Raw genomic sequence first — 108440 nt, forward strand, 5'->3', positions numbered from 1 at the left:
GCCGCCGGATCCTTGCCCAGGCCAACCATCCGCTGGTGACCGTGGTGGACACGATGGACGGCGCCGCGGCGAAGGCCGCTGCACTTGCTGCTGAAGGGATTTGATCATGGCCATCTTTCTGACCGAGAAGAGCCGGGTTGTCGTCCAGGGGATGACCGGTGCCGAGGGACAGAAGCACACCAGCCGAATGCTTGCTGCTGGCACCGAAATCGTCGGCGGTGTGACGCCGGGCAAGTGCGGCCAGTCCGTCGACTTCGCGAAGCGCTCGATCCCCGTCTACGGGTCCTGCGCGGACGCCGTCGCTGCGACGGGCGCGGACGTTTCGGTGGTGTTCGTGCCACCGCGATTCACCAAGGGTGCGGTGATCGAGGCGGTGGATGCCGGGATTCCGTTGGTGGTCGTGATCACCGAGGGTGTGCCGGTGCATGACACTGCTGCGTTCTTCGCGCATGCGGCCGCGGCCGGCGTACGGGTGATCGGGCCGAACTGTCCCGGCATCATCAGTCCCGGACAGGCCAACGCCGGCATCATCCCGGCCGATATCGCCGGACCCGGGCGGATCGGCCTGGTGTCGAAGTCGGGGACGCTGACCTACCAGATGATGTACGAGCTGCGGGACTTCGGCTTCTCGACCGCGATCGGGATCGGTGGTGACCCGATCATCGGGACCACTCACATCGATGCTCTGCAAGCATTCCAGGACGACCCCGACACCGACGCGATTGTGATGATCGGCGAGATCGGCGGCGACGCGGAGGAACGCGCCGCGGCGTACATCGCGGAGCACGTCACCAAGCCGGTGGTCGGTTACGTCGCAGGCTTCACTGCGCCCGAGGGCAAGACCATGGGTCACGCGGGTGCGATCGTCTCCGGCTCCTCCGGTACGGCGGCCGCCAAACAAGAAGCGTTGGAGGCAGCCGGCGTCCGAGTCGGCAAGACCCCCACCGAAACCGCCGAACTCCTCCGCTCCGCGCACTGACACGGACGTGTTCTTACCGACGATCTCCAGGTCTCGCGGTGCTCGCCCGGATCACCAACTCAGTCGGTACGGCGACCGGCTGCGGCTGACCATCGGCGAGCGTCGTGAGGAGGGATGACACCGCGTGGCGGCCGAGCTCGGCGAAACATTGGCGGACCGTGGTGAGCGGCGGCCAGAAGTGCGCGGACTCTTCCATGTCGTCGAAGCCGACCACGCTCACAGCGCCCGGCACCGGGCGCGAGTGTTCGTGCAGCGCCCGCAGCACTCCGAGCGCCATCTGGTCGTTCGCGGCGAAGATCGCGGTAACCGACGGATCCGCCGCCAGCTGACAGCCGGCCTGGTAGCCCGACTGTGAGGTCCAGTCACCGAACAGCACCGGTGGCAACTCGCGCCCGTGATTGAGCAATGTCTGCTCCCACCCGCGGCGCCGATGCGCAGCCGGGTACGACGTCCGCGGCCCACCGACGTGATGAACGGTCGTATGACCCAGCTCCAGCAGATGCACGACCGCCTGGCGCGCGCCATCGAACTGGTCGGTGTCAACAACCGGGTAGTCGTAGTGCGCACTCGAGTCGACGATCACCACCGGCAAACCATGCGGCAGCTGGACGCCGGCCTCGTCGAGCAGATAAGCCTCGATCAGAATGATGACCCCGTCGACCGCTTGGGCGCTGAGCCGGGTGAAGGCGTCGTTGACCGCGCGCTGGTTGATGTCCAGCACCGGCATCAGGTTGACCGCGTAGCCGCGTTCGGTGGCTGCGGTGGCGATCTCGTCGAGGACGCGCGTCGTGCCGAAGGTCGAGAGTTCGAAGACGATCACACCGATCCCCCGGAACTCGCCGTTCCGGAGCGCTCGGGCAGCGCCGTTGGGCCGATAGCCGAGCTCGCGCATGGCGGCCCTGACCCGCGCTCGGGTGGTCGCGTCGACGTTCGACCGGTTGTTCGCCACCCGGGACACGGTCTGGCCGGAGACTCCGGCGAGGGCGGCTACGTCGGCCATCGAAGGCCCGCGCCGCGGTCGTCCCGTCGTACTCACACGTGAAGACTAATGGGCTATGAGCGCACTGGAATCTTGCTGGCCAGCAGGTCCGCCACAGCATGTACGGCGCGCAGCGTCGGCGCCGGAGTACCGGTGAGATCGGCGAGCTCGACGACCGCGGACAGGATGACGTCGAGCTCGAGCGGCTTGTCCTTCTCGAGGTCCTGCAGCATCGACGTCTTGTGCTCGCCCACCCGCTCGGCGCCGTCGATCCGCTTGTCCACCGAGATCTCCGGCCGGCAACCGACCGCGGCCGCGATCTCCAGCGTCTCCTCCATCATCAGCCGGATCATCGCTCGGGTGCCCTGATGGGTCGCGATCTCGACCATGGTCGCGCGCGCCAGCGCGCTGATCGGGTTGAAGGCGGCGTTGCCGAGCAGCTTGATCCAGATGTCTTTGCGGATGTCGTCCTCGACCGGACACTTCAGCCCGCCGGCGATCATCGCGTCACTGAACGCGGTGCAGCGGTCGGAGACTCCCCCGGCCGGCTCACCGATCGAGAACCTGGTGCCTTCCAGATGCCGCACCAGCCCCGGGCCTTCCAGCTCCGTCGAGCAGTACACGACGCAGCCGACCGCCCGATCGAGGTCGAGCACCCGGGTGACCGAGCCGTCCGGGTCCACGGACTCGATCCGGCGACCTTCGTACGGGCCCTTGAGTCCGTGGAAGTACCACCACGGGATCCCGTTCTGCGCCGCGACGACAACCGTGCCCGAGTGCAGCAGCGGCTCGATCAACGGACCGGCCGACGCATACGAGTTCGCCTTCAACCCCAGGAAGACATAGTCCACCGGTCCGACCTCGGCCGGATCATCAGTCGCCGGCGTACGCGCGTCGAAGTCACCCCGCGGGCTGAGCACCCGAACGCCGTCCCGCCGAATGGCCTCCAGATGCGCACCGCGCGCGATCAAGTGCACCTCGGTCCCCCCACGGTGCAACGCGGCACCGACGTACGCGCCGATCGCCCCGGCGCCGAGAATCGCAACCTTCATCGACCCCACCTTCCAAACTTTGTATACGGGATACAGTAGGCCGCCAGTCGAATGCGGTCAAGGTCACACTGGCTCCCGCCAGCACGGCGCCGCCCGCTCGAACGTCACATCCCAATCCCGTGACACCGCTGGGGCAGTGGCCACCCATCGCCCCGGGGCTGTGCTAGTCTTTTCATCGGTTGCAGTTTTTGCAGTTCCTCGATCGTTCATTTACGCCCGCGGATTTGTGATCCGCTGGGCTTTTTTTCTGTCCCGGGCCGGATGACCGCAACCACGTCATTACAACCTTTTTTTAGAAAGCGGTACATCATGGCCAGCGGTACAGTGAAGTGGTTCAACGGCGAAAAGGGCTTCGGCTTCATCTCCCCGGACGGCGGCGGCGCGGACGTGTTCGTGCACTACTCGGCGATCGCGACCGACGGCTTCCGTAGCCTCGACGAGAACCAGAAGGTCGAGTTCGACCTGACCCAGGGCCAGAAGGGCCCGCAGGCGGAGAACGTTCGCCCGGTCTGAATGACTTAGGAAGGGCCCGGTCGCTTCGGCGACCGGGCCACTTTCTTTATGTCCAGAGGTACTCGCCGTCGTCCAGCTGATCGGTCCGGCTGAGCCCGACAGCGGTCGCGACCGCGGCTGAGGCTCCATGCTCAGGGTGAACGTGCGCGACGATCCGCAGGCCCTGCGCAGTCAGCCAGTCGACCAGCCCGCTAGCCGCTTCCTTGGCATAGCCGCGGCCCTGCCACGCAGAACCGATCACCCAGGCGATCTCCGCTGTCGTACCGGTCACAGTGCTCTGCACGTAGCCGATGAGCTCGTCCCCGGCCTGGATCACCCAGTTGAGCCAGTACTCGTCGGCTGACGCCGGTCCGGCGACCTGACGCTCGTACCGGGCCCGGAGCGCGTCCACGGTCGGCGGCTCACCACCCGTGAAGGCATAGAGCGCCGGATCGGACAGTACGCCGGCCATCTCCTCGGCGTAGTCGGGTGCCAGCGGAAGCATGGTCAGACGGGAAGTGCTGAAGGCGGCCGTGATCACGGAGCCACGGTAGCGCCGGGCGGCTCGGCAGCTCCCTCCACGGCCGACTCGCCCGGCGCCACCACCCGCATTCGGGCGTTGGTGTGCAGGTCGAACTGGGGCTTGCGGTGGTCGCCCACCTGGTACGGCGCGATCCGCTCCTCGTAATGCAGGTGCGAATCGGCGGCGGACCCCAGCAGCTCGCCCGTCTCCACGGTCTCCCCCTGGTTGACCGTCGGTCCGGACAGCCGCTGGTAGAGGTGCCAGATCGCGTTCGACTCGACCACGACCTGGTCACCGTCCACGTGCACCACCACACCGGCCAAAGTTGCCCGGACCGTTCCTCCGGGCTCGGTGCGGTAGTCACGACCCGGATGGACCGCGGACTCGAACTCGCGGACCACCACTGGTTTGTGCACCGGCGCTGCCATGACCAGATGGTGCGTGCAGACCTTCAGCCAGTCTTAAAGTCGCGCCGGTACGGCGGGATACGGAGCCGGTTCGACCTCCAGCTCGTTCATCCGCTGCACGTAGGTCCGGTACGCCCGGCGCGCCTCACCGTGCGCACCACTCGCCTGGAACGCCGACACCAGGCCCAGGTGCGCGCGTTCGTCGTACTGGTCGCGCTGGAGGATCCGGAGCAGGTATCCGGCGGTCGCGTCCGGGTCACGCCGGCTCCGATCGGCCAGGACCCGCGCCACCCGGACGTAGAGCGCCCGGGCCTCTTCGCGCATCCCGGCGGCCCAGTCGGCGAACACGTCCTCTTCCAGGAAGTCACCGCTGTACGCCGCCTCCGCGGTCCGGAGCAGTCGCAGATCGTTGGCGTTGAGCCCCTCCCGCGCATCGCGGAGGAACTGCTCCACGTCGACCGCAGTCTGGTCGCCGTCGAGCCAGATGGTCGCCCGGTCGGCCCCGATGAAGCGGTCTGGCGGGTACTTCTTCTCCGGGTCGAGCACGGAGCGCACAGTCGACAGGGCGACCGACAGCCGCGGCGAGGCCACCGACTCGTCCTGGTCCGGCCACAGCAGGTCCAGCAACTGCACCCGCGCCACCGGACGGCAGCGCCTGGCCACCAGGATCTTCAACAGGTCCCGGGCCTTCTTGGACGGCCACTCCCCCAGCTGGACCGCCTTGCCGACGCGCAGCACGCGGAAACCCCCGAGGCACTCCACCTTGACCGCAGGTGGACCGGTCTGGTCGCTGGTGGCCAGCGCTGCCGCCGCATAGCGAGTCGCTCCGGCGGCCAGGAAGCGCTGGTGCGCACGCAGCGCAAGCTCGCGAACCTCTGCCCCACTGCTCCGCTTAGCAAGCATCAGCTCGGCGCGAGCCTCACCTAGCTGGTCTCCTAGCTCGCTGCGGATGTTCAGCACCTCATGGAGGACCGATTCGCCACCGGCTTCGGCGTACAGCTCCAGGGCGTCAGCCAGACCGGCGCGGTCGCGACGCTTGCGACAGAGCGCTGCCGCCTCTTGCGCACTGGCTGCGGCCTCCGCATGGTTGCCGGCGTGCAGGGTCACCCAGCCCAGCGCGACCAATGCACCGGACAGACCGAGAACGGGGCCATAGGCAACGGCCTGCCGAGCGAGCTCAGCCAGCTCGGCTGCGCGCTCCGGCTCCTCGACGGCGAGCACCCGCGCCAGACCGGCCAGTGACGGGACCAGCGACTGCATGTCCTTGGTTCCTTGACCGATCGTGATGGCTTCCTCGAAACACGCCCTGGCCATCGCACGGTCGCCCCGTTGGCGGTAGACCTCGCCGAGCACCGACAGCGGTTGGGCGACCCGCTTGGAGTCCAGCTTCTGGTAGAGCGCGCGGGACGCTTCGAGCTCACCGATCGCCTCATCCAGCCGACCGAGGCGCAGCATTGCCTCGCCGCGGTTGTTCAAGGCCAGCGCACGGAACACTGCGAAGCCTGCGCGATCCGCGAGCTCCAGAGCGATGTCGAGTTGCTGCAGACCAAGCTCGTAGTTGCCTTCAGCAATGTGGTGCGACGAGCGGTTCACGCGGATCCGGATCGACTGCAAGAGGTCACCGGCACGCTCCGCGTGGTCCAGCGCATGCCGATAGTGCGAGGAGTTACCGCTCGGATCGCTGTCGACCGCGGCCAGCATCGCCAGCACGGTATGCGAGATCGCCAGCGCTCTGTCGTCGCCAGACACCTTCGCTGTCTCGTACGCCGCCGTCACCAGCGCACGGCACTCGTCGAACTCACCACGCAACCAGTGCGCGCCCGCCCACCACGCCTGCAGCAACGCCTCGTCGTTCGGCTGCGCACCGTCGATCCGACCGCGCTGGTACGTCGCAATCGCCACATCGGTCTGACCGCGGAGGTGGTGGATGAGTCCGAGGCGCCACGCGATGCCGACCGGGATCTCGCCGTCCGGCTCGATGATGCGGTCGAAACACTCGACTGCGCCTTGCCAATCTCCTAGTACTTGCCGTGCTTCGCCTTCCAGCTGCTCCAGAGCCGCGGTGCGCAGCTCTGCCGGCAGTCCGGCGGCCGCGGCGACCACCACCTCGGCCATGCCACCTGCGACCATCGCATGGCCAGTCTCGGTGAGCATCCGGGCCACTCTGGCCGGGTCGACCGATTGGTAGCAGGCCAACGCGTCACGGTGTTCCCCCACCGACTCGAACCACTTCCCTGCTTGCAGAGTAAGCTCGGCCAGCTCTTGTTCGTCCACGACCAGTCTGTCGTTGGCGAAGTTCTTGACGAGTGGATTGAGCTCGTAGCCGTCCGCTTCACCCGCAGAAACCAGCAGGCCGCGGGTCCGCAGCTGATGCAGCGTGTCCGCGGTCTCGATGAGGCCAATCGCTTGGCAGAGCTCGGCTCCGAAGCGCGGGAGCACGGCTACTCCGGCGACTAGGCGCCGCACCGAGGGAGGCTCTGCTGCGAAGACCTCCTCGGCCAGGTAGTCGTACAGCGGCCCGTCGGAACGCAGCGCTCGGCGGAGCCGCGCAGCGCGCTCAGCCGGCGGTGCTGTCCGCAGTGCCTCAACAGCAAGCCGTACGGCCGCCGGCCAGCCCTGCACGGCCGCCTGCAACGGCTCTGCCAGGTCTGCAGTGCCTTCACCAAGCACCTGCTCCAGTACGGCGAGAGTCTCGGGGACTGTGAACGCCAGAGCGGTCGCATCGATCTCCAGCACCTGGCCACGACCTCGGAGGCGGTCGATCCCGAAGGGCATCGAGGTGCGCGAGGCAACGACCAGGTGGAGATTCGGAGGCGCAGTGCGGACCAGACCCTCGATCAGCCTGGTCGCGGGCGCATCTGGGCCCAGCTCGTGCAGATCGTCGAGTACTAGCACCAGTTCCTCGTCGAGGCTGAGCTCAAGGGCGTCCGCGAGCAGAGCGGCGTACGCGAGGGCTCTGGTCTCCTGCTCCGCGTCGGCGTCCGGTCCGCGCGGACTCTGCAGCTCAGCAGGGATTCCGGCGAGCGCTGGGACCTGACTGCGCAGCGCGGCGACCAGGCACGCGACCATTCCGGCCAGTGAGGCGTCCTCGGAGCGCACGGTGTGCCAGGCGCAGGTGCGTCCGGCCGCCCAGTCGGAGAGCAAGGTCGACTTGCCGAAGCCTGCGTCAGCCACCACGGTCAGCAGCCGCCGCTGCACGCCCTCGTCCAGCAAGGCGGTCAGTCGCGGACGCCCCACCGTCCCCGCCACAGGCTCCATCCGCCCCACCTCCTCCCCAGGTCCTCGAACAGGACAGCACTCGCAGCGTGCAGCGCGCAACCATGTTGTGACGGATCGTCTCGGATTGTTGCCGGACCAGCAACGGAACGTGCGATTTCGGCGGGGACCGACCCACACTGGTCGCATGGTGGAAATCGACTGGTCAGAGCATGCGCCCCGCCTCCGCAGCAGTGCAGCGAGTGAGGCCGATTGGAACGAACAGGTTGCGCGCCAACTGGTCCGCCCTGGAGACACAGTCGCCGTCGACGTCGGCTGTGGCGGCGGTGGGATGGCCAAGGCGCTGGCAGCGGCACTGCCCGCCGGTACGACGGTGGTCGCGATCGACGCGCATCCCGACGTACTGGAGCAGGCGCGGCAGCACACCGGCGGCGCCGTACGGTGTGAGCTGGCGTCCATGGACGACGGTCCGGAGCCGTTGCGCAAGGCAATCGACGCACCGGCGTCGCTGATCTGGGCCTCGGCCTCTGTGCACCACGCGGCCGATCAGCAGGCTGCTGTGAACGCACTGGCCTCGCTGCTCGCTCCTGGCGGTCGGCTGGCGCTGGCCGAAGGTGGTCTGCCGGCCCGCAGCCTGCCGTGGGACCTCGGTGTTGGTGAGCCCGGGCTGGAGTCGCGACTGGATGTGGCGCGGGACCAGTACTTCCGGGCGATGCGCGACGGTCTGCCGGGGTCGGTGCCGATGCCCTATGGCTGGACCGACGCACTCACTCGGGCCGGACTGGTCGACGTGGCCACGCGCAGCATCCTCACCGAACAGTCGGCGCCACTCAGCGTGCCGGAGCGGGAGAAGATCGCCGACAAGTTCCGGGAGTGGGTCGGGCGACTCACCGGCGAGGCCGAAGCAGGCCACGGGCACGGGCACGTTGGCCACGACACACAGTGGCTGTCGCCGGACGACCTGGCCACGTGGAGAGCCCTGCTCGATCCGGACAGCGAGCACTACCTGGTACGGCGTACGGACCTCGCCGTACTGTCCGTGCGCAGCATCCACCTCGGTCACGCGCCGAACTGAAACACCCGCCTGCGGCCAGCCGGTCACGAGACTGTCCACGCCCCGCCGTAAGGTGGGTGCCCATGAATGACCGGCTGGTGTGGATCGACTGCGAGATGACCGGCCTCGACCTGGCGGCGGACGCCTTGATCGAGGTCGCGGTGCTCGTCACCGACTACGAACTGAACGTGCTCGGTGACGGGATCGACCTGGTGATCAAGCCACCCGCCGCCGCCCTCGAGCAGATGGGCGACTTCGTCCGCGACATGCACACCGGCTCCGGCCTGCTCGCCGAGCTCGACCAAGGCATCCCCCTGGTCGACGCCGAGCAGCAGGTCCTCGACTTCATCGCCGGCTACGTCAAAGAACCCCGCAAGGCCGCCCTGGCCGGCAACTCCGTCGGCACCGACCGGACCTTCCTGGTCCGCGACATGCCGCGCGTCGAAGCCCACCTGCACTACCGCAACGTCGACGTCAGCTCCATCAAGGAGCTCGTCCGCCGCTGGTACCCGCGCGTCTACTACGCCACCCCCGCCAAGACCGGCAACCACCGCGCGCTGGCCGACATCCGCGAAAGCATCTCCGAACTGCGCTACTACCGGCAGACCGTTTTCGTCCCCCAGCCCGGCCCCGATTCCGAGACCGCCCGCGCCGCCGCGAGCGCCGTCGCCGGCTCCTGAACCCCCGATTTTTTCTATCCGCCCATCATCGCTATGATTACCCAGCCGTCGCAGTAAAGGGCGGCAATGGTGGGTGTAGCTCAGCTGGTAGAGCACCTGGTTGTGGTCCAGGTGGTCGCGGGTTCAAGTCCCGTCACTCACCCTCGGCGAAGGCGACTCGTGTCCGCGGAAAGCGCGGACCGGGTCGCCTCGGCATTTTGTGCGGCTGCGCTTCGCTTGCCGCAGGCGGGGGCTCCGCCACCCGCACCCCCTGACGCCTTCGCTTCGCTCGGCTGCTGGGGCTGGGGTCGACAACCAGCTTGAACGCGGCGAGCCTGCAGGTTGATGCAACTTCGTTGCCGGCAAGAAGTTCGAGCAGACAGAATTCGAGCGACTCTGCCGCTGGCACTCGGAGGGACCCAAATGAAGCGCATAGCCTGTCTTGCCGCAGGACTCGCCCTCGTACTGACCACAGGAGGCAAGCACGACAGCGTCAGCCGTCACCGACGGTAGTTTCGAGACCGAGTGGCCGACTCGCTCACACTGCAAGGGGACCTGGTCGTACGACGGCAGGACCGTGACCGTCGAGGTCGTGTGCGACTGGTGGCGCAAGAGCAGCGCGACACGGAGCTGACCGCGAAGATCATCACGATCCACGACAAGTCGGACCGGAAAACGGCTCACCGCGGGTCCATCTCGAACCACTGGGGAAGGACTAGGGATGTTCACACAAGCGGCTGATGCAGGCCGTCGACCGGCCAACCCGAATGCGATCCTCGTCCCGGTTGACGCGGAAGTGAAGCCCGGAGACCGATGCCTCCGTACGCAGCGAAATCGCCATCTCCTGAGATCTCGCCTGTAGAGATTGAATCGCCGGAACCGATCTAGGCAACGCCGTGTAACACGAGTGGGTTGCCTCTTGGCGACTCCGGCGAAACTCACATGGAGCGTCCTGCCTCGTCAACGGGTGAGCGGTTAGGCAACAGCGCGGTAGCGCATCATGACCACAGTCAGGTGAAGAGCACCTTGTTCCGAGGCTGACGTTGTTCCGGCCAGTCCCGGTCCGCCATCTCCGCAATGGTGCAGTCACGGTCCTGCAATACCAGATCGAAGACGTACTCCAGATCGGCAACGAACGTTTCGGCATGGTCACGGGTCCAGGCCTCGGCTTCGAACTGCATCAGCAAATCAGTGCGTTGTCCTGCGGAGGTGAACCAGCAAGCAACGCCATCGCGCAGCCCGGGGAGTGACAGGTCGTCTTCGATCTCTGTCAAGGTACATCCGGCAAGCTGCAGACTGTTCTGATCTTCCATATCACGCACGTCAAGGAAGCACATCGGCTGCCAGTGCCGGCTCCGGAGGCGATCTGGCTCGAGTTCTTGCTGCAGGATCGCGAGCGGCACAGCGTTGTCAACCGCGTCGAACACCGAACCAAGCAAGGCGGACCCGAGTTCCGCAGGAGTGTCGTCAACGGCTACCTTGTGTCGGACCACCAGTACTCCACTGAACCAACCTACCGAGTTTGCGTACTCCGCACCTCGCAGATCGGCCGTGCAATGAGTCGTCACCACGCTCCGGCCCGATCTGACGTAGCGCACTGCAGCATGCACCGCCATGGCCAGGCTGAACGGAGTCGTGCCCGTCTCCTGCGCAGCGAGCAGAAGGTCGAAGTCGAAGCTATACCTGATCTGGCGCGCAGACCGCGGCCCAGCGGGCGGACGCCTGGCTCCAGCCAGCACTTCCTCGCCGAACGGCGCCAGCGGATCCAACTGGCCTCGCCAGTACGCCATCCGGCCAGTCAGCTCAGCCGACATCAGGCTGGCCCGCTGCTCGGCCGCGTATTGGGCGTAATCGGCGGCAGGTTCGAGTTCTGCGAGGCTCCGCCCCCGCAGACGTAGTTCGTAGGCTTGGGACAGGTCTCGCAGCAGCGTCGTCCACGAGTTGCCGTCGACGGCAATCTGGTCGGCCGCAATCAGGATCCGACCTGTTTCGCTTCCCGTAGATGGTGCCCAGGTGATCTGGATCTTGAAGTCATCGGGAGCGAAAGCTGACCGATGCACGGCGTTAGTGGCATTGGCGAGAGCTGTGACCGACTCCGCATGCCGGACCCGAAACAGCGCTGGATCGAGTAAGTACCCCGTCTGCGGGACCCCGGACGTCAGCGAGTAGCCGATGGTCAGAACGGGATGCCGGACGAGGAGATCGCCGCACGCCTGCTCGAAGGCTACGACGTCGAAGGGCCCAGTGACGCTGTACACGGCGCCGGCCGGGTGATTGTCGATCGGCCGGTTCGCATCGAGGAAGGCGACATCACGGCGCAACCGCATCTGTTGCTGGTAGGACAACGGCACCTCCCTCTGGATGCGGCCGGCCGGCGATGCCTCACTGCGACTGAGCTCGCCTGCGCTCGCTGATCCGTTCCGGACGTCTTGCTCCTTGACCATGTATCAACTCCAAGTTCAGGTCGTGTGGTCGGCGGACGCCAGCGCCCGGAGATCGATCTTTCCGGTCGAGGTCGTCGGAATTCGCTCCACGGGGATCAGCCGCGCAGGAAGCGCATAGGCTGGAAGGGCGTCCGCCAGGAAGTCACGGAGATCGGGCAGTCCGACTGTCTCACCGACGTAATAGGCGATCAGCGTCGGGCTGCCGTTCAACTCCACCACGTCGGCGACGGCCGTGGCGACCGCAGGATGAGCGGCCAGCGCTGCTTCGACTTCGAGAAGTTCGATTCGATGCCCGGCTACTTTGACCTGTCGATCGATCCGGCCAAGAAAATGCAGGTCGGCGTCGTCACGCCAGCAGACACGATCACCGGTGAGGTACATCACGCCGTCCCCGTCGACCGCAGGGACGAACTGCCTGGCGGTCAGTTCGGGCGCACCGAGATAGCCGCGCGCGACACAGGGGCCGGCAATGGCCAGTTCCCCGTACGCACCGTGCGGTACGAGTCGGTGGTGCTCGTCTACCACGAACCCGCGGTACCCACCCAATGGCCGGCCGATCGGCGGGTTCTCGTAGTAGACGCCTTCGCACCTCTTGACGGTGACAACGACGGTCGTCTCGGTGGGGCCGTATCCATTCCAGAACTCGCGGTCCGGGCTTGCCCAGTCCTGGACAAGGTGTCCCGGAAACGCCTCACCGCCGACCGACAACAGCCGCAAATCGGTCAGTTCGTCCGGGTCCAGCATAGGGAGCAAGGCGGGCGGAAGCTCGGCTACAGAGACTCGATGACGCTGCATCAGCCCGGTCAGGAGATCCGGGTCCAGGCGTTCATCCTCGTTGACCAGGCACAGCGTCGCCCCGACCGTGAGCGAAGCGAAGATCTCAAAGACGGAGACGTCGAAGTGCAGCGGTGCGAACCCCAGGACTCGATCGGCCTCCGAGATTCGATAGGCAGCGCAGATCTCCGAGCACATGTGGGCCAGCGCCTCCTGCGTGATCTGGACGCCCTTCGGCGTCCCAGTCGTTCCGGAGGTGAAAAGCACGTAGGCCAGGTCACCGGGATCTCCGGCCACCTCGTCCGCCCGAAACGAAGCCGGATGATCCAGTGCGACCTCAAGACAATTCGTTGCTCCTGCCCAGGCCGGAGTTCCGTCCAGGAACTCGCCACCGGCGTACAGAAGAGCCGTCGGAGCCGCCTGACCTACAATTTGCGCCAACCTAGCGGCCGGCGCCGCGGGATCCACAGGTACGTAAGCGGCACCGGTCATGAGCACCGCCAGAATTCCGACGACTGCCTCCGGGGAACGTCGCATGGCCAGCAGGACCCGATCCCCCGTGCCCGTTCCGTCCCGGCGCAACGTCGCCGCTAGGGAAGCGGCGTGCCGAATCACCTCGGCGTAGGTATAGGCCGAATCCTGGTGGATCAGCGCGATCTTCTCCGGCTGCGCCGCACCGCAGGCAACAATCCGGCTGACGACCGAATCTCTCGGTGCAGCTACCGGTGGTGCTCCACGACCCAACTTGAGCAGATGCTTGCGGTCGGCATCGGTGAGTTGCTCAAGCTCTTTCATTCTGCGCGTGGGCTCGACGACGGCGTTCTGAACCGCCGCACGCAACGACCTGAGAAACGACGTCGGTACGACGGTCTGGTCGGCGCCGGCATCATCTCGCACTCTGAGTTGCAGTCCCGTCGGTCCGTGCTCGATGCGCACCCAGGGAAGGTCGCCGAACTGTAGCCAAGGACCGTCCGCGCGGCTGAAGGACAGACTACAGGCGCCACCGAAGAGCGATTGGGCCGTCATCCGCGCCACTTGTTCGAGTGCGCCGGTGCTGTCGACCGCCAGCCAATCCACCGGTGCGGTCACGGAGTCGGCGTCGTCTCGCCCCTTTCCAGCACGACACCGGACCCGTACACCTTCGTGCTGTTTCCAGGTCTGCGCAACGTAGGCCAGGACGCCGATGACGATCGCCGCCGGCGGGCAGGACCAGTCGTCGGCGAGCTTGTCGAGCCGGCTCAGATCGAGGTGGTCGAGAACGTGGATCACCACGTCCGTTGCCGGTCTCCGATCAGGCATCGTGCTGCGTATCACCCTGCATCGCACCGATCCCGAGCTCGGCCTGCAGTTTGGCGGTCAGACCGGCCAGGGTTGGGTGGTCGAAGACCCAGCGCACGGCAATCGGCGCCCGCAGTTCCTTCTTCAACTGCCCCGTCAGTCTCATCGCCAGCAGCGAACTTCCGCCTTGGCCAAAGAAGTTGTCCTCGGCGCCTACTTCCTCCGCGCCCAGGATCTCCCTCCAGTGTCGTGCCACAACCGCTTCAATACCGATTGCGCTGATGTCCTGTTCGCTGTGCACCATCTTCTCCTCGTCTCGACCCTGCGGAACGATACGTGAACTCGACGATGAATTGGGCCTTGTTGCACGTTTTGTCATCGCTCGCGGTCGATCGTCAGGATGCGCCGCAGATGTCCTCAACGAGGCGCTCCTCCTTCGACAACACGAACGGCTCCTGACCGCCGCCCAGTCTTTCGAGGTACTCGGTCCGGTTCGTGAGAATCGCGCCGTGCTGGCGCCAGTGGGCGCTGTCCCACTGGGCGTCGATGACTTCCACACCGACCTGTACCAGGCAGTGTTCGAGTGCGATCAGTGCCGCTTTGGATGCCCTGGTCTCTCGGTGGAACATCGAGTCCAAGGAGAAGACCGTCCCGAATCCGATGCCGAAGGCTCCACCGATCAGGCGGTCGCCTTCCCAGACCTCGATGCTGTGCGCAAATCCTTGGGCATGGAGCTGCTCGAAGGCCCGTGTCAAGGCCGACGTGATCCAACGCGGTTGCCTGTCTTCAGCGCACGCGGCAACAACTTCTGCGAAAGCGGTGTCGGCGGTGACCCGCCAGCCTCTGGGCGCCCGCAGGAAGCTCCTGGATCGCCGATCCATGTGCAGCTGGCCGACTGGGATCAACGGACGTGGGTCCGGCGACCACCACGGAGTCATGAACGCCTCGGCGGTCGGCCCGACCACCTCGATCAGCCCTGCGTCGATCTCGTCCGCGTACAACTCCGCATAGCCGGTGGCGACCTCGGTGTCGGTGGTCGGCATCGCAAAGATTCCACTACGGTAAGCCTCAAGCAACGTGCGAGGCTCGAGATCACCGCCGAAGGCAACCGGGGCATGTGGGGGTGGTTCTGCTCGTGCCGACCAGAAGTCGTGCACCCATGACGTTCTCAAATCGCCCTCGCTCCGTGGCACAATGCCTTTGTTTTGGTGGTTTTTCGCGCTCCGAGCGATTGTATGGGTCTACGGAGGCAATGACGTGAGGTGCATTCATGGCTCTGGTGGCTGAGCTCAGCAACAGATGGAGTGCGATCGATCCGCACGAGTTCGCGAATCTGGGAATGGATCTGGGGGCCGTCGGCTCCTTCGGCCGGATCCAGCAGATCAGCGACGATCCCCGATGGGCGTTACGCATAGTCAGCGTGACCGAGAACGGCAGGCTCGTCGCCGCGGTGCCTATCTTCCTCGGCCGCGGCGACCGTTGGACCGATCAGTTGCACTCACCCGAGGCCTGGGGCGGACCCCCACCTCCTCCACTGGACGAATGCGCCTTCATCGGTGGACGGCAGGACGTCCGCGCAGGTGTGCACTGCGTCAACCGGCCCGATGTCATCGAGGCAGCTCGGGACATGTGCGCCGAAATGCCGGAGCTGATCGGCCGTCAGCTGCACTTTTCCTACTACGACACAGCCCAGCGGCACCTGGCTGAGCAGATTTTCGGATCGATCACCTGGCAGGCCCAGTTCGACGAGTACGCCTTCCCTGCGGCGGTCATCCATGGAGCCCCGGCGGATCTGCCGAAGCGGACACGGCAGCTCCTCCGGCAGGACCAGCGGCGTATCGCTGAAGCCGGGATCTCGGTCGAGACCTCGTCGTGGTCCGACCATGACGGTCATGCGGCCGAGCTCATCGCACGGCAGAACCGGCACAAAGGTCTGGAGGACCATGCGGAGCTGGTGGAGTACCGGATGGAGCTGTGGGACGAGTGCGAGGACGTCTCTGTGCACGTGGCCTGCGACCAGGACGGCCTGGCGGCGGTGACGATGCTTGTCCATCGCGACGAGTTGGAGGTCTACGAGATCGGCCTGCCCCAGCCGGACACCGCGTACCGGCTCGAGCTGTATCTCGCTCTCGGCTATCACGCCCCGTTGACGCTCGCCCGTGCCAAAGGCCTGACCCGGATCAGGATGGGCATGGAATCAGGCCAGGCGAAGACCCACCGAGGAGCTGTCGCGATCCCTCGCTTCTGCGGTTTCGCCACTCCTTTTCCGCGCTAGGAGGGGATACCCGTTCCCGCAGCCTGCAGTAGTACGTCGACCAAGTGATGCGCCGCGTCAGGGCGGCCGTGGGCACGGGCAGCGCTGGCCATGGCCAGCCGCTGATCCGGGTTGGTCAGAAGCGCAGTGATCGCTGCTTCCAGCTGCATGGACGTGATATCGCCGTCCAGGACTACCGCTGCGCCGAGGTCGCGGAGCCGATGGGCGTTGTGCAGTTGCTCGTTACCTGCGGACGACGCTAACGGAATCAGAACCGCCGGCTTACCGAGGGCGGTCAGCTCCGCGAGAGTTCCGGCGCCGCTGCGGGACACCACGAGGTCTGCCAGCGCCAAGACATCGGGTAGGGCGTCAGTGACGAATCCCACGACCCGGTATCGCGCGGCGAGATGTCCGGGTAACTCTACGATCTGCTCAGCCATGGCCTCGGTATTGTTCGGGCCGCATTGGTGGATCACGTTCGCATGTTCCAGCAGCGTTGGCAGGCAAGCTGAAACAAGCCGGTTGATCTGAACCGCGCCTTGCGCACCACCCGTCACGTACACGACCGGCTTGTCCGGATCGAACGTGGACAGGTCGAGTGCGACCGTCGCTCGAGCAGCATCTCCGCAGAACAGCTCAGGCCGGATCGGATTGCCGGTCACCACAGTTCGCGCGCGAACGTGCGGTGGCAGCAGATCCATCGTCGACGACTCCGAGATCGCGATGGCAGTCGCGCCGCGGACGAGAACACGATTGGCGAGTCCCAGACGCACCGTTTGCTCGTGCACGACCAGAGGCCGGCGTAACTGTCTGGCGGCGAGTCCGATCGGCACCGCCGCATAGCCGCCGGTCGACAGCACAACATCCGGGCGGAAGTCCCGCACGACGGACCTGGCCTGCACGACACCGTTCGCAGCCTGCACCATGTCCGCAGCATTGCGGGCTGTGAGCATACCCAGCGGACTACTCGCCCGGCGCACCTTTCCGGTAGCCACGGGCCGGAACGCGATCCCTTCCGAGGCTGCGACGGTCGCCTCGAGCCCGTCCGGATTGCCTGCCCAGACGACTTCCGTGGTAATGCCGGAGACTCCGAGCCGAGCGGTGAGCGCCCTGACTGTGGTAAGCGCCGGATAGGTATGGCCGCCCGTTCCGCCCCCGGTCACCAGGAGCCGGAAATGCTTCTGCACGAAGATTGTCACGAGGGAGCAGTATGCCAGTTTCTGCTCGCCCGTCCGATGATTGCAACAAGGTGCAACCACCGACATGGATGCCGGAAGCCATGTTTGAATGCTCCGGTGCCAACGGCCCGGAGATTCCTCAGCAAGCTGATCCCACCCACGCCGATCTCGCGCCAGCTCGCGTTGCAGTCCCTGCTATGGGCAATGGGAGCCGGGACGTTTGAGACCGGGGCAGCGTTCTACTTGTTCCACTTCGTTGGTCTGAGCCCGGCACAGGTGGGCCTCGGACTGACGATCGCCGGAGTCATCAGCTTTCTCTTCAGCTACTTCGCCGGCCGATTCGCTGACCGGATAGGGCTGCGACGAACCTGGGCCGTCTGTGCGTTTATCGGTGCCATCGAGTTCGCGTTGTGGCCACTGATCCATGGCTTCGCTGCCTACATCGTGGTGCTGGCACTCTTCAGTATCGTCAATGCCGCAGGAAGTTCGGCACGGAACGCCTACGTGCTCGACGTCCTCCCACCGGACGAACGGGTCGATACCCAAGCCCACATGTACTCCAGCCTCAACGTCGGCTTCACCGTTGGCGCGCTGCTGGCCGGTGTAGCTCTGGCGATTCCGTTCGACGCAGTGCTGCGTTGGGGAGTTCCCCTCTTCTCTGCAGCCCTCTATCTCGCCAACTCCATCTGGATCACCCGCCTGCCAAAGGCACCGCACGATATCCGCCGCGCAGAGCGTCGTGAGACGAGAGCACCGACGAAGCACAGAGGTCCCGGGCCGCTCCGCAATCCGGGTTGGATCATCGCTTCAGTTCTCAACGGGACGCTGACCAGCTATGACGTGCTGCTGGTGACAGTGATCCCGCTGTGGCTGGTGGCAGCGACGGATGCGCCTCGCTGGCTGCTTGCCTGGTTGCTTGTCACCAACACGGTGCTATGCATCGTGCTTCCGGCACACACCTCCAAGGGGGTGCGGACCACGAGCGACGCACTCACACGAATGCGCTGGGCAGGGGGATTCTTCGTCCTTGCCTGCGCTATTACTGCTGCGACCCACGACACTCGCGGACTGGCTACCGCAGCGCTGGTGTGGGTGGGCCACCTAGCTGTTACCGGTGCCGAGCTCGCCCACAGTTCGGGCGCCTGGGCAATGCAGGCCGAGCTGATGGACCCGGAGCGACGAGGCGAGTACGGCGGCGTTGCGCGCGCCGCCAACCAGGCGGGCAGTGCCTGGGCGCCGGCGGTGTTCACATGGCTGGCCATCGACTGGCACGACGGGTCAGGCGGTTATGGGTGGGCCATCATAGCGGCGATCTACCTGGTCGCCCTGATTGCGATACACCCTGCGATCGCTGCGGCTCAGCGCTTTCGCCAGCGTCACTTTTCGCCGGCTGAAGAGGTCACAGAAGCAGGAGCGTCGCAGAGCAGCTAAGGCCGCAGGAACTCGCGGGCTCCGCGCAACCGGGTGCGGAGATGTTGCTGGGTGCTTGTACTGTCCAGCACCACCCGTACCGGCCCAGGAATCCCACGACCGACCCGGGTCGCTTTCTGTAGCTTCCCGGCGGCGAGGCCGTCGCGCTCGGCGATAAGCAGGCCGAGTTCATAGCGCGAGATGGCGTCCGGACCGTCCAGGTGATGCACGCCCGTGCGTTCACCCTCGGCAAGCTCTAGCAAAGCCGCCGCCAGGTCCGCCACGTGGACTGCACAGATGATCTCGTCCGTAAACAGCGCTCCGGGCGCACCAGCTGCCAGCATGTGGACGAGCCGCTCGTGGTCGGAGTCCCCCGCCGATCCAATGATAAGCGAGGTACGCGCGATGACGGAGTTGGGCTGCAGGAACCTGACGGCGACCTCAGCGGCCGCCTTGGCGGCACCGTAGGCCGAGATCGGATCAGGCGATGAGGTCTCGTCGTAGACCTCAGCCAGCCCGGAAAAGACAGCCCTGCTGGAGACCTGGATCATCCGGGCTCTTACCGCAGCTGCCGCGGCAGCCAACTGCGCTGCTCCATCGGCAGTGGTTGCCCAGCCCGAGCGCAGGTACGCGGTGTTGATCACTACGTCAGGGCGCGTGCTGTCAAGGCACTCACGCACCTCAGTATTCGCTCGGACGTCGAGATGGCGCCACGGTACGTCTGCATCGCCCGGCTGCGAGAAGTACGTTGCTGTCACGAGATGTCCGGTGGCAACGCACTGCCGTACAAGCTCCCGGCCAAGGAGACCGTTGCCGCCGGTGATCAAGATTCGCATGAGAACCCTGGCTCAGAAGTCAGCGAGCGCCACTCGGCGAGGCGCTCTGCCGTTGGCGAGATCCACCGACCCAGTGATCTGTGTACCATGCAACGGTTTCGCTCAGTCCGTCTGCCAACTGACGACGCGGCTGGTAGCCCAGCTCGTCCGCCATTTTCGTCCAGTCGATGGCATAGCGAATGTCGTTGCTGCGGCGGTCCGGGACGTTGCGGACCGATTCCCAGCCGGCCCCGAGGGCCTCGAGGAGCAGCCCGGTGAGCTCCCGGGTGCTCAGATCCGTGCCCCCACCGATGTTGTAGATCTCGCCGGGTACTCCCTGACGGAGCACGAGGTCGACCCCGGCGCAGTTGTCCTCCACGTGAAGCCAGTTGCGGACATGGCCACCATCCCCGTGCAATGGCACCAGCTCACCCTGGAGAAGCTTGGTAACGAAGGCGGGAATGAGCTTCTCGGGGAACTGGCGTGGGCCATAGTTGTTCGACGACCGAGTCACGCAGACGGGGAGCCCGAAGGTCTGGTAGTAGGACAAGGCGATCAGGTCGCTGGCAGCCTTCGACGCGGCGTACGGAACGGTCGGGCGGAGCGGCCATTTCTCGGTCGCGACGCCGGTCCGGATCGGCCCGTACACCTCGTCGGTCGAGACGTGCACGAACTTGCTGACTCCATGGCGCTGAGCCGCGTCCAGGAGGGTATTGGTCCCGGCCACGTTGGTCGACAAGAACTCAGCGACCTGCGAGAAGCTCCGATCCACATGGGATTCGGCGGCGAAGTGCACCACCTCGTCGTGTCCGGCGACAAGAGAGTCCACCAGTGGGGCATCCAGGATGTTTCCTTCGACAAAGGTGAACCTGGCGTCGTGGCGCACTCCGGCCAGGTTGTTCGTGTCACCCGCGTAGGTGAGTGCATCCAGCACCGTTACGGCACCGATGTCGCCTGCTCGCAACAACTGCTCGACAAAGTGCGAGCCGATGAAGCCTGCGCCACCTGTCACGAGGACAGTTCTCATTGAGGTCAACCTCCTGCTAGTCCATAACGGCATGTCTGACGGCAACTAAAAATTATGACCATCGCGACGACGTCGTGGCCGTTGCCACGAACAACGAAGAGAGCTCTGCGGCCGATCGACTGGATCATCCTGAGGCCTTGAGCAACAGCCGTCCACTGCTATTCGGGAATTTGCAGCAACCTGCAAGAGGCGACATCCAGGCCCGGCCCGGTGGATATCATCGAACCGTGACTTGGATGATTACCGGAGGCGCGGGCTACATCGGATCGCATGTCGTGCAGGCAATGCTGGAAGGCGGCATGGACGTGGTGGTGATCGACGACCTGTCTACAGGCTTCGCGAATTTCGTCCCCGCAGACGTGCCGCTTGTGCGATCCTCGATCCTCGACCGTCGCGAACTGGAACAGACGATCGCGAAGTACGGCGTCGAGGGCGTCATACACGCCGCAGGATTCAAGTATGCGGGGGTTTCCGTGCAGCAGCCCTTGCATGTCTACGCCCAGAACGTCACTGGCACCGCCACCCTCCTCCAGGCGATGCTCAACGGCAACGTCGACAAGTTGGTCTTCTCCTCCTCGTGCGCCACGTTCGGGTCACCCGATGTCGATGAGGTGACAGAGACCACGCCGGCACGTCCAGAGAGTCCGTACGGCGAGTCAAAGCTGATCGGCGAATGGTTGATCGCCGATGTAGCCCGCAGCAGCCAGCTGACTCATACCTCGTTGCGTTACTTCAACGTGGTCGGATCGGGTCACGCCGGTCTGTACGACGCAAGCCCGCACAACCTCTTCCCACTGGTCTTCGACGCGCTCACCAGCGGAGTGACACCGACCATCTTCGGCGTGGACTACCCGACACCGGACGGCACCTGTGTCCGCGACTACGTCCATGTCGCGGACCTGGCACATTCCCACCTGATCGCCGCACAGAAGCTTGCTGCAGGCAAGCATCTTGAACCGGTCTACAACCTTGGATCCGGAACCGGGTGGAGCGTGCGACAGGTCATGGACACGATCCGCGAGGTGACCGCCATCGACTTCACACCGGCGATCCGGCCACGACGCCCGGGAGACCCGGCACGGATCGCCGCGAGCGGCGAGCTTGCCCGCCGGGATCTGGAGTGGGTCATGCGACACGATCTCGAGTCGATGGTGCGGTCGTCCTGGAGGTCACGCCTCGCTGCTGGTAGCGCGTCCCCCGTCGGCGACATATCGCCGTAGCACGTCGAGTTGTGGTTCTGGCTGGAAGCCGGCCGCCCGGAGCTTGTCGAGCACAAGCACTGAACGGGGTGGCCTCGGCGCGACACCGTTGTTTGCTGCGGAGTACACCTCGGTCGAAGTCGCACGGACGTCTCCACTGCAGCGACCGGACTGCTCGAAGATCTCCGCCGCGATCGCATGCCGCGACAATGGTTCACCTGAGTTGGTGCAGTTGTAGGTGCCGTACTCCGCGGACCTCAGCAGGTGCTTAGTGGCCGCAGCCAGCGTCTCTGTGCAGGTGAGCCGGCCGATCTGATCATCCACAACCTCGGCGTCGATGCCGCTTTCTGCTAAACGCTTCATGCTGCGTACAAAGTTCTCACCGTCTCCGATCACCCAAGACGTACGCAGCAGGTAGTGGCGGGGCACCGTGGCCACCGCCACCTCGCCAGCGGCGACGGACTGTCCGTGCACGCCAAGAGGCGACGGCGTCTCGCCTTCGGTGTGTTCTTCAGTCGTACCGTCAAAGACATAGCCAGACGAGTAGTGCACCAGCGTCAACTGATGTTCACGGGCAACCGCTGCAAGTCTGGCCACACCCGATGCGTTGACGGCCCACGCCTTTCGGCGGCCATCTGGGAGCTCTGCGGTGTCGACATCGACGCCGACACCAGCGTTGAGTACGACGGCATAGTCGCTCCACGGCCATGCTGCGACTGCGTGCTCGGACGTGATGTCCAGCTCGGATCGGTCGACAGCGTCGGCGTCGGGGAACACCGCTGCCAGCGCGCGACCCAACTGGCTGCTCCGGCCCAGGATCAGCCGCTTCTTCGGTTGGACGGGGGTAATGTCGGTCAGTCGCGGGTGATCACGGTCCTTCTGCGAGATCACCACCGCATCCGAGTCGAGCGGTATCGGCCAGGGAATGGCGATTGTCTCGTCGGCGAGGTTCAGTGTCTGGTATTGCCTGCCAGGCACGAAGTGGCCGTTGTTGAGATAGCTGAAGACCGTGCCGTTCTCGAGTGCTTGGTATGAGTTGCCGACCCCGCTCGGAACGAAGACCGCAACGTCCGGCCCGAACTCCAGATGGACAGTGGCGCCGAAGGAGTCGCCCTCTCGCAGGTCTACCCAGGCAGCGAACATCCGGCCGGTGGCCACGGATACGAATTTGTCCCATGGCTCGGCATTGATCCCACGGGTGACGCCGCGGGCCGCATTGAACGACATGTTGTTCTGCACCGGTCCGAAGTCGGGCAGGCCTAGCGCCGTCATCTTCGTGCGCTGCCAGTTCTCCTTGAACCAGCCGCGCGAGTCCGCATGGACAGGCAATCGGAGGACCAACAGACCAGGGATGGCAGTCTTCGCAACCTGAGGCTCAGTCATCACATCGGCCCTTTCGAAGCAGTGAGTTCACTCGGCGAGGTGGAGTAGACAAGCCTGGACAACGGCTCGGCCTCACACCCACGGTTTTTCTTCGGCTGGTGGTGCGATCGGCCGAAGCCGATCAGCTCCACGCCGTGGTCAAGCCCGTATTCGAGGGTCGCCAAGTAGCCGGCAACGTGGTAGAGATCACGGTGGCCCGCCATGCCGGAAGCGAGCCCGATGCTGAGCCCATCGAGGTAACGGCCGGAGCTGCACAGCACTGCGACTGCAACGAGCTCATCGGCGATCCGGGACTCGATCGCAAAGAATTCACCCTGCCGGACAGTCAAGGACTTGAGCCGGAATGCCGCCACACGCGCCGAGGTCGGTTGACCGTTCCGTTGCTCCACTGACGAGAGCAGGCGTCCGTACTCGTCCTCGTGCCCGGCCACGGGCACGCACCGGCTCACGACCCCGAGCTCTTCGCGGGTCCGGAGGTCATGACGCCACGTTCCACGCGCCTTACGGGGAAGGGAGGCAAGGAAAGATTCCAGGTCGGTCGCACCCTGCAGCGGTAGCGTGTACCAGGCGTCAACGGCCGGCTGCGAGCTGATCAGAAACGGTGCAGCCGCCGTCGCCAACTCAAGCTGTGCGTACGGTGTCATGGCGTACGCGCCCTGGTCGTAGGCGCGGTCGAGCGCCTGCCGAAGCAGTGCCTGGACAGGCTGCTCCCGACCACCGGTGGGTGTCACCGCGGCTCTGCCGTGGGCCATGCCTCCGCCGACGAGGTGCACCGGGCCCGAGTCAGGGAGTCCGTAGGCGGCGCGGAACTCAGTCGAGTAGGTCGCTACCTCGGAGATCTCGACACTGACCAGTCGGCACTCGACGCCTGGGCTTTCGGACACGTACACCTGGGCCGATGTGCGCCGATCTCCGGTCGCGGCCGACAATTCATTCTCGATCGTCAGATCCGCCAGTGGGACATGAGGACTCGGCATGGGCTTCAGTGCGCGACAGCGAGCTGGTGAGCCGCCATCGCGTTGAGCGCCGTTCGATCCAGCTTTCCCCGTGCGCCGACCGGGAGAGTGTCGAGGGTCACTAGATGTTTTGGGATCGCAACCGCCGGCAGAGTGGCCAGCAATTGCTGACGAATCTGCCGTACGTCGACCTCCACGCCACTCACCACGAAGGCGACCAGGACCGGACCGGCATCGGACGGCGCGACGCCTACCGCGGTGTCCAGCCCGCCGACCGCGTTCCGGAGCGCCCTCTCGATCTCTTCGGGTTCGAGTCGCATACCACCGACCTTCAGCTGGAAGTCGACCCGACCTCGATAGTGGAATAGCCCGTCTCGCCGTGCGACCCGATCTCCAGTCGCGTAGTAACGCCGACCGTCCACCGACGGGAATCCCTCGTCGGACGAGCGTCCTAGATAGCCGGACGAGAGACCAGGCCCCGAGATCCACAATTCGCCCTCGCTGTCGCCATCCAGCGACCGCCCCGCTGCGTCGACGATCACGGCTTCCGTGCCTGGGATCGGCGTACCAATAGGTACTGGCGACTCGATACCGGAGCACCGGTGGGCGAGGCACCAGACGGTTCCCTCGGTCGGACCGTACTCGTTGTAGATCGTTGCGTCGGGCAATCGCTTGGCCAGCTTCGTCAGCAGAGCAGCGGGAAACTCCTCTCCGCACACGATCAGGCTTCGCAACGACTTCAGTTCATTGTCCCCGGCTCGGTCGACCAGCAGCTCCGCGACCCGTGGCAGGACCAAGGTTGCCGTAACGCCGTACTCGGCGCACGCCCGTACCGTCGATGCCGCATGCCCAGGAATCGGACTCGGGACCACCAGATGGCCACCGGTGGCCAGGGCCCAGTAGATGCCGGCCACCGATGTGTCGAAGGAAGGAGACGAGCACAGCATCAGGACCGGGCGCTCGGGCTGATCGTCGCGGTAGAAGGCCACCCTTGTCGCCGTTGAATACGCGAGCGCAGCACGGGAAACCACAACGCCTTTGGGAGTTCCGGTGGATCCACTGGTGTACATGATGTATGCCGGATGATCGGCGGGCGCCTCGACCCAGGACCGCGCGTGCGAACCCGTCACGGAGGCACCGACGCGACGCCCGTCACTGAGTGCATGGAGCACCGGGGCTCCGTTGATGCCCAGCTCCATCACGTGGCTGCAGCCTGCGTCCTCGATGATCCGTTTCCGCCGCTCCTCTGGGAGGCGGACGTCGAGAGGTACGTAGGCGCGGCCGGACGCCAGCACCGCGACGAAGCCCACAGGGACCCAGCGAGACAGCGGCAATGCGACGGCGACCGGCGCCTGAGACGTGGCGTGATCATCGAGCAGAAGTTCGGCCAGCCCAGACGCGTGGGCATGCAACTGGGCATAGGTGAGGGATCCGTAGGCGTCAGTGACGGCCAGTTCGTCCGAGGCCACGTCCAGTGCTTTCGTCAGCAGGTGGGCCAGCGACGCAGCGCCCGCTGGATCCTTTGCACCAGGCACGAAGCTCATGCGACCTCACTCTCTCTGATTAATGACACAGCAGCCCATTGCGCTATGGGCTGTGCTCCGCGCAGCAGCTTCGGCGTCGGCGATGTAGGGCCTAATCGCAGCATGCCGATTCCCCGCTCGGCCGCAACCTGCATCGGTGCGTACACCAGCGCAATTGCGTACAGCAGACGACGGTGATCCGCGTCGTCCGGAACTCCGAACTCCAGCGGCTCGAGCCGGCCGTTGCCGGATCCCATCAGCACCACTCCGTTCAGGCAGTCGGCTGAATCCCAGATTCCGAACGCTGCCGGCTCCTCGATGTTCGTCACCAAGTGCCGCAACCGCATCCGGAGCAGGCGCGGATCTTCAGGCGCGCCGCGTCCAGCCTTCACTGCGGAGATCAACCTGATGCTGCGCTCCCCGAGCAGGTCCTCGAAGGACAGCGGTCCGTAGCGCAACCCACACGCGCTGAGGCGACGCAGATCGCTCTGGATGACACGCCGTTGCTGACGAGCCAGGGAAGTGGAGTACTCGCGTACCCCGCCGGCAGGAACCGGCAGTAGGTAGTCGTCGCCAATGCGTGAGACCGTGCTACTTTCGAGCGTTGCGCTTGGACGGCTCGGCAAGTACAGCGCGACATTGTGCAGCCTCAGGGTCAGGGCGACCTGTTGGCTGGCAGCCAACAGCAACTCCCACACGTCGTACGCCTGGCTGTAGAGGAAGTCCAGCGTAGTGCTGGAGATTCCTCCGACCAGCAGGCAGGCAGCTGCAGACATCGGGGCGAGCTGAGCCACTGAGGCCCTGCCGAGAACCGCTCCAGGATCTCGGCTGGGGGCCGGGAACAGGATCGAGCGTGGTCTCGACACAGGGATGGCCGCATGCACGACTCCGTTCGCCTCGGCGGTGATCAAGGCGGACTCGTGCCGCGCCTCGCGGAGCACGCCTGCGAGCATCGCTGGTGTCGCGATGCACGACGAGGACCTGAGAGAACCTGCCTGACGCAGTGCCTCTCCCGAGCGTACGTGAAAGCTGAGTGCGCCCTCGGCCGGCATTCCTGGGACGGGCCGATCCAGGAGTTGGTGCAGTTCCGTCATTGCTCCGGCGACACCAAGGCACCGATGATCGCCCCGAGCGTCCCGTCGACGAAGAGAGTCTCGACCGGGATCTCAATTCCCGTCTCGGTCTCGAGCCGTTGCAGAAGCTCCAGTGCGAGCATGGAGTCACCGCCGGACTCGAAGAAGTTGTCGGACTCGTCAGCAGCCTCGACCTGCAGCACGTCGCGCCAGGTGTCCACCGCCACTGTTCGCATTCTCATCCACAGTCCTAACTTCAGAGGGATTCGACGGATGGTTCGCCGTCGTTGATCAGGTGGTCAGCCGCTACGCCCAGCGGCTCGAATCCGATCCGTGCGTAGATCCGATTGGACACCGGGTTGTCGGTATCGGTGTAGAGACAGACGCGGCCACCCTGGTCGATGACGAGTTGCGATGCTGCCGCGACCGCCGCGGCGGCGTAGCCATGACCACGATGTTCGGTGGGGGTGTAGACAGGGCCGATTCGTCCGACCCCGAAGGCCGGCCAGTTGATCCCGGTGAGATGTACAACGAGGCTGTCGTCGTTCTCCCAGAGCGACACCCGGCCATCGGCGATCCGGTCAAGCATTTCCTGGAGGCTGTGACCTGTCCCTGCGGCACCGTTCTGGGTCCTGCCGGTCTGCTGCCGGGCGGCAGAGTCGAAGTCGTTGAACCAGGCCAAGCACAGCTCGGCGTCGTCGGGCCCGGCCGGCCGGAGCCGCCCGGCGACGCCGCGCGGGGGCTTCAGGCTGCCGAGCTCCCACACTCGCGACGCCATGGCTTCGACCACCGTGCCGCCCCATAGACGCGCCGCTTCCTCTGCGCAAGCTCGGGCAGCGGGCAGCGCCCCATTGGCGCCGCCCGGATGCTCACCGCGCCGGTGAAGGACACGGGCCAGTTCCACGGCCGCCTCAGGCGGGGTGGGAGCGAGGAACACCGGCCTCGGTTCGACCGGCCAGATCCGTATCGCTGCACCCACTACCTCTCCGACGCCGTCCCGCGCCAAGGCGAGCCAGTGGTCGCCCTGGGCCAGGACTCCTCTGCCGATCGATCGTTGCGCACCGACAGCGATGACATTCGCCTCGACCGGATGTGCTGCCAGGTAGGGTGCTGCGTCGCTCAGGAAGACAGCGGGATCCTTGTGAAAATGCCAGGAGTAGTTGATGGGCACCGGTCAGCAGGCCCCGACGAGTCGGATGGTGCCGGCAACGAGGGTCTCGGCATTGCGCTGACCCAGCGGGCGCAATGCGTTCGGGTGACGCGGCAATTCCGGGCAGGTACAGCTGCCAGACACGTGCGGTCCCAAATCTGCGGATGAACACGTGACGCCAATATGCCTCGCCACATCCAGGCCAAAGAGAATATGACTCGCCGGACTTTTACTTCGCGCCGGACAGGGCGGTTTCGAAAGAAATTTGGCGCGTTGGAAACAACTGGTCAGGTCGGCGCCAGAGAAGCAACCCGACTTCCTGGCCGAGCGGCTGTCCGGCTGGATGGTTGCCGCCAGCCCGACTTGCAGCGCCTGGAAGAACTCGCGTCGCTCATCCGGATTCCCGATTCGCCGGGCAGCTTGAACACTCGACGAGACAAGCCGATAGATATGACCGCTCGACGACATTCTCGGAAGACCTTCCCATGAGTTTCTGGCAACCGACGTGATCGCCCCGGGCGGCCACCACCGAGAGGAGACTATGTCATGACGGATGCCGCTTCTAGCCAGTTCGGGGCCGCCGCCGATGTCAAAAGGTGCAAATCCGGCCGAACCCCGCCCCACGCACCTGATTTCCCCTGGCCACGGCGGATAGTGGAGTCATGAAAGAACCTGAGAGCGGACGTCCATCGCTGCGATCGGCAGTTGAGGAAGCCTGGTCGCTGGCGACGGGTGCACGCGTCCTGCAACCGGACGCTGCGTTCGCGGCCACGGTGGACAACGACGTCGCGGAGAAGATGGCGGTTCACCTGACCGGCGCGCTGGACGTACCAGTGCAGACCACTACGGTGGTTCGTGGCAGCTCCCTGCGCCAACTCGTGCTGATGCTCGACGAAGCGCTAGGGGAGAGGGGAACTCCGCTATCCACCCAGCTGCCCAACTGGCGACGGCCCTCCGTCTCGCAGCACGACGTACTGCAGAATCCTGCAGCCTACCTGCCGACGATCCCGCACACCTTCCTGATCGAGGGTCAGCTGAACGTTCGCACGTTTCTGCAGGCGGTCGAGCAGGTCATCGACCTGCATCCCATCCTCCGTACGCGATACAAGTGCGTCGACGGACTGACTGGTTCGCGCACGGAGCCGGGCGCGCGAGCTGCCGTCAGCTTCGAGGACGTCAGAGGACCGGCCGCCGAGGCCCGGTTGCGGGCCTGGGCGCTGGATCGCTCTATGGTGCGTTTCCACTACGGGATGTCGCCGCTGGCGGACTTCAGCCTCCGCAGGTTCGACGACCGGCTCTACGGGTTTTCCCTGGTGATCACGCATCTGATCTGTGATGGCTGGTCGATAGAGAATCTGATGGCCGACATCTCGCGGAACATCCTGGAGGCGACGGGCGCTGGGGAGGGCGCGTCATCGGTCGATCCCAAGGATCCGCTCGATTGGGCTGAGGAGCAGCAGGCCTTCGCCATCAGCCCCGCGGCCGATACCCTCGTTGACCGCTGGAAGGCGAGGCTCGGTCACGATCCGGCAGTGTTGGAGGTGACACTCCCCCAATGGACCGGCTTGGACAGCGGCGCTCCGCGTGAGTCGTCCAGGTACCTGTCCCGAGCAGATGAAGACGCCGTGCGAGCCTACGCGCGGACGCAGCGGGCGACGTTGTTCACTGTGTTCGCTGCCGCCACCGCGTACTCGTTCAAGGAAGCATCGGGCCCCCGACTGGTACCGATCTACACCAGCTTCGCCAACCGGAGAACCCGCGCTGAGGGTCGCATGGTCACCTGGGCAAGTGGGGGAATTTACGTTCCGGTACACGTAGGTGCCGATGACACGACGGGAAGCCTGCTCCGCCAGACGCAGATCGCCACCGCACAGTCGATGAAGGACGGCAGGTTGTCCATGTGGCACGTCCGGCGCGCGATCTGGCCGTACGACCTGGGCTCGGCGAGAGGGCCGACAAGCTTGGTAGTCAACGTCAACCGCCCCCGTGCCGGCGGGCTGGTGCTGCCCGGCGTGAAGGTCGCTCATGTCCCGGTCCCGCCCACGGGCACCGTGCGCGGGTTGACGTTATGGGTGAACGACATTCCGGGACGCCTATCTCTGCAACTCCTCTCACCCGCCGATGCCTATCCGGCCCAGATCCAGGAAGCCTTCCTCGAATCGATCTGCCGAACGGTGCTGGCGACTGCCCGGGCGGCACAGTAGTAGGAGCGGACGCCACGTCTCAGGGTCCCACCTGAGGATCTGCAGGGCCGGGTCTTGGCGGCACGAACCATTGCGTTGCCGCGACTGGCCCCAGAGCGAACGCTCAGGTGCCTCGGAGCTCCACTCAACTCGCGAGCCGGGTTTCCTGGAACGTGAACCCCAGCGGGGGTTCGGCGTCTCCGCCGAAGGCTCCCGACGACGTAGGGCATCGGTGGCTCATGGCGTTAGACCTACTCATAGACCGGCTAACGCGGTCACCGGGTGCCTTGAGCCAGATGCCACAGGCAGTGCACGCGCTTGGCCAAGCCGACAGGCTTCCTCGCCGGCAACCTTCTCGATGTACATGATCGACGATGCCCCGCCGGGGTAGGTGTAGACACGGCCCAGCGTGACGAACCGGTCATGGCTGTCCGAACGCTGAGAACCATTTCGTCCAGGAGGTGGTCGATCCGCATCCCTCAGTTCAGCACCGCGGTCCCGTCTGCTATCTCCACAAGGTTCGTCTGGGGCCGCTGGCAACGAATTTCTCCTCCACGTTGACTTGGGGTTGTTGGACTGCGACGAGGCGCATGGCGTCGCAATGGCGCGAATAGGCGGCTAGGCGCGGTGGCGTCGGGATGACCGAGCACACGAGCCGTCAACCTGTCGCCGGTGCCGTCAGTCGGCGGTCAATATCCTGTTCTTCGCTGGCACCAGGTGGACCGGCAACGTTTTCGGGCCGTTCACTACGATGGACGGGAGGAAGGTCGGCTCTGCGGCCTGCACAATCCTGTCGAAGCGTGCGGCGATCTCGGCATAGAGGATGTGGAGCTCGGCGCGCGCGAGAATGCCGCCGATGCAGAAGTGCTCGCCCGTCCCGAGGGATACGTGTCGATTCGGCGTCCGGCGGATGTCGAACGTGTCCGGCGCCGCGAACACGGCCTCGTCCCGGTTGGCGGACGGTATCCACAGCGTCACTCGCTCGCCGGCACCGATGGTGCGGTGCCCGATCCGCACCTCCCGCAGCGTGGTCCGAAGCAGGTGCGTCGGTGTCGAAGTCCACCGCAGCACCTCCTCCACCGCGGTCGGAAGCAAACCCGGCTCGCTGCGGAGCATTTGCCACTGGTCCGGGCTCCGGAGGAGCTGCAGGAATCCACCCGACCCCGCGATCCGCACATTCTCCGTACCGCCGATGAAGAGATTGTCACAGGTGAGGAGCAGATCACGCTGAGGCAGTCGTCGGCCGTCAACCTCGGCAGTGGCGAGGACACTGATGATGTCGTCGGTTGGGTCGCGGCGCCTCTTGTCGATCAGTTTGCCGAGGTACCCCATGAGCTGGGCGTGGGACAGACGACGGTCGTCGGCGTCTTCAGAGCAGAATGCCCGGCTGGTGATCTCGAAGAGGTGTTCGCGGTCCTCGTCCGGGACCCCCATCAAGTGACAGATCACGTACAGCGGGAGCCGCGCGGCGACGTCGTTGACGAAGTCGACGGTCCCCTTCTCAGCCGCATCCTCAAGGAGGGCCGCCGTCATCGTGCGGATGGTCGGCTTCAACCGGCGGACCGCGCGCTCGCTGAACCAGTCCTTGACCAGGCCTCGAAGCTGGCGATGTCGCGGCGGGTCCGTCAGGGCGAGGGTGCGACCGCCACCGGGATCCTTCCCATGACTCGTCGGCCGAAGCAGGATCCCCTCAGCGGAGCTGAAGTCTTCCGTGTTGGCCAGCACGGACACTGTGTCGTGGTAGCTCGTGAGAGCCCAGAATCCCGGCATGCCCCGGGAGGGTTCGTGCCAGTGCACAGGATCGTGGTGGCGCAGCCAGCGCCACGTCTCGTACGGGTCACCAACCGCGTACAGTTGCGGGTCGACCAGGTCGATCTGCGCCGGCCGCTCACTGCGGTCGGCTGCCGGAAGTGACGTCGTCATGGCGGTCAGCCCTTCAGGTTGGGGAAATACGATTGCAAGCCGCCGGTACGGCGGATGTCGACCGTGCATTCACAGGAAACTTCGGCCGGACGGATACCCGTACGTGAACTGAGTGCGATCGCCCGGAAGCCGGGAAGGTGTTCATTGAGATCCACCGACTGAGCTCCGCCGTACCGAAGGAGGCACCTCGGCCCCACGGCGTCGAAGCACCGCTCGGCGTCACTCAGGGCCGCGTTGGTGTCGGCATCGAAACCGCGGCCCTCCCGCATCGAAGTACTCCGTCACGAGTGGGTGGGACCGCAAGTACTCGAAGAACAGGCTCTCCCCGCCGTCATAGGAGGTGACGACAGGAGTCGAGTGAGCATGGCGGTGCCTCCGACCGATGTGCGGGATGGGACAGGCTGGACCGAGTCAGTGGTGTGAAGCGGGGTGAAGTTTTTCTCAATGGTCCAGGTTAGTTCGGAGACGTGATTCGGATCGACTGAATTGCACCTTGTTGCAGGCCGCAAGGTTCGTCCGGCCGCTGGCAACGAGCTTCTCCTGCTCGCCGGCCTGAAGTTTGTTGTACTGCGTCGTAGTTTCAGTTCGGGAGGGCTCCTAGGCTGCAGGCCAACTTTGAATCACCTCTGCCAGCGGCTCCTCGGCGCGCTCACGCACGAACATGTTGGGCGTTGTGCGGCGCGCAGTCGCGAGCACGTTGGAACCTGATGAACTACCCAACTGTCGCGCGGAATGTCTCACGAGCGTCTCACAACACGCCCGCACTGCAGCGCCCAAGCCGTCACGTTCTGCACGCCACTCACCTGGTTGTGGTCCAGGTGGTCGCGGGTTCAAGTCCCGTCACTCACCCTCGGCGATGGCGACTCGTGTCCGCGGAAAGCGCGGACCGGGTCGCCTCGGCATTTTGTGCGCCTTCGCTTCGCTCGGCTGCTGGGGCTGGGGTCGTCTTGATTGCTTCTGGCTTTGGCTGGGCTCACCGGCATGGGGTCTCCAACGTCGGCGGGCGGAGCCTGAAGATACCGGGGTCACACCGCCGACGTCATTGCAGTTGCCGGAGTTTGCAGGTTGTTGCGACTAGGGGCGGGGGCGCGGTCGGCTAGTGGTTGGTTGTGGTTTGGAGTTGGGTGAGGGCGTTGGGGATGCCCTTGGTCCAGGTGGGGCCGTGGCCGGGGAGGACGTACGGGGCGTCCAGGTGGGCCAGGCGGTGGAGGGATTGTTGGGCTTGGGTGGGGTTGAGGGTGAAGGGGGCGGGGGTGGGGCCTTCGGCGCCGGTGAGGACGTTGCGGGTGGTGAGGGCGTCGCCTACGAAGAGGGCGCCTAGGGCGGGGACGTGGATGGTGATGCTGCCTGGGGTGTGGCCGGGGGTGTGGATGATGCGGGGTGAGCCGGGGGCGTCCAGGACCTGGTCGTGGGTGATCGGGGTTACCTCGGTGACGGGTGGGATCTTGAGGCCGCCGTGGCGGGCGGAGTACCAGAGGAACTTCGTCAGTGGGACGACCTTCACGGGGCCCCAGCCTGAGTTGGGTTTGCGGACCTCGAGGCTGGCGCGGTCCATGTCGTCCTGGTGCACATAGACCGGTACGCCGTGTTCGCGGTGCAGGCGGGCCGCGAAGCCGATGTGGTCGGTGTCGCCGTGGGTGAGCACGAGCGCCTTGATGTCGGCGAAACTGCGGCCGATGGCGGCGAGTTCGGCGGTCAGCATCCGCCAGTAGCCGGGCAGGCCGGCGTCAATGACGGTGATGCCCTCGTCGTCCACGACCAGATAGCTGTTCACGATGTCGCTGCCGATCCTGTGCAGCCCGGGTGCGATCCGCATCCGCCCCACTCTCCCTCACTCGTCCTAGACGCAACGACCTGTTGCGTTAAGGATGATTGCATCGGGTCGCCCGAAATGCAACGATGTGGTGCGTTAAGGATGGACCAGCGATTGGGGGCGGGATGAACTCCAGCCGGCCGGGCGGCCGCAGCGCCCGGGTCAAGGCCGCCGTACATCAGGCTTTGCTGGACGAACTGGTCGAGAAGCCGTACGGCCGGATCGGGATCGAGTCGGTCGCTGCCCGCGCCGGGGTTCACAAGACGAGCGTCTATCGCCGCTGGGCGACCCTGGAGACGCTTTTCGCGGAGGTGGCGGAGGAGCTCGCCGTACGGGAGGTTCCGGTCCCCGACACCGGCTCATTGGTGGGCGACCTGCGGACGGTGATGCGGTCCTCGGTCCGCCTGTTCAAGGATCCGTACGGCGCCGCGATCTCGAGGGTCCTGGTCGCCGAGTCGGACCACTCGCCGGCGCTGGCAGAGATGAGCCAGCGGCACTGGGAGCGTGGTGTGGCGAACCTCCGGCCAGTCTTCGCGCGTGCCAGAGCTCGCGGAGAACTAGGCCCCGAACCGACCGACGAGCGGCTCGTCGAGGCGCTCTGGGCGCCGCTGTACCTGCGTCGGCTCGTCAACCGCAAGCCGCTCACCTACGCGTACGTCGACACCGTGATCGCCGACGTACTGGGCTGACGACAGGATCAGAAGACCAGGGTCATGATCCAGGTGACGAAGGCCAGCAGACCCACTGCGAAGGTGACGGCCACGACGACGGCGTAGGCGAACCAGGAGCTTCCATTCACAGACATCATCTTGCCAGGGGTGTGACCTAATCCTGCGGTGGGTGCGTCTAGGGGGTGTGGGCCTAGCGCTGGAGGGTGGATGAAGGGGATTGCGGAGTTCGAGGAGTTCGCTCGGGCTCGGGTGGGTCCGTTGTACCGGACCGCATGGTTGTTGTGCGGGGATCGGCATCATGCCGAGGACCTGGTGCAGGAGACCTTGGCGAACATGCTGAAGGTGTGGGGGCGGGTCGATACGCCGGAGGCTTATGCGCGGACCGCGCTGGTGCGGACGTTCGTTTCGCAGCGGCGGCGGCGGAGCTGGTCGGAGCGGCCTACGTCGGTTGTGCCTGAGACGTCTGGGCCTGGGGTCGATGTCGACCTGCGGGTGGCCTTGCAGGGAGCGCTGAGTGAGCTGGCTCCACTCGATCGCGCCGTGTTGGTGCTGCGGTACTTCGAAGATCGCAGCGTCGAGCAGGTGGCGCTGGATCTTGGGAAGAAGCCGAGTGCGATCACCACGCGGACGGCGCGAGCGCTGGAACGGTTGCGGGCAGTGCTCGGGAACGACGTCGCGCAGTTGATCGCTCAGTGAAGAGGAGAAGTTGTGAACAAGCTTGATGATCAGCTGCCCGAGCTGATGACACGGGCCACTGACGGGCTCGAGCCGGAGTCGGTCGATCTGGTGGAGCGCAGCATGGCGCAGGGCGTTCGGCTGCGCCGCCGCCGGAGCGCGGTGGCCGGCGTGGCCGCGGGAGGCGCCGTACTGGTGACGATGGGGCTGGTCGTGGCCGGGGTGCAGCACTTCGACCAGCGTGGTGGCTCCCAGCCGCTGGTCGCCGGTCCGCCGGTGGCCTCCAAGCCGACGAGTGCTCCGTCCGGTCTGCCATCGGCTGATCCGACGAAGAAGCCGAAGCCCGGGGGCCCGATGTTGAAGACCCTGCAGTCGCTACTGAAGGGGCCTGGGCGGACACTGAGCGCGCCCGAGTCGTGGGGCAGCGAGGACGAAGGGTTCTTGGCCGCAGCGACGGTGGTCGACGACGGCAAGGGGAAGTCGCAAGTGCAGGTGCTGACCCAGCGGATGCTGCTCCCCGGGCCTCCGACCTGCAAGGGCGTCCCCGGCTGCACGAAGCGGCCGGACGGTTCCACGATCAGGTCACAGCAGCTCGGTCATGAGCGCGACGGGGTGCTGTCGAACTTCGTCGAGATCACCTGGAAGGACGGCCGGTTCATCGGACTGACCAGCTACAACGCGGTCAGCGAGAAGGACAGCAAGCCGACCCGCGCCAAGCCGATCCTGACCGTTGCGCAGCTGACCGAGCTGGCCGGGAGCAAGCAGTGGAAGTACCCGGTCAAGGCCTCCAAGTAGCAGACCCGGCTCAGGTCAGGCACCGCGACGGCAGGTCGAACCAGCGCAGGTGGTCGAAGTCGGAGTTGACCGAGCCCTCGGTGTCGGCGTTGCGGTCCTGGCTGGTCGAGAGCAGTTCGCGGGCCTCGGCCAGGTAGTCCTGGAGCGCCGACTCCGGCGCGGTGTGGTCGTGCCGCGGGTAGCGGAGCTTGCCGTCGGCGTCGTAGCCGACAGCGGACAGCCGCATCGGCGGCTCCACCGGTCCACGGTGGTGCCGCCACAGGCCGTTCGTGGGGTTGAACCGGTAGTCGCCGAGCAACCGCGCGCCGCCCTCGGCGACCAGCTTGACCGCTTCCACGACGTACGAGAAGACGGCCTCGGAGATGAAGTAGTTGAAGTTGACCCGCACCCAGCCGGGTTTGATGCCCTCGCAGCCGTGCAGGATCTCCTCGGCGAACTCGGCCGACCGCGCCAGGTCGATGCCCAGCAGCGAATGCCCGTACGGGCCCGCACAGGAACAGCCGCCGCGGGACTGGATGCCGAACAGGTCGTTCAGCAACGCGACCACGTAGTTGTGGTGCAGGTAGCGGCCGGACGGCGCCTTGACCACGAACGACACGATCGACAGCCGCTCGGAGTCCAGGTTGCCGAGGATCTCGATGTTCGGTTCGCCGCGCCAGGCCTCGACCGCGCGCCGCAGGTACGAATCCTCGTGCGCCCGGATCACCTCGATCCCGACCGCCTGCTTCAGCTGGAACGCGAGGCCGGCCCGGATCGACCCGATGATGTCCGGCGTCCCGCCCTCCTCGCGATGCACCGGATCGTCCAGATAACGGTGGGCGGTCGGGTTCACGAAGGCGACCGTGCCACCACCCGGCACGTCGGGCACGCGGTTCCGCAGCAGCTCCCGCCGAGCCACCAGCACGCCCGGGGTGCCCGGTCCGCCGATCAGCTTGTGCGGACTGAGGAAGATGGCGTCCTTGTACGACAACGGATCCTCGTCGCGACCGCCGTACATGTCGATCTCGACGTACGGCGCGGCCGCAGCGAAGTCCCAGAACGACAACGCCCCGTGGCGATGCAGCAGCGCGGACACCCGGTGCGTGTTGCTGACGATGCCGGTGACGTTGCTCGCGGCCGAGAACGAGCCGATCTTGAGCGGACGATCGGCGTACTCGATGAGGCGCGCCTCGAGCTGCGGGATGTCGATGTGCCCGTCGGCGTCCTGCCTGATCGTCACCACGTCGGCGATCGACTCCCGCCAGGGCAGTTCGTTGGAGTGGTGCTCGTAGGGCCCGATGAAGACGACCGGCCGCTGCTCGGCGGGGATGTGGTCGCTCAGGTGATGCTCGTCATCGAGCTGGGCCGGCACTCGCAGCCCAAGGACACCGACCAGTTTGTCGATCGCCCCGGTCGCACCGGACCCGCAGAAGATCAGCGCGGTCTCGTCGTCGCCGCCGACGCTCTCGTGGATGATCCGGCGCGCGTCCTCGCGCAGCCGCGTGGTCTGCAAACCGGTGCCGCTCGACTCCGTGTGCGTGTTCGCGTACCGCGGCAGGACCTCCTCGCGGATGAAGTCCTCGAGGAAGCTGAGCGCTCGCCCGGACGCCGTGTAGTCGGCGTACGTGACCCGCCGCGGCCCGTACGGCCCCGGCATCACCTGGTCGTCCCCGATCACCGAAGCACGGATCCGCCGCAGTAGCGGCGACTCCGGCGGCGCCCCGTCGACGTTCATGGTAAGGATCATGGCATGACATTTTCCGGTGAGCTCTGGAATCGCGGCGGAGCCGCTGTCTACGAGCAGATTGTCCGACATCCGTTCATCACCGGGCTGACCGACGGGACGCTGGATCACGACGCGTTCCGCTACTTCATCGTCCAGGACAGTCACTACCTGCGCGCGTACTCGCGCGCCCTCAGCCTGGTCTCTGCGCGAGCGACGGACGAGGATGCGGTCAGCATGTTCGCACTGCACGCGGCCAACGCCATTGCTGTCGAGCGGGAGCTGCACAGCTCGCTGCTGGGTTCGCTGGGGCTCACCACCGCCGATGTCGAGGCTGCGGGGTCCAAGCCGACCACAACGGCGTACATGTCGTATCTGACGGCAGTCTGCGCCACTGGCACGTACGCCGAGGCCGTGGCCGCCGTACTGCCTTGCTACTGGATCTACCGGGACGTGGGGCGTGAGCTGCTGAAGCGGTCGTCGCCGGACCCGGTCTACCGGCAGTGGATCGAGACCTACGGTTCTGACGAGTTCAATGCAGTGGTCGAGTCAGTGCTCGCTGTGACCGACGGCCTAGACGTGGGGGCGTCTGAGCGGGAGCGTTGTCACCAGCACTTCGCGACCACGTGTCGCTACGAGTGGATGTTCTGGGACGCCGCGTACACCAAGCTCGATTGGCCGGTCTGACAGATGGACTTCTACGACGTCGTGATCGTCGGCGGCGGGCACAACGGCCTCGTCGCCGCCACCTACCTGGCGCAGGCCGGACTGTCCACGCTGGTGCTCGAGCAGCAGCCCCACACCGGCGGTGCGGCGGTCAGCCAGCAGGTGTTCCCCGGTGTGGACGCCCGGCTGTCGCGGTATTCGTATCTGGTCAGCCTGCTGCCGGACAAGATCGTGGCCGACCTGGGGCTGGCGTTGCAGCTCCGGTCGCGCGCAGTGGCGTCGTACACGCCGGTACGTCGCTCTGGTCGCGACCTGGGCCTCATGGTGGAGCGCCCGGAGGGTGCGGCGACCCGGGAGTCGTTCGCTCGGCTCACCGGCAGTGACGCCGAGTACGACGCCTGGACGGCCTTCTACGGCGCTGTGGGCTCACTGGCCTCGGTCATCGCGCCGACTCTGCTCGAACCGCTGCAGTCCGCCGAGACGCTGCGCTCCCGAGTCGACCCTGCGCTCTGGGACGAGTTGATCGAACGCCCCCTCGGTGAGTCCGTCGAGCGACGCTTCGCCGACGACACCGTCCGTGGCGTCGTGGCGACCGACGCGGTGATCGGCACCTTCGCCGGACTGCACGACCCGTCCCTGATCCAGAACCGCTGCTTCCTCTACCACCTGATCGGCAACGGCACCGGCGAGTGGCGAGTGCCCGTCGGCGGCATGGGCGCAGTCACCGACGCCCTGGCGTTCGCAGCCCGCCGCGCCGGCGCCTCACTCGTCACCAACGCCTCCGTGACGTCGATCGAGGTCGACGGCGTCCGCGGCTCGGTCACCTGGCTCGGCGGCGACGGAGAGCGCTCCGTCGACTGCTCCTACGTTCTGTCCAACGTCGCCCCGGCCACTTTGGACACACTGCGTGGCCGTGAAGTTGCGGCGAAGCCCGAAGGTTCGCAGCTCAAGATCAACCTGCTGCTGTCCCGCCTCCCCGCCCTCCGCTCCGGTGACGACCCCACCCGCGCCTTCGCCGGCACCTTCCACATCGACGAGGACTACACCCAACTCGAGACCGCCTACCGCACCGCGGCCGCCGGCACGCTCCCCGCCGTACCGCCGTCGGAGGTGTACTGCCACTCCCTCACCGACCCCTCCATCCTCTCCCCCGAGCTGATTGCCTCCGGCCACCACACCCTGACCGTCTTCGGCGTCCACTTCCCCGCCCGTTTGTTTGCCTCCGACAACGAATCCGCCCGCGCCGAAGCCACCCGCCGTACCCTGGCCGGCCTCGACGCCTACCTCGCCGAACCCCTCGCCGGCTGCATCGCCACCGACGCCGACGGCAACCCCTGCATCGAGGCCAAAACGCCGTACGACATCGAAGAATCCGTCGGCATGCCCGGCGGCCACATCTTCCACGGCGACCTCCAATGGCCCTGGTCCACCGACCCCACCACCGTCGGCCGCTGGGGCACCGAAACCGACACCGCCAACCTCCTCATCTGCGGCTCCGGCGCCCGCCGAGGCGGCGCCGTCTCCGGCCTCGGCGGCCACAACGCCGCCATGACAATCCTCTCCCGCTAACCGATTTCACATCTCCCCAAATCCCCTGCTAAGCTCCTCTTCGTTCGCAAGCACCACCACAAAAGAACATGCGCCGCTAGCTCAATTGGCAGAGCAGCTGACTCTTAATCAGCGGGTTCGGGGTTCGAGTCCCTGGCGGCGCACAAACACCGAGGCCCGGGCAGACATCGCAATCTGCACCGGGCCTTCGTGTGTCTCCGTGCACCTCTTATGCACCTCATATCCCCAGAGCTCACCTGGTCCAGCTTTACGTGATCGTGACTGTGCGTCAGATCACATCACTTCGCATCCTTGCCCCGATCTCGGATTCATGCACCCGACATCCGTTGAGCAGCCAGTTGCGACATGGACTGGAGGCTTGAGATGGGATCCGGACGACCACCGTTGCCAATCGGCTCCTGGGGCAAAATCTCGTCCCGGGTACTGAAGACCGACGCCAAGGGCAAGGCGACCCAGTACCTCGCGAAAGCTAACTTCCACGACCACGACGGCCACGTCCGAGACGTCTCAGCCACCGGGCGGAACAAGACTGCCGCGGAGCAGGCCCTCCTCGTCAAACTGAGAGACCGCGCCAAGGTCAGCCAGGCTGGCGAGCTCACCGCCATGGACAAGATCGGCAAGCTACTCGACCTCTGGGAGGAGAAGTTCACGAAGCTGGTCGCGGCCGGCACTCGCTCACCAACCTCCTACGACACCTACCAGCGCGTCACTCGTCTTCACATCCGACCCGCAATCGCCGGGCTCCGCATCGGTGAGGCCACCACTCAACGGCTCGACAAAGTCATCTCCAAGATCACCGAGAACGCCGGCGCCTCCACCGCCAAGACCGCCCGCGCCATCATCTCCGGCGCAATGAGCCTCGCCGTCCGCTACAACGCCATCACCGTCAACCCAATGCGCGAGATCGAAGCCATCGAAGCCGCCCCCAAGAACCCACCCCGAGCCCTCACCGCCGAAGAAGTAACCCTCCTCCGCAAAAGCCTCGCCGCCGACCCACGCGCCGTCGACGCCGACCTCCCCGACCTCGTCGCCTTCATGCTCGGCACCGGCGTCCGCATCGGCGAAGCCCTCGCCGTCACCTGGTCCCAAGTAGACCTCGAAGCCGGCACCGTCGAAATCACCCACACCATCGCCCGAGTCCGCGGCCAAGGCCTCATCCGCAAAACCACCAAGTCAACCGCCGGCCAACGCCTACTCCCCCTCCCCCACTGGCTCATCGCCATCCTCCGCGCCCGCCAAGCCACCGGCTTCCGCCTCGACGACCCCGTCTTCCCCGACACCACCGGCAACTTCCGAGACCCCTCCAACACCCGCCGCCACCTTCGCACCGCCCTCTCTCCCATCGGCAGCACCGCCCGCCGCAACCTAGGCCTCACCCTCCGAGCCCTCCGCCGCACCACCAAACAAACCCGCAAAGACGTCGCCACCAAGATCGGCTGGCCACAACACCGAGTCGAACTCATCGAAACCGGCCGCATCAAACCCACCACCGACCTAGTCACCGAACTCATCGCCGCCTACGGCCTCACCCTCGCCGACTCCTCCGACCTAGTCACCCAACTCGAAGCAGCCACCCAACCCGCCGACTCCGACCGACTCTCCTGGATCCGCTCCCACGCCCTCCGCAAAACCACCGCCACCGCCCTCGACGCAGCCGGCCACACCGCCCGCCAAGTAGCCGACCAACTAGGCCAAACCAAAATCTCCATCACCCAAGACGTCTACATGGGCCGCAAAGTAGCCAACCCAGCCGCAGCCGAAGCCCTCGACGACGCCTTTGGCGACCTCGACATGGGTTAGCTAACCGCGGCCTGCATCCTGGGTGTCGCACCAGTCATGAGCGGGTTCCCCATAGCTGCGATGGCGCGATGTGGCCTGCGTATCCGCAGTCCCTAGGCACTGCCGGTCCGCGGATAGATTGCCCGCCAGCCAACGAGTATCGGCTGAATCTCCTGCGCAAGCTTGTGAGTCGACCGCCCCTGGTGAGTCAGCAGGCTCGCTGTTGCCTCCTGCACGGCAAGCAGCACCGACGTGAACCAGATCGCCGCATTAGGCAGGGTCATCCCTGCCTGCGCACTCAGAACGGACGGATCCGATACCGTCTCAACCGCCGTCTCGCGTGCTATGTGCATGATCGGCCCGTACTCGAGGCCGTGAATGAGCGATGAAGCAAGGCGATACATCATCTGGTTGACGTCAACCCCACCAGGCTGAATCTCCTGCTCGATCAGGCGCTTGACCATCTTGATCTCGCTCTCGGCGACACCGAAGCCGTACCCCTGAGCAAGCCCTGCATAGGGCTTCGATCGCTTCGCAAACGGATGACCAATGGATGTCTCCATCTCACGAAACCGCTCAATCCGCGCAACCGCGCTCGCACGCGCCTCTGAACCCTCCGGATACAGATTCGCCTGCTCCACGGCAGATTCGATGGAAAAGTTCGCCCACCGTCGCACACGCTCGCGCGTATCGACCGTGCCATCAGTTAGACAGATGCACCGACTCGCAGAGACCATCACCGGCCGAATCAAGGCGATCGGACTGTACAGCGTGCCCTCCGCAGCCAGCAGGTGCGCAACACCCCGCGCCATTTCACCTGCCAGTGCCAGACACCGCCCAGCCATCAACGTCAGCTCCAGCCCGGGTCTCGAGATGTAGGTAAACGCATACTGCGATTCCGCGGCGTCAAGCCCGGCCCTCGAACTGGGCTGGAATCTGGAGCTGTGCTCGGCGTAGTAGGCCGCGAGATTGGCGACCGTCAGCAGATCGTCACGGAGATCTTCGAAACCAGCGGGCTTTCGCACAATGGCACGCTACCCACTGCCCCGACGCCACACCATCGAGATTGGAGAACCAAGACGACCACCGGACTCGTTCCGGACGCCTCACAGTTGACGATCGGCCAGCTATGGCCCGCATCATTCGACGCTCACTCCTGCCTTGCCACGAAGAGGTGCCGACTTCTTGGCTCTTTCGGGTGCGCGTACTCCCGCCAGCCCACCGCCCTCCAGAACTCGTCTGCATCCTCCGAGAACGCAATGAAGACCCGTCCTGGATACTGCGCTTTGACCAGCCTTAGCACCGCAGTCCCGAGACCTCGACGCTGACGATCTTCGCGCACGTCGATCTTGTAGACCTCGACGAAGCCCTCGGCCGGCACCGATACTCCGTATCCACTCCCCCAGTCCGACTTGACATCGAGTTGGACGCGAGCAACTTCGCTGTCGTCGGCATCGAGGACTGAGAAGTTCACCTGCTCGCCCATGCCGAGGTCACCGTGGTCATCCCACCAGCCCGGCGTAAAGCCGCCATCGTCACTGGAGGCTGTCCTGGAATACCAAACGGCGTCGATAACACGAAGATCCATCGTCAAGAGCCCCCTATACTGGCCGCCTGCGAGAGACATCCAACATCGGTGGACGCTTTCCCGCCCGTCTCAACTCAGCAGAAGTATCCCTAACGATCCTCAGGTCGACGACTCGATCTGTTCAGCCCCTTCGACGATGTCGAGGATCTTGGCGGACCTCGATGGAGCACGTCGGCTTCCGCTGCCGATCTGCCTCTGACGTGGTCAGTCGTTGGCCGACAAGACCGCGACGCGGCGGCGGAGGCGACGAGGTTCGAAGCCGGCCCAGATGAGCAAGGCGGCGCCGCCGAGACGCAGGACCACTGTCCACCACTCGCGGTCGCCATCGAGCAAGGTCAGCGCTGAGCTCAGGACCAGGAAGATCGGCCCAACGACGACCGTCACACGAAACCAACGAGAACGGACGCGTTCCAGTTGATGGCGAGCGGCGGCCAGCGCGGCTGCCCGCAGCGCTGGGTCGGCAGGGACCAGGCCTCGGCGAGAGGTACGCCAAACGGCTTGGCGTTGTTTCCGGGTGAGGTTGCCGTCCAGAGGACAGCACGCGTTCCGACCGCCGGGAGATGAGGGCCATCCCGATGCCGAACGACGATGCGGTTACCGCTCCGGCGACCACGGCCTCGGTCCAGCTTCCCGACGTGAGATAGCGCGCGCCAAGACCGAACAAGACGCCGTACAGAAGGCCGGCGCTCACGCCGACAAGCCAAGTGCGCATGTTTCATCCTGTCGTACTTTGTGGCGGTCGCGGGAACGAAGAAGTCGGGAGCTTTTAGTGCCCGTGCTCAAAATCTTTTTCGTCACCCGATCTTCAAGCCTTGATAAATTCCCCACCGAGGTCTGCGAGGCATGGCACCGAGAATGGTATAGGCTAAGACTTGTGGGAGCATACCAAGCCAAGGACGAGTGGCAGACTGAACTGCCTCTAAGCGAAGCTCGGTCAGTTTGCCTGGAATTTATTCGGGATCATCATGGCCAGGTACACGAGGAATCCGAATTGACCCTGAAGGCAAAGTTCGGTTCGCGGTCCCATTTTCGGATGTGGGGATTTCTCGCAGATGACAGCATCCTGCCGATGACTTTAGAGCTAACCCTGGGCGACGAGGCGGACGGCGCTACCGTTGCTTCGATGTTCGAGAGCGATGAAGGTTGGTACCTCGTCAGAACGAAAGCAGCCGAGCAGAAATTCAGTCGCGAGTTCAAAACGAAGACAGCAGAACTTCGCAGCGCTTTAGGTCGCTGAAATCGACTGGCGGGACCGCATAGCACGCCACTAGCTACCCTCAATCAATGCCTTTTCGATGGCTCAATCGTCGACTCTCGAATCGTCCGAATCGTCGCCCAGGCAACGCCGGAGACAGTACCGGCGATTGTTCCGGCCACTCGTCGACGCCGGCTCCCAGCACACAACCGATCCCGCCTGCGGGTACTCCCGCCGCGCAGGCTATCGTAGCGCCGGCACCTGGCTCAGCGGGTCTTGGGCGGTCCAGATGGCGGTGATCCCGTCGCTCGACAACGAGCGGCACCAGTCAATCCACGGACCGCCGCCCGGCGGGGCTGGCACCATACGGAGCACATGCATTACACGGCGCGGAGGTGCACCCTCCGAGTCAGATTGGTGACCGGGGCTAGTGCGGTGCGGCGGCGCTGGTGCGTCTGATGATGAGCTGGGTCGGGATGACGGAGTGCAGGGACTGATTGCGTCCTGATGCCATCTGTTCCAGCAGGAGTTCCAGGCAGCGGCGGCCGGCCTCGACGAAGTCCGGTCTGACTGTGGACAGGGGTGGAATCAGGTAGGCGGCTTCCGGGATGTCGTCGACGCCGATCACACTGACATCCTCCGGCACTCGGCGGCCTGCTTCGCGGAGAGCGCGGAGGAGGCCTAGTGCCATGAAGTCGTTGGCTGCAAAGACCGCCGTGACATCCGCGCGGGCCGCCAGTTCGCGGCCCAGCAGATAGCCCGACTCTGCCTCCCAGTCGCCGACCAGGGGCTGCGGGACGTCGGCGCCGACGCGCTCCAAGGCTTCTCGCCAGCCCGCGCAGCGTTCGCGTGCCGCAAAAGAGCCATCAGGGCCGGCAATGTGCCACACGGTACGGTGCCCAAGCTGGAGCAGGTGTTCGGTGGCATGGGAGGCGCCACCTCGCTCGTCGGCGGCGGCGACCGGTACTTCGGAATCGAACGACGCGTCCACGGCGACGCGGGGAATGCGGTGCGGCAGGTCGAGGAGGGCTCGGGCCATCGCCTCTTCCGGTGCGATGGTGATGAGTCCGTCGACCGCGTGCAGCAGCAGCCGATCCACGGCCTGACGGACGGACCGGCGATCCGCGGATCGTACTGGCATGACGCTGATGGCGTAGTCGGCGTCCCGGGCGACCTGGCCGATTCCTTCGAGCACCTTCGCCGGGCCGTAGTGGAAGGTGTCGAACACGACTACACCCAGTACGCCGGTCTTTCCCGTCGTCAAAGCGCGAGCCGTCGAGTTCGGCCGGTAGCCCAGTTCCTTCATCGCCGCCTCGACCTTGGCCCGGGTCGTCCGGCTGACGTTGGGGTTGTCGTTGAGGACCCGCGACACCGTCTGCTTGGAGACGCCGGCCGCTCTGGCGACGTCCGCCATCACTGGCCTGGCCGCGCCGACGGCGGCAGTGTCGTCCCCCACGCCAAACCTCCTATCACTTGACCGCTGTTCGGTCGCTGAGCAGCTACCAGTATCAGTCCTCCGGAGACTACTTGCACATTGACATCCGATGTGTGACCGGTAACACTCACGTCATCACGGCAACTCGCGGGCGAAACATCGGTTCTCTGCCCATAGTGTTCGAGCTCTGGCCGAAAGGAGCCCCCGGATGACCACACTCGACCCACCCGCCGAGCCGTCGGCGACCGACCGGCCGGTGGTGATGGCGGATGTGGCGAAGGCCGCCGGCGTCTCCTTGCAAACGGTGTCGCGGGTGCTCAACGCGCATCCCCGCGTGAGCCTAGAGACCAGGCAGCGAGTGCAGGCGGTCATGAGAGCGCTGGAGTATCGGCCGAACTCGACCGCCCGTGCGCTGGCCACCGGTCGAACCAGGTCGATCGGCGTGGTGACCTTCGACGCCACTCGGTACGGTCCGGCCTCCACGCTCAGCGGAATCATCAACGCCGCCGGCGAGGCCGGCTATCTCCTCACGGTCGTCCCGCTCCCCGGCACGGACCGCTTGTCGGCCCGAGCCACCGTCGACAGGCTCAGCCGGTCGTCGGTCGACGGCATCATCGCGATCGCGCCTCAGCAGGAGCTCGCGCATTCGCTGTACGGCCTCGCCCAGCAACTGCCCGTCGTCGCGCTGGACAGCAGCCTCGAGGAGTATGTGCCCGCGGTGGCAGTGGACGAGTTCGAAGGCGCCAGGCAAGCGACGCGGCACCTCCTCGAACTCGGGCACTCGACGGTCCACCACCTCGCTGGACCGACGGGATGGGTCGCCGCACGAGAGCGCACGGAAGGATGGCGGGCGGCTGCCGCGGAGGCGAAGACGTCGGTCCCCGATCCATTGATCGGGGACTGGACGACTGAATCCGGCTATCGGCTCGGCCGAGAACTGGCTCGTGATCCCGACCTGACGGCTCTGTTCGTCGCGAACGACGAGATGGCGCTCGGCGTTCTTCGCGCCCTGCACGAAAGCGGCAGACGGGTGCCGGAAGACGTCAGCGTCGTGGGCTTCGACGACATCCCGGCCGCGGCCTACCTGGCACCGCCGCTCACCACTCTGCGACCTGACTTCGCCGAAGTTGGCCGAGAGAGTGTGTCGGCCCTGCTCCACCAACTCGACCACGATCCGCCCTCCTGGCAGACAGTGCGGGTCCCGGCAAGCCTGATCGTCAGACACAGCACCAGCTCCCCGCGACGCCCCAGCTGAGGTCACGCCCCGCTGGCCTTTTTCGCCTGCCGTTCCATGTGAGCGGTAACAATTCCCCTGAAATGGAGTCAACATGAAAGCACGCAAGTTGCGGTCGGCCGTGGCGCTCGCCGCGGTCGCCGCTCTGGCCCTGACCGGCTGCGGTGGATCCAGCTCACCGGCAACCGACGCCGCTGGAAGCAGCGGGCCGGTCGAACTCACCTTCTGGTCGTGGGTCCCGAAGATCGACAAGGCGGTAGCGCTGTGGAACAGCACCCACCCGCAGATCCAGGTCAAACTCAATGCGGTGCCGGGCGGCTCACAGGGGACGTACACAAAGATGTACGCCGCCGTCAAAGCCGGCAACGCACCTGACATCGGACAGGTTGAGTACAGCTTCCTGCCGAACTTCGCCCAGCTCGGTGACGTCCAGGACATCAGCAGCCACCTGAGCCCGGGGTTCAAGGACCAGTTCCCGGAGTGGACCAGGGCACAAGTCTCCAGCGGTGACGCAATCTTCGCCGTACCACAAGACATCGCGCCGATGGGTCTGTTCTACCGCAAAGACCTGTTCGCGCAGGCCGGCGTCACCTCGCCGCCGGCCACGTGGGAAGAGTTCGCCCGGGCCGCAGAACTACTGCACCGGAAGAACCCGAAGCAGGTCATCACCAACTTCCCCACCAACCAGGGCGACTGGTTCGCCGGACTGGCCTGGCAGGCCGGTGGTTCATGGTTCGCCCAGGATGGCGACAAGTGGAAGGTCGACATCGACTCGCCCGCTTCCCGCAAGGTGGCGGAGTACTGGCAGTCACTGGTGGACAAGAAGCTGGTCAAGGCCGAGGGCAACTGGTCGGATCAGTGGAGCAAGGAACTGCAGGACGGCACCCTGGCTGCCTGGATCACCGGCGCCTGGGGCGGCCCGAGCCTCGAGAGCGCAGCACCGGCCACCAAAGGCAAGTGGGCGGTCGCGCCGCTGCCCCAATGGGAGGCCGGGCGGACCGAGACCGGCAACTGGGGTGGCTCCACCAACGTTGTGATGAAGGGCTCGAAGCATCCCGCCGAGGCGGCCCAGTTCATCCAATGGCTGAACACCGATCCCGCCAGCACCGCACTGCTCAGCAAGGAGAGCGGCCTGTATCCGGCCGCTACCGCGTGGACAAGCAGTGCGGCCTATCAGGCCGAGTCCCCGTTCTTCGGCGGGCAGCAGCTCTCCAAGGTGATCGGTCAGCAGCACTTGTCACCCGACTTCCGCTGGGGCCCGACCTCGTCGGACACCTTCACGGTATTCCAGGACGTCACCGGAAAGCTGGAGTCCGGGCAGGGCCGGATCGTCGATGCGCTGAGCGCCGCCCAGACCAAGACGGTCGCCACCATGAAGGGGCAGGGATTCGAGATCGCAGGCGGCTGACGGCGTACCGACCGCATTGTCCTGTTCTTCCACCGCCGAAGGAATTCCGATGGCCATCTCCACCTCTGTCGCACCAAGGAAACAGCCGGCTCTGCACGCGACCGGACCGGGCCCGTCCCCCCAGACGCGGCGCCGCATGCGACCGAAGTCCGCACCGTATGCGCTGGCGCTGCCGTTCCTCGTCCTGTTCGCGCTGTTCTACCTGTTGCCGATCGGCTACGCGATCTGGGACAGCCTGCACAAGCGCGTTCGGTCCGGCGGCTTCGGCAGCTCCCGGACCGTCTTCGCCGGCTGGGAGAACTATCACAAGGTCCTGTCCGACCCGGCCTTCGCCCATGGGGTCCTCCGGGTCCTTGCCTTCGGCATCGTTCAGGTGCCGGTGATGCTCGGCTTGGCACTCGTGCTGGCGCTGGTCATCGACAGCGGCAAGGCGAAGCTGGTCCGGTTCTTCCGGATGGCCTACTTCCTGCCGTACGCCGTCCCGGGCGTGATCGCCGCGATCCTGTGGGGTTTCCTCTACTCCCCCGCGATCAGCCCGATCGCCGATCTGCTCGGCCGGACACCGATCGGGCCGATCGACTTCCTGGGTGACCACCTCGTCCTGTGGTCGATCGGAAACATCGTCACCTGGTCCTGGACCGGGTACAACATGCTGATCATCTTCTCGGCCCTGCAGGCGATCCCGCGGGAGATCTTCGAGGCCGCGGAGGTGGACGGCGCGAGCCAATGGCAGGTCGCCCTGCGGATCAAGCTGCCGATGGTCGTACCGGCGCTGGTGCTGACCGGAGTTTTCTCGGTCATCGGGACCCTGCAGCTGTTCACCGAACCGTCGGTCCTGAGCAAGCTGACCGGGTCGGTCGACAGTGCCTACACCCCGAACCTGATGGCCTACACCGCGGCCTTCACCGCCAACAACACCAACCTGTCCGCAGCGATCTCGGTGGTGCTGGCCTTGGTCACCTTCATCTTGTCCTTCGCCCTTCTCCGCCTGACCTGGCGCCGAGCACTCGAGGCCTGACATGCAACTCACCACTCGCCGGCGCATGGCCACACCGGTACTGCTGACCGCCGTACTGTTTGCCTTCGGCATCTACTTCCTCTCACCGGTGCTCTGGCTGCTGTTCGCCTCGACCAAGACCACGGCCGAGCTGTTCAACACCTTCGGGCTGTGGTTCGGTCACCATTTCTCCCTCGGCAGCCAACTCAACGCCCTGTTCGCCGAGGACGGGCACATCTATCTGCGCTGGCTGGGCAACACCGTCGTGTACTCGCTGCTCGGCGCGGGCGCGGCGACCGTCCTCGCCGCCGCCTGCGGCTACGCACTGGCCAAGTACCAGTTCCGTGGCCGTGAGCTGACCTTCTCGGTCGTGCTCGGCGGGGTGCTGGTCCCCGGCACCGCGCTGGCCATCCCGCTGTATCTGATCATGAGCAAGATCGGTCTCACCGATACCTACTGGGCTGTGCTGCTGCCGTCGGTGGTGAGCCCGTTCGGGGTCTATCTCTCCCGGGTGTATGCCACGGCGGCCGTTCCCGACGAGCTGATCCAGGCCGCCCGGATCGACGGCGCCGGCGAGTTCCGGACCTTCGCCACGATCGGGATGCCGCTGATGTCCCCCGCCCTCGTCACGGTCTTCCTGTTCCAGTTCGTCGCGATCTGGAACAACTTCCTGCTTCCGCTGGTGATGCTGTCGGACGAGCGGCTGTATCCGGTCACCCTCGGCCTGTTCACCTGGAACTCCCAGGTCACCCACTACCCGCAGTACTTCGGCCTGACCGTGATCGGCTCGGTCGTCTCCGTGCTGCCGCTCGCGGTCGCCTTCATGATGCTCCAGCGCTTCTGGCGGGCCGACCTGGCCGCCGGCAGCGTCAAGTAGCACCCTCCTCTGCGAAGAAAGCCACCAACCATGCGCACCGTGCCGTACTACGAAGACCTCTCCCCCGGCGACGGGCAGCTCGCACCGCGAGCCCATTTCACCTCCGATGCAGCGACAATCTCGCTGAACGGCTCCTGGCGGTTCAATCTGGTATCCACTACGCCCGCAGCAACGGAGGGATTCGAGACCACCTCGTTCGACGACCAGTCCTGGGCGGAGCTTCCGGTGCCTTCGCACTGGCAACTTCACGGGTACGGCGATCCCGTCTACACCAACGTTCAGTTCCCGTTCCCGATCGATCCGCCGTACGTGCCGGACGAGAATCCGACCGCCGAGTACCGGCGCAGGTTCACCGTGCCCGCGGAGTGGGCCGGCGAGCGGGTACTGCTGCGGTTCGACGGCGTGGACTCCTGTTTCGTGGTCTGGCTCAACGGCACCCGGCTCGGCCATGCCAAGGGCAGCCGGTTGACCCATGAGTTCGAGATCGGCTACCTGCTCCAGCCCGGCGACAACATCGTCGCGGTCCGAGTGCATCAGTGGTCCTCCGCCAGCTATGTGGAGGACCAGGACATGTGGTGGTTGTCGGGGATCTTCCGCGACGTCACGCTGCTGCACCGGCCGGCCGAGGGAATCGACGACTTCTTCGTCCACACCGGCTTCGACCATCTCACCGGCCAGGGCTGGCTTCGGATCGACACCGAAGCCGATGCCCGGATCGAGCTGCCTGAGCTGGGCCTCACCGGCGGGCAGGTTGACCAGACCCACCGGTTCGACCTGGTCGAGCCGTGGTCGGCCGAACTCCCCCGGCTGTACGACGGCGTACTGGCCACCCGCGGCGAGCAGATCCCGCTCCGGATCGGATTCCGCACGGTGGAGGTGGCGGACGGCCTACTGAAGGTCAACGGCCGGCCGATCCTTTTCCGCGGGGTCAACCGGCACGAATGGCATCCCGAACACGGCCGCGCCGTCCCTGCCCAGACGATGCTGGACGACGTGCTGCTGATGAAGCGGCACAACATCAACGCGGTCCGGACCAGCCACTATCCACCGCATCCGGCCTTCCTGGCACTGTGCGACGAGTACGGCCTATGGGTTATCGACGAATGCGACCTCGAGACGCACGGCTTCGCCGCGGTCAACTGGACCGGCAACCCCTGCGACGATCCGGCCTGGTCGGCCGCGCTCCTCGACCGGATCCGCCGGACGGTCGAGCGGGACAAGAACCACCCTAGCGTCCTCAGCTGGTCGCTGGGCAACGAGTCGGGCGCGGGAGCGAACCTCGCGGCGATGGCCGCCTGGACCCGGGACCGCGATCCGGGCCGACTGGTGCACTACGAGGGCGACGTGGACAGCCCGTACGTCGACCTCTACTCGCGGATGTACGTTCCGCATGCCGAGCTGGAGGCGATCGGCCGCCGGGCGGAGCCACCAACCAGCGACCCGGCGCACGACGCCCACCGCCGCGCGCTGCCGTTCATCCTCTGCGAGTACGCCCATGCCATGGGCAACGGTCCGGGCGGTCTCATCGACTACCAGCAGGTGTTCGAGCGCCACGAGCGTCTGCAGGGCGGATTCGTCTGGGAGTGGATCGACCACGGCATCCTGCAGCGGCACCCGGACGGGAGCACCAGTTATGCCTACGGCGGCGACTTCGGAGAGACCGTGCACGACGGCAATTTCGTCATCGACGGACTGCTCTCACCCGACCGTGAACCGTCACCCGGCCTGCTCGAGTACACCAAGGTGATCGAGCCGGTTCGGATCGCGGTGTCGGATCAGGACGAGTCGCAGCTGGTGATCAGCAACCTGCACGACTTCCGGTCGCTGGATCATCTCGTCTTCGAATGGTCGGTGGAGGTCCAGGGAACGCCCACGGAGCAAGGAATTCTCGACGTACCGCGAGTTCCGGCCGGCCGGGCAGTGGAAGTGGAGCTGCCGAAGACCGCCGAGTCGTCACAGGAGACCTGGCTCACCGTCCGCGCGGTGCTGGTCGAAGATCAGCCTTGGGCCATGGCCGGCCACGAGATCGCCTGGGCCCAGCTCCAGCTCAGCGCACAGACCCAACCTGCTCCCGAGCCACGGCCGGGTGGCGCCTGGCCCTCCGCTCGAATCGCCGCGCGGCCGGCGACGGCCGACATGCACGGTGCAGACCGAACTGCCGGGATTGTGGTGGGTGCGGGCAGCTTCGACCCGGTGACCGGCACCTTGACGGGGCTCGGTGACCTGGAGCTCACCGGCCCGGTGCTGGACGTCTGGCGCGCACCCACCGACAACGACCATTCGTTCCACGGCACCTCGGTCGAACAGGAGTGGCGTCGCATCGGCCTGGACCGCATGACCCATCGGGTCGACGAGGTCGAGAGCGTCGACGGCCGGCTGCAGGTCCGCACCCGCGTCGCGCCGGCCACCACCAATCTCGCTCTCCGCACCACCTACGGCTGGAGCGACGAGGCCGGTCGGCTGCGGCTCGACCTGGCGGTCGAACCCGAAGGAGACTGGAGCTCGACGACATTGCCGCGCCTCGGGCTTCGAATGTCACTGCCCGCAGAGTTCGACCACGTCAGCTGGTTCGGTCTCGGCCCCGGCGAGGCATACCGCGACACCCGGCAAGCCGTCCGCGTCGGCCACTTCGGCCTCTCGGTCGACGACCTGCAGACGCCGTACATCTATCCGCAGGAGAACGGCAACCGGATGCAGACTCGGTGGGCAGAATTCGGTCCACGGGCCGGTACGGGTCTGCGAATCGAGGGCGCGCCGTACTTCGACTTCACCGCCCGCCGCTGGACGCCGGAGGACCTGGATCGGGCCCGAAAGCAGTCCGACCTCGTACCGCGCGACCGGATCTACCTCACGCTCGACCTGGCCCATCAGGGCATCGGATCGGCCTCTTGCGGACCCGAGACGCTCCCCCAGCACCAACTGCGCGCGGAGCCGGCCACGTTCACGCTCTTCCTTTCACCACTCGTGCCCAACGGAAAGGACCGTCAATGACCATGCACAAAAGGATGTGGGGTAGTGCTGCAGTCCTCCTGATCGCCGCCGCGCTCCACCCGGTGACCGCCTCCGCCGCCGGTGTCATCCGCTACGTGTCGACGACCGGCAACGACGGCAATGCGGGAACCGCGGCAGCGCCGTACCGGACGATCAGCAAGTGCGCGGCGATCGCCCTGGCCGGCGACACCTGCGAGATCGCGGCGGGGACCTATCGCGAGACGGTGACGCCGCCCCGATCAGGAACCGCCACGGCGCCGATCACCTTCCGGGCGGCGCCCGGCGCTCATCCCGTCATCGACGGAACCGATCCGGTCTCGGGATGGACCAAGGACACCGGCAGCATCTACAAGGCCCCTGTCACGCTGTCCGGCACAGCCGCACAGCCTTACAGCTCCACGCCGTATCCCGCCAACTCCGATCTCTGGGCCAACCAGGTCTTCGTCAACGGCGCGGTCTCGCCGGAAGCTGCCTATCCGGCCCCGAGCCCGGATCCCTGGAACCAGGCCTTCATCACCGGCGGCTGGAGCTCGACCCGCAGTGCGAGCGGCGACTGCACCACCCCGCCCTGCAACACCACCCTGACCGGCACCCTCACGTACTCCGGGCTACCGGCCTTCGGTGACCTGACCGGCGCGGTTGCCTACTTCGCAGGTGGCTGGGTGGCGCTGTCCGCCAAGGTGACTGGTGGAAACCTTGACGGCACCAACAAGACAGTGCAGCTGAGCTTCCCGAAGAGCGACGACAGCGTCTATCCGGGCGGTGGTAACAACAACAAGTTCCGGCTGGTCGGCAAGAAGTCGTTCCTGACCGGGGCGAACCAGTGGTTCTACGACGCGGCCGCTAAGCAGCTCTACCTCTGGGCGCCCGGCGGCGGGGTTCCGTCCGGCGTTACCGCGAAGAAGCGCAACTACGCCTTCGATCTGCGCGACCGCAGCTTCATCAACGTCACCAGCGTCAATCTGTGGGCGAACACGATCACCACCGACGACAGCAGCCATGACCTCGTTCTCGACCAGGTCAACGGGCAGTACCTCTCGCACTGGCAGACCGCCCAGTACGACGCCACCCTGCCGTACGCCGGAATCTACGATGCCAATCACCGCTTCGACAGCGGGCTCCTGCTGCACGGCACCCGCAACACGTACAAGAACGGCACCCTGCAGCAGTCGGCCGGCAACGGCGTCAGCCTGAAGGGTTCGGGCCACACCGTCACCAACGCGCTCATCCACGACGTCTCGTACGGCGGCACGTACACCGCGGCCACGGCGATCGAGGTCGGCAGCAGCAACCTCGTCATCACCAGCAACACGATGTACAACATCGGCCGCGACGCGATCAACATGAATACCAACGCCTATCCCAACAACGGCTACAAGAATCTCCGGATCGCCTGGAACAACATCTACGGCTACGCGAAGATCTCCTACGACCTCGGCGGGATCTACGTCTGCTGCGACACCGCGATGACCGGGACCCGGATCGATCACAACCGCATCCATGACCCGGCCAACGCCGGCAACGGACTGCACTTCGACAACGGAACCTATGACATCGCGGTCGACCACAACGTGATCTACAACCTCAACGGCACCGGTGACATCGCCCACGGAGGCAACGGAATCAGCTTCGGCGGTCACGCCAACCGGCCTCCAGCCGGCTCCGCGCTGCCGTACCTGAAAGGCACGATCCAGAACAACGTGATCGTGTCCGGCGACAACGCCACCATCTTCAACTACTTCGCGACCGCGGGGCACGTCGCGAACACGACCGTTCGCAACAACATCCTCGACGGTTCCCACCCCGCCGGCCAGGAGTACGCCTTCATCGCCGGCGGCAAACCGGTCACCGCCACGAACCTCGTCACGACCCGGAGCGCGGACGGCACCGGCCCCGATCCCCTCTACACCAACCCGGCGGCCGGCGACCTGTCCGTCCGGACCGGCTCCCCCGCCATCGACGCAGGCACGGTGATCGCCGGAATCACCGACGGCTACGCGGGCACACGGCCGGACATCGGCGCCTACGAGACCGGCCGGACACGCTGGCTGGCAGGCTGCTGGTTCACCGGCTGTTCCCGGAACTGAACCTTGCACCGGCGCTAGGCCCGAAGGTGAAGTGAACCGTCCGTTGATAGGGGCCTTGCGCAACGGCCGGCTGGCTCTGGGGACCGAGCGCCGTCGGCGGATCGAACTTGGTTCCGATCGCGGGAATGGCGTCGAGGAACGACAGATCACCGGCAGGGAACGGGGGTGAGGTGAAGCGCGGGTCCGGACCCGCCTTCGGAGTACCGACGCGCAAGAACAGGTCTTCGTTCTCCGTGACCATCGTGATCGTTCCCTCGGTCGTCCGCAGCACAGCCCAGGAGAGATTGGCGTGGTATCCCTTGAACTCCGGATAGTTCCACCCGCTCGCGCCGGTGGCCGTATCGTTGTAGTCCTTCGACCACACGTCGACAAGGAGTCCGCGTCGGCGGTTCTGCCAGACGCGATACGGTCCCTGGCCGAGCCAGGTCAGGTTCTCCATGGAGTCTTGGGGATAGTCGAAGTCCACGCCGAAGAACTGGTGGACTCCACTCAGCTCGTACCGATAATCCAGACGCAGCCATCCACTGGGGTAAAGGCACCAGCGGACAGTGCTCAGATCTCCGCTGTACTGCGCCTCCACGAAATAGGCGGAACCGGCCCGGCCGTGGGTGAGTTCGCTCAGGGTGGCCGAGCCGGTCGCCAGGGCCGGACCGTTGGCAAGCGAAACAGCGTCGTCGCGGACATGCACCTGGGCCAGCCGGCCCGTCGTCGCGTCGATGCCTACCTCCGTCCCGCCCGCCTGCATCACGACCATGTCACCGGCCATCGTCGCGGCCACCTCGCCGCGGCCCTCCCGGCGTACCACCCGCTTTGCTCTGTCTGCCGCCTTGCTGATCACCCATCGCCAAGTGACGATGGCAAGGCCTGCGGGGTCGTGCACAATCACGGTGAGAGCATCGAAGCGTCGCCAGTTGAGCGGGAGATCAAGTTTTACTGTTCCTGTCTCGCCTGGCCCGAGGTCTGGTCCGTGCACCGTGCCGCTCGCACGCACGGTCGAGCTGGTTCTCCCGCCGACCGGGGCGGCGAAGTCGGCCAACGACCAGGAGAAGCGGCAGCTCCGCGTGTTGGTGAACGCGTAGCCGTTGGCGATGGTGATCCGGCCCGCGAAGTCGGCCGGCAGCCCATCAGTACTTGGAGCCATGAGCTGGATCGGCGACCAGACGTCCCGCACGGTGTAGTAGCTAGCCTCCTTCTCGCGGAACGGTCCCACGATGCCGTCCGGAGCGGCGTTCCCCGCCACGTCCATCACGCCACCCAGATCGTCGCGGACCACGCCCTCGTCGGCCAGCGCCCAGAGGAAACCACCAGCCGACCGCGGGTGGTTGCCCATCAGCTTCCAGTAGTCGTCCAACCCCGCACCGGCCCCACCGTCGTACAGGCCGTGCAGGAACTCGGTGGGCATGAAGATGTCCGGTCCGTCCAGGATCCGCTTGGTGCTCTCATAGCTCTCGTAGTGATCGGTGTTGATGCCGTTGAAGTTCGCCCAGGGATGCAGCACCTTGCGCTGCTGCGGGTCGTACAGCGCGAAGTCGTCGTCCAGCGCAGTGTTCCAGCCGCCTTCGTTGCCGTTGTCCCAGAACAGGATCGACGGGTGGTTGACGTCCCGGGTGACCATCGACTTCACCAAGGGGGTGGCCACACCTTCGTCGTACTTTTTCTGCCAGCCGGCAAGTTCGTCGAGCACGTACAGGCCGAGCTCGTCGCACAGATCGAGAAAGTGCGTATCGGGCGGATAGTGCGACATCCGGACCGCGTTCATGTTCATGGACTTCATCAGCATGATGTCGTCACGGCTCAGCTTCTCACTGCTGGTCCGTCCCGAGGTCGGCCAGCTCGTGTGCCGGTTCGCGCCCTTGAGGACGACCTTGGCGCCGTTCACGTAGATGCCGTCGCCAGGCCGCACCTCCACCGTCCGGAAGCCGAAACGCTCGGTGGTCCGGTGCAGAATCTTCCGGTTCCGCACGAGCTGCACCTCGACCTGATAGCGATTCGGCGTTTCCGCCGTCCAGGGGCGAGCCTTGACGATCCCCGTCCGCAGGGTGGTTTTGGTGCCTCCGGCCTCGATCTCAGCGGTGAACGGCCTGCCGACCGGGGCGCCGTCCAGGCTACGAATCTGCGCGACCACGCGGGCCGCCTCGATCAGGCCGTCGACGTACACGTCGACAGTGAACGAGCCATCGGCCCGGGCATCGACCGCGAGCCGCTCCACTGACTCCAGCGGCACCGACCGCAGATAGACGGGGCGATAGATGCCGCCGAAGTTCCAGTAGTCGCCCAATCGTTCCGCCCGGTTCACCGATGCATCGGTCGAGTCCTTCGTCACCGTGACCTCGAGCCGGTTCGGTCGACCCGGCAAGAGCTTGTCCGTCACGTCGTAGCTGAATCTGTAGAACCCGCCCTGGTGGACCGGCCCGGCCGACTGGCCGTTGAGCCACACGGCAGTGTCGGTCATCGAGCCCTCGAAGACCAGGTGGCTCCGGCGGCCGCGCCAACTACCGGGTGGGGTGAACGAGTGGCGATAAAGACCTTTCTCGTCAGGAACGAGGTTCCAGCCATAGTTGTAAGTACCGAACCCATGGAACTCCCAGTTCGAGGGAGTCGGGATGGTTGACCAGACACCGCTGCGGCGTCCACTGGTCACCATGAACTCCCACTCGACGGGCTGATCCCGGTCTTCTCCGGACAGCCGAAAGAGTTCGGTGTCGACGTTGCCCCCACGGGCGGCTGCAACTGCGGCTGTTTGCGGGAGCGCGAGGCCGGCTGCACCGGTAGCTCCGAGGGCAAGGAAATGGCGGCGTTGAAGAGTCACGACAGTAGTCCTCACGGGCGGTTCACTCGGGGCGGGAAATGGGCACTGCGAATGGCCGGACGAGATGGTGAGGTCCCGTCCGGCCGACTCCGGCGCGGCTAGGAGAAGCTGACCGAATAGCTGTTCGTGGTGAAATTGAGACCGCCTGCCGAGGAGGTGATCTCGAAGCCGAACTGCACCTCGTTCATCGTCACGTCGCCGAGCCAGGCGCGGTTCTTGATCCAGTTCATGACGGCCTTGATATCGACCGAGCCGGAGTTGGTGTTGCTCGTCCGGACGAAGGAGAAGACAGCGTTGGAGCCGTTGCTGCCTTTGTAGACATCCCAGGTGTGGCCGCCGACGGTGGCCGTGGTCTGCTTGGTGCCGAGCGGACCGACCGCGCCCTGCTTGTTCATCCACAGCATGATCTCGTAGGCGTTCCCGCCGGCCCAGATGTCGTACGCCGAACTGTAGGCGCCACTCCCCGGACGCGTCACGTTGAAGCTGCTGGACAAGCTGCCCAGAGCGCTGATCTTCTTGCCCACGTTGCGAGCCGAGTGAGGATAGGACTTCACCCCGCCGGTGTTGGGATGATCGGCCCAGACCCCCCAATTGCTGTAGGAGTTGGCCCAGATCGACTGGGCACCTGCTCCGCCTCCCCACACGTCGTTCCGGACCGTGTACCCGCCGTTGGACCAGGTCGCCCATTTGTCGCTGGACTGCCAGGTAGCCGCGTTGGCGGGGAGCGCGGCGACCATGAGGCCGGCCAGTAGCGTCACCAGCGCCACCGCCACCTTGTAAGACCTGCTCGGAATTCTCATCGAACTTCCTTCCCACGAGACCGGGGCGGCGTCTCGGAGCAGATTCGAAGCGCTTCGAATCTGCGTCAAAAAAAAGAGCATGCGAAGCCTGCCTTGCGTCGCTCCGGATGATTTCCACCGAATTCGAGTCGAATCGATGAATGGAAACTCCCCCGAGAACTCGACGGAGTGAGAGAACTATGACAGCGAAGATCTTCCCTGGTCAACGGTCCGTAGATCCGGAGCCGCCGACACTCGGCGCAGCCGCCGTCCCGGCGACGGATCAGGGGTTCTCCGCCTCCGCACCGTCGACGATGTCGCGTCGCCTGCCGGTCGACACTGTGACGACGTCAGAATTTTCCGTTGCCAGTAAGGGTTTTGCGGCCCGCGAGTCCGACGCACTCCTTGCGACGGCTTCACCCGACCGGTGCGCGAACCCAGTTGCCCTCATGCCCTTGCGCCCGGCGGCGGACCGAGTTAATTTGTTCCGCAGCCAAACTAATCCTACCCATGGAGACGTGGCGCGAGCCCGCTCCAGAGGGGCATTGATATGCACCTATCTGCAGACAGCTCCCCCAATCGGCGCACGTTTCTCGGTCTCCTGGGCACGGGGGCCGCCGTCGCCGGCGGAGCACTGACGGGCTGTTCCTCAGCCGGCAAGAACTCAGGCACCGAAGGGCATGCCGCGACGGAGAGCAAGCTCGCGAGCCTGATGCCGGCCTACGTGCCGTACGAGCCGGTCAAGCCGGATCTGCCAGGAGAGGACGGAAGCTCACCAGGTTTCCTCAAGTGGCCGAGCCAGCTGCAACGAGCCGTACCGGGCAAGCCCGTGACCAGCGGCAAGGAAGTCACCGCGATGACGCCGCTGTGGGGCCCACCGCCCCCTGGCCTCGGCCACAACGCGTACTTCGACGTCAACAACGAACGGATCGGCGCGCCGGTGCGGTTCAACATCGTCGACGGTGGCCAGTACACCGACAAACTCGGTCCGATGCTCGCAGCCGGCACCGTTCCCGAACTGACGGTGATGATGGGCTGGATGGCTTCGGGGTTCGCCCGGTTCAATCAGGCCGCCGACAAGCTGTTCGAGGACCTCACGCCGTACTTGGCCGGGGACAAGGCCAAGGACTACCCGATGCTGGCGAACCTGCCGACCCGGGCCTGGGCGTACGGCGTCTGGAACAACCAACTCAAGGCGGTTCCCTACCCCGGAGCCGGGATCCCGTGGGCCCTGTTCTACCGCAAGGACCTCTTCGACCAGTACGGCGTGGAGGCACCCAAGAACATGGACGACGTGCTTGCTATAGGCAAGGAGTTGACCAACGCCAAGGCGAATCGATGGGCCTTCGGGGCGATGGTGGCCGAGGTCGCCCGCGCCTTCCGGGCCCCGGCAGGCTGGCACAAGGATTCCGCCGGGAACCTCAAGCATCAGATCGAGACGCCCGAGTACGAGCAGTCCGTCGCGTTCAACCGCCGGTTGTTCCAGTCCGGCTACGTCCATCCAGCTGTCCTGGGAAACCCCTCGGCCGATGTGAAGCCGCTGTTCGAGGGCGGCCAGGTCCTGATGTACCAGGACGGTCCGGGCTCATGGGCGGAGGCGCTACAGCGCCAGTTGCCGATCAACCCCAGGTTCACCATGCGCCCGGTGATGCCGTTCGCCCACGACGGCGGCGAGCCGATCGTCTGGAAGGGTGACCCCGCGGGAATCTTCACCTTCGTGAAGAAGGGCCTCGGCGAGGAGCGCATCAGGGAACTGCTCGGCGTGCTCAACTACACCTCTTCACCCTTCGGCACCGAAGAGGCCGCACTGTGTGCCTATGGCCAAGAAGGCAAGCACTACACCCGGGACGCCACCGGCGCACCGAAACTCACCGCCCTGGGCACCAAAGAGGTTGCCAACAGCTACATCTTTCTCGGCGGACGGCCGTCGGTGATCAATCAGAGCCAGTATCCCGGTTACGTCGAAGGCATGCACGCCTGGGAGAAGGCATCGGTCAAGCATGCTCAGGAGAACCCGTTCGAGGGCATTCGCGTCGAGCAGCCGTCAAAACTCGCCGCTCTGAACCAGCCGTTCGACGACAAGCTGCAGGACATCCTGCGCGGACGCCGCCCGATGAGCGACCTCAAGGTCGCGCTGGACGAGTGGCGCAAGAAGGGCGGCGACGAAGGACGCGAGTTCTTCGCGAAGGTCCTTGCCGACAACGGCCGGTAGCACCACCGTGGGAAGGCGGCGGCCTGCCTGGCCGAAGCACCCATCCCCGGTGTCCGGTGCAGCACCCCGATCCAATGCACACTTGCACCGACAGAGGAGGACTCGGTGCCGGTCGTCAAGGAGGTGTTCGACCCTGGTGGGCGCGGGCTGCGGCGTGAGTACTGGCTTGTCGGACTCGTGGGCTGGGTGGTGCTGTTCGCTCCCGTTCTGGCGGACTGGGCCTTCGAGTTGTCGGAGGAGCAGCGGGTGGGGTGGGCGATCGGTGGCTTCGGTCTACTCGCGTACCAGATCGTCGCCGTACTGGCCGCGATCCGGCGGTTGCACGACACCGACCACTCGGGCTGGTGGTTGCTGATCGCGCTGGTACCGGTAGTTGGCAGCGCGGTGCTGTCGGGCGGCTGAGCGGTGGTATACCCCCGTACTCCCTAGCTGCGGTCGAGTTGATGGCGGTAGCGGCGGTAGGAATCCAGGGTTGCCGTCAGGTAGCGATGGACAGTGTCGACTTCTGCAGCGCTGAAGTCACGGGTGGCATCGTGATGCAACGCGCCTAGCGGCGTGAAAAAGTCACTGTTTCTCGTGGCGAGCGTCGTCGCGTCGTTCTTCGCCGCGTTCGGCGCGAGCTGGTTCCTGTCCAGCCGCGCCTTCGGATCTCCCGCGCTGGACGGTTCGGTCATCCTGCTCTCGTTCTTGTTCCTGGTCGCACTCGGCATCGACTACAACATCTTCCTGACCACCCAGGCCCGCGAAGAAGCCAGCGAACACGGCACCAGGCAGGGCATGCTGAACGCACTGACCCTGACCGGCGGCGTCATCACCAGCGCCGGCGTATTGCTCGACACCCTGCTCGTCCGAACCGTCGTCGTACCCGCCCTGGCCTTCTCCTTCGGCGATCGCTTCTGGTGGCCTGCTGGGAAGCATCTCGGGTCTCCGCTTAGATGAAGGCATGAACTTCTCCGACGCTGAAGGCTTCGGCTGGGGACATCTGGATGACGGCACCTACGCCAATCCTGTCCTCGCCGGAGATTATTCGGATCCAGATGTGATCCGAGTGGGAAGCGACTACTGGATGATCACTTCCACGTTCCAGTACTCCCCCGGCATGGCTGTGCTGCACTCCAAGGACCTCGTCTCGTGGCGCCACGTCGGTGCCTGTGTTCCCGACATGACCGTGCTCGGCCAGGCGTACCGCTGGGACCGGATGGAGCGGTACAACGTCGGTATCTACGCCGGCAGCTTGCGGTACCACGCGGGTCAGTACTGGGTGCACTTCACCACTCTCGACGAGGGAATCTTCGTCACCACGGCTGAGCACCCAACCGGCCCCTGGTCCCCGCTGCACCGGTTGACCGATCAGACCGGCTGGGACGACCCCTGCCCACTGTGGGACGACGATGGACGTGCATGGCTCGTGGCCAGCTCCCCAGGGCGCGATCACTGGTTCACCTATGCCATGCCCATGAGCTTCGACGGGCTCTCCATAGATCTGGACGCTCGGCAGGCCGTCAACCCCTGGCACAGCAGCGAGGGGAACAAGATCTATCGCGTCGACGGCAAGTACTACCTTCTGCACAACGAGGTCCGGGGAGACGGCAACCGGGTGTTGTGCGTCATGCGCTCTGACTCGATGATCGGTCCGTGGGAGAAGCGCCTTCTGCTCCAGGGCACTGGCCCCGACCGCGAGCGCGAGCCGAACCAAGGGGCGCTGGTGGACCACGCCGATGGCACCTGGTCCCTGGTCACCCACCACGGACGCGGCGGGTACGCCGAGGGCCGACCCGTCAGCGTGCTCCCGGTGCGATGGGAGGAGGGCTGGCCGATCGTTGACTCGATGCGCTGGCGTGCCGAACCACCGGTCCGTACAGCCGCGGCGACAGAGCAGTCGCTACACGACGATTTCGACCGAGCAGTTCTCGATCCGCAGTGGGAATGGAACCACGAGCCGCGGCCAGGGTCGTGGCACCTGTCGAACGGCCTCGTACTGCGGTCGTCGCGTGCCCTGAGCGACGACGACCTGCGCGCGACTCCCTCCATGCTGACCAGGCGAATCCTCGGCACGAGCGGCTCCACCGCGACCGTTCGCGTACACACCGAAGCCTTCACCGACGGCCAGTCCGCCGGCTTCGGCATTCTGTGTCACTCCAGCTCGGCCATCACCATCACCAAAGAAGCCGGCCGCTTCGTCCTGGCCACGGTCGGCAACAATTCAGCGAGCGGGCCGGCGATCAGTTCCGGCCCGCTCTGGCTTCGCCTCACGATCGACGACAGCACCTACCTCACCTACGCGTTCAGCCTCGACGGCCAAACCTTCGAACCGGTCGGCAACACCGACACCGTCTCCTGGGCGAGCTACCGCGGCGCCCGAATCATGCTGTTCTGCACAGCCGCAGCTGACGATGCCGGCACCGCCCGGTTCGACGCCTTCCGCTACCGCGTCAACAACAGAACCCGCATCCCCTCCCTCAATGAAGAAAGCGCTCACTGACGCAGATAGCGACGCAGCGAAATCGGCGCAGCGGCCAGCACGACCTGCGCCATCCGATCCGCCCCGTACTCCGAGAAGTGGGTGCGATCCTTCTTCTGCGGCAGATACAGGACCGATGATTCGCTGGGGCCCAGCGACTGCAACAGCTCCTGGCTGCCGGCTGTCAGGTCGATCAAGGGCAGCTCGCGCTCCGCTGCCAGCGATCGCATCTCGTCCGGAAGGTTGACACCGAGGGAGTTCACGTGGAGTGCGGTCGGGGTCAGCTTCCCATCGGCGCCGAACAGCTGCCTCACCGGCGGGGTCACCAGGATGGCTCGACCTCCGCGAGCGGCGATGCGGTCGATGATCTGGCCCAGGTTGCGTCGATAGTCGACGGCGGTGGTCGTCTTGTCGTTGTGGCCGAACTGCACCATGACGAAGTCGCCGGGATTGATCCGGCGCTCCATGGCCGGCATCAAAGCCTCGTTGTCGAGGAAACTTCCGGAGCTCTCGCCGGAGTCGGCGTAGTTGGCAACCATCAGATGCTGATCGAAGTACTGCGGGAGCTGCTGGCCCCAGCCCGTGTACGGCGGGTTGGCCTGATCGCACACAGTCGAGTCTCCAGCCAGGAACAGCGTGCGCACGTGCCGCAGCGCGGTCACCCGAACGGCGGTGACGGCCACCGGTGAACCGTCCGACGCCGAGATACGGAGCTGAAGTCCCGGCGTACCGCTGCCGCCCTGTGCGGTCGGCTCGCCTTCCGGCTCACGAACGTCAACCGCGAACGTTGGCGGACGCCGGCCGGACGAGGTCTGCGTCAGCACCGTGCGCCTGGCCTCAGCGCTCACCGTGATGGCGGAGGACTGTTCCCGGGGCAGCATCAGAGCGACGCGGTAACGGCCGGGCGGTACGTCGAAGTCACAGGTCACGAGCGCAGACCCGTTGCCCGAGCATCCCTTCGGCTCAGCGGGCAAAGCGCTCGCGGACCCAGCTCCCGCCGCAAGCAGGACAACGCTGACGACCGTGCAACTCCCCATCAGCCGAACCGCGAACCGGGCGTCATCGAGTCCCATGCAATCTCCTTCGGAATATTCGAGCAGGCGGGGGCACAGACCGTAACTTTCATCATCACCTGAGTCAATCTCCTAAACGATTCGGATCACATCCCACCGAATTCGACTCAATTCGATTCGGGAAGATGCCTTCGGAAACTCCGAGGTATTTTCCTATTTATGGCCGGAACCGGTCATTTCCAGGTGTCCGTCCGCGGCGATATTGACAGGGCAAAAGCCTACTCGTACGTTCACGGTAACCGCTTTCCATGCGCCCACCTTGGACGGTCTCCATGAAACGAACCAGTGCCGCAATGACGACCTTGCTCATCCTGAGCGCCTTCGCAGCCGGTCTGCCGGCTGCGAACGCTCAGAGCGCCGAACCACCGGCCAGCAGCCCCGGCCAGACCAATTCCGCAATTCCCACGGATACCGCCAATCTCGGTCGGGGCCTGGTGAGCCTGCGAACGGGCGAGGGCAACTTCCTGACCTGGCGACTACTTCATGGTGACCCGCCCGATATCACCTATGCGGTGTACCGCGGCAACACAAGAATTGCGACCAGCAAAGTCACCAACTATCTCGACCGAAACGCCCCGGCGTCGGCCCGATACAGCGTCCGGCCGTTGACGATGAACGATAAGGCCGGACCGCAGACTCCCGTCGCGGCCGGTGAGGTCGGGACCCTGGCCGGCAGCCAGGATGTCCCCATTCAGAAGCCCTCCGGCGGCACGACACCCGATGGGGTTGCTTACACCTACACCGCCAACGACGCCTCCGTGGCGGACCTTGACGGCGACGGCGCCTACGAGATCGTGCTCAAGTGGGATCCGACCAACGCCAAGGACAACTCACAATCCGGCTACACCGGCAATGTTTATCTGGACGCGTACGAACTCAACGGAACCCGCAAGTGGCGGATCGACCTCGGCCGCAACATCCGCGCGGGCGCCCACTACACGCAGTTCCAGGTGTTCGACTACGACGGAGATTCCCGCGCCGAGGTTGTCGTCAAGACTGCCGACGGCACCAGGTCCGGTACCGGACAGGTCATCGGCAGCGCCTCGGCGGACCACCGGAACTCGTCCGGATACATCTTGGCCGGACCGGAGTTTCTCACAGTGTTCAGCGGCACCACTGGTGAGGTGCTGGCGACCGCGGACTACGTCCCGCCCCGGGGGACGGTGTCGTCCTGGGGTGACTCCTACGGAAACCGCGTCGACCGGTTCCTCGCCGGCACCGCGTACGTCGATGGTTCGCATCCGTCGATCATCGAAGCGCGCGGCTACTACACCCGTTCGGTCATCTCCGCCTGGGACTACTCGAACCGAAAGCTGACCCGGCGCTGGACCTTCGACAGCAACAGCTCGTCCAACGGCTCAAGCTGGGCGGGCCAAGGCAACCACCAGCTGTCGATCGCCGATGTGGACGGCGACGGCCGCGACGAGATCCTGTACGGCGCTATGGCAGTCGATGACAACGGCAACGGTCTGTGGACCAACGGACTCGGTCACGGGGACGCGTACCATGTCGGCGACCTCGTCCCCAGCCGTGCAGGTCTCGAAATCTTCAAGCCGTCCGAAGACTCGTCGAAACCTGCGGACTGGCTCGCCGATGCGAGGACCGGTCAGACTCTCTGGCGCTCGTCGTCCTGCGGTTGCGACAACGGTCGCGCCGTGGCCGACGACATCTGGTCGGGCAACAGCGGCGCCGAGGTCTGGTCGTCAGCCGTCGCGGGCCTCCGATCCGCCGCCAATGGCAATCAGGTCGCCTCCCGCAAGCCAGGCTCCGCCAATTTCGTCATCTGGTGGGACGGAGACGCTCAACGCGAACTCCTCGACGGCACGCACATCGACAAGTACGGGACCAGCGGGGACACCCGCCTCCTCACAGCCAGCGGAGTCCACTCCAACAACGGCACCAAGGCCACACCGTCTCTCCAGGCCGACATCATGGGCGATTGGCGCGAGGAGGTCATCTGGCCGACCTCCGACAACACGGCTCTGCGCATCTACTCCACCACGGCCTCCACCAGCATCTCGCACGTCTCGTTGATGCAGGACCGGATGTACCGGCTGGCCGTGGCTTGGCAGAACACCGCCTACAACCAACCGCCACACGCGAGCTTCCTGAATCCCTGATCCCTCTAAGTCAGCCGCCGATCACCGGGACCGGCGGCTGACTTGAGAGCACTCAATCGAAAATTTCGCGGGTCGCTCGATCGTTGACCTCGGTCGTTCTGGACGACGACTCTGGGGTCAGCTTTGCACTCCATCGCCGCACCCGTCAGGAGCCCGCGTGACCGACCTGGCCAATCCGCCCCGCCTGCAGGACGATTCGGAAGTCGACGTACTGGCGGTAGATGCCCTCAGCACCGGTACGCCGCTCGACCACTACTGGTCGCGAGTCGTCGGAGCGGGCCGCGCCCACGAAGCGCTACGGGCCGACTGGCAGGATCATCTGACCCGGGCGGTCGCCGACTGCGGCTTCGAGTACGTCCGCTTTCACGGTCTGTTTCATGACGACATGTTCGTCTATCGAATCGATGCCGACGGCAACGAGATCTTCAACTTCCAGTACGTCGACGCCGTCTTCGACCGGCTGCTCGGGCTAGGCATCCGGCCGTTCGTCGAATTCGGCTTCAGCCCCGGCGATCTCGCCCGGGAGAAGAACACGGTGTTCTGGTGGAACGGTCACGGCTCACCGCCCAAAGACTACGACGCGTGGCAACGGCTGATCACCCGAACTCTCGAACACTGGGTCGCCCGCTACGGCATCAACGAACTGACACACTGGTACTTCGAGGTCTGGAACGAACCCAACCTCGATCCCTTCTTCCGCGGCACCCGGAGCGAGTACCTGCAGCTGTACGCCGTCAGCGCGCAGGCGGTCAAGGCCGTCGACAGCCGGCTCCGGGTCGGCGGTCCGGCCACCTCGAACTTCGTCGCCGACCAGCGCTTCGCAGGCGAGACCGAAGACGTCACCCAGCACATCGTGGCCGGCCCGGACACCCTCGATCAGCTCGACTGGAACCCGGTGTGGGTCGAGGCCTTCCTCGAGTTCGCCGCCGAGCGCGGGCTTCCCGTGGACTTCGTCTCCTGCCACCCCTACCCCACCGACTGGGCACTCGACGAACACGGCCGGGGCGCGAAGCTCACGCGCAACTCCGAGGCCACCCCGTCGGACCTGCGAAAGCTCCGCAGACTGATAGATGCCAGCGCATTTCCGGATGCCGAACTCCACCTCACCGAATGGAACTCCTCCTCGTCGTCCCGCGACCACACCCACGACCAGTTGCCGGCAGCCACCTTCATCGCCAAGGCCGTGAACGGCGGGCTCGGCCAGGTCGATTCGCTCGCCTACTGGACCTTCACCGACGTGTTCGAAGAGGTCGGCGCCGGTGACGAGCTCTTTCACGGCGGATTCGGCCTCATCACGCTGCCCGGAGTGGTGAAGCCGACCTTCCATGCTTATCGGATGCTGCATCGGCTGGGTGACACTTTGCTCGGCCGGACCACCTTCGCGGTTGCCAGCCGGCACAGCCGCTCCGGGCAGATCGCGATCCTCGCCTACCACTATCCGCCGGAGGTCGACCGCTCGGTCCCCGCATCGTTCGACAACCGGCAGGTCGCGGACCTGACAGCCCGCACTGGATCGCCGCGGCGGCTCGAGCTGGATCTCACGAACCTCGCGCCCGGATCCGGCGTCTTCACAGAGATCCTCGACGCCACCCACGGCAACGCGATCGAAGCCTGGCGCCGGATGGGATCACCCTCAGCACCGACCCGTGAACAACTCGACCAGCTCCGAATGATGGCCGACAGCACCCATCTCCGCACCGCTCATGCCGACCGGCACGGACGGCTGCGCCTCCAGCAGGACCTGGCGCCCTGGTCGATCTGCCTGATCACAGCTGTCGCGAACCGAACCAGCTGACGACCACGTCGACCATCTCGGGCGGGCGGCACCGGTGATGCCGCCCGCACTCATCGGCTTGCTGCTCAGCCGTAGATGGTGGCTTGTCGGGAGCTCTGACGGATTCCATTGGTTCCGTTGAGGAACCGCTGGCCCCATGTCGTCAGGTTGGACGGGTTGAACGATCTGACCATGTCGAGGTACTCGACGCCGCCGCCGTTGCCGCTCCAGGACCAGCCCAGGTAGCCCAGGCCGCGGGATTGTGCCTGAGCCATGATCGTGTTCTCGTCCGGATCACCGTCGCTGTGCATGCTGCCGAACTCGCCGACGACGAGGGGAAGACCGGCATTGCGGAACGCATCGAAGTAGGCGTTCACCTTGGCCGCCGTGTTGTACACGCCGTACATGTGGATCGAGAACACCGTGTTGCGCTGCGGGTCGGAGTTCAGGACCGACCCAGCGTTGTCGCGCATGATGTTCTGCCAGTCCTGGCCCCACATCGGCGCGTCCGCCATCAGGAGGTGCTGGAACCCGGCCGAGCGGAGCCGCCGGATCGCGCTGGTGGTGGCACTCGCCCAGGTTGCGCTGACCTGCTGATTGTTGCCGAACGGTTCGTTGCCGAGGTTGATGACGACATAGTTCTCTTGGCCGCGGAGCGCTCCGGCGACACTGATCCAATAGCTCGCCGCCTGGTCCAGAGTCGCGGCCGCTCCCTCGTCGCCGTACCCGGTGGTGTCGTGCACCTCCAGGACGCAGATCAGCCGGGACTGCTTGCACAACGAGACGATGTTGGTGACCTCGTTCACCGAGGTCGGTCCCCACCGCTTGCCGCTTCCGAGCACCACGCGGATCGTGTTGGCGCCGGTGGCTTTGATGTTGGCGAAGGAGCTGTTCTGGCTGGGGTACCAGACGTACGGATGATTGACGCCACGCATGACGAACGTGGCGCCGTTCGCCTCGACGATCCGGGTGCCGCTGACGCGAAGGCCAACGGCCTCCGGAGCCAACGTCGGCGGCAGGGCCGCCACGACCGCGGGGTACCAGCGCCGTTCGATCTTCTGGATTCCCGAGGTGCTGTTGGGATGTACGCCGTCGGCGGTGTCGGTCGCGGTGTTGAAGCCGCTCCATTGGTCGACGACGGTGATCGGGGAGGCGGCCGTGCTGTGCGCTCGTGCCCACCCCGGAATTGCGCTGTTCAGGTCCACGACGCGCTGTCCGCAGGCGGTGCAGCCGGACGGGTTCATCGGGATGATGCGGGCCATGACGAGCTTGATCCGCGGATTGCTTGCACGCATCTGACCGAGCAGAGTGGTGTAGGCGTTCAGAATCGAGCTGGTGGAGATGTTGTTCCACACGTCGTTGGTGCCCAGGTGCATCAGCACGATGTCGGGCCGCGTCGTGGCCAGCCATCCCGGGAGCTGGTTGTTGCGCACGATACCGGTCGCCAGGAACCCACCGTGCCCTTCGTTCTCGCCGTCGTAGGCGAATCCGCACCCTTGGGCCGGCAGCGTGCCGACAAAGTCGATGTTCGGGTGGCCGGAGTCGCGTAGATGCCGCCACAGCAGAGCTCGCCAGCAGCCGGGTGAACCGGTGATGGAGTCGCCCAGCGGCATGATTCTGGTGGCTGCGGCCTCTGCTGCTCGGGCGACCGGCGCCGTCCGAGCAGCGGGTGCGACGAAGAGCATGGATGCCAGCAGCACGAACAGGACTGCGAAGTTCAATCGTTTTGTCATGCGTCCCTCCGGTGGAAGGTCTACGGATCTGGGGCGGTACGACGCGCACCGGCGCACTGCTCTGGTGCGGCCGTAAGAACCGAACGCGACACGGCCGATCACTGCGCTCGCGCCGAGCATGCCGGCACATGAGAAGGGGCGGGTGCTTGCTACTGGACCGGTCCAGTAGCCTTGATGCTGGACGTTACTTGCCCGGTCCAGTGACGACAAGATCCAAGCTCGGGTAAGTTCCTGGCCACGACGTCGCGCGACGTCCGCGACGACCGGGAGGACGCTCCGTGGTGAAGGTGACGATCCGGGAGATCGCCCGGCGGGCCGGGGTGTCGAAGGCCGCGGTCACCTACGCGCTGAACGGTCAGCCGGGGGTGTCGGAGGCGACCAGGGCCAGGGTGCTGCAGATCGCCGACGAGCTCGACTGGGCGCCGAACCAGGTCGCCCGTCAACTGTCGGTCGCGCGCAGCGAGACCCTCGGGCTGATCCTCGCGCGACCGGCGCAAACACTGAGCGAGGAGCCGTTCTACATGGCTTTCGTCGCCGGCCTGGAAGGTGTTCTCGGGCAACGGTCCTACACCCTCGCGCTGCGGATGGTGAACGGCCCGGACGAGGAGCTGGCGGCGTACCGGAAATGGTCCAGGGAGAAGCGGGTCGACGGCGTCGTGGTCGTCGACGTCAACGCCGACGACGCCCGGATCCCGCTCCTGAAACGGCTGGGACTCCCTGCCGTCCTGGTCGGTGACCCGCAACTGGCCGACGGCCTCGCGTGCGTCTGGACCGACAGTACGACGGCGATGTCAGCGGCCGTCGATCATCTCGCCGAGCTCGGTCACCGCCGGATCGCCCGCATCGCCGGTCCCGCCGACCACGGCCACGTCTGGATCCGCGACACCGCCTTCGCGGCGGCGACCCGCCGTACCGGATTGTCGGCCGAGGTCGTCCACACCGACTTCTCCGGCGCCCAGGGCGCCGCGGCCACCCGCACACTGATGGCGTCCACCGGACGACCGACGGCGATCATCTACGACAACGACCTGATGGCCGTCGCAGGCTTGTCCGCACTGGACAATCTCGACATCCGCTGCCCGGACGACGTTACCCTGATCGCCTGGGACGACTCGGCCTTGTGCCGGATCACCCATCCCACGTTGACCGCGATGAGCCACGACGTGGTCGGGTACGGCGCCGAGGTGGCGACACGACTGTTCGACCTCCTCGAAGGCGCCGCCCCCGCCGCACATCTCTACTCCACACCCCAGCTCCGGATTCGCCAGAGCTCTGGGCCCTTAAGGGCTTAAGCACAACATCCAGTCTCAACTCTTGACCGGCAGGAACTGCGAGCCTATGGTCGGGCGCAATTTACTTAAGCGCTTCATGTCCGGGAGGCTGCGATGCCGAACTTTGGTGGACACGCCCTGCGCCGCGCGCTGACATTCGTCGGCATCGCCGGCATCGCAGCGTCGGGCCTGCAGACTCCCGCACGGGCGGCCGAAACACGATCGAGCCTGCCGCCCGCCGTACAGATCGTCGACGACCGCGCGACGCCGGCCACGCGGTCCTTGTTCGCCTATCTCCAGCAAACGCAAGGCAACGGGATCCTGTTCGGTCATCAGCACGATCTGTCGCACGGCTTCACCTTCGACACCCCGACCGGCAAGGCATCCGACACCAAGGCGGCGGTGGGCGACTATCCCGCGGTCTTCGGCTGGGACACCTTGATCCTGGAAGGCAAGGAGCGCCCGGGCGCACCCGGGGCATCGGAGGCGGCCAACACCAAGGCCCTCAGCTGGGCGCTCGAGCAAGGAGATGCCCGGGGAGGGGTGAACACCCTCAGCGCTCACCTTCCCAACTTCGTCACCGGTGGAGGCTTCTACGACACCTCCGGCCGCGTGGTCAGCCAGATCCTGCCCGGTGGGGCGAAGAACGCCGCGTTCCGCGCCTTCCTGGACCGCATCGCCGCTGCGGTCACTGGCGCGAGGCGGCGCGACGGCAGCGCGATCCCGGTCATCTTCCGGCCTTTCCACGAGAACAACGGTGGCTGGTTCTGGTGGGGCGCCGGGCACACCACCTCAGCGGAGTACGTCGAGATCTATCGCTACACCGTCGAGTACCTGCGCGACACCAAGCAGGTCCACAACCTGTTGTACGCCTACTCTCCCAACAGCGGCTTCGGCGGTGACCCCACCGGCTATCTGAAGACCTACCCTGGTGACGAGTTCGTCGACATCCTGGGCTACGACGCGTACGACGGCACCTCGGGCTCGGCCGCCTGGCTCAACGGGCTCGTCAAGGATCTCGGGATGGTCGTTCGGCTCGCCGACCAGCGCGGCAAGGTCGCGGCGTACACCGAGTTCGGCGAATCCGGTCCCGAAGGTGGCGACCCGCAGTGGTTCACCAAGCTCCTCGGCGCACTCGAGGCAGACCCACTCGCGCGCCGCGTGTCGTTCATGCTGACCTGGGCCAACTTCGGCGGGACGAACCGTGCCTACGTCCCGTATCCGGCCCACGACGGCGTACCCGCGCACGTGATGCTGCCGGACTTCACCGCCTTCGCGAACGACCCGTACTCCGTCTTCGCCTCGGGAGTCCACGGAGCGTTCTTCGTCCGGACTCGACCGGTCCACAACGCGCCGTACCTCCATCTGGTGACGCCCACCGATCGTCAGCGCGTCACCACGACCCAGGCCAAAGTTCGGGTGCGGGTGACCGGTGCAGCCGCCGGTCGGATCATCTACTCGGTCAACGACGGTCCAGGCCGGCCGCTGCGGCGAGACGCCGACGGGTTCTACTCGGCCGACTGGTCGATCGATCCCAGCTGGCTGGACAACCGCAAAGTCACCCTCACGGTGAAGGCCACTGTGCACGGACGTGTCTTGACCGACTCGGCGCTGGTGTTGCTCGGCGAGGTGCCACCGCTCGCCGCAGGATGGGTGGACGACTTCGAAGGCTATGCGGGAGACGACCTGACGCTCAGCGAGGCGTACAGCCACGTCAACACCAACACCACCGCCCTGTCCCCTAGGCACAAGAGCGCAGGATCGTACGGGCTGGCCTACGGATACGACTTCGCCAGCGCCGGCTACACCGGTATCGGGAAGCCCATCGACGCGGACTGGTCTGTCTTCAGCTCGCTGCAGCTGTGGCTACAGGGCGACGGTTCGGGCAACGGCGCCACGCTCCAGCTTGTTGCCGATGGCGTCTATTTCGAGTACAACGTCCCCCTGACGAGCACGGCCGGGCAGAACATCGTTGCGCCGTTCAACGAGTTCAAGCCTGCTCCTTGGGACACCGCCCACGCCGGCGCCGTCCTCGACGCCGCACACCTCAGCAAGCTGACGGCGTTCAACCTCTACCTGGGCCACGGCGACGGGGCCCCGACCAGCGGGGTCGTCTACGTCGATGACATCCGCGCTGCCTGACGTCGCCCCAGCGGCGCCGTCGATGAGCGCAGGGTGAGCTCGGCCGCCAGCTCGAACATCGTCCCGCCGCCGCTGTCGATCGAGCCCGTGAGGATACCGATGGCTGTTTTGGCCATGGCTGCCACGGGCTGCGCGACGGTGGACAGTGGGGGCTGGGCGAGGTCGCAATCGACGGTGTCATCGAATCCGATCACCGAGATGTCGTCCGGGATCCGCAGCCCCTGTGCGGCCAGGACGCCGTACCCGGCCAGCGCCATCTTGTCCGACCCGTACACGATCGCGGTCGGGCGGCCGCTGCACTGAACCAGGCGCCTCGTTGCCGCGATCGCCCCGTCGGCCGTGAAGCCTCCGCGTTCGACCAGGCGGTCGTCCAGCTCGATGCCGGCCTCCTCGAGCGCCGCGCGGTAGCCCTCCAGCCGCCGCGCGGATTCGAGGTTCTTCTCAGCTCCGGTGACCATCGCGATTCTCCGATGGCCCAACTCGATCAGGTGGCGAGTTGCCCTGTGCTCAGCCTCGTAGTTCAGCAGGCGAACACCGCTGATCCCGGCGGGCTGAGTCTTTCCGTCGATGATGCAGACCGGTAGCTCTTGGGAGAGCAGGTACTCGCGCTGAGCATCCGACAGCTCGATCATCACGCCGACGACGCCGCTGCTCCCACGGCCGGCCAGATTCTCCAGCCAGCGCCGAGGTGGAGCCAAGCGGGTCGCCGGATCAGGCAGTGAGTTGACGACCATGCTCAGCCCCTGCTCACGCGCCTCGAATTCGAGTGCCGCGAGCAACTTTGCCGCCCAGGTGGTGTTCAGCTCGTTCAGTACGACGTCGATCAACGAGAGCCCGGCGACCTTCTCCTGCCGGGGGTAGTGCAAGGCGTCGAGCACCTCGTTGACCTTGGCCCGCGTCGCAGCGGCCACGTCGGATCGGCCGCGCAAAACCTTCGAGACGGTAGGTACTGAGACGCCGGCGTGTCTGGCGACGACCGCCAGGGTCGGCGGTCGCACGGTCCGGTCGCTCATCCCCGCACTGTACGCCAGAGCAGGAAATTATCCGTTGGGGTTGACCAGGTCGAAGGCGTTGCTGGGGTTGCCGTCGAGCTGGCTGACGTTGTCGTAGTACATGGTCCGGTTCTCACCGGTTGTGTAGTGGCCGTCGTCGTAGCAGTACATGCCGAACTTCAGACCGATGTGGTTGCCGGCGATCTTGGCCAGGCTGTCGCCGTCGTACGTGCCCCACGAAGCGAAGTTGATGTTGGTGGCCCGGTACGTCGGTGTGCTCTTGCCCGCGCCGTTGTACCAGACTTCGACCCGGCCGGCGTTGGCCTTCGAGACCACATAGTGGATGATGACCGACCGCCATGCGTCGCGGGCGATGTTCGTGTCCAGGCGCGTCGAGGTGGCGCTGGCGCAGGCACCGCGGTGGTCGACCCACAGTTCGTTGCTCTTCACCTGGAGCGTCCCGGCCCAGGAGCTACAGCCGCCGTTGCCGAAGATCTGCGCGATAACTGCAGACTTGTCGCGTGGGTACCCGGACGAGGGCAGCAGGAACTTGAAGCCGTACCAGCCTTCTTTGTAGACCTTGAGATCGCTGCAGGCTTCGGCCCCGCGGTCCATCCGGGTGCCGTCGTACCCGACCTGGGTCCAGTAGAACTGCATGGCCCTGGCGCCGTTGTAGGTAGCGGCACGACCGTAGTTGGGGCTTTGAGTGGTGCAGGTCCAGAACGGAGTGATGTTGCCGTCTTCGAAGCCGGTTTCCTTCTGAGTGGCGGTGTTCGTTTCGACGACCGAGCTGAGCTGTGCCGAGACCGGACCGGCGGATCCCAGCACCAGGCTGAGACCCGACAAGCAGGCCAGGACACGGGCGGCGCGCCGGCGGGACCGGGGCTTGAAGGAGTGGGCGGGGGGAGGGCATGTGGCCATGGTGGATCTCCTTGGGCCGAGGTGGGGCGGTGGTGGGGACCTGCCGCGCCGGTGCTGCCGACGCGGCCGGCCATGTGGACGTCGTGAAACGGGAGAAGTCATGAGGTCCTGTGTCAGCGGTCGGCGATGCGCAGTGAAACGCCGTAGCCGGCTGGGAGTTCGGCCGAGATGGTCTGGTGACGCGGATCGATGACGCTGGCCGCCGTGACGTAGCCGGTGCTGGTGCGGTACTGGATCTTGGCCTTTCTCGCATGGCCGTGCAGCGGCAACGTGACGGTCACCGCGGCATCGGCCGAGTACTGCCAATCTGTTCCCGCTCGGCTCAGTCCGGCGGCGATCGGAGCATCGGCGACGGCGGTCAGACGATGGCGACCGAACCTCAGGTCGGTGCCGTGGCCGAGGTAGAGGAAGTCGACGCCGGTTCGAGCCTCCGCGACGACTGCGTGGGTACCGGTGAACTCGAGGCCAGGCTGCAGGACCTGCGTGCCGCCGTCCGGCGAACTCAATAGGTAGTCGGTACGCCGGGTGCTCTCGATCTTCAGACCAACGAAGGTCGGAGTGGAGGCCAACGTCGTGATGCTCTGCAGACGTCGATCGCCACCAAGCGTCGGCTCGAAGACGGCGACGAACGGCGCACTAGCGGCATTGTTGCCGGTTTGCCGCACGATGAGCGTGGGCGTGGTCTGCGGGAGCTTGTTGACGCCGTTGGGGGTGACTGTGTCGCCCAGAGTTGTGGCCGGTGCGTCGACGGCGTACAGAGTGCGTCCGGTCTGACCTGACATCCACAGGTCCATGCCGATCTCGGGTGTCGTGGCAGACGCGTCGATGGCCCAGCGGGCTCGCAGGTCGCCGGAGTGACCGACGCTGCGAACATTACCGAAGTAGGAGTACGCCGGGTTGTTCGCCGTACCGAGATCGGTCGCGGGGCTCAGGCTGAGCGGTGCGCCGGCACCGTCGGACACTGCGAGGGTGTTGCCAAGGTTGTGATGCAGGTAGTCGTTGTCGGCTTGGTCGGACCGGAAGACATCGACGTAGTAGCCCGTGGTCTCGGACGTGCGGACGACCGTCACCTGCCGGCGCTTCTCGGCAGCCGACACATCGGCGAACTGCACCTCGGCAGAGATCTCGGTTTTGTTGGTGAAGGCATCAGCCGGGACGGCCGGCTCCATCGCGTTGACCGTCACCGGGCCGTAGCTGTAACCGGGCACGATCGTGTTCGCTCCGGCAGGACCGCTGTGGTACTTGTAATCGGCCGTCCAGTACGACTCGTACGCCTTCGCGTTCGGAGCCAGCGCCCATCCTTGCCCGTACAGCTGCAGGGCGAGCCCGTTGGGGTTGAGGTGGTCGGTCGAGCCGTGACCGCCGTAGAGGGTCGCCATCAGGCCGGAGGCGACGTCGTTGCGGTTCTTCATCGTGATGTGGCGGTGATGCGCCGAGTACGCCGTACGGACGCCGGCGCTCTGCGACGTACTGACGGGGACCGTGTCCAGGTCGACGTTGAAGATGAGATTGGTCCAGCTGGTTGTCGTGCGGTTGTACTGGCCGGCGGCAACAGCATTGCGCAGTACCTCGGCCATCTGCGTCGCGCGTGGGGTGTCACCGTGACCCAGGTAGTAGGTCAGGAGCCGTTCGAAGGCGAGGTAGCCCGGCGACCCGCCGCGGCCGTCGCCGAACACGACAGTGTTGCCGCGGGCATCCAACCAGGGTGTGATCGCGAGCGCGGCCTTCTGCATCGTGGCGTTGCCGCCGATGGTGTCGACGCCCGCGCGTTCGATCGGCAGCGCGAAGTCGACCAGCGTCGAGATGGTGCCGAAGGAGTACATCGGCGATTCGTGCCACAGGCCCGTGATCTGGTCGTACTCACGCAACAAGTCAGGCAGACACTGGTGATAGACGGTGCTCGCAGTCGTGTAGCCGTTCAGGTAGAACTCGCGGCCCTTGCCGTCGGCGTACTGGTCGTTGGGCTCCAGCGCCAGGATGGCCGGCAGGATGCTGCTCCATCCGTTGACGTTCCAGTTGCCGGAGAAACCGCCGCGGACCAGGCCGATCTCGATGAACCGCTTGAAGACCTCGGTGGAGAGCTCGGCCACGGTCCGGCCGATCGCAACGGCGTGCGGGTCGGGGTGTGCGTGGAGATAGTCGTAGAGCAGGTCGTAGACCGGCGCGGCCATGCCGCCCATCACGTCGTGAATGACTTCGTAGTCGTAGTAGCCGCCGATGCCGCCTGGCGCGTAGCCGCCAGGGCCGCCCAAGGACTTGGTCGGGTCGAGCATCGGCTTCATGTAGTAGACGCCCAGCAGCCACTGCCAGTAGATGTCCGCGCCGAGCTTGGCGTACTTGTCGTCGGCCGTGACCCAGTGCAGGAAGGCAGCCTGCTGTGCGATGGACAGCAGCTCCTCGTTGTTGAGGCGCACCATGTGCCCGGTGGTCAGGTACGGGATCGTCTGCCCCTCGGTGTTGATCATCGAACCGTCGGCGCTGTACGGCAGGCGCTGGGCGAGCGGAGCGTTCTTGTTCGAGTTCCAGACCCTCGTGGCGTCCATCCGCAGGGTGGGCACCGGTGCGTTGCCCTCGCCGCGGGCGAAGTTCTGCTTCGCGACATAGATCTGGGTGAAGCGCTGTCCTTCGGTCCAGAACATCGACATCCGCGACAGAATCCACGCCGGATCTGTTTGGTGCCGATCAGCCAGCGGATCGATGGACGCCTTCAATGCTGCCAGGGACGCCTTCGCCCACTCCGCCGTGCTCAGCTTGGCGATCAGCGCGTCACGGCCGGCCGCATCGGTGTAGATCCGGGGATGCGCGACGGCAGTCGCGGCGAAAGCTGACGACAAGACGCTGCTTGCGGAGGCCACGTCGGGGAGGAAGGCCGCCATGGCCCCAGCGGCTCCTGCGCCGAGCAGCCCGCGTCTGGTGAGTCTCATCCGATGCTCTCCTTTGATCACTGTTGCCGACGGCTACTGATGTAGTGACGGCGAGATCAATATCGCGTTACGTCCAGATGTCATCAATGCCGAGGCAGAGTCGAAAAATTTCGGAGCCACCGCGCACAACGCCGTACTGCCCGGGACCATGGAGCGGCCCGGGCGGTACGACGTGGGGTCAGGACAAGAAGAGCGTCAGCTGCCCGCGGCAGCTTCGGCGTACTCGGTGGCGAGCTTGTCGCCGCCCCGGGCCTTCCACTGCGGCAATCCGGTGCGGGTCCAGTCCGCGGGCTTCTTCCGTCCGAGGACGATGTCGTTGGCGAAGTCGCCGGCCAGCTTTCTGAGGACGGCGCCCTGGGTGCCCTCGGTGGTCGAGTACAGCCCCGTCGTCGGCTCGGTCACGACCGCTTTGGCCACCAGCGACTCGTAGTCGTGCGTGAGCTGAACCTGGTCGGGGTTGACCGTATTGATGATCGGCACGGGGGCTGCCGCGAGGTAGTTGAATCCGAGCGGCGCATCCTGCTTGTACTTCGGAGTCTGCACCGGCGTACCGCCAGTGACGGTGTGGTGGATGCCCTTGACCCCGAAGGAGATGGCGAACTCCTCCTCGGAGCCGAAGGGGGCAGCCGTGTAGTTCGCGACCCGCAAGATCTCCTCGATTCGCTCCTTGCTCAGCCCCTTCTTGATCGCGGTGAAGAAGGAGTGCGCGGGCGCGGCCGCCACCGGTGCCAGTGTTCCATCGGCCTTGTAGCCCACCCAGGCCCCCAGCTTGCCGCCTTGCTGCTTCAGAGTGTCGTAGTTGACGCCCCAGGCCGGCGTGGAGCCGATGGCCAGCAGGGCCTTGCCGGAGGTGAACAGCACGTTGCCGTCCGCGGTCGGCCCGTCCGGGTTCAGCAGCCCGGCCGCGTTGGCCTTGGCGGCGTACTCGAGGGCCTTGATGTAGGCCTCGGTCTCGTAGACCGAGGTGAACTTGCCATCGGCAACCGTCCAGTCCTGTCCGGCGCCTACGACGACGCGAGCCATCTGCAGGGCCGTGGACGGATTGGTGATCGCCCAGGTACCGTTCTTCGGACTGTTCGCCGCCTTCAGGGCTTCGAACAGTTCGTCGGGATTCTTCGGGTTGTCCGGGAAGCCGGCGGCCGCGAACTTGTCGGCGTGCACGAACCAGATCCCGGAGATCGTGGCCGCCTGACGGGGCAGTCCGTAGATGCGGCCGTTGTACACCGCGCCCTTCCAGGCAGAAGTCGACAAGCCAGCCAGGTTCGGATACTTCTTGACGTTGTCGCCGGACAGGTAGTCGCTCAGATCGGTGAACTTCGAGTCGAGCAACTGAGGCAGCTGGGGTACGGCGAAGTACGGCGAACCGAAGGTCATGCACTCGGGCAGGTCGCCGCCGGCGATCGTGGTCTGCACCTTGGCCAGATAGTTGTCGCCGGGGACGCCGTAGTACTCCCACTTCACACCGACGCGCCGCTCCATGTCCTGCCAGTACAGGTTGCGCTCGCGCTGAGTCGGGCTGGCACCGAAGTTGAAGGTCTGGTACCGGATCGTCCCACCAGCCCCCGGAACCTCGTCGACCGTCTTCACCAGGGAGTCGAGCGGGTACTTCAGATAGCCGGCCCGTACGCCGTTCTCGCCGGCCGGCAGATCGGGCTTCGCGCCCTGATGCGGAACGTAGGTGGGCAGCGGCACAGCCTTGATGGTGCCGCCACCCGCCGATCCGTTCGAGGGTGAGCAGGCAGTCAGGCCAGTGGTTCCGGCGACCGCGGCAGCCGCCAGTCCGCCGAGGACGCTGCGTCGACTGATCGCAGAGGTGGTCATGGGAATCTCCTTAAAGCGAGGGATACTGCGACAGGCTGAGCGTCATCGATCGGCCTAACCCTTCACCGCTCCGGTCAGCATGCCCTTGGCGAAGTGCTTTTGCAGGAACGGGTAAACGACGATCACAGGCACGATGGAGACCACCAGAACGGCCATCTGCATCGCCTGCTGAGGGGGCGGAACGAACCCCTGGGAGCCGGCCGGATCGAAAGCGTTGCCGTTGATGGCGTACTGCCGCAGTACGAGCTGGAGCGGCCATTTGGCGGCGTCGTTCAGGTACAACATCGCGTTGAAGAACGCGTTCCAGTAGCCGACGCCGTAGAACAGCGACACCACGGCGATCGCGGCTCTGGACAACGGCAGCGTGATCCGGGTCAGGATCTTCCACTCCGTCGCGCCATCGATGCGGGCGCTGTCGATCAGCTCCTGCGGCAGGTCCATGAAGAACGACCGGACCACAATGACGTTGAACGCATTCACCGCCACCGGCAGGATCAAGGCCCAGTAGGAGTCGATCAGGCCGAGCTGCTTGACCATCAGGTACGACGGGATCAGCCCCGGTGAGAACAGCAAAGTGAACAGCACCATCATCAGGATCGGCTTCGATCCCGGCGACTTCGGACGCGACAGCCCGAACGCCAATCCGATGGTGGCCGAGACGCTGATCGCTGTCCCGACCGCGGTGACCGTGGCGCTGACCAGCAGCGCTCGCGTCACGATGCCACCGTCGAAGACCTGCCGATAGGAGTCGAGGGTCGGACTGTTTGTCCACAGCACGAATCCCCCGGCCCGGTTCAAGGTCTCCTGGTCGCTCAGGCTGGTCGAGACGACTGAGACGAACGGAAGGACGACGAGAACGATGGCAACAGCAAAGACAAGGAACCTGACACTGCGGAAGGCCACCGGGACACCATGCGCTCGTCTACTGACTACAGAGCCGCTCATGATTGGTAGATCCCTCTCTCACCGAAGATGTGCGCGACCTTGTTCGCAGAAAGAACGAGAAACACACCCACCAGACCTTTGACCAGGCCGACAGCCGCGCTGATTCCCCATTGCCCGCCGAGGATGCCGTTGTTGTAGACGTAGGTGTCGAGCACCTCCGAGGCCTCGAGACCGACTTGAGGCTGCTGCAGCACGATTTGCTCGAAGCCGACCGTCAACGCGTCCCCGAGCCGCAGAATCAGCAGCAGGACGATCAGTCCACGCAGGCCGGGCAACGTGACATGCCAAGTGCGTCGCCAGGCCGCTGCACCGTCGACCGCTGCCGCTTCGTACAGATTCGGGTTGATCCCGGACAGGGCGGCCAGGAACAAGATCATCGCCCAGCCGGTGTCCTTCCAGATGACCTGGCTGGTGATCAGCAGCTTGAACAGGCTGGGATCGCCGATGATGTCGATCGCCCCGAGTTCATGGGTACGAAGCAACGAATTCATCAGTCCCCCGCCGCCCAGCATCTGCTGGAAGATGGCGACGACGATGACCCATGACATGAAGTGCGGCAGGTAAAGCACGCTCTGGATCGCCCGCTTGATCCGCTCGGACAGGAAGCTGTCCAGCAGGATCGCCATACCGATCGGGATCGGGAAGACGACCAGCACCTGCAGCGTAAGGATGATGAGCGTGTTGCCCAGTGCCTGCAAGAACGCCGGATCGCCGTTGAACAGGATCGAGAAGTTACTGAACCCCACCCACGGTGAGTCCCGGATGCCCAGAAACGGCTGGTAGTCCTTGAAGGCGATGACGTTGCCGAAGATCGGAAGATAGAAGAACACCACGAAGAACGCCATACCTGGCACGGAAAGCGCGATCAGCGGCCAGTCCCGCCGCAGCCGCTCGAAGCGCCGGCCGGACGAGTTGGCCGCGGTGCTGACCACCTCCCCGCGGTGCCTCCACGAGACTTGACGCGCCGACGTTCTCCAAATGCCATTCAATGTCTTCTCCGCACAGTGGACGCCGACCCGATCGATCACACGCAAGGTATGAGCGCCGCAGGGCCCGGTCAATACTGTCCGGCAGTAGCGAAAATTTCGATCCGCCAAAAGTTGCCGCTAGCAAGTAATGCGGAGGTGGCGGCGGTCAGGCCTGTACTGCGGTGATCCAGGCGTCAGCGAGGATCCGCTGACCGGCGTACGTCGGATGGATGCCGTCCCACACCCAGCACTCCGCCGGAGCCCGCGTGACGGCGGCGTCGAGCGCGGCTTGGTAAGGCACGAAGGTCGCCCCGAACTGATCGGCCAAGCCGCGCACGATCGTGGCCCGGGCCTTCACCGCGGCAGCCCAAGCCTCCCGCTCGGACTCCACCGGGCTCGTCGGCAGATAGAACGGCTCGCCCAGCACCAACCGCACTGACGGCAGCGCCGAGAGAGTCCGCTCCAGCAACAACCGGTACTCCGACTCGAATCTCAGTTCGTCGATGCCGTTCACACCAACCAGGACGCTCAGCACATCAGGCTGGTGGTCCAGCGCGTCCTCCTGCCAACGCGCAGCCAGGTCCGACACCTTATCGCCGCTCACTCCGCGGTTGACGAAACGCCAGCCACGCTCAGGGTGTCGTGCCGCGGCCTCGGACGCGATCAAGAACGGATACGAGTGCCCGAGCACATGATTCGGATCGTCAGTTCGCCCCCGCCCGCCATCCGTGATCGAGTCCCCCTGGAACACCACCAGGGATCCCGCCGGCAAGAATGTTCCGGTGATGTTCAACGCTGACCTCTCTAGCCGGAGCGAGACGCGTACTCATCGGTTTACGCCGGGGCACCGATGGGTTGTCAGTCTGTCACTGACCTCGTCACGCTCTCGAATGGTGAACAGATGTTTCTCTTCTTCAGCAACCGGCTCGGCTGCGGTCTGTCTCTTCTCCTGTCGCTGGTGGTGACCGGGGTTCTTCTGCTGATCTTCGCTCGCTGAAACCTCAGCGCCGGACTGCTCGCAGTCGAAGACAGGTGAAGCCGCCGCCTGCTTGCTGCATCTTCGTGAAGGGCGAGGGCAGGATTGAGAAGCGATTTTGAAGCGTGTTCGCCACCTCGACCTCCACGGTGTTCCTACCGTCGCGGAGGCCCGCGGTGATGTCGACCTCCTGCCACGGTGTCGGCAAGTCGGCAAGCGGCTGACCGTTGACGTGAATTCGCGCGGAGGACTCCAGGCCCGGGATCGAGAGCTGGACGGTCTCGTCCGTGGTCTGCCAATCGAAGTCGGTCTGGTAGCGAACAATGCCTGAGAAGTCGTGCAAGCCGTGATCGACGAAGGAGGCAGTAGATGCTGATCCCGGACCGAGTGTCCAGGTGATCGGTCCAGTGAGGACCGCCGCACCGCGATAGCCGAAGGTGCCGCGGTCCACCTCAATCAGCAGTTCGTCCCGACTCTCGACCAGTCCGCTCGCCCTGATGACACTGCGGCCTCGATCGTTGGAGTCGATACTCATCGCCTCGTGGGACGACACCAGCGTCGCCGTACGGATGGTTCCGGCCGTGCGGAGCTCAGCGGCCTGGAATCCTGGCGGGGTGAGCGTGCGAATCCAGACCGGCTGGGCGTTAGGCAGCGGATCGAAGGTCAAGCAGGGCTGATTGCCGAACCACCAGCGCAGCCTGGCTCGCGGCGGTTCCTGCGGGATGTCGGTGCCAACGGCCACGAAAGCTCGGGTCGGCTGGCCGCCGGAAACTTCTAGGCGCAGGAGCACAGAGTGCCGGCCTGGAATCAACGACACTTCGGACAACTGGGTTTCGACGCTTAGATCGCGGAGGTTCCAGGCGGGAGTTCGCCGCGGTGCGACCTCGGCGGTCCGGCTGAGCGAGGGCTCGCCGTCGATCCATACCCGGTACGGCGATCGCGAGCCCGCCGCCACTGTCAGGACCTCCGCAGCATTGCCCACCTCGATCGTCGACCAGAAGTAATACACGGAGCCGGCCGGTGCATCGGAGTCCAGCACCTGAGGATCGAGGAACTCGTCGGGAACGTTCTTGAGTCCGTGGGGACCCGTCATCCGGTCGAGCAACAGCGGGTCCCCCGTGACACCGGTCTGATAAGAGAAGCTGTACGGCCGCCATCTGGCCGAGTCCACGACGGCTCGAGGCCCGTCGCGGAGTACGAGCTTCTCGACCTCGTCGACGCTGCTGGGCGGGACGGGGCCCAAGGCAAGGAACTTGACTCCGTCGCGCGCGCAGGTGCTGGTCCACGGTCCCTCCGGAGACGCACTGGTCGAGAGGTGCCAGGTTTCGACTCCGAGCGGCTCGGCACCGTACTCGAAGTCACCGAACGAGTTGTCCAGTGTCGGCTCGACCTGCAACCGCCATGGTCCGACGAGCTCAACGGTCCTGTCCGATGCTGCCGGTTCGCTCACGGGTAGCGCCGGGCGGCTTCCATCGATCACCACCACTGTGGCCGAGCCGGGCGCGAGGTCGATGTCCAGTCGGGTACTCACTTGCTTGCCGGGTGCGGGTCGCGAGTCCCGCGGGCGGATCGAGCCTGTCCAGGCATCGAAGGTCTCCACCCTGCCCTGAGCGCGGACATCGATCGACGCTTCGACCGCAGCATCCCCGACATTCGTGATGAAGTAGAGGTCCGTCGTACCGGATCGGCGGTGGCTCGCGACCAATCCGCTGCCTAGGGCGTCGAAGTCGGGTTCCCAGCGGCTGGACAACAGCCGCAACATGCTCGGCAAGTCGTCCGCTGCGAGCATCAGTGCGAAGTTCCAACTGCCGGCCGGGCAAGGTCCAAGTTCCGTCAGCGTGGGGACGTCTCCTAGCACGATGACGGTTCCGCCGGCTTCGGCGTACCGCCTGATGGCCCTCAGCGTCTCGTCTCGTACGGCGTGGAGGTCCGGCACCACCAAGGCCCGGTAGGCGCAGTTGCCGACCGTCAGGCGCTGGTCGACGGTCCGCGCCTGAGCGAGATGGTGCGAGTCGATCAGGTCGCTGTCATGACCGGCCTCCGCGAGCGTCGCGAGCACCTTGACGGCAAACTCGGGTGACCCTGTGGTTTCGCCCGTCAGGTCGAGATCCTGCGTTGGATCCAGGACCGCGACCTCGGCGACGCCGGTGCCGTATCGCAGCAGGGCACTGATCCGGGTGATGTAGGTCCACAGCGCCTCGGAATGCTGCCACCAAGGCTGCCGGAAATGGAAGTCGGGCGACGCCCACTCCCACCAGCCGCCCTCGGTGGTGTGGTTCAGGCCGTGCATGATCACCTGATTCACGCCGTACCCGAAACCGGCGTTCAGGCCGCCCAGGATCTTCGCCGGAGGTATGCCCCAGCCGCTGCTGTGGAACGCTTCGCTGGGCACTATCGGCCGGTCGTTCAGCCGGGCGATCGACGTACTGACCTTGAAGGCCGCGACCGCGCGCGGGGCGGTGAGGTCCGGATCGTCGTTGCCCGGGCCGTTGTACCAGCGCATCATCTGCAGGTAGTCGCCGTAGGCGTGCCGGCCAGCGCGGAGATCGCCGCGGGCGATCTGGTCCATGAACATCGACGTGCCGTGCCGTTCGTGCCATTTGAAGATCGGTCGGAAATAGTGATCCTCGAGCAACCCGACGACGGTATCGCGATACGCGGCACGGAAGAGGTGCGTCCGCGGCCCGAGGTCGAGCCACAGCGCGGGTAGCCATTCGCGATGGTCGAAATCGTGCAGCTCGCGAAGGTGCGCGGCGACCAGGTCGTTCCACAACGGCATCTGCAGCCCGAAGTACAGCTCGTCTTGAAAGAACGTCGTGAAGGTCGTCCCGAAATGCAATCCCAGACGGTCGCGGAACGGCTGGTACAGCAGCTCGATCAACAAAGCGCCGGACTGCGGATGCATCGGGTCGAACGACGACCGGTGCGAGCCGATCGATCCCTCGCGCTTCAGCACGATCGACACCTCCCACTCCCCCGGCGGTACCGCGTACGTCGGGCCAGTGACCGCGAGCGCCTGCACGGAGCCCGACCCATCTCGGCCCACCACCGCAACAACGGCGCGACCTCCAGCCGGGATCTCGTACGTCGCAGGTCCGGTACGCCGCTCAACCGCATGCTCGAGCGTCCCCGCACCGAACTCACGGGTCTGCTCGCCGGCTCTGCGCAGGATGGGGCCGTTGATGCCGTAGTCCTGAAAGCCGACGGTCATACCCCACCGAGCGCTCTCCTCGGTGAACCAGCAGAACAGCTCCCACCACTCGTCGGTCAACGGCGCGGGGCTGCCGTGGTCGAGTTCGCCGTCAGGCAGATGGCTGTAGCCGACGATCGTGCCGCCGATGCCTTTGGAGGCGAGCTCAGTCAGCTGCGCGGCGAGGCGTGTGCGATCGACATCGCCACCGCTCCACCAGAAGAAAGGGGTCGGACGGCACGCCGGGTCAGGGGCGGCGAACACGTCGTACAAGGCACGCATGCTGGCAGACAGCTCGGGCTCCGTCATCGAAGCTCGCTTTCTCGAAGAAGCGGTCAGTGGGTCGCAGCGGCAAGCCGCGCAGATGGTTCGAGGTCAGGCGGCGTGGAACGACCAGCGCCCGGACCCGACCTCCCTCGATCCGAACGGACCAGGGAGCTCGATGCGCGCCTCGACCCCCACCGGTATCTCGACCTCGAGCCGGACGCCGCGGTCATCGCGCGTCCATGAGCTGGTGAGCCGGCCATAGGGCGTCAGGATCGACGCCGAGGCAGCGGTCAGGTCACCAACCAATGCCGGGCGGATCACCACGTTCCGGTATCCCACCGAATGATCGGCCTGGTCGATACCGGCCAACCTCCGAACGAACCAGTCGTCGATCGCGCCAAGCATGAAGTGGTTCTGAGAGGCACCGGTCGTCGGCCCGTCCCAGGCCTCGGTCAGGGCGGTCGCACCATGTTTGACCTGATAGCCGTAGCTCGGCCAGTCGGTCCGCGACGCTACGCGATAGATGAGTTCGTCGTAGCCACCGGCCGACAACGCCCGCAGCACTGCGGGCAAGGTGACTTCACCAACCATCAGGTGGTCACCGGCTTCGCTGATCGTGTGGGCGAGTCGCGCCGCGACCCGTGACCGTAGCGCGGCTGGCACCGCGTCCATGTCCAGCGCGAGTGCGTTGATGGCCTGGCCGGCCCCGTAGCTGTCGGTGCCGTCGAAGAAGCGCTCGTGGAAAGCTGTCCGGATCTGAGTGGCTAGCCTGCGGTGGTCGTCGGCTTCGTCCGGCTTGCCGATCACGTTGGCGATCTGAGCGAGTCTGTCGGCGGCGCGCTGGAAGCCCCAACTGGCAACCGCAGCTCGGGGCGGCGGGTCCTCCAAGGTGTACCAGTCGCCCAATCCGTGATCCAGGAGGCCTTCGTGGGCCCGGCTCCGCAGATAGTGCAGGTAGCGGCGCATTGCCGGATAGTAGGTCGCCAAGGTCTGTGAGTCGCCGTAGACGCGATACTGCTGCCACGGCACCTGGATGATCGCGCCACCCCAGTTGGGGTCGTCGCGAAACCCTCCGTCGAAGACCACGTACTCCGGCGAGATATCGGGCACCATGCCGTTGTCCAGCTGGGATTCGGCCATGCGCCGGACGAGATCGCGGTAGTACGCGCGTACGTCGTACCCGTGACTGACGACGCTGAAGAGCAAGTGGGTCTCTTCGAGCCAGCCGAGCTTCTCCCGATGTGGGCAGTCGGTCAGCACGCTGAACATGTTGCTCTGTACGGCGCGATCGATGATCCGGTGGATTCCGTTCAGCAGCGGGTCGGAGCAGGAGAACTCGCCAGTCTTCTCGTTGTCCGCACGCAATGCCAGCCCGGTGCAGGCGGTTGGGCCGCTGCCGGCAGGCAAGCCATGGACTTCGAGGTAGCGGAAGCCGTGGTACATGAACTCCGGATGCCAGCTCTGCTCGCCGCCGGTGGTCGTGTAGGAACTGGCGACCGGCGTTCCGATCTCGCGTTGGTCGACCCGGCCACGAGCGTCGAGGATCTCGCCGGGGATGATGGTGATCTCGTGGCCTGCTTCGGTGTTCAGCTGGAGCAGGGGCCATCCGGCGAGGTTCACACCAAGGTCGACGACTGTGACACCCTCGTCGGGCTCGCTGATCGCTGCGGCCGAAACAGCTTCAACCACCCGGATGGGCGGCGCAGCTCTCGCTGCGAGCCGGACTTCGCAGGGCACTACGACCGCCGACGACCACGACGACCGGTCGCCGGCCGGGCTGTCCCAATCTGGATCGGCTCTCCGTGCGTCGAAGACCTCTCCGCCGTACCAATGGGACCGCAGTGTGGGTCCGAGCGTCGCCCTCCACGTCTCGTCGGTGACGACCCGCTGAATTGATCCGTCGTCGGCGACAATCTCCAGCTGGGCAAGCGCTCGTGGACGGGCGATCGTGGCCGCGAACTTCGTGTACCGGTCGGCGGGTGCCGTGACATGGGCGATTCCGGTGCCCAGTCGCAAGCCGAGAACGTTAAGCCCTTGCCTGACCAGGTGGCCGACGTCGTACGTCGAATAGTCGACGGTGCGCGCGTAGTCGCTGTACGGCGGCTCGAGGACGGCGTCGGTGACGGCCTGGCCGTTCAGGCCGGCCACATAGACGCCCAGTCCCGCCACGTACAAGCGCGCTGACCGGATCGGTTGAGCGACCTCGAACTCTGCGGCAAGCAGCGGGAGCGCATTCGGATCGGAGACCCCCGCCCACTCCGCGTGAGTGATCCAGGAGGCCGACCAATCGCCTACGTCGAGCCCCGTCTCATAAGACGCCGGCTCCGACCAAGCCGACCACTGCTCCGCGATTCCCTTGGCCCTGATTCGCCAGAAAACGGCAGTTCGGCTGCCGAAAGGCACACCGTCGTACCTGAGCCACGGCCTCTCGATTGCCCGCTCCCCCGAACTCCAGGCCACCGTCGCGAAGTCGCGATCTCCGGCCACCTGCACCTCGCAGGCGACCTGCCGCTCGGCTCGTGCAGTCGCCCGAATTGTCCAACTGAAGACCGGTTGCCGCTCATCGGCACCGAGTGGATCGATCCGGTCGCCCGCGCGCAGACGTTCGATTCGCAGTGTCACTAACACTCCCTGTCCGAAGGCCCGAGCCAGAATAGATCAGATCTCTGAAACCAGCGGAAGCTGTTGACCGATACCGGCCACGCCCAGACGAGCGGTGTCATTCGTTATTCATCCGATGTTTCGTCATCGAACGGATGGACCACGGTTCAGCTGGACGGCCATGGATCAACGCTCAGGTCAGCCCTAACCGAGCTGGGTCAGCTCCGCCGTGTACCAAGCGGCGACGGCGTCGACCGGAACCTTCGGCCTGCATGTCCACCACCGGGAAGGCGAGACAGATCTCGGTTCACAGACCGCACATGACGAATCGGCGACGGCCGGTCCCCTGCAACGCCCGGCGGAAGGCGTCGTCGTACCAGGCGTTCATCGTGCTGCGGTCGATCTCGGGGCCGCTGGGAATCTCATCCCCGCAATACAGCGAGGGTCGAATGGTTGGTGCCTGATGTGACCCCGACCGCGCCCAGGACCACGGGCATCTTCAGCTTGACCGCGAGACGAGCCAGCGCTTTCGCGTTGAGCATCATCAGTTTGATGTTCACGGAACGTACGCCGGCGTACATTTCCGGCTGATAGTCGGCTTTCGCGGCCACCGCCGCCGTACCGGCCACCAACAAGGCACTGCGCCGACTGATCCGTCCGGTCATTGAAGTACTCCTCCAGAAGAGGCCGTTCAGGATCCACTACTGCGTGATACCGTGTACCGGTAGTCAGTGATACCGAGTACTGGGGGCGGGGAGGGCTCGTGATGGAAGGTCTGACGGAGATGCTGAAAGGCACGCTCGAAGGCTGCGTGCTGGAGATCATCAGCGGTGAGGAGACGTACGGGTATGCCATCACGCGGCGGCTCAACGACCTCGGCTTCACCGATGTCATCGAGGGCACGGTTTACACGATTTTGCTGCGGTTGGAGAAGAACGGGCTCGTGCAGGTGACGAAACGGCCGTCCGAGCAGGGGCCGCCGCGCAAGTTCTATGCGCTCAATGACGGAGGGCGTGCTGAGCTCGCGACGTTCTGGGCGAAATGGGCCTACGTGAAAACACGGATCGACAAGCTCAAGGAGGGCTGCAGATGAATTTCTGGGAGACCATCACCGGCAGCGATCTGACCAGGGAGTGGAAGGCGTTCGAGGCCCGGGCCGAGGCGCTGCCGAACGACTACCGGGCCGCGTGGGACGAGATCAAGACGCACCTGTCGCCGTATTCCGACTTCACGGGCCGGAATCTGACGCCGATTCTGGACGGCGCCTTGGGGCTGCTCGAGGAGTCCGCGGCCGACGGGCAAAGCATTTACCAGGTGGTGGGTGACGACATCGTTGGATTCAGTGCGGCGCTGGCCGGCGGTGAAGGGGCACGGAACTATCGCGACCGGTGGCGTGAGCAGTTGAACAGGAACGTCGCGCGGAAATTGGACCGGCTGGGAGGCTGACGTGGGTATTCAGGACATCATCGAAGGCAAGCGGCAATGGCGGGCGCATGTGGCGCGGGTCAAGGCGCTGCCGCCGGACTATCAGATCGTCTACCAGGAGATTCAGCGGTACCTGTTCAAGGTTGGGCCGATCGACTTGGTTGATGGCCCGCTGCTGCCGGGGCTCGTCGACTTCTTCGAGGAAGGGGCTGCTTCGGGCAAGGGAGTGCTGCAACTCATCGGTGCCGACGTCGCCGCTTTCTGCGACGACCTGGTCAAGGATTCCCGCACCTACGCGGACGTCTATCAGGAATCCGTCAGCCGAAACCCCGGCACGGCCGAGAAGTAGCACGGAACAGACATCACTGGCGCCCAGGTGACTCTTCGAGGAGCCGATCGAGTTCGTCGCCGGCCTGGTCGTAGCCGGCATCGCGAATGCGCTGCAAGGCCAGGAGGTCTCCAGCAGCGACAGCGCGGCGGGTGAGGAAGAATCCCGCGCGGTCGCAGCCTTCGTCCAGCAACTCGGTCAGCTCCTCGAGATCTCCGCGTTCGTCGGACAGGTCTGCGAGCCGGTTCAGCGCCTTCTCGTTGCCTTCGTCGGCCAGCGCCCGCAGAGTCGATCGGTCAGCGGCAAAGTTCGTCATGCCTCAGGACGATGGCCACCAGGAAGCCTTTGTGCGTCAGCGGTCGACCAGGGACATGTGGTGTTCGTTGTAGCGGTCGCCCTGGACCGGGATCCGGGTCGCGAGCTCGTCGAGGTCGGCGATCTCGTCGGCTGAGAGCGCCACCGCCGTGGCCGCCGTGTTCTCCTCGATCCGCTCGATCCGGCGTGTGCCCGGGATGGGCACGATCCATGGTTGCTGGGCGAGCAGCCAAGCCAGGGCTATCTGGCCCGGCTGGGCGTCCTTGGCCTGCGCCAGGTGGGTGACGTGGTCGACCAGAGCCTGGTTGGCGGCGCGGTTCTCGTCGGCGAACCTGGGAATCGTCGCGCGCACGTCGCCGGATGCGAACTGCGTGGCCGAGGTGACCTTGCCGGTCAGGAACCCTTTGCCGAGTGGGCTGAACGGCACGAACCCGATGCCGAGCTCATGGCAGGTGGGTAGCACCTCGGGCTCCGGGTCACGGGTCCACAGCGAGTACTCGCTCTGCACCGCGGTCACCGGGAAGACGCTGTGTGCCCGGCGGATGGTGGCAGCGGCAGCCTCGGACAGGCCGAAGTGCCGTACCTTGCCCGCCTGGACCAGCTCGGAGACTGCGCCGGCGACGTCCTCGATCGGTACCTCGGGGTCGACCCGGTGCTGGTAGAACAGGTCGATCGATTCGACCTGGAGACGCTGCAGCGACGCGTCCGCGACCCGCTTGATCTGTTCGGGACGGCTGTCGAGACCGACCGATCGACCGTCCTCGATACGCCAGCCGAACTTGGTCGCGATCACGACCTCGTCGCGCAGGGGTGCCAGAGCCTCGCCTACGAGCTCCTCGTTGACGAACGGGCCGTACACCTCGGCTGTGTCGAAGAAGGTGACACCTCGCTCGACGGCGGCGCGCAGTACGCCGATCATGGCTTCTCGATCGCCAGGATTCGGCCCATAGCTCTGGGACATGCCCATGGCACCCAGACCGATGGCGGACACTTGCAGGTCTTGGCCAAGCTTTCGTGAATGCATTCGCTCTCCTCGGCTCAGGGACGCAGCAGCGCCTTGACGGCGCGGCGCTCGTCCATTGCTCGGTAGCCCTCGGCGACATCTGACAGCGGCAGCTCGAGGTCGAAGACCTTTCCAGGGTTGATGCGTCCGGTCCAGATGCGGTCGATCAGGTCGGGCAGGAACCGGCGTACCGGCGCTGGTCCACCGAGCAGTTGCACGTGGGAGAAGAACAGCTCCTCGCCCGGCAGGCTCACGTCGTGGGCGACGCCGACGTACCCGACGTTGCCCCCGGGGCGGGTGGAGCGGATCGCCTGCAGCATGGATTCCTGGGTGCCGACGGCCTCGATGACCGAGTGCGCGCCGAGTCCGTCGGTGAGCTCCTTGACCTTGGCCGCGCCCTCGTCGCCGCGCTCGACGACGAGGTCGGTGGCGCCGAACTCCTTGGCCAGGGCCTGCCGGTCGGCGTGCCGGCTGAAGACGATGATGCGCTCGGCCCCGAGCTCTTTCGCAGCCAGTATGCCGAGCAGGCCGACCGCCCCGTCGCCGACAACAGCGACCGTCTTGCCAGGTCCGGCGCCGGCGGCGACCGCGCCGAACCAGCCTGTTCCCAGCACGTCAGAGGCAGCGAGCAGGCTGGGCAGCAGGTCGTCGGAGGGCACCTCCGGGGTCGCGACCAGGGTGCCGTCGGCCAGGGGGACCCGCAGGTACTCGGCCTGGGCACCGCCGGCGCCGGCGTACTGGCGGTTGACGCAGGAGGTCTGGAAGCCCGCCCGGCAGATCTCGCAGGTGTTGTCAGAGGCAAAGAAGGAGCCCACGACGAACTGGCCGGGTTTGACGTGCTGCACGTCCTGCCCGATCTCCTCGACGATGCCGACGTACTCATGGCCCATCGGCGTCGGCTCGGTGACCTTGTTGATGCCGCGGTAGTCCCACAGGTCCGACCCGCAGACACAGGACGCCGAGACCCGGATGATCGCGTCGGTCGGGTCGATGATCGTAGGATCATCGCGCGTCTCGCTGCGGACGTCACCGGGACCGTAGATCAGTGTCCCTCGCATAGCGTTCCCCTTATCCTTGGCTACTGGTTGCCACCGGCAAAGACCTGCTTGGCGACGCTCATTGCCGACATCGCCTTGGGCCAGCCGCAGTAGAAGGCCAGATGGGTGATCGCCTCGATGAGTTCGCTTTCGGTAGCGCCGTTCTGCTTGGCGTACTCGAGGTGGAAGACGAGCTGCTCGGTGTTGCCGCCCGCGGTCAGCGCGGCGACGGTGATCAGGCTGCGCTCCTTGGCGCCTAGCTCGGGGCGCTTCCATACTTCACCGAACAGCACATCGTCGGTGAAGTGGACGAGCCCGGGCGCGAACTCGCCGAACATCTTCTGCGCGCCGGACGGTTCCTGGTCGGCGGTGTTGTCGGACATCGTGCTTCTCCTTCCCCGGCGCGGCACTGCGACCGTACGCCGGTACGTTCGTCGTTCCCATCCTTCGTCGTCCGGCCGGAACGGGACAGGGAGAGAACTCTCCCCCTGTCACCTGAGGTCCCGGATCGCCTCGATCAGTTGCCTCAGGAAACCTTGCGGTTGCTGACCTTGTACTCGTAGACCTCCGCGTCGGTCCCGTCGAGACCAAAACTGATGATCCGCTTCGGATGGATGCGGATGATCGCCCCGTCAAATCCGGTCTGGGCCAGATCGGCCGCCCAAGCGGAGTCGCCGGGCTCGACGATCGCCTCGCCCGCACCGCGGATCTCCACACACCGCGGCCGCCACGGCTGCACCGACGCGACGTCGTCGATCACGAACGCCACCTGGCTGTTCGCTGCAATGTTGCGGAACTTCCTGCTCACAGCCATCGCCCGGCCGGCGATGTCGATCGTGCCAGTCTCCTGGTTGTACCGAAAACCCACCGGGCTGACCTGAAGCGTGCCGTCCGGCTGCACCGTGGCAAGCCTCCCCAGGCGCTGTCCGGCCAGATATTCGAGCTCGATCTCAGTGAATGACATGAGGGATCCTTTCAATGTGCGAGGCGAGGGAACAGGCGCTGGGCGTTGGCTGTTGTCAGGGAGCGCCAGGTGAACCCTTCTGCCGGTGACTGGGTAGCGTCGACGGCCGCGAGATGTGCGCCGGCGACCTGAGCAGGAGTCCAGCAGTAGTCGCTGCCGAACAGGAGTTGCTCCGGCGGCACCAGTTCGAGGAGCGCCGGCACCTGGCGCGGGAAGGCTGGGCCGGCGATGTCGTAGTACAGGCGGCGTAGTTGCTCCAGCGCGTCGGGCGCGTCCGGTCGCGGCGAGCCGATGAATTGCGTCCTGAACTCGTTGACGCGGTCGGCGAGCACTGGCAAGGCTCCGCCGCAGTGCGGAACGATGACCGTCAGGTTCGGGTGTCGTTCGAGCACCCCCGACATGAGCAGATCCGTCACGGTCCGCGCGGTGTCGAAGATGTACTCGACCATCGGGCGCGGCCGACCGAGTGCCGACCGTTCCCAGCACACCGGCGAGGTCGGGTGCAGAAAGACGACGGCCCGGCGGCGGTCCAGTTCCGCGAAGACCGGCTCCAGGCTCTCGTCGCCCAGATACTTGCCCTGGGCATTGGTCATCAGGACGACGCCGTCCGCGCCGAGATCATCGATGCCATGGGCAATCGCTTCGAGGGTGCCATCCAGGTCGGGCAACGGGACGGACGCGAAGAACCCGAAGCGGTCCGGGTGGTCAGCGGCGAAACCGGCGGCGTCTTCGTTGACCTGCTGGGCGAGCCGGCGTGCGGCGGCATCGTCTCCGAAGTGCACACCCGGCGATGACAGCGACAGCATGGCCGTCTGGATGCCATGGCGGTCCATCAGCTCCAGGTGCGCCTCAGGCGACCACTCGGGCCACTGGCCCATTCCGTCAGGATGCGCATGACCCGCCGAGCTCGCCTGGTCAACGTACGACGGCGTGATGAAGTGAGCGTGGACGTCGATGAACCGGGACTCGGTTGGTGACATGGATGTCGGCTCCTTCCGGCATTCCATCCTTGTCCGCCTGGCACAACTGGAACAGGGAGGGAACTCTCCCTCTCACGGTGCCGGCCGTGAATGCCATCGTGGAGCCCATGCCCAGGAGTTCGAATCTCCGCGCGTTGGGGGGATTTCTCAAAGCTCGCCGCGCCGAGCTCGCCCCCGGCGATGTCGGGCTGCCTGAGAGCCGGCGGCGTCGCCGGGTTCCCGGATTGCGCCGGGAGGAGGTCGCCCTCCTCGCGGCCATCAGCACAACGCACTACACCCGCCTCGAACAGGGCCGGGCGACGGTCTCAGGACCGGTACTACGTACGGTCGCTCAAGTGCTGCGGCTGAGCGAGGACCAGTGCGGCCAACTGTTCGAACTCGCCGGCCCCCAGGTGTTCGATCGCCGGTACCGGCGACCCCGCCAGAAGGTTCAACCCCAGTTGCAGCGCCTTGTGGATGACCTGATGGCGAGTCCCGCCGTCGTGCTCGGCCGCCGTACCGACATCCTTGGATGGAATCCATTGGCTGCCGCCCTGGTGACCGACTTTGGGCAGATTCCCTCCCGGCATCGGAGCTACGCCAGGCTGCTGTTCACCGATCCCGCGATGCGTATGCTCTACCCGGACTGGGAGAACGTCGCCCGGAGGGCTGTGGCACAGCTGCGAGCCGAGGCGGCACGCGCTCCGGGCGATCCGCGGATGAGCACGCTGGTCGGCGAACTGTCGACGCGCGACGAGGACTTCCGAACCTGGTGGAGCGCCGACGCCGTCGCCGGACGTGGGGTAGGCGCCAGGGACCTGAACCACCCGGTGGTCGGGGCCCTCCGTCTCGACTGGGACACCCTCACCAGCGCGGCCGACCCTGAGCAGCACCTCATCGTGTGGACCGCCGAACCCGGCAGCCCTTCCGACGACTCACTCCGCGTCCTGGCGTCCTGGGCCGCGGAGGAACGACCTATCCGGGGATGAATCTGCCCCTGGCCGCTCCGGGCAGCCGCTGCGACCGTGGCAGAGCAATCACCCCAAGGAGCACACTCATGTCCGAATCACCGAACACCGCCCTTGTCCGCCGCCTGTACGACTCCGGTATGGCCCCTGAGGTCACCGCCGAGATCCTCGCCCCCGACCTGGTCTGGGACATCACCCCCGGTTTCCCCTACGGCGGGATCTACCACGGCTGGGAGAGCGTCGGCCGGGACTTCTTCGGCAGGCTTCTGCCCGACTTCGCGTCTTTCGCCGGCAACGGGGACCAGTTCTTCGCTGCCGGCGACGACCACGTCTTCGTTCTCGGCCACTACCACGCCGTCAGCAAGACCGGCACCGAGGCCGACGCACGCTTCATCCACCTGTGGACGATCCGCGACCGCAAGCTCACCCATCTGCGCCAGGCCGCCGACAGCCACGTGGTACGCGAAGTCCTGAACAGCTGACACCCCACTCTTCGAAGGAGTACTCCATGGCAAAGATCCTCTTCGTCATCACCGCCGCCACTCATTGGACCCTGGCGGACGGACACCGTCAGCCGGCCGGGTTCTGGGCGGAGGAAGCCCTCGGCCCGTACGCCGCTTTCAAGGCGGCCGGGTACGAGATCGCGGTGGCCACGCCGGGCGGTGTCCCGCCCACTGCCGACGCGCTCAGCCTCACCCCCGACTTCAACGGCGGCCCTGAGGGAGCGGAGAAGATGAAAGCCGCGCTGCGTGACGCGACCGAACTGGCCGAACCGCTGCGGATCGAAGACGTTCGGATCGACGACTACGAGGCCGTCTTCTACCCAGGTGGCTGGGGACCGATGGAAGACCTGCCCGGCAACGCCGAATCGGGCAAGCTGCTGACCGAGTGGCTCGCCTCCGGCAAGCCTCTGGCTCTAATGTGCCACGGACCGGCCGCCCTGCTTGCCACTGTCGACGCTGACGGCAAGTCCCCGTTCCACGGTTACCGCCTGACCGGGTTGTCCAACGCCGAGGAGAAATTGAACGGGCTCGCCGAGCGGGCCAAGTGGCTGCTGCAGGACCGCCTGGTCGCCGACCTCGGCGCGGAGTACCGGGAGACTGAGCCGTTCACCTTGCACGTCGAGGTGGATCGGACCCTCTACACCGGCCAGAATCCCGGCTCGGCCGTCCCGCTGGCCCAGGAACTTCTCAAGGCCCTCAGCTGACGCCACGCCGCCGCGCTACCACAGGTACGGACAAACCAGGGATAAAACTGTCCCTGTGACAATCCAGACGCCGGTGCGACGCTGATGACATGAACCGCGATCTCCACCGCAGTGACCTCGGGGCATTCCTCAAGGCGCGCCGCGCGGAACTCGATCCGGCCGCCGTCGGTCTGCCCGTTGCGGGCCCACGGCGGGTCGCGGGTCTGCGTCGCGAGGAGGTCGCCGTACTGGCCGCCATCAGCACCGACTACTACTCCCGCCTCGAACAAGGCCGGATCCAGGCGTCGCCGCCGGTACTGGAGTCGCTTGCCCGGGTACTGCGTCTGGACGACGACCAGCGCGCCTACATGTACGAGCTCGCGGCGAAGGACGACTATCGCCCGGTCCGTCGTACCCCGCGGCCCAAGGTCCAGCCACAGCTGCAGCGAATGCTCGACGGGATGGTGCTGACGCCCGCGTTCGTCATCGGCCCTCGCACCGAGATCGTCGCCTGGAACGCCCTGGGCGCCGCCATGATCACCGACTTCGGGAAGATCCCCGACAAGCAGCGGTACTACATCCGGCTGCTCTTCGCCGACCCCTCGATGCGCGAGCTCTACGCGGACTGGGAGGGAGTCACCCGACTCGCGATCGCCCAGCTGCGAATGCACAACGCGAACAACCCGGGCGACGCGAAACTGGCCGAGATCGTCGGCGAGCTCTCAGTCCAGGATGCCCAGTTCCGGCAGTGGTGGGCCGAGTACGACGTGGCCACCCGCGACACCGGCACCAAACACCTCCGCCACCCCGTCGTCGGAGATCTGCACCTCGACTGGAACGCCGTCACCTGGGCGGCCGATCCCGATCTGCAGATCATCGTCTGGACCGCCGAGCCGGGCACGCCGTCCCACGAGAACCTGCGCTTGCTGGCCTCATGGGCCGCCGAGCCCACCCGCTCGGTCAACCAGACGTGACATCACACGGCCGATCACAGCCAGGGAGGCAGGCTCGGTGAAGCGGGTGACCTGGCTCGAGCTGTTCTTCGATCTCGTCTTCGTCTTCGCCGTCACCTCGGCGGCAGAACTCGTCCACCACGATCACTCGTGGCTGGGTGTCGGCCGTGCCCTGATCGTCTTCATCCCGGTCTTCTGGGTGTGGGTCGGCGGCACGATGCACGCGAACCTGCACGAGATCGACACAGTCCGGGGACGGCTGGGCATGTTCGCGGTCGCTTTCTGCGGCCTGATACTCGGGCTGACCTTGCCTGAGACGTTCGAGCACGCCGCCGTCTGGTTCGGTGGAACCTACTGGGCCGCCAGACTAGGCCTATTGCTCGCGATCAAAGGCCTGCCCCATCGCACCGCCTTCACGACGTTCACCGTGGGTGCCTTCGTCACCGGGCCGCTCTTCGTGGTTGGCGCCCTCCTACCGCCTGGGGCCCGTACGGCGGTCTGGGCCGGCGCCGCCCTGATCGACCTCAGCGTTCCGTTCCTTGCCCGCAAGCGGCTGAGCTCCGCACCCTTCGACGCGGCACACGTCGCCGAGCGGTTCGGGCTGTTCGTGATCATCGCCCTGGGCGAAACGGTCATCGCGACCGGATCCGCAGCCGCGGAACACCAGCTCGATGCCCTCAGGCTGGCCGCGCTCGCCGCCGCCTTCGCCGTCTGCTGCGGCCTGTGGTGGGTGTACTTCGCCTTCTCTGCCCCAGCCATCCACGAAGCGATCGAATCGTCCACAGTACGGATCGAGATCATCCGTCCCGTGCTCTCCTACGGACATCTGATGCTCATCGCCGGGATCGTCGGCATCGCGGCAGCCATCGGTACCGCCGTACGGGATCCAGCTGAGCCGTTGCACCTCGACGAAGCGGCCCTGCTCTTCGCCGGCGCCTGCATCTACCTCGGCGTGTTCGCCTTCACTCGCTGGCACATGTTCCACACCCTGGCCACGCCCAGACTGGTTGCCGCCGCAGTGTGCCTCGCACTCATCGCGGTCGCACCGAGGATCCCAGCCATCGCCTCCGTCGCGATGCTGGCGGTGCTCCTGATCGCCGTCAACATCGTCGAGCACCAAGTCGTCCCACGAACCCTGCACCGGACCTCATAGGAGCGAGCCGACCAGCATCATCGGCGACGTCACCGGAACGGTACACCGAGCTGCGGCTCCGCATTCCCGAACTGCCCAGATCGACCTCCAGCCAGTGGTGCGAGAAGTTGCTCTTTCAGCGCCAACCAATCATCGCTCCAGCCTCGCAGGTGAGGGCCTCAAGAGTGGAGCAGGTCGCGGAATCGCCTGCTCTGTGCGGTTGCGCATGTGTCTCCAGTCCGTCGTGCTCTCTCTGAGACGTCGCGCCGTCGGCGTCCAGGCAGGCTTAGTACCGGTGATTCGACAGGTCGGCGTCGGGCTTCCCTGAGCTCGCGGTGAGCAGCAACCAACTGGTCGCGCAACTCGGCGACCTCGCGGCTGAGTTGTTGGTTGCGTCGGTGCGCGGCTTCGAGCCGGCGAACGAGGGAAGCGGCGGAGGCGCGCTGCTGGCTTGGCACCGGCCGCCAGGTCACCGCTTTCGTGAAGGGCCGCGATGTGCTGCTCGAGGACGGGGCGAGTGAGCTGCCGGATCGAGTATTGGGCCTGACCGGTCGAGGTCAGGAAGGCCGATAGGCGGCGCAGCGCGAGCAGGTCGGACAAGACAGTGTTGACCGACTTCTCCTCGACAGTAAGCCGCCAGTGCAGCCAGCGTTTCGCGGCCTCAACCAGCCAACGCTGACCGATGTCGGTGAAGCCGGGGCCGTCCAACAGATCGGCGAGCTGCTCGACAATGAAGCCGAGGAAGACCCGGGACGTCGCTCCGTGCTTGGGATGTGGCCACTACCACCGAAAGAGCGCGAGCCACTCGGCGCGGTTGCGGTCCAGCGGCGTAGTAGCGCCGTGGTGAAGCAGCAGGCGCGTCAGATAGCTGACGAGTGCGCGCTCCCCGGGGACGGTGGAAGCGCTCGCGCGCGTTGATACGCGCAACGCGCGCGACCTGGTGGACCCTTCTACCCATGGGTTTGGTAGCCACCTGCACTTGCAGGTGCCCCGCCGGAACCACCCGTACACGAGCTCGGCGAAGCCGGCCTCCATCTTCGTGAACAAGTCAAGTTCGACGGTCGGGCGGTCTGGCTGCCAGTCGGCCAGCTGACAGGGACTGCCTTCGCCCGCCTGGATTGTGCCCGGGACGACGGGTCGCCGTGAAGACGTGAACCTCTCTGCGGTGACGGTGGAGCCGTACGGGCTGACGCCCGACGAGCTCACTGCTGCGCGCAGACCGGGGCAGCCAAGAGTGCTGGCGGCCAGACTGGTGCCCAGATCAAGGCGCTACGGAAACCGAACCTGGCGGCATGGTTGGCAAACTTGCTGGTGCGCACCAGGCACGTCGGGAGCCGCAGGGTCATGGCAGGTTGGCCAGCCAGGCGGTGAGGGCTGTGGTGATCTCGTCGGGCGAGTCTTCGGGGAGGAAGTGGAGACCGGGGACGGTGACTTCTTGCTGGTTGGGCCAGGTTCGGCATTTGCGGCGTAGCGGGCCGGTGAGCAGAGCGCCGGGGTCGCCGTTGATGAACAGCTTCGGGATGAGGTTTGAGGCCATCCATTCGGCATTGCGGGTGACAGTGTCGTGGACGTCGGCGGGTTCGCCGTCGATGGGGATTTCGCGGGGCCAGGTCAAGGTGGGGCGGCGGGATTCGCCTGGTTGGACGTAGGGCGCGCGGTAGGCGTCCATCTCCTCGTCGAGGAGTTGCCGGATGGTGCCGGCGGGGAGGACTTTCTCGACGAATACGTTATCGGCCAGTACCAGCTGCTCACCGGCAGAACTGCGCAGCGCTTTGAACAGCGCGGGATCGGGCGCGTTGTCGCCGGTCCACGAAACGGGAGCGATCAGTGTTTCCAAATACGCGATTCCCCGGATCGCGGACGGGTGGCGGCGCGCCCAGTCGAACCCCAGTACGCCGCCCCAGTCATGGCCCACGATGACCAGATCGTCGTGGATCCCGATCAGCTCGAGAAACGTCTCAAGCTGATCCGCATGATCGGCGAACCGATAGCTGGTAGGACCAGGATCCGGGGCCTTGCCGGAAGCACCCATTCCGATCAGGTCAGGAGCGACACAACGGCCGTAGCGTGAAACCGGATCGAGAAAGGCTCGCCACAGGTACGACGAGGTCGGGTTGCCGTGCAGGAACACGATCGGCCGACCGGTGCCGATCTCGCGGTAGGCCATCCGCAGACCGTTGACCTCGGCGAACCGCATGTCAGACCAGCGCACGCAGTTTCTGCTTAGCGGTGCGTTCGACGAACAGCGGGACGAAATCGCGGATCGGGTTGCCTTCGAACTCGGGGACGCTGTCAGAGACGGCATCTTCGACGATGGACGGCGGCAGGCCAGGGAACAGCTTCATGAGTCTCTCAGTGGCCTCGGTGATTGCTCGAGCTTTCTCGGAGCGGTTCATGGCTCAAGCGTTGCGCAGGTAAGCGACTCGCGCAATCACCTCCGGTGTGAGAACCATCCGATCGTGCAAGGGCGGGTATTGCAGCTGCTGAGCGATCTCGCGGAACTTGGTGGACAGCCGACGACTTCACTGCTGCCATCGCTGCTTCGGGAGCGGGGAGCCGGCCAGGGCAACTAGGGCGCGCGCCAGTTGCGTCGTTGATCCGTTTGTCGCAGAGGCGGACTGGTGGCTACCTCGAAACTCCTCGCCGTGTGCGACTTTCGCCGTCCACCTCGGCTCGCAGGATGTCGATCGCGTCGTCGGGGTCGAGCTCCTCGACCAGTACGCGCAACGTGAGTCCGTCGGACAGTGCCAGCAATCGCCGCGCCGCGGCACCGGCTCGCGCGTCATCGACGCCGCGCAGCGCCGCCACATGAGCGGCGCATTCCGCCTCGCCGCGACGGAGCGCTTCGGCGAGGACCTGGCGGATGCGGTGGTCGGTGACCGCGGTGGCCAGATACGCGTACCAGACCGTGACGCCGATCCGTCCCAGCTCACTGCGCGGCACCTGTTGGACCAAGACATGCAGCAGCCGGTCGCGGGGAGCGGCGCCGGCGGTCGCGTCGTACGCGGCGCCCGCCTGCGCGATGAGCCGCTCAAGACCGGCCAGCACGAGTGCCTCGCGGCTGTCGAAGTAGTGCTGGATCCTGCCGATCGAGACCTCGGCGGCCTGCGCCACCTCGCGCAGGCTGACCCCTTCGAGGCCGTGCATGGCGATCACCTGCCAGAGCGCGTGGACGATCTCGCGGCGGCGCTGCTCGTGGTCGACGATCTTCGGCATCTCCCGATCTTATCCGGTACGGCCATACTGCAACCTGTTACAATACGGTTATATTGCAAACGCGATCGCGGGAGAAGGCCGGAGATGACTGCTGAGACCAAAAAGAAGAACCGGCGACGTTGGCCGGTGGTGCTACTGGCCTGCGTTGCGACCTTCTCCACTGGCGGTCTGGTCACGCTGCTCGCGGTGAGCGGACCTGGCGTCGGACATTTCCGCACGTTGGCCGGACACAATGCCTACGTCACTGCCTATCAGGCGGCGATGGCGACGCTGCCGAAACCGACCCAGGTCCGCGACCTCACGACCAGCTTCGGCACAGTGCGCGCGTACGCCTGGATCAACAGCCGTCCGGTCGACGATGTGCCGGTGGTGCTGCTGCCAGGTCGCTCCAGCGGGGTGCCGATGTGGGGGACCAACCTGCCGGACTTTGCCGGTCACCGCACCGTTTACGCCTTCGACGCCATCGGCGACAGCGGCATGTCGACGCAGACCATTCCCATGCGGGAAATCGGCGACAGCGCGCAGTGGGTCGAGGAGGTGCTGGCCGGTCTGGACCTGCATCAAGTGCACCTGGTCGGCCACTCGCAAGGCGGCGGCCTCGCCGCCGCGGTGGCCGTACGCTACCCCGGCCGCATTGCCAGCCTCACGTTGCTGGAACCGATCCTGACGCTGGGGATGGTCCCTGTCTGGGCCCTCGGGTGGACGGCGGTGGCGTCTGTTCCCGGCCTGCCGAAGTCGTGGCGGGCCCACGCGCTCAACAAGATCGGCGGCATCCAGGACGATGCGGTCGACCCGAACGATCCGATAGCCCGGATGATCGCCGCCGGCAGCGAGCACTTCGATTCCAGCAGCCTGCCAAATCCGCACCCGCTGACCGACGACCAACTGCGGGGCCTGCGGATGCCTGTGTACGTCGCATTGGCACCTCACCACTCGCTGGCCGGCGGCGACGCGGCCAAGAAGGCCCAACTGATCCCCAACGTGCAGGTCAAAGTCTGGCCGAACACCACACACTCGCTGCCGATGCAGGCCGGTGCCGCACTGAACGTGGAACTCGAGAACTTCTGGGCCAACCATCGGTAGGTCCAATCCCGTCCTGGCGCTCATCAGGAACGGCCAGCACAGCCACGGACCACAGGAATGGTTCGCCGGCGTCGTACACCTCACGCCGATCGCCAAGCTGGCCGCGGATTCGCGACCGGCATCCGTACGGTCAGGTGCCCGAGGTTAACGGCGCAAGTAGCTGGCACCCACAGCTCCAGCACTGCGGATCCGTTGCTGCACTATCACAGTCGACTGGAGCCGCAGCCTATTGACCGGCCGATCCAGTCAGGCTTTCAGCCCCGCCACGGTGCACTGCATCTCACTGCAAGAGTCGGTGCACCAGCGGCGGCACGAGAACTTGCCGATCCCGTCGCCGGTCGCGCCTGGCTGCGGGCTCAGCAGTAAACGTAGCGGGTGGCGACCATGGTGACGTCGGTGCGGCCCCAGAGAACTCCGTACGCCATCTCGCTGTCGCGGCCGGTCATATTGAGTTTCTGACCGTCATATACGTAGCCAATGAGGGTTTTCCACTGAACGTTGTAGAACGCGATGGGCTGGCCCGGCTGCCCGTGGATGGTGCAGGTCACGAACTCGGCCGTGGCCGGCGCGGCTTCAGCAGTGAGCGGGGTCGCGTTGGCGACTCCCGCGGGCAGAAGCGCGACGGAGGCCAGGGCAGCTGCGGCAACGGCAGCGCGCCCAAGTGTCCGGGAGGTTTTCGACTTGTACACGGGACTCCTCGATGGTTGGTGACAACGGGCGAAGTCCATCAGCTCCGCCGAACGGATCAAACCTTTCCAGCCTCATGGAATCGAGCGTTCGCGCGAGCCCGAAGGAACGTCGGTGGGGCCGTCAAGGCCGGAGCCATCAATCCCTGCAGCTTGACATGTTCAGTGACGAAAGCCGTCCCACTTCGACTCGACCTGTGAACCCCCGGGCAGGTCACGTTGCCCGGCAAGCTCCAATCCGAGCGGCCGAGAAGATCGGGCGACAGTCTGGCCAGCCTGCCAGTGTTGCCATGAGAATCGGTTCACGCCGGCCCCGGCTCTGTGGCGATCCGGCTACCGACCGATTGCATGTCGCCAGGTCTGTCGCGACCTTGCCCATCCTGCGAAGTCCTCGGGTCGGAACGCGTCAGGGCAACTCTGGCCCCGGGGCCTCATCGACGTCGGTCGCGGACTGCAGCGAACCAGCTGTCCCGCGGGACGATCGGTAGTCGACGAGCGGGCGAGTGAGCCGGAGTGCGTCATGGAGGCGCTGGAGGCCGCCCGGGGCCAGCGCGATCCTTGCCGGCGTCTGCCCGCGGGGAAGCTCGACAGCCTGCACCCTTCGGAAGGATCCGGTGAGATCGCGGTAGCAGTCTGTCAGGACTTGCTGCGCCGTCCTTTTCCCTGTGACCAGCACGATCACCGTGTCGGCTGCCGTGTAGGAACCTAGGATCCTTGTCTGTTCGGCTGACAACAGTGTGTCGCACAAGGGAATTCCGATCCACCGGCCCCCGCCCAGGCGGCTGAGCCGTTCGATCGCGAAGGCATCCAGCGGGTTGTTGACCAGTATTGGCTGAGCTTCGCCGTCCAGCAGGTCGAGCTGCTCGGCGACGCCGATCAGGCTGGCCGATCGCCGATGGACCGCGGTCGTCGGCGACGACGCGTAGTACGGGGCTCGCTGGCCGGTCCGAAGGCCGATGAATCCGGTGACCTGCAGGCGATCGTTCCTTGCCGGCAGCATCAATTGATCTCTGAAGCGGTCGACGGTCCGGCCGTCAGCGTCAAGGATTCCGAGTCCGGCATCGCGGACCGTAGCCAGGCTGAAGCCTTGAGATCTCAGGTGGTCCACGAGACGCGAACGGGCATCCGGGGCGTATCCCAATGCCCAGTGCGAATCCGGCGCGAGCAACTCGGGCACCCCACCGCGCATCAGGTAGTCCCGAACCCAACTCTTCTTGTCACGCATCAACTCTCGCCGATGGAACCTGGCGGCGGCAGCGTTCACCTCGATCAGCCGCTCACGCGAGACCGCGTCTCGCGTCGCAATCTCCTTATCTGACTGAGATTTCGCCGCCTTCTTCCAAGCCTCCAGGTGATCCACGACTTCGACAGTCGTGACCACCCGGACGATTCAGAACCTCGTTCTGCGAATCAAGGACTTGCCAGGAAACTAGGGCGCAGGTCGATCCGTCCGGGCGGACCCGAACGACAGCAGCGGGACGTTGTACAGACCCGGATCGCGCTGACGCGAGAACGCAGGTCCACTCACCTCGACGACGTACATCTCGGTGAGGAACTGAATCTTGGCGCCCAGCAGATGACTGGTGTGCGCCACTGCCGACTGCGCCTTCAGCCCGACCGACACATGGATGTGCGGGAGCACGCTGCCGGTCGCCGCGTCGTACGCGAGAGTGCCCGCACCGACGGCCTCCACGTTTTCGAGATGCACCGAGCTCCACACGGGTGCGTCCGGGTTCTCCAGCTTCTCGCAGGTGCCAACGATCTGCACTTCGCGCATGCCGGCGATGAACATCGGGATGAACCCCTGCCGTACGTCGTGCTCCGCGCAGAACTCGGCCAAGGCTGCGTAGAAGTCGTCGCCGTGGTCGAAGTGAACTGCGAAGGTCCGGCCCATGGTGAGTTCAACTGCGCGCAAAGTCATCTCCTTCAAGAACGTCCATGTGGGCAACGTAGCCAAGCGCGGTGTTCAGCCCGCGGGTCGACACCAGACGGCTTCGTGGGTGGCAGATGTTGTCGACACCGACCGCCGCCAGCTCGCCACATCTCCGCCGGAACCATACCCACGGCACCCGCAGGTAGTCCGCGGCTGCCGCCAGTCGTCCAAGCGGAGTCTCCTGTGTCAGCAACGACTCTGCACCGACCTGCTCACTGATCTGACGGTAGGTCGCCAGCCGAGACGCAGACGCGCTGGCCTCGACACACCACAGCCCGGGACTGCCCAGCCAGTTCGCCACGATCGCCCGATCGGCCAAGACGAACCCCTCGACCTCACCGTGGTCGGATTCGACGCTGATCTCCACCCGGATGCCGAAAGCCTCCATGAGCGCCATCGACAACAAAAACATCACCCGCTCGAAACTGGGTGAGGCCTCGACCTCACTCTCCGGGATGCAGAACCCTCGCCGTGCGCGCGGGAACTTGCGCCACACGCCCCGGAGGTACTCGAACTTGTGGGCCCACAGCAACCAAGCCGCGGCCTCCTCTCCACGCTGCTCACGGGTCCAGAACAAGGGATCGTCGCCCAGTCCGTCGAGGTGCCGCAGTATGTAACGCGAGCAGAACTGCGACCCCAGCCAGTGCGCCGCCACCCGGTTCAGTGACGGCACCTCGTCGACGTCTCCTCGCGAAGCGTCGCGGTTCTGCTGATGCGTGACGTACAGCTGGCTTCGCTCAAGCTGAGCGTCATCTGCGAGCAGGGCCGAGTCGGCGTTGGCGGTCGCCCAGATGATTCCGACCGTCAGATCATCAACGACATTCGCCGCCGGAACCGCTTGCGACATCTGCCCGCTGCTGGCCCGCTCGACGACCCGCCGAGCGTCGGCAACATACTTCAGCTGCTCCTGATCTGCCACAACGACCAGGGAACGCCGGTCCGGTCGGCGAAGTTGCTCCAACGTCTGCTCGTCCGGCGTGATCAACAGAAGGTTGGAACTATGTCGCTCGGCTTCCTGGTAGTACGCCGAGAGCTCAGTCCCGAAGTACGACCGGCCCGACGGCACCACCAGGCTCACTGGAGCATCCGGAGTGAGGGGTTTCCCAGCAAGTGCTGTCAGCTCAACGGACGCGGGCGGCCGGCGCTTGGGCCTGCTGATGTAGAACCCGAGCTCCGCAGGCGTTCGCACCTTGAAGATCTCGCACAGCGCACTACGTACGTCGTCGCCCGGCCAGGTGTACCACCCGCGCTCGTAGGCCGAGATCATCTTCGCGTTGATCCCGGCGCCCTTGCCTGTCGCCCGAAAAATCGCCGCGTTGACCTTCTCGGCTAGAACCTCCTGCGACATCGAGCCCCGTGCACGCCGGAGCAGTTCGTTGGGCTTACGGCCACTGTCAGCCACGACTGAGCCGCTCCGCGACAGGCAACCGGCGGTAGTCCCGGCGATCGAGACCGATGTACGCCGAAGCGAGCGGATAGTCGCCCTGCGGATCCAAGAGCCGAATCCGCACCCCGGCAACGAAACCCCGAGGAACACCACGCCGCCGCCCGACCACCAGCAGCCGGCCACCGCTCAGCCGCCCGGTCTCCTCATGGATCCACCGCTCTGCAATGCTCCGTACGCTCGCCTTCGGCGGCCGGCTGAACTGCCCTGACCCGGATGCCACCGTCGACCACGAGCCGTCTCGGCCGCGGGTCGCAATCTCGAATGCGTACATCCTTCTGCCTCGCATGGTCCCTCCTGAGGTTCCTGCAAGCAGGATGCGGGACTGCCCCGAGTTCAGTTGACTCGCGGGGTTTGGTGTTTCAGGCCGCGAGTGCGACGGGTTGAATTGTCTCAAACTCGATGGGTGTGAGTTT

Annotated in this window: 93 protein-coding genes and 2 tRNA genes (1 of these 95 running past the window's edge); 42 read left to right on the forward strand and 53 right to left on the reverse strand. The window is 65.6% G+C overall.

The features are described from left to right. Positions 1-104, forward strand: partial view of an ADP-forming succinate--CoA ligase subunit beta gene (sucC, locus tag ABZS29_RS17470; protein WP_355462980.1) — the end only. Its footprint begins 1051 nt before the window's first position; only the last 104 of its 1155 coding nucleotides appear in the window; the start codon falls outside the window, past its left edge; the stop codon is at positions 102-104. A gap of 2 nt (positions 105-106) precedes the next feature. Next, on the forward strand, positions 107-979 hold the full coding sequence (sucD, locus tag ABZS29_RS17475; RefSeq protein ID WP_355462982.1) for a succinate--CoA ligase subunit alpha: 873 nt from the start codon (positions 107-109) through the stop codon (positions 977-979). Between the two features lie 13 nt (positions 980-992). Here sucD and ABZS29_RS17480 read toward each other — a convergent pair whose 3' ends face one another. Further along, positions 993-2015 carry a LacI family DNA-binding transcriptional regulator gene (locus ABZS29_RS17480; protein WP_355462984.1) on the reverse strand — a complete coding sequence of 341 codons (1023 nt, stop codon included), beginning with the start codon at positions 2013-2015 and terminating at the stop codon, positions 993-995. Between the two features lie 17 nt (positions 2016-2032). Further along, the gene (locus tag ABZS29_RS17485) at positions 2033-3010 is read right to left on the reverse strand and encodes a 2-dehydropantoate 2-reductase (RefSeq protein WP_355462986.1); all 978 of its coding nucleotides are present in this window, start codon (positions 3008-3010) and stop codon (positions 2033-2035) included. A 309-nt stretch (positions 3011-3319) separates the two neighbouring features. Here ABZS29_RS17485 and ABZS29_RS17490 point away from each other — a divergent pair, with 309 nt between their 5' ends. Further along, positions 3320-3523 carry a cold-shock protein gene (locus tag ABZS29_RS17490; protein WP_132164162.1) on the forward strand — a complete coding sequence of 68 codons (204 nt, stop codon included), beginning with the start codon at positions 3320-3322 and terminating at the stop codon, positions 3521-3523. Positions 3524-3569: 46 nt separating this feature from the next. On the opposite strand, the gene ABZS29_RS17495 is transcribed toward ABZS29_RS17490, so the two are convergent. Genes ABZS29_RS17495 through ABZS29_RS17505 form a run of 3 tightly spaced genes read right to left on the reverse strand, consistent with a single transcriptional unit; the run spans position 3570 to position 7690 of the window. Further along, a complete protein-coding gene (locus ABZS29_RS17495; RefSeq protein ID WP_355462987.1) occupies positions 3570-4043 on the reverse strand; it encodes a GNAT family N-acetyltransferase in 474 nt (157 codons plus the stop codon). After that, complete coding sequence (locus tag ABZS29_RS17500; protein ID WP_355462989.1) at positions 4040-4453, reverse strand: M23 family metallopeptidase; 414 nt, start codon at positions 4451-4453, stop codon at positions 4040-4042. The genes ABZS29_RS17495 and ABZS29_RS17500 overlap by 4 nt, the downstream gene beginning before the upstream one ends. Before the next feature lie 33 nt (positions 4454-4486). After that, positions 4487-7690, reverse strand: a complete 3204-nt coding sequence (locus ABZS29_RS17505) for a tetratricopeptide repeat protein (RefSeq protein WP_355462990.1) — start codon at positions 7688-7690, stop codon at positions 4487-4489. Between the two features lie 145 nt (positions 7691-7835). Between ABZS29_RS17505 and ABZS29_RS17510 the strand changes: the two genes are divergently transcribed. The 3 genes from ABZS29_RS17510 to ABZS29_RS17520 all read left to right on the forward strand — a co-directional run bounded on the left by ABZS29_RS17510 (position 7836) and on the right by ABZS29_RS17520 (position 9524). Further along, positions 7836-8723 carry a class I SAM-dependent methyltransferase gene (locus tag ABZS29_RS17510; RefSeq protein WP_355462992.1) on the forward strand — a complete coding sequence of 296 codons (888 nt, stop codon included), beginning with the start codon at positions 7836-7838 and terminating at the stop codon, positions 8721-8723. A 62-nt stretch (positions 8724-8785) separates the two neighbouring features. Next, a complete protein-coding gene (gene orn, locus ABZS29_RS17515; protein WP_355462993.1) occupies positions 8786-9382 on the forward strand; it encodes an oligoribonuclease in 597 nt (198 codons plus the stop codon). A gap of 69 nt (positions 9383-9451) precedes the next feature. Further along, positions 9452-9524: transfer RNA gene (locus ABZS29_RS17520), tRNA-His, on the forward strand. Between the two features lie 847 nt (positions 9525-10371). Here ABZS29_RS17520 and ABZS29_RS17525 read toward each other — a convergent pair. The 4 genes from ABZS29_RS17525 to ABZS29_RS17540 form a co-directional block, all read right to left on the reverse strand. Then, entirely contained in the window at positions 10372-11805 is a 1434-nt protein-coding gene (locus ABZS29_RS17525) for a condensation domain-containing protein (RefSeq protein ID WP_355462995.1), read from the reverse strand. A 15-nt stretch (positions 11806-11820) separates the two neighbouring features. Next, the gene (locus ABZS29_RS17530) at positions 11821-13668 is read right to left on the reverse strand and encodes an amino acid adenylation domain-containing protein (RefSeq protein WP_355462997.1); all 1848 of its coding nucleotides are present in this window, start codon (positions 13666-13668) and stop codon (positions 11821-11823) included. A gap of 202 nt (positions 13669-13870) precedes the next feature. Beyond that, the gene (locus ABZS29_RS17535) at positions 13871-14158 is read right to left on the reverse strand and encodes a phosphopantetheine-binding protein (protein WP_355462999.1); all 288 of its coding nucleotides are present in this window, start codon (positions 14156-14158) and stop codon (positions 13871-13873) included. Between the two features lie 94 nt (positions 14159-14252). Then, positions 14253-14900, reverse strand: coding sequence for a leucyl/phenylalanyl-tRNA--protein transferase (locus tag ABZS29_RS17540; protein ID WP_355463000.1), 648 nt, complete (start codon positions 14898-14900; stop codon positions 14253-14255). A gap of 227 nt (positions 14901-15127) precedes the next feature. Here ABZS29_RS17540 and ABZS29_RS17545 point away from each other — a divergent pair, with 227 nt between their 5' ends. Further along, on the forward strand, positions 15128-16132 hold the full coding sequence (locus ABZS29_RS17545) for a hypothetical protein (protein WP_355463001.1): 1005 nt from the start codon (positions 15128-15130) through the stop codon (positions 16130-16132). Here the strand turns inward: ABZS29_RS17545 and ABZS29_RS17550 are convergent. Beyond that, positions 16129-17310, reverse strand: a complete 1182-nt coding sequence (locus ABZS29_RS17550; protein ID WP_355463003.1) for a UDP-N-acetylglucosamine--N-acetylmuramyl-(pentapeptide) pyrophosphoryl-undecaprenol N-acetylglucosamine transferase — start codon at positions 17308-17310, stop codon at positions 16129-16131. The two genes, ABZS29_RS17545 and ABZS29_RS17550, sit on opposite strands and share 4 nt — an antisense overlap. A gap of 96 nt (positions 17311-17406) precedes the next feature. On the opposite strand from ABZS29_RS17550, the gene ABZS29_RS17555 reads away from it, so the two are divergent. After that, positions 17407-18720 carry an MFS transporter gene (locus ABZS29_RS17555; RefSeq protein ID WP_355463004.1) on the forward strand — a complete coding sequence of 438 codons (1314 nt, stop codon included), beginning with the start codon at positions 17407-17409 and terminating at the stop codon, positions 18718-18720. Here ABZS29_RS17555 and ABZS29_RS17560 read toward each other — a convergent pair. Both ABZS29_RS17560 and rfbB read right to left on the reverse strand, forming a co-directional pair. Then, complete coding sequence (locus tag ABZS29_RS17560; RefSeq protein ID WP_355463006.1) at positions 18717-19535, reverse strand: sugar nucleotide-binding protein; 819 nt, start codon at positions 19533-19535, stop codon at positions 18717-18719. The genes ABZS29_RS17555 and ABZS29_RS17560 overlap by 4 nt on opposite strands. Before the next feature lie 19 nt (positions 19536-19554). Then, positions 19555-20541, reverse strand: coding sequence for a dTDP-glucose 4,6-dehydratase (gene rfbB / locus ABZS29_RS17565; RefSeq protein ID WP_355463008.1), 987 nt, complete (start codon positions 20539-20541; stop codon positions 19555-19557). A gap of 227 nt (positions 20542-20768) precedes the next feature. On the opposite strand from rfbB, the gene galE reads away from it, so the two are divergent. Beyond that, entirely contained in the window at positions 20769-21761 is a 993-nt protein-coding gene (gene galE, locus ABZS29_RS17570) for a UDP-glucose 4-epimerase GalE (RefSeq protein ID WP_355463010.1), read from the forward strand. Here galE and ABZS29_RS17575 read toward each other — a convergent pair. From ABZS29_RS17575 to ABZS29_RS17600, 6 genes are all read right to left on the reverse strand, one after another. Continuing rightward, positions 21711-23123 carry a bifunctional dTDP-4-dehydrorhamnose 3,5-epimerase family protein/NAD(P)-dependent oxidoreductase gene (locus ABZS29_RS17575; protein WP_355463012.1) on the reverse strand — a complete coding sequence of 471 codons (1413 nt, stop codon included), beginning with the start codon at positions 23121-23123 and terminating at the stop codon, positions 21711-21713. The two genes, galE and ABZS29_RS17575, sit on opposite strands and share 51 nt — an antisense overlap. Next, entirely contained in the window at positions 23123-24100 is a 978-nt protein-coding gene (locus ABZS29_RS17580) for a hypothetical protein (protein ID WP_355463014.1), read from the reverse strand. The genes ABZS29_RS17575 and ABZS29_RS17580 overlap by 1 nt, the downstream gene beginning before the upstream one ends. 5 nt (positions 24101-24105) lie before the next feature. After that, positions 24106-25623, reverse strand: coding sequence for an amino acid adenylation domain-containing protein (locus ABZS29_RS17585; protein WP_355463016.1), 1518 nt, complete (start codon positions 25621-25623; stop codon positions 24106-24108). Continuing rightward, positions 25620-26378 carry a hypothetical protein gene (locus tag ABZS29_RS17590; RefSeq protein WP_355463018.1) on the reverse strand — a complete coding sequence of 253 codons (759 nt, stop codon included), beginning with the start codon at positions 26376-26378 and terminating at the stop codon, positions 25620-25622. Before ABZS29_RS17590 ends, ABZS29_RS17585 begins: the two co-directional genes overlap by 4 nt. 314 nt (positions 26379-26692) lie before the next feature. Further along, positions 26693-26917, reverse strand: coding sequence for a phosphopantetheine-binding protein (locus ABZS29_RS17595; RefSeq protein WP_355463020.1), 225 nt, complete (start codon positions 26915-26917; stop codon positions 26693-26695). A gap of 14 nt (positions 26918-26931) precedes the next feature. Then, complete coding sequence (locus tag ABZS29_RS17600; RefSeq protein WP_355463022.1) at positions 26932-27846, reverse strand: GNAT family N-acetyltransferase; 915 nt, start codon at positions 27844-27846, stop codon at positions 26932-26934. A 752-nt stretch (positions 27847-28598) separates the two neighbouring features. Between ABZS29_RS17600 and ABZS29_RS17605 the strand changes: the two genes are divergently transcribed. Continuing rightward, a complete protein-coding gene (locus ABZS29_RS17605) occupies positions 28599-30029 on the forward strand; it encodes a condensation domain-containing protein (protein ID WP_355463023.1) in 1431 nt (476 codons plus the stop codon). Between the two features lie 657 nt (positions 30030-30686). On the opposite strand, the gene ABZS29_RS17610 is transcribed toward ABZS29_RS17605, so the two are convergent. Beyond that, positions 30687-31541 carry a cytochrome P450 gene (locus tag ABZS29_RS17610; protein ID WP_355463025.1) on the reverse strand — a complete coding sequence of 285 codons (855 nt, stop codon included), beginning with the start codon at positions 31539-31541 and terminating at the stop codon, positions 30687-30689. A 252-nt stretch (positions 31542-31793) separates the two neighbouring features. Here ABZS29_RS17610 and ABZS29_RS17615 point away from each other — a divergent pair, with 252 nt between their 5' ends. Continuing rightward, the gene (locus ABZS29_RS17615; RefSeq protein ID WP_355463027.1) at positions 31794-31922 is read left to right on the forward strand and encodes a hypothetical protein; all 129 of its coding nucleotides are present in this window, start codon (positions 31794-31796) and stop codon (positions 31920-31922) included. 1105 nt (positions 31923-33027) lie between these two features. Here the strand turns inward: ABZS29_RS17615 and ABZS29_RS17620 are convergent. Beyond that, the gene (locus tag ABZS29_RS17620; RefSeq protein ID WP_355463029.1) at positions 33028-33747 is read right to left on the reverse strand and encodes an MBL fold metallo-hydrolase; all 720 of its coding nucleotides are present in this window, start codon (positions 33745-33747) and stop codon (positions 33028-33030) included. A 122-nt stretch (positions 33748-33869) separates the two neighbouring features. Between ABZS29_RS17620 and ABZS29_RS17625 the strand changes: the two genes are divergently transcribed. The 3 genes from ABZS29_RS17625 (at position 33870) to ABZS29_RS17635 (ending at position 35885) form a co-directional block, all read left to right on the forward strand. Continuing rightward, complete coding sequence (locus ABZS29_RS17625; protein WP_355463031.1) at positions 33870-34433, forward strand: TetR/AcrR family transcriptional regulator C-terminal ligand-binding domain-containing protein; 564 nt, start codon at positions 33870-33872, stop codon at positions 34431-34433. Positions 34434-34622: 189 nt separating this feature from the next. After that, complete coding sequence (locus ABZS29_RS17630; protein ID WP_355463033.1) at positions 34623-35111, forward strand: SigE family RNA polymerase sigma factor; 489 nt, start codon at positions 34623-34625, stop codon at positions 35109-35111. Positions 35112-35123: 12 nt separating this feature from the next. Then, positions 35124-35885 (forward strand): hypothetical protein, encoded by a 762-nt coding sequence (locus ABZS29_RS17635; RefSeq protein ID WP_355463035.1) that lies wholly within the window; start codon positions 35124-35126, stop codon positions 35883-35885. 10 nt (positions 35886-35895) lie between these two features. On the opposite strand, the gene ABZS29_RS17640 is transcribed toward ABZS29_RS17635, so the two are convergent. Next, positions 35896-37599 carry an aminotransferase class V-fold PLP-dependent enzyme gene (locus ABZS29_RS17640; RefSeq protein ID WP_355463037.1) on the reverse strand — a complete coding sequence of 568 codons (1704 nt, stop codon included), beginning with the start codon at positions 37597-37599 and terminating at the stop codon, positions 35896-35898. A gap of 15 nt (positions 37600-37614) precedes the next feature. Between ABZS29_RS17640 and tenA the strand changes: the two genes are divergently transcribed. The 4 genes from tenA to ABZS29_RS17660 all read left to right on the forward strand — a co-directional run bounded on the left by tenA (position 37615) and on the right by ABZS29_RS17660 (position 41622). Continuing rightward, entirely contained in the window at positions 37615-38274 is a 660-nt protein-coding gene (gene tenA / locus ABZS29_RS17645) for a thiaminase II (protein WP_355463039.1), read from the forward strand. A gap of 3 nt (positions 38275-38277) precedes the next feature. Continuing rightward, a complete protein-coding gene (locus ABZS29_RS17650; RefSeq protein WP_355463041.1) occupies positions 38278-39822 on the forward strand; it encodes an NAD(P)/FAD-dependent oxidoreductase in 1545 nt (514 codons plus the stop codon). Between the two features lie 70 nt (positions 39823-39892). Then, positions 39893-39965, forward strand: a tRNA-Lys gene (locus ABZS29_RS17655). Positions 39966-40185: 220 nt separating this feature from the next. Next, complete coding sequence (locus ABZS29_RS17660; protein WP_355463043.1) at positions 40186-41622, forward strand: tyrosine-type recombinase/integrase; 1437 nt, start codon at positions 40186-40188, stop codon at positions 41620-41622. A gap of 92 nt (positions 41623-41714) precedes the next feature. Here ABZS29_RS17660 and ABZS29_RS17665 read toward each other — a convergent pair whose 3' ends face one another. The 3 genes from ABZS29_RS17665 to ABZS29_RS17675 all read right to left on the reverse strand — a co-directional run bounded on the left by ABZS29_RS17665 (position 41715) and on the right by ABZS29_RS17675 (position 43573). After that, positions 41715-42626: a hypothetical protein gene (locus ABZS29_RS17665; RefSeq protein WP_355463045.1), complete on the reverse strand. Its 912-nt coding sequence runs from the start codon at positions 42624-42626 to the stop codon at positions 41715-41717. A 125-nt stretch (positions 42627-42751) separates the two neighbouring features. Continuing rightward, positions 42752-43228 carry a hypothetical protein gene (locus tag ABZS29_RS17670; RefSeq protein ID WP_355463047.1) on the reverse strand — a complete coding sequence of 159 codons (477 nt, stop codon included), beginning with the start codon at positions 43226-43228 and terminating at the stop codon, positions 42752-42754. Between the two features lie 165 nt (positions 43229-43393). Further along, entirely contained in the window at positions 43394-43573 is a 180-nt protein-coding gene (locus ABZS29_RS17675) for a hypothetical protein (protein ID WP_355463049.1), read from the reverse strand. A 385-nt stretch (positions 43574-43958) separates the two neighbouring features. Here ABZS29_RS17675 and ABZS29_RS17680 point away from each other — a divergent pair, with 385 nt between their 5' ends. Further along, positions 43959-44426 (forward strand): hypothetical protein, encoded by a 468-nt coding sequence (locus ABZS29_RS17680; RefSeq protein ID WP_355463051.1) that lies wholly within the window; start codon positions 43959-43961, stop codon positions 44424-44426. A gap of 385 nt (positions 44427-44811) precedes the next feature. Here ABZS29_RS17680 and ABZS29_RS17685 read toward each other — a convergent pair whose 3' ends face one another. Next, a complete protein-coding gene (locus ABZS29_RS17685; protein WP_355463053.1) occupies positions 44812-45756 on the reverse strand; it encodes a substrate-binding domain-containing protein in 945 nt (314 codons plus the stop codon). A gap of 271 nt (positions 45757-46027) precedes the next feature. Between ABZS29_RS17685 and ABZS29_RS17690 the strand changes: the two genes are divergently transcribed. The 6 genes from ABZS29_RS17690 to ABZS29_RS17715 all read left to right on the forward strand — a co-directional run bounded on the left by ABZS29_RS17690 (position 46028) and on the right by ABZS29_RS17715 (position 55413). Next, positions 46028-47074, forward strand: coding sequence for a LacI family DNA-binding transcriptional regulator (locus ABZS29_RS17690; RefSeq protein WP_355463055.1), 1047 nt, complete (start codon positions 46028-46030; stop codon positions 47072-47074). Between the two features lie 73 nt (positions 47075-47147). Further along, entirely contained in the window at positions 47148-48461 is a 1314-nt protein-coding gene (locus tag ABZS29_RS17695; RefSeq protein ID WP_355463057.1) for a sugar ABC transporter substrate-binding protein, read from the forward strand. A gap of 136 nt (positions 48462-48597) precedes the next feature. Next, the gene (locus ABZS29_RS17700; protein ID WP_355463059.1) at positions 48598-49479 is read left to right on the forward strand and encodes a sugar ABC transporter permease; all 882 of its coding nucleotides are present in this window, start codon (positions 48598-48600) and stop codon (positions 49477-49479) included. A gap of 25 nt (positions 49480-49504) precedes the next feature. After that, the gene (locus ABZS29_RS17705; protein ID WP_355463061.1) at positions 49505-50335 is read left to right on the forward strand and encodes a carbohydrate ABC transporter permease; all 831 of its coding nucleotides are present in this window, start codon (positions 49505-49507) and stop codon (positions 50333-50335) included. 39 nt (positions 50336-50374) lie between these two features. Next, the gene (locus ABZS29_RS17710) at positions 50375-53326 is read left to right on the forward strand and encodes a glycoside hydrolase family 2 TIM barrel-domain containing protein (protein ID WP_355463063.1); all 2952 of its coding nucleotides are present in this window, start codon (positions 50375-50377) and stop codon (positions 53324-53326) included. Then, a complete protein-coding gene (locus ABZS29_RS17715) occupies positions 53323-55413 on the forward strand; it encodes a right-handed parallel beta-helix repeat-containing protein (RefSeq protein WP_355463065.1) in 2091 nt (696 codons plus the stop codon). Before ABZS29_RS17710 ends, ABZS29_RS17715 begins: the two co-directional genes overlap by 4 nt. On the opposite strand, the gene ABZS29_RS17720 is transcribed toward ABZS29_RS17715, so the two are convergent. Together ABZS29_RS17720 and ABZS29_RS17725 are read right to left on the reverse strand one after the other, a co-directional pair. Further along, positions 55391-58222, reverse strand: coding sequence for a glycoside hydrolase family 2 TIM barrel-domain containing protein (locus tag ABZS29_RS17720; protein WP_355463067.1), 2832 nt, complete (start codon positions 58220-58222; stop codon positions 55391-55393). The two genes, ABZS29_RS17715 and ABZS29_RS17720, sit on opposite strands and share 23 nt — an antisense overlap. Before the next feature lie 98 nt (positions 58223-58320). Then, on the reverse strand, positions 58321-59022 hold the full coding sequence (locus ABZS29_RS17725; protein ID WP_355463069.1) for a hypothetical protein: 702 nt from the start codon (positions 59020-59022) through the stop codon (positions 58321-58323). A 529-nt stretch (positions 59023-59551) separates the two neighbouring features. Here ABZS29_RS17725 and ABZS29_RS17730 point away from each other — a divergent pair. The 4 genes from ABZS29_RS17730 to ABZS29_RS17745 all read left to right on the forward strand — a co-directional run bounded on the left by ABZS29_RS17730 (position 59552) and on the right by ABZS29_RS17745 (position 63695). After that, positions 59552-61213, forward strand: a complete 1662-nt coding sequence (locus ABZS29_RS17730; RefSeq protein ID WP_355463071.1) for an extracellular solute-binding protein — start codon at positions 59552-59554, stop codon at positions 61211-61213. 105 nt (positions 61214-61318) lie between these two features. Beyond that, positions 61319-61615, forward strand: coding sequence for a DUF805 domain-containing protein (locus ABZS29_RS17735; RefSeq protein ID WP_355463073.1), 297 nt, complete (start codon positions 61319-61321; stop codon positions 61613-61615). Positions 61616-61768: 153 nt separating this feature from the next. Further along, positions 61769-62152, forward strand: a complete 384-nt coding sequence (locus ABZS29_RS17740) for an MMPL family transporter (RefSeq protein WP_355463075.1) — start codon at positions 61769-61771, stop codon at positions 62150-62152. Positions 62153-62156: 4 nt separating this feature from the next. After that, on the forward strand, positions 62157-63695 hold the full coding sequence (locus ABZS29_RS17745) for a family 43 glycosylhydrolase (protein ID WP_355463077.1): 1539 nt from the start codon (positions 62157-62159) through the stop codon (positions 63693-63695). Here the strand turns inward: ABZS29_RS17745 and ABZS29_RS17750 are convergent. Next, positions 63689-64747, reverse strand: a complete 1059-nt coding sequence (locus tag ABZS29_RS17750) for a rhamnogalacturonan acetylesterase (protein WP_355463079.1) — start codon at positions 64745-64747, stop codon at positions 63689-63691. The two genes, ABZS29_RS17745 and ABZS29_RS17750, sit on opposite strands and share 7 nt — an antisense overlap. 293 nt (positions 64748-65040) lie before the next feature. Here ABZS29_RS17750 and ABZS29_RS17755 point away from each other — a divergent pair, with 293 nt between their 5' ends. Both ABZS29_RS17755 and ABZS29_RS17760 read left to right on the forward strand, forming a co-directional pair. Further along, positions 65041-66867 (forward strand): rhamnogalacturonan lyase, encoded by a 1827-nt coding sequence (locus ABZS29_RS17755; protein ID WP_355463081.1) that lies wholly within the window; start codon positions 65041-65043, stop codon positions 66865-66867. A 157-nt stretch (positions 66868-67024) separates the two neighbouring features. After that, positions 67025-68662 carry a hypothetical protein gene (locus ABZS29_RS17760; RefSeq protein WP_355463083.1) on the forward strand — a complete coding sequence of 546 codons (1638 nt, stop codon included), beginning with the start codon at positions 67025-67027 and terminating at the stop codon, positions 68660-68662. 65 nt (positions 68663-68727) lie between these two features. Here the strand turns inward: ABZS29_RS17760 and ABZS29_RS17765 are convergent, their stop codons facing one another. Further along, the gene (locus ABZS29_RS17765) at positions 68728-70374 is read right to left on the reverse strand and encodes a cellulase family glycosylhydrolase (RefSeq protein ID WP_355463085.1); all 1647 of its coding nucleotides are present in this window, start codon (positions 70372-70374) and stop codon (positions 68728-68730) included. 278 nt (positions 70375-70652) lie between these two features. On the opposite strand from ABZS29_RS17765, the gene ABZS29_RS17770 reads away from it, so the two are divergent. Together ABZS29_RS17770 and ABZS29_RS17775 are read left to right on the forward strand one after the other, a co-directional pair. Then, a complete protein-coding gene (locus tag ABZS29_RS17770; RefSeq protein ID WP_355463087.1) occupies positions 70653-71666 on the forward strand; it encodes a LacI family DNA-binding transcriptional regulator in 1014 nt (337 codons plus the stop codon). Between the two features lie 93 nt (positions 71667-71759). Further along, on the forward strand, positions 71760-73787 hold the full coding sequence (locus ABZS29_RS17775; protein ID WP_355463089.1) for a glycosyl hydrolase: 2028 nt from the start codon (positions 71760-71762) through the stop codon (positions 73785-73787). Here the strand turns inward: ABZS29_RS17775 and ABZS29_RS17780 are convergent. The 10 genes from ABZS29_RS17780 to ABZS29_RS17825 all read right to left on the reverse strand — a co-directional run bounded on the left by ABZS29_RS17780 (position 73760) and on the right by ABZS29_RS17825 (position 90057). Continuing rightward, a complete protein-coding gene (locus ABZS29_RS17780) occupies positions 73760-74800 on the reverse strand; it encodes a LacI family DNA-binding transcriptional regulator (RefSeq protein WP_355463091.1) in 1041 nt (346 codons plus the stop codon). The genes ABZS29_RS17775 and ABZS29_RS17780 overlap by 28 nt on opposite strands. A gap of 27 nt (positions 74801-74827) precedes the next feature. Further along, complete coding sequence (locus ABZS29_RS17785; RefSeq protein WP_355463093.1) at positions 74828-75625, reverse strand: heparin lyase I family protein; 798 nt, start codon at positions 75623-75625, stop codon at positions 74828-74830. Between the two features lie 188 nt (positions 75626-75813). Further along, entirely contained in the window at positions 75814-78624 is a 2811-nt protein-coding gene (locus ABZS29_RS17790; protein WP_355463095.1) for a hypothetical protein, read from the reverse strand. A 195-nt stretch (positions 78625-78819) separates the two neighbouring features. Then, on the reverse strand, positions 78820-80445 hold the full coding sequence (locus ABZS29_RS17795) for a hypothetical protein (protein ID WP_355463097.1): 1626 nt from the start codon (positions 80443-80445) through the stop codon (positions 78820-78822). 54 nt (positions 80446-80499) lie between these two features. Then, positions 80500-81348 (reverse strand): carbohydrate ABC transporter permease, encoded by an 849-nt coding sequence (locus ABZS29_RS17800; RefSeq protein WP_355463099.1) that lies wholly within the window; start codon positions 81346-81348, stop codon positions 80500-80502. A 38-nt stretch (positions 81349-81386) separates the two neighbouring features. Continuing rightward, positions 81387-82487: an ABC transporter permease subunit gene (locus ABZS29_RS17805; RefSeq protein ID WP_355463101.1), complete on the reverse strand. Its 1101-nt coding sequence runs from the start codon at positions 82485-82487 to the stop codon at positions 81387-81389. A gap of 37 nt (positions 82488-82524) precedes the next feature. Then, the gene (locus ABZS29_RS17810) at positions 82525-83112 is read right to left on the reverse strand and encodes an SGNH/GDSL hydrolase family protein (RefSeq protein ID WP_355463103.1); all 588 of its coding nucleotides are present in this window, start codon (positions 83110-83112) and stop codon (positions 82525-82527) included. Between the two features lie 247 nt (positions 83113-83359). Next, on the reverse strand, positions 83360-86833 hold the full coding sequence (locus ABZS29_RS17815) for a glycosyl hydrolase (protein ID WP_355463105.1): 3474 nt from the start codon (positions 86831-86833) through the stop codon (positions 83360-83362). 66 nt (positions 86834-86899) lie between these two features. Beyond that, positions 86900-89413 (reverse strand): family 78 glycoside hydrolase catalytic domain, encoded by a 2514-nt coding sequence (locus tag ABZS29_RS17820; protein ID WP_355463107.1) that lies wholly within the window; start codon positions 89411-89413, stop codon positions 86900-86902. Positions 89414-89814: 401 nt separating this feature from the next. Further along, positions 89815-90057, reverse strand: coding sequence for a hypothetical protein (locus tag ABZS29_RS17825; RefSeq protein ID WP_355463109.1), 243 nt, complete (start codon positions 90055-90057; stop codon positions 89815-89817). Positions 90058-90158: 101 nt separating this feature from the next. Between ABZS29_RS17825 and ABZS29_RS17830 the strand changes: the two genes are divergently transcribed. The 3 genes from ABZS29_RS17830 to ABZS29_RS17840 are packed head-to-tail and all read left to right on the forward strand — an operon-like array spanning position 90159 to position 91166. Further along, complete coding sequence (locus ABZS29_RS17830; RefSeq protein ID WP_355463111.1) at positions 90159-90485, forward strand: PadR family transcriptional regulator; 327 nt, start codon at positions 90159-90161, stop codon at positions 90483-90485. Beyond that, positions 90482-90838 (forward strand): DUF1048 domain-containing protein, encoded by a 357-nt coding sequence (locus ABZS29_RS17835; protein WP_355463113.1) that lies wholly within the window; start codon positions 90482-90484, stop codon positions 90836-90838. The genes ABZS29_RS17830 and ABZS29_RS17835 overlap by 4 nt, the downstream gene beginning before the upstream one ends. A gap of 1 nt (position 90839) precedes the next feature. Continuing rightward, positions 90840-91166: a DUF1048 domain-containing protein gene (locus tag ABZS29_RS17840; protein ID WP_355463115.1), complete on the forward strand. Its 327-nt coding sequence runs from the start codon at positions 90840-90842 to the stop codon at positions 91164-91166. 13 nt (positions 91167-91179) lie between these two features. Here ABZS29_RS17840 and ABZS29_RS17845 read toward each other — a convergent pair whose 3' ends face one another. The 6 genes from ABZS29_RS17845 to ABZS29_RS17870 all read right to left on the reverse strand — a co-directional run bounded on the left by ABZS29_RS17845 (position 91180) and on the right by ABZS29_RS17870 (position 95444). Continuing rightward, complete coding sequence (locus ABZS29_RS17845; protein ID WP_355463117.1) at positions 91180-91461, reverse strand: hypothetical protein; 282 nt, start codon at positions 91459-91461, stop codon at positions 91180-91182. Between the two features lie 36 nt (positions 91462-91497). Further along, on the reverse strand, positions 91498-92484 hold the full coding sequence (locus tag ABZS29_RS17850) for an aldo/keto reductase (RefSeq protein ID WP_355463119.1): 987 nt from the start codon (positions 92482-92484) through the stop codon (positions 91498-91500). A 14-nt stretch (positions 92485-92498) separates the two neighbouring features. Beyond that, complete coding sequence (locus tag ABZS29_RS17855) at positions 92499-93521, reverse strand: zinc-dependent alcohol dehydrogenase family protein (RefSeq protein WP_355463121.1); 1023 nt, start codon at positions 93519-93521, stop codon at positions 92499-92501. A gap of 20 nt (positions 93522-93541) precedes the next feature. Beyond that, positions 93542-93883: a carboxymuconolactone decarboxylase family protein gene (locus ABZS29_RS17860; protein WP_355463123.1), complete on the reverse strand. Its 342-nt coding sequence runs from the start codon at positions 93881-93883 to the stop codon at positions 93542-93544. Positions 93884-94026: 143 nt separating this feature from the next. Continuing rightward, entirely contained in the window at positions 94027-94464 is a 438-nt protein-coding gene (locus ABZS29_RS17865) for a PPOX class F420-dependent oxidoreductase (RefSeq protein WP_355463125.1), read from the reverse strand. 11 nt (positions 94465-94475) lie between these two features. After that, positions 94476-95444 (reverse strand): amidohydrolase family protein, encoded by a 969-nt coding sequence (locus ABZS29_RS17870; RefSeq protein ID WP_355463126.1) that lies wholly within the window; start codon positions 95442-95444, stop codon positions 94476-94478. Positions 95445-95551: 107 nt separating this feature from the next. On the opposite strand from ABZS29_RS17870, the gene ABZS29_RS17875 reads away from it, so the two are divergent. From ABZS29_RS17875 to ABZS29_RS17895, 5 genes are all read left to right on the forward strand, one after another. Continuing rightward, positions 95552-96412 carry a helix-turn-helix domain-containing protein gene (locus tag ABZS29_RS17875; protein WP_355463128.1) on the forward strand — a complete coding sequence of 287 codons (861 nt, stop codon included), beginning with the start codon at positions 95552-95554 and terminating at the stop codon, positions 96410-96412. A 68-nt stretch (positions 96413-96480) separates the two neighbouring features. After that, positions 96481-96873 (forward strand): nuclear transport factor 2 family protein, encoded by a 393-nt coding sequence (locus tag ABZS29_RS17880; protein ID WP_355463130.1) that lies wholly within the window; start codon positions 96481-96483, stop codon positions 96871-96873. Positions 96874-96899: 26 nt separating this feature from the next. Next, a complete protein-coding gene (locus ABZS29_RS17885; protein ID WP_355463132.1) occupies positions 96900-97598 on the forward strand; it encodes a type 1 glutamine amidotransferase domain-containing protein in 699 nt (232 codons plus the stop codon). A gap of 89 nt (positions 97599-97687) precedes the next feature. Then, positions 97688-98551 carry a helix-turn-helix transcriptional regulator gene (locus ABZS29_RS17890; RefSeq protein WP_355463134.1) on the forward strand — a complete coding sequence of 288 codons (864 nt, stop codon included), beginning with the start codon at positions 97688-97690 and terminating at the stop codon, positions 98549-98551. A gap of 37 nt (positions 98552-98588) precedes the next feature. Next, on the forward strand, positions 98589-99683 hold the full coding sequence (locus tag ABZS29_RS17895) for a low temperature requirement protein A (RefSeq protein WP_355463136.1): 1095 nt from the start codon (positions 98589-98591) through the stop codon (positions 99681-99683). 1321 nt (positions 99684-101004) lie between these two features. Here the strand turns inward: ABZS29_RS17895 and ABZS29_RS17900 are convergent. The 3 genes from ABZS29_RS17900 to ABZS29_RS17910 form a co-directional block, all read right to left on the reverse strand. Further along, positions 101005-101874 (reverse strand): haloalkane dehalogenase, encoded by an 870-nt coding sequence (locus ABZS29_RS17900; protein WP_355463138.1) that lies wholly within the window; start codon positions 101872-101874, stop codon positions 101005-101007. After that, positions 101861-102058, reverse strand: a complete 198-nt coding sequence (locus tag ABZS29_RS17905) for a three-helix bundle dimerization domain-containing protein (protein ID WP_355463140.1) — start codon at positions 102056-102058, stop codon at positions 101861-101863. Before ABZS29_RS17905 ends, ABZS29_RS17900 begins: the two co-directional genes overlap by 14 nt. Positions 102059-102287: 229 nt before the next feature. Next, on the reverse strand, positions 102288-102878 hold the full coding sequence (locus ABZS29_RS17910; RefSeq protein WP_355463142.1) for a TetR/AcrR family transcriptional regulator: 591 nt from the start codon (positions 102876-102878) through the stop codon (positions 102288-102290). Here ABZS29_RS17910 and ABZS29_RS17915 point away from each other — a divergent pair. After that, the gene (locus tag ABZS29_RS17915; protein ID WP_355463144.1) at positions 102831-103961 is read left to right on the forward strand and encodes an alpha/beta fold hydrolase; all 1131 of its coding nucleotides are present in this window, start codon (positions 102831-102833) and stop codon (positions 103959-103961) included. The genes ABZS29_RS17910 and ABZS29_RS17915 overlap by 48 nt on opposite strands. A gap of 356 nt (positions 103962-104317) precedes the next feature. Here the strand turns inward: ABZS29_RS17915 and ABZS29_RS17920 are convergent, their stop codons facing one another. The 5 genes from ABZS29_RS17920 to ABZS29_RS17940 form a co-directional block, all read right to left on the reverse strand. Continuing rightward, positions 104318-104650: a hypothetical protein gene (locus ABZS29_RS17920; RefSeq protein WP_355463146.1), complete on the reverse strand. Its 333-nt coding sequence runs from the start codon at positions 104648-104650 to the stop codon at positions 104318-104320. Positions 104651-105053: 403 nt separating this feature from the next. Further along, positions 105054-106028 (reverse strand): hypothetical protein, encoded by a 975-nt coding sequence (locus tag ABZS29_RS17925; RefSeq protein ID WP_355463147.1) that lies wholly within the window; start codon positions 106026-106028, stop codon positions 105054-105056. Between the two features lie 48 nt (positions 106029-106076). Continuing rightward, complete coding sequence (locus tag ABZS29_RS17930; RefSeq protein WP_355463149.1) at positions 106077-106562, reverse strand: DUF296 domain-containing protein; 486 nt, start codon at positions 106560-106562, stop codon at positions 106077-106079. Further along, positions 106549-107982, reverse strand: a complete 1434-nt coding sequence (locus tag ABZS29_RS17935) for a hypothetical protein (RefSeq protein WP_355463151.1) — start codon at positions 107980-107982, stop codon at positions 106549-106551. The genes ABZS29_RS17930 and ABZS29_RS17935 overlap by 14 nt, the downstream gene beginning before the upstream one ends. Further along, entirely contained in the window at positions 107975-108313 is a 339-nt protein-coding gene (locus ABZS29_RS17940; RefSeq protein ID WP_355463152.1) for a hypothetical protein, read from the reverse strand. The genes ABZS29_RS17935 and ABZS29_RS17940 overlap by 8 nt, the downstream gene beginning before the upstream one ends. Positions 108314-108440: the final 127 nt, after the last annotated feature.

The organism is Kribbella sp. NPDC005582 (assembly GCF_040605415.1).
Lineage (GTDB): Bacteria > Actinomycetota > Actinomycetes > Propionibacteriales > Kribbellaceae > Kribbella.

Bases quoted from the DNA above. Each gene is read 5' to 3' on its own strand.
- ABZS29_RS17755 (WP_355463081.1), top strand. From the start codon at position 65,041: ATGACGACCTTGCTCATCCTGAGCGCCTTCGCAGCCGGTCTGCCGGCT.
- ABZS29_RS17780 (WP_355463091.1), bottom strand. From the start codon at position 74,800: ATGAGCGACCGGACCGTGCGACCGCCGACCCTGGCGGTCGTCGCCAGA.
- ABZS29_RS17690 (WP_355463055.1), top strand. From the start codon at position 46,028: ATGACCACACTCGACCCACCCGCCGAGCCGTCGGCGACCGACCGGCCG.
- ABZS29_RS17870 (WP_355463126.1), bottom strand. From the start codon at position 95,444: ATGTCACCAACCGAGTCCCGGTTCATCGACGTCCACGCTCACTTCATC.
- ABZS29_RS17940 (WP_355463152.1), bottom strand. From the start codon at position 108,313: ATGCGAGGCAGAAGGATGTACGCATTCGAGATTGCGACCCGCGGCCGA.
- ABZS29_RS17510 (WP_355462992.1), top strand. From the start codon at position 7,836: ATGGTGGAAATCGACTGGTCAGAGCATGCGCCCCGCCTCCGCAGCAGT.
- ABZS29_RS17860 (WP_355463123.1), bottom strand. From the start codon at position 93,883: ATGTCCGACAACACCGCCGACCAGGAACCGTCCGGCGCGCAGAAGATG.
- ABZS29_RS17910 (WP_355463142.1), bottom strand. From the start codon at position 102,878: ATGCCGAAGATCGTCGACCACGAGCAGCGCCGCCGCGAGATCGTCCAC.
- ABZS29_RS17630 (WP_355463033.1), top strand. From the start codon at position 34,623: ATGAAGGGGATTGCGGAGTTCGAGGAGTTCGCTCGGGCTCGGGTGGGT.
- sucD (WP_355462982.1), top strand. From the start codon at position 107: ATGGCCATCTTTCTGACCGAGAAGAGCCGGGTTGTCGTCCAGGGGATG.
- ABZS29_RS17835 (WP_355463113.1), top strand. From the start codon at position 90,482: ATGAATTTCTGGGAGACCATCACCGGCAGCGATCTGACCAGGGAGTGG.
- ABZS29_RS17705 (WP_355463061.1), top strand. From the start codon at position 49,505: ATGGCCACACCGGTACTGCTGACCGCCGTACTGTTTGCCTTCGGCATC.
- ABZS29_RS17865 (WP_355463125.1), bottom strand. From the start codon at position 94,464: ATGTCATTCACTGAGATCGAGCTCGAATATCTGGCCGGACAGCGCCTG.
- ABZS29_RS17880 (WP_355463130.1), top strand. From the start codon at position 96,481: ATGTCCGAATCACCGAACACCGCCCTTGTCCGCCGCCTGTACGACTCC.
- orn (WP_355462993.1), top strand. From the start codon at position 8,786: ATGAATGACCGGCTGGTGTGGATCGACTGCGAGATGACCGGCCTCGAC.
- ABZS29_RS17775 (WP_355463089.1), top strand. From the start codon at position 71,760: ATGCCGAACTTTGGTGGACACGCCCTGCGCCGCGCGCTGACATTCGTC.
- ABZS29_RS17575 (WP_355463012.1), bottom strand. From the start codon at position 23,123: ATGACTGAGCCTCAGGTTGCGAAGACTGCCATCCCTGGTCTGTTGGTC.
- ABZS29_RS17695 (WP_355463057.1), top strand. From the start codon at position 47,148: ATGAAAGCACGCAAGTTGCGGTCGGCCGTGGCGCTCGCCGCGGTCGCC.
- ABZS29_RS17670 (WP_355463047.1), bottom strand. From the start codon at position 43,228: ATGTCTCTCGCAGGCGGCCAGTATAGGGGGCTCTTGACGATGGATCTT.
- ABZS29_RS17640 (WP_355463037.1), bottom strand. From the start codon at position 37,599: ATGAACGTCGACGGGGCGCCGCCGGAGTCGCCGCTACTGCGGCGGATC.
- ABZS29_RS17610 (WP_355463025.1), bottom strand. From the start codon at position 31,541: ATGACGGCGGCCCTCCTTGAGGATGCGGCTGAGAAGGGGACCGTCGAC.
- ABZS29_RS17585 (WP_355463016.1), bottom strand. From the start codon at position 25,623: ATGAGCTTCGTGCCTGGTGCAAAGGATCCAGCGGGCGCTGCGTCGCTG.
- ABZS29_RS17580 (WP_355463014.1), bottom strand. From the start codon at position 24,100: ATGCCGAGTCCTCATGTCCCACTGGCGGATCTGACGATCGAGAATGAA.
- ABZS29_RS17815 (WP_355463105.1), bottom strand. From the start codon at position 86,833: ATGACGGAGCCCGAGCTGTCTGCCAGCATGCGTGCCTTGTACGACGTG.
- ABZS29_RS17825 (WP_355463109.1), bottom strand. From the start codon at position 90,057: ATGACCGGACGGATCAGTCGGCGCAGTGCCTTGTTGGTGGCCGGTACG.
- ABZS29_RS17545 (WP_355463001.1), top strand. From the start codon at position 15,128: ATGGCTCTGGTGGCTGAGCTCAGCAACAGATGGAGTGCGATCGATCCG.
- ABZS29_RS17795 (WP_355463097.1), bottom strand. From the start codon at position 80,445: ATGACCACCTCTGCGATCAGTCGACGCAGCGTCCTCGGCGGACTGGCG.
- ABZS29_RS17875 (WP_355463128.1), top strand. From the start codon at position 95,552: ATGCCCAGGAGTTCGAATCTCCGCGCGTTGGGGGGATTTCTCAAAGCT.
- ABZS29_RS17790 (WP_355463095.1), bottom strand. From the start codon at position 78,624: ATGAGACTCACCAGACGCGGGCTGCTCGGCGCAGGAGCCGCTGGGGCC.
- ABZS29_RS17845 (WP_355463117.1), bottom strand. From the start codon at position 91,461: ATGACGAACTTTGCCGCTGACCGATCGACTCTGCGGGCGCTGGCCGAC.
- ABZS29_RS17500 (WP_355462989.1), bottom strand. From the start codon at position 4,453: ATGGCAGCGCCGGTGCACAAACCAGTGGTGGTCCGCGAGTTCGAGTCC.
- ABZS29_RS17905 (WP_355463140.1), bottom strand. From the start codon at position 102,058: ATGAACCGCTCCGAGAAAGCTCGAGCAATCACCGAGGCCACTGAGAGA.
- ABZS29_RS17560 (WP_355463006.1), bottom strand. From the start codon at position 19,535: ATGCGAATCTTGATCACCGGCGGCAACGGTCTCCTTGGCCGGGAGCTT.
- ABZS29_RS17590 (WP_355463018.1), bottom strand. From the start codon at position 26,378: ATGTCTGCAGCTGCCTGCCTGCTGGTCGGAGGAATCTCCAGCACTACG.
- ABZS29_RS17650 (WP_355463041.1), top strand. From the start codon at position 38,278: ATGGACTTCTACGACGTCGTGATCGTCGGCGGCGGGCACAACGGCCTC.
- ABZS29_RS17625 (WP_355463031.1), top strand. From the start codon at position 33,870: ATGAACTCCAGCCGGCCGGGCGGCCGCAGCGCCCGGGTCAAGGCCGCC.
- ABZS29_RS17595 (WP_355463020.1), bottom strand. From the start codon at position 26,917: ATGAGAATGCGAACAGTGGCGGTGGACACCTGGCGCGACGTGCTGCAG.
- ABZS29_RS17750 (WP_355463079.1), bottom strand. From the start codon at position 64,747: ATGGGACTCGATGACGCCCGGTTCGCGGTTCGGCTGATGGGGAGTTGC.
- ABZS29_RS17885 (WP_355463132.1), top strand. From the start codon at position 96,900: ATGGCAAAGATCCTCTTCGTCATCACCGCCGCCACTCATTGGACCCTG.
- ABZS29_RS17745 (WP_355463077.1), top strand. From the start codon at position 62,157: ATGAACTTCTCCGACGCTGAAGGCTTCGGCTGGGGACATCTGGATGAC.
- ABZS29_RS17765 (WP_355463085.1), bottom strand. From the start codon at position 70,374: ATGACAAAACGATTGAACTTCGCAGTCCTGTTCGTGCTGCTGGCATCC.
- ABZS29_RS17850 (WP_355463119.1), bottom strand. From the start codon at position 92,484: ATGCATTCACGAAAGCTTGGCCAAGACCTGCAAGTGTCCGCCATCGGT.
- ABZS29_RS17730 (WP_355463071.1), top strand. From the start codon at position 59,552: ATGCACCTATCTGCAGACAGCTCCCCCAATCGGCGCACGTTTCTCGGT.
- rfbB (WP_355463008.1), bottom strand. From the start codon at position 20,541: ATGAGAACTGTCCTCGTGACAGGTGGCGCAGGCTTCATCGGCTCGCAC.
- ABZS29_RS17725 (WP_355463069.1), bottom strand. From the start codon at position 59,022: ATGAGAATTCCGAGCAGGTCTTACAAGGTGGCGGTGGCGCTGGTGACG.
- ABZS29_RS17490 (WP_132164162.1), top strand. From the start codon at position 3,320: ATGGCCAGCGGTACAGTGAAGTGGTTCAACGGCGAAAAGGGCTTCGGC.
- ABZS29_RS17540 (WP_355463000.1), bottom strand. From the start codon at position 14,900: ATGCCGACCACCGACACCGAGGTCGCCACCGGCTATGCGGAGTTGTAC.
- ABZS29_RS17700 (WP_355463059.1), top strand. From the start codon at position 48,598: ATGCGACCGAAGTCCGCACCGTATGCGCTGGCGCTGCCGTTCCTCGTC.
- ABZS29_RS17505 (WP_355462990.1), bottom strand. From the start codon at position 7,690: ATGGAGCCTGTGGCGGGGACGGTGGGGCGTCCGCGACTGACCGCCTTG.
- ABZS29_RS17890 (WP_355463134.1), top strand. From the start codon at position 97,688: ATGAACCGCGATCTCCACCGCAGTGACCTCGGGGCATTCCTCAAGGCG.
- ABZS29_RS17485 (WP_355462986.1), bottom strand. From the start codon at position 3,010: ATGAAGGTTGCGATTCTCGGCGCCGGGGCGATCGGCGCGTACGTCGGT.
- ABZS29_RS17855 (WP_355463121.1), bottom strand. From the start codon at position 93,521: ATGCGAGGGACACTGATCTACGGTCCCGGTGACGTCCGCAGCGAGACG.
- ABZS29_RS17525 (WP_355462995.1), bottom strand. From the start codon at position 11,805: ATGGTCAAGGAGCAAGACGTCCGGAACGGATCAGCGAGCGCAGGCGAG.
- ABZS29_RS17660 (WP_355463043.1), top strand. From the start codon at position 40,186: ATGGGATCCGGACGACCACCGTTGCCAATCGGCTCCTGGGGCAAAATC.
- ABZS29_RS17715 (WP_355463065.1), top strand. From the start codon at position 53,323: ATGACCATGCACAAAAGGATGTGGGGTAGTGCTGCAGTCCTCCTGATC.
- tenA (WP_355463039.1), top strand. From the start codon at position 37,615: ATGACATTTTCCGGTGAGCTCTGGAATCGCGGCGGAGCCGCTGTCTAC.
- ABZS29_RS17830 (WP_355463111.1), top strand. From the start codon at position 90,159: ATGGAAGGTCTGACGGAGATGCTGAAAGGCACGCTCGAAGGCTGCGTG.
- ABZS29_RS17620 (WP_355463029.1), bottom strand. From the start codon at position 33,747: ATGCGGATCGCACCCGGGCTGCACAGGATCGGCAGCGACATCGTGAAC.